Annotated in this window: 98 protein-coding genes, 2 tRNA genes, 1 pseudogene and 1 riboswitch (2 of these 102 running past the window's edge); of the genes and pseudogenes, 36 read left to right on the top strand and 65 right to left on the bottom strand. The window is 59.3% G+C overall.

Features of this window, described 5'->3' with window-relative positions:
- From ACYZT7_RS03890 to ureC, 4 genes are all read left to right on the top strand, one after another.
- Positions 1-435, top strand: the 3' portion of a protein-coding gene (locus ACYZT7_RS03890) for a GNAT family N-acetyltransferase (protein ID WP_462040018.1). Its footprint begins 99 nt before the window's first position; the window shows 435 of its 534 coding nt (coding positions 100-534); its start codon lies beyond the left edge, outside the window; it ends in the stop codon at positions 433-435.
- A 6-nt stretch (positions 436-441) separates the two neighbouring features.
- The gene (locus tag ACYZT7_RS03885; protein WP_462040017.1) at positions 442-975 is read left to right on the top strand and encodes a GNAT family N-acetyltransferase; all 534 of its coding nucleotides are present in this window, start codon (positions 442-444) and stop codon (positions 973-975) included.
- Positions 975-1,280: an urease subunit beta gene (locus ACYZT7_RS03880; protein WP_462040016.1), complete on the top strand. Its 306-nt coding sequence runs from the start codon at positions 975-977 to the stop codon at positions 1,278-1,280. The genes ACYZT7_RS03885 and ACYZT7_RS03880 overlap by 1 nt, the downstream gene beginning before the upstream one ends.
- A gap of 156 nt (positions 1,281-1,436) precedes the next feature.
- A complete protein-coding gene (gene ureC / locus ACYZT7_RS03875; protein WP_462040015.1) occupies positions 1,437-3,137 on the top strand; it encodes an urease subunit alpha in 1,701 nt (566 codons plus the stop codon).
- Between the two features lie 62 nt (positions 3,138-3,199).
- On the opposite strand, the gene ACYZT7_RS03870 is transcribed toward ureC, so the two are convergent.
- The gene (locus tag ACYZT7_RS03870; protein ID WP_462040014.1) at positions 3,200-8,302 is read right to left on the bottom strand and encodes a dermonecrotic toxin domain-containing protein; all 5,103 of its coding nucleotides are present in this window, start codon (positions 8,300-8,302) and stop codon (positions 3,200-3,202) included.
- 250 nt (positions 8,303-8,552) lie between these two features.
- Here ACYZT7_RS03870 and ACYZT7_RS03865 point away from each other — a divergent pair, with 250 nt between their 5' ends.
- On the top strand, positions 8,553-9,680 hold the full coding sequence (locus ACYZT7_RS03865; RefSeq protein WP_462040013.1) for a sensor histidine kinase: 1,128 nt from the start codon (positions 8,553-8,555) through the stop codon (positions 9,678-9,680).
- A gap of 11 nt (positions 9,681-9,691) precedes the next feature.
- Here ACYZT7_RS03865 and ACYZT7_RS03860 read toward each other — a convergent pair whose 3' ends face one another.
- Both ACYZT7_RS03860 and ACYZT7_RS03855 read right to left on the bottom strand, forming a co-directional pair.
- Positions 9,692-10,000, bottom strand: a complete 309-nt coding sequence (locus tag ACYZT7_RS03860; RefSeq protein ID WP_449644997.1) for a chaperone modulator CbpM — start codon at positions 9,998-10,000, stop codon at positions 9,692-9,694.
- 23 nt (positions 10,001-10,023) lie between these two features.
- Positions 10,024-10,971: a DnaJ C-terminal domain-containing protein gene (locus tag ACYZT7_RS03855; protein ID WP_462040012.1), complete on the bottom strand. Its 948-nt coding sequence runs from the start codon at positions 10,969-10,971 to the stop codon at positions 10,024-10,026.
- Between the two features lie 297 nt (positions 10,972-11,268).
- Between ACYZT7_RS03855 and ACYZT7_RS03850 the strand changes: the two genes are divergently transcribed.
- Positions 11,269-12,543 carry an Hsp70 family protein gene (locus ACYZT7_RS03850; protein ID WP_462040011.1) on the top strand — a complete coding sequence of 425 codons (1,275 nt, stop codon included), beginning with the start codon at positions 11,269-11,271 and terminating at the stop codon, positions 12,541-12,543.
- A gap of 115 nt (positions 12,544-12,658) precedes the next feature.
- On the opposite strand, the gene ACYZT7_RS03845 is transcribed toward ACYZT7_RS03850, so the two are convergent.
- The 3 genes and pseudogenes from ACYZT7_RS03845 to ACYZT7_RS03835 form a co-directional block, all read right to left on the bottom strand.
- Positions 12,659-13,672: an AI-2E family transporter gene (locus tag ACYZT7_RS03845; RefSeq protein ID WP_282376737.1), complete on the bottom strand. Its 1,014-nt coding sequence runs from the start codon at positions 13,670-13,672 to the stop codon at positions 12,659-12,661.
- A 236-nt stretch (positions 13,673-13,908) separates the two neighbouring features.
- A complete protein-coding gene (locus ACYZT7_RS03840) occupies positions 13,909-14,214 on the bottom strand; it encodes a PsiF family protein (protein ID WP_462040010.1) in 306 nt (101 codons plus the stop codon).
- A gap of 64 nt (positions 14,215-14,278) precedes the next feature.
- Positions 14,279-14,430, bottom strand: a pseudogene (locus tag ACYZT7_RS03835) (helix-turn-helix domain-containing protein); the annotation flags it as partial.
- Between the two features lie 32 nt (positions 14,431-14,462).
- Here ACYZT7_RS03835 and ACYZT7_RS03830 point away from each other — a divergent pair.
- Positions 14,463-15,350, top strand: a complete 888-nt coding sequence (locus ACYZT7_RS03830; protein WP_462040009.1) for a DMT family transporter — start codon at positions 14,463-14,465, stop codon at positions 15,348-15,350.
- 91 nt (positions 15,351-15,441) lie between these two features.
- On the opposite strand, the gene ACYZT7_RS03825 is transcribed toward ACYZT7_RS03830, so the two are convergent.
- Both ACYZT7_RS03825 and ACYZT7_RS03820 read right to left on the bottom strand, forming a co-directional pair.
- Positions 15,442-16,332 carry an esterase/lipase family protein gene (locus ACYZT7_RS03825; RefSeq protein WP_462040008.1) on the bottom strand — a complete coding sequence of 297 codons (891 nt, stop codon included), beginning with the start codon at positions 16,330-16,332 and terminating at the stop codon, positions 15,442-15,444.
- 136 nt (positions 16,333-16,468) lie between these two features.
- Positions 16,469-17,107: an FMN-dependent NADH-azoreductase gene (locus ACYZT7_RS03820; protein ID WP_462040007.1), complete on the bottom strand. Its 639-nt coding sequence runs from the start codon at positions 17,105-17,107 to the stop codon at positions 16,469-16,471.
- A gap of 110 nt (positions 17,108-17,217) precedes the next feature.
- Here ACYZT7_RS03820 and ACYZT7_RS03815 point away from each other — a divergent pair, with 110 nt between their 5' ends.
- Positions 17,218-18,153 (top strand): LysR substrate-binding domain-containing protein, encoded by a 936-nt coding sequence (locus ACYZT7_RS03815; RefSeq protein WP_462040006.1) that lies wholly within the window; start codon positions 17,218-17,220, stop codon positions 18,151-18,153.
- A gap of 114 nt (positions 18,154-18,267) precedes the next feature.
- Here ACYZT7_RS03815 and ACYZT7_RS03810 read toward each other — a convergent pair whose 3' ends face one another.
- Positions 18,268-20,343 (bottom strand): AsmA family protein, encoded by a 2,076-nt coding sequence (locus tag ACYZT7_RS03810; protein ID WP_462040005.1) that lies wholly within the window; start codon positions 20,341-20,343, stop codon positions 18,268-18,270.
- A gap of 386 nt (positions 20,344-20,729) precedes the next feature.
- On the opposite strand from ACYZT7_RS03810, the gene ACYZT7_RS03805 reads away from it, so the two are divergent.
- From ACYZT7_RS03805 to ACYZT7_RS03775, 7 genes are all read left to right on the top strand, one after another.
- Complete coding sequence (locus ACYZT7_RS03805; RefSeq protein WP_462040004.1) at positions 20,730-21,242, top strand: hypothetical protein; 513 nt, start codon at positions 20,730-20,732, stop codon at positions 21,240-21,242.
- A 154-nt stretch (positions 21,243-21,396) separates the two neighbouring features.
- Positions 21,397-22,029 carry a TetR family transcriptional regulator gene (locus tag ACYZT7_RS03800; RefSeq protein ID WP_008157374.1) on the top strand — a complete coding sequence of 211 codons (633 nt, stop codon included), beginning with the start codon at positions 21,397-21,399 and terminating at the stop codon, positions 22,027-22,029.
- Positions 22,030-22,231: 202 nt separating this feature from the next.
- Complete coding sequence (gene ureE / locus ACYZT7_RS03795) at positions 22,232-22,732, top strand: urease accessory protein UreE (RefSeq protein WP_462040003.1); 501 nt, start codon at positions 22,232-22,234, stop codon at positions 22,730-22,732.
- Positions 22,729-23,403, top strand: a complete 675-nt coding sequence (locus ACYZT7_RS03790; RefSeq protein WP_462040002.1) for an urease accessory protein UreF — start codon at positions 22,729-22,731, stop codon at positions 23,401-23,403. Before ureE ends, ACYZT7_RS03790 begins: the two co-directional genes overlap by 4 nt.
- 23 nt (positions 23,404-23,426) lie before the next feature.
- The gene (gene ureG, locus ACYZT7_RS03785; RefSeq protein ID WP_462040001.1) at positions 23,427-24,041 is read left to right on the top strand and encodes an urease accessory protein UreG; all 615 of its coding nucleotides are present in this window, start codon (positions 23,427-23,429) and stop codon (positions 24,039-24,041) included.
- 35 nt (positions 24,042-24,076) lie between these two features.
- Positions 24,077-24,649 (top strand): HupE/UreJ family protein, encoded by a 573-nt coding sequence (locus tag ACYZT7_RS03780; RefSeq protein WP_462040000.1) that lies wholly within the window; start codon positions 24,077-24,079, stop codon positions 24,647-24,649.
- Between the two features lie 113 nt (positions 24,650-24,762).
- Positions 24,763-25,890 (top strand): AGE family epimerase/isomerase, encoded by a 1,128-nt coding sequence (locus ACYZT7_RS03775; protein WP_462039999.1) that lies wholly within the window; start codon positions 24,763-24,765, stop codon positions 25,888-25,890.
- A gap of 122 nt (positions 25,891-26,012) precedes the next feature.
- Here ACYZT7_RS03775 and ACYZT7_RS03770 read toward each other — a convergent pair whose 3' ends face one another.
- The 8 genes from ACYZT7_RS03770 to amaB form a co-directional block, all read right to left on the bottom strand.
- The gene (locus tag ACYZT7_RS03770; protein ID WP_462039998.1) at positions 26,013-26,780 is read right to left on the bottom strand and encodes an SDR family oxidoreductase; all 768 of its coding nucleotides are present in this window, start codon (positions 26,778-26,780) and stop codon (positions 26,013-26,015) included.
- Positions 26,781-27,621: 841 nt separating this feature from the next.
- Complete coding sequence (locus tag ACYZT7_RS03765; RefSeq protein WP_462039997.1) at positions 27,622-28,338, bottom strand: ABC transporter ATP-binding protein; 717 nt, start codon at positions 28,336-28,338, stop codon at positions 27,622-27,624.
- Complete coding sequence (locus ACYZT7_RS03760) at positions 28,335-29,210, bottom strand: ABC transporter ATP-binding protein (protein WP_283189756.1); 876 nt, start codon at positions 29,208-29,210, stop codon at positions 28,335-28,337. The genes ACYZT7_RS03765 and ACYZT7_RS03760 overlap by 4 nt, the downstream gene beginning before the upstream one ends.
- The gene (gene livM / locus ACYZT7_RS03755; RefSeq protein ID WP_462039996.1) at positions 29,207-30,490 is read right to left on the bottom strand and encodes a high-affinity branched-chain amino acid ABC transporter permease LivM; all 1,284 of its coding nucleotides are present in this window, start codon (positions 30,488-30,490) and stop codon (positions 29,207-29,209) included. The genes ACYZT7_RS03760 and livM overlap by 4 nt, the downstream gene beginning before the upstream one ends.
- 3 nt (positions 30,491-30,493) lie before the next feature.
- Entirely contained in the window at positions 30,494-31,408 is a 915-nt protein-coding gene (locus tag ACYZT7_RS03750; protein WP_283182734.1) for an ABC transporter permease subunit, read from the bottom strand.
- Between the two features lie 170 nt (positions 31,409-31,578).
- Positions 31,579-32,712 carry an ABC transporter substrate-binding protein gene (locus ACYZT7_RS03745; protein WP_347804596.1) on the bottom strand — a complete coding sequence of 378 codons (1,134 nt, stop codon included), beginning with the start codon at positions 32,710-32,712 and terminating at the stop codon, positions 31,579-31,581.
- Positions 32,713-33,075: 363 nt separating this feature from the next.
- Complete coding sequence (gene amaA / locus ACYZT7_RS03740; protein ID WP_462039995.1) at positions 33,076-34,359, bottom strand: L-pipecolate oxidase; 1,284 nt, start codon at positions 34,357-34,359, stop codon at positions 33,076-33,078.
- A 143-nt stretch (positions 34,360-34,502) separates the two neighbouring features.
- Positions 34,503-35,993: an L-piperidine-6-carboxylate dehydrogenase gene (amaB, locus tag ACYZT7_RS03735; protein WP_462039994.1), complete on the bottom strand. Its 1,491-nt coding sequence runs from the start codon at positions 35,991-35,993 to the stop codon at positions 34,503-34,505.
- A 174-nt stretch (positions 35,994-36,167) separates the two neighbouring features.
- Here amaB and ACYZT7_RS03730 point away from each other — a divergent pair, with 174 nt between their 5' ends.
- The 6 genes from ACYZT7_RS03730 (at position 36,168) to ACYZT7_RS03705 (ending at position 41,716) form a co-directional block, all read left to right on the top strand.
- Positions 36,168-37,079: a LysR family transcriptional regulator gene (locus ACYZT7_RS03730; protein ID WP_462039993.1), complete on the top strand. Its 912-nt coding sequence runs from the start codon at positions 36,168-36,170 to the stop codon at positions 37,077-37,079.
- A 167-nt stretch (positions 37,080-37,246) separates the two neighbouring features.
- A complete protein-coding gene (gene pncB, locus ACYZT7_RS03725) occupies positions 37,247-38,482 on the top strand; it encodes a nicotinate phosphoribosyltransferase (RefSeq protein WP_282376713.1) in 1,236 nt (411 codons plus the stop codon).
- 4 nt (positions 38,483-38,486) lie between these two features.
- Entirely contained in the window at positions 38,487-39,314 is an 828-nt protein-coding gene (gene nadE, locus ACYZT7_RS03720) for an ammonia-dependent NAD(+) synthetase (protein WP_462039992.1), read from the top strand.
- Between the two features lie 303 nt (positions 39,315-39,617).
- Positions 39,618-40,217: an IS4 family transposase gene (locus ACYZT7_RS03715; RefSeq protein WP_462039991.1), complete on the top strand. Its 600-nt coding sequence runs from the start codon at positions 39,618-39,620 to the stop codon at positions 40,215-40,217.
- Positions 40,127-40,396, top strand: a complete 270-nt coding sequence (locus ACYZT7_RS03710) for a transposase (RefSeq protein WP_462039990.1) — start codon at positions 40,127-40,129, stop codon at positions 40,394-40,396. The genes ACYZT7_RS03715 and ACYZT7_RS03710 overlap by 91 nt, the downstream gene beginning before the upstream one ends.
- 426 nt (positions 40,397-40,822) lie before the next feature.
- Positions 40,823-41,716 carry a hypothetical protein gene (locus ACYZT7_RS03705; protein ID WP_462039989.1) on the top strand — a complete coding sequence of 298 codons (894 nt, stop codon included), beginning with the start codon at positions 40,823-40,825 and terminating at the stop codon, positions 41,714-41,716.
- A gap of 190 nt (positions 41,717-41,906) precedes the next feature.
- Here the strand turns inward: ACYZT7_RS03705 and azu are convergent, their stop codons facing one another.
- Positions 41,907-42,353 carry an azurin gene (gene azu / locus ACYZT7_RS03700; protein WP_462039988.1) on the bottom strand — a complete coding sequence of 149 codons (447 nt, stop codon included), beginning with the start codon at positions 42,351-42,353 and terminating at the stop codon, positions 41,907-41,909.
- A 343-nt stretch (positions 42,354-42,696) separates the two neighbouring features.
- Between azu and ACYZT7_RS03695 the strand changes: the two genes are divergently transcribed.
- Both ACYZT7_RS03695 and ACYZT7_RS03690 read left to right on the top strand, forming a co-directional pair.
- The gene (locus ACYZT7_RS03695; protein WP_462039987.1) at positions 42,697-43,284 is read left to right on the top strand and encodes an LOG family protein; all 588 of its coding nucleotides are present in this window, start codon (positions 42,697-42,699) and stop codon (positions 43,282-43,284) included.
- Between the two features lie 68 nt (positions 43,285-43,352).
- Complete coding sequence (locus tag ACYZT7_RS03690) at positions 43,353-43,541, top strand: hypothetical protein (RefSeq protein WP_462039986.1); 189 nt, start codon at positions 43,353-43,355, stop codon at positions 43,539-43,541.
- Positions 43,542-43,768: 227 nt separating this feature from the next.
- Here ACYZT7_RS03690 and ACYZT7_RS03685 read toward each other — a convergent pair whose 3' ends face one another.
- The 11 genes from ACYZT7_RS03685 to rnr form a co-directional block, all read right to left on the bottom strand.
- Entirely contained in the window at positions 43,769-44,659 is an 891-nt protein-coding gene (locus tag ACYZT7_RS03685) for a transglutaminase family protein (protein WP_462039985.1), read from the bottom strand.
- Positions 44,659-47,145, bottom strand: coding sequence for a circularly permuted type 2 ATP-grasp protein (locus tag ACYZT7_RS03680; RefSeq protein WP_462039984.1), 2,487 nt, complete (start codon positions 47,143-47,145; stop codon positions 44,659-44,661). Before ACYZT7_RS03680 ends, ACYZT7_RS03685 begins: the two co-directional genes overlap by 1 nt.
- Before the next feature lie 88 nt (positions 47,146-47,233).
- Positions 47,234-50,509, bottom strand: a complete 3,276-nt coding sequence (locus tag ACYZT7_RS03675; protein ID WP_462039983.1) for a transglutaminase family protein — start codon at positions 50,507-50,509, stop codon at positions 47,234-47,236.
- 397 nt (positions 50,510-50,906) lie between these two features.
- Positions 50,907-53,210, bottom strand: a complete 2,304-nt coding sequence (locus tag ACYZT7_RS03670; RefSeq protein WP_462039982.1) for a YgiQ family radical SAM protein — start codon at positions 53,208-53,210, stop codon at positions 50,907-50,909.
- Positions 53,211-53,311: 101 nt separating this feature from the next.
- On the bottom strand, positions 53,312-54,706 hold the full coding sequence (gene dnaB, locus ACYZT7_RS03665) for a replicative DNA helicase (RefSeq protein WP_282376703.1): 1,395 nt from the start codon (positions 54,704-54,706) through the stop codon (positions 53,312-53,314).
- A gap of 120 nt (positions 54,707-54,826) precedes the next feature.
- On the bottom strand, positions 54,827-55,273 hold the full coding sequence (gene rplI / locus ACYZT7_RS03660; protein ID WP_003197251.1) for a 50S ribosomal protein L9: 447 nt from the start codon (positions 55,271-55,273) through the stop codon (positions 54,827-54,829).
- A gap of 19 nt (positions 55,274-55,292) precedes the next feature.
- Positions 55,293-56,186, bottom strand: a complete 894-nt coding sequence (locus tag ACYZT7_RS03655; protein WP_461976519.1) for a hypothetical protein — start codon at positions 56,184-56,186, stop codon at positions 55,293-55,295.
- 36 nt (positions 56,187-56,222) lie between these two features.
- The gene (rpsR, locus tag ACYZT7_RS03650) at positions 56,223-56,453 is read right to left on the bottom strand and encodes a 30S ribosomal protein S18 (protein WP_002551829.1); all 231 of its coding nucleotides are present in this window, start codon (positions 56,451-56,453) and stop codon (positions 56,223-56,225) included.
- Between the two features lie 28 nt (positions 56,454-56,481).
- Positions 56,482-56,904 carry a 30S ribosomal protein S6 gene (gene rpsF, locus ACYZT7_RS03645; protein WP_003217491.1) on the bottom strand — a complete coding sequence of 141 codons (423 nt, stop codon included), beginning with the start codon at positions 56,902-56,904 and terminating at the stop codon, positions 56,482-56,484.
- A gap of 314 nt (positions 56,905-57,218) precedes the next feature.
- Positions 57,219-57,986 carry a 23S rRNA (guanosine(2251)-2'-O)-methyltransferase RlmB gene (rlmB, locus tag ACYZT7_RS03640; protein ID WP_283189749.1) on the bottom strand — a complete coding sequence of 256 codons (768 nt, stop codon included), beginning with the start codon at positions 57,984-57,986 and terminating at the stop codon, positions 57,219-57,221.
- Positions 57,983-60,622, bottom strand: coding sequence for a ribonuclease R (rnr, locus tag ACYZT7_RS03635; protein ID WP_462039981.1), 2,640 nt, complete (start codon positions 60,620-60,622; stop codon positions 57,983-57,985). Before rnr ends, rlmB begins: the two co-directional genes overlap by 4 nt.
- A gap of 226 nt (positions 60,623-60,848) precedes the next feature.
- Between rnr and ACYZT7_RS03630 the strand changes: the two genes are divergently transcribed.
- The 4 genes from ACYZT7_RS03630 (at position 60,849) to ACYZT7_RS03615 (ending at position 63,955) form a co-directional block, all read left to right on the top strand.
- Positions 60,849-60,935, top strand: a tRNA-Leu gene (locus ACYZT7_RS03630).
- A 166-nt stretch (positions 60,936-61,101) separates the two neighbouring features.
- A tRNA-Leu gene (locus tag ACYZT7_RS03625) sits at positions 61,102-61,188 on the top strand.
- A gap of 191 nt (positions 61,189-61,379) precedes the next feature.
- Positions 61,380-62,390 carry an iron ABC transporter substrate-binding protein gene (locus tag ACYZT7_RS03620; protein WP_462039980.1) on the top strand — a complete coding sequence of 337 codons (1,011 nt, stop codon included), beginning with the start codon at positions 61,380-61,382 and terminating at the stop codon, positions 62,388-62,390.
- A complete protein-coding gene (locus tag ACYZT7_RS03615; protein ID WP_462039979.1) occupies positions 62,390-63,955 on the top strand; it encodes an ABC transporter permease in 1,566 nt (521 codons plus the stop codon). Before ACYZT7_RS03620 ends, ACYZT7_RS03615 begins: the two co-directional genes overlap by 1 nt.
- 121 nt (positions 63,956-64,076) lie before the next feature.
- Here ACYZT7_RS03615 and ACYZT7_RS03610 read toward each other — a convergent pair whose 3' ends face one another.
- The 12 genes from ACYZT7_RS03610 to ACYZT7_RS03555 all read right to left on the bottom strand — a co-directional run bounded on the left by ACYZT7_RS03610 (position 64,077) and on the right by ACYZT7_RS03555 (position 79,074).
- Positions 64,077-66,011 carry a methyl-accepting chemotaxis protein gene (locus ACYZT7_RS03610; protein ID WP_462039978.1) on the bottom strand — a complete coding sequence of 645 codons (1,935 nt, stop codon included), beginning with the start codon at positions 66,009-66,011 and terminating at the stop codon, positions 64,077-64,079.
- Between the two features lie 139 nt (positions 66,012-66,150).
- Positions 66,151-67,443, bottom strand: a complete 1,293-nt coding sequence (locus tag ACYZT7_RS03605; protein WP_149630033.1) for an adenylosuccinate synthase — start codon at positions 67,441-67,443, stop codon at positions 66,151-66,153.
- A 54-nt stretch (positions 67,444-67,497) separates the two neighbouring features.
- On the bottom strand, positions 67,498-68,685 hold the full coding sequence (locus ACYZT7_RS03600; protein WP_282376695.1) for an ATP phosphoribosyltransferase regulatory subunit: 1,188 nt from the start codon (positions 68,683-68,685) through the stop codon (positions 67,498-67,500).
- 318 nt (positions 68,686-69,003) lie between these two features.
- Positions 69,004-69,873: a protease modulator HflC gene (gene hflC / locus ACYZT7_RS03595; RefSeq protein WP_309675164.1), complete on the bottom strand. Its 870-nt coding sequence runs from the start codon at positions 69,871-69,873 to the stop codon at positions 69,004-69,006.
- Positions 69,873-71,045 carry an FtsH protease activity modulator HflK gene (hflK, locus tag ACYZT7_RS03590; protein ID WP_462039977.1) on the bottom strand — a complete coding sequence of 391 codons (1,173 nt, stop codon included), beginning with the start codon at positions 71,043-71,045 and terminating at the stop codon, positions 69,873-69,875. The genes hflC and hflK overlap by 1 nt, the downstream gene beginning before the upstream one ends.
- Before the next feature lie 96 nt (positions 71,046-71,141).
- On the bottom strand, positions 71,142-72,443 hold the full coding sequence (hflX, locus tag ACYZT7_RS03585) for a ribosome rescue GTPase HflX (RefSeq protein WP_282376694.1): 1,302 nt from the start codon (positions 72,441-72,443) through the stop codon (positions 71,142-71,144).
- A 12-nt stretch (positions 72,444-72,455) separates the two neighbouring features.
- Complete coding sequence (gene hfq / locus ACYZT7_RS03580) at positions 72,456-72,716, bottom strand: RNA chaperone Hfq (protein WP_007902656.1); 261 nt, start codon at positions 72,714-72,716, stop codon at positions 72,456-72,458.
- Positions 72,717-72,810: 94 nt separating this feature from the next.
- Positions 72,811-73,782, bottom strand: coding sequence for a tRNA (adenosine(37)-N6)-dimethylallyltransferase MiaA (miaA, locus tag ACYZT7_RS03575; protein WP_462039976.1), 972 nt, complete (start codon positions 73,780-73,782; stop codon positions 72,811-72,813).
- Positions 73,782-75,692, bottom strand: coding sequence for a DNA mismatch repair endonuclease MutL (gene mutL / locus ACYZT7_RS03570; RefSeq protein WP_462039975.1), 1,911 nt, complete (start codon positions 75,690-75,692; stop codon positions 73,782-73,784). The genes miaA and mutL overlap by 1 nt, the downstream gene beginning before the upstream one ends.
- Positions 75,689-77,116: an N-acetylmuramoyl-L-alanine amidase gene (locus ACYZT7_RS03565; RefSeq protein WP_462039974.1), complete on the bottom strand. Its 1,428-nt coding sequence runs from the start codon at positions 77,114-77,116 to the stop codon at positions 75,689-75,691. Before ACYZT7_RS03565 ends, mutL begins: the two co-directional genes overlap by 4 nt.
- Positions 77,117-77,587, bottom strand: coding sequence for a tRNA (adenosine(37)-N6)-threonylcarbamoyltransferase complex ATPase subunit type 1 TsaE (tsaE, locus tag ACYZT7_RS03560; RefSeq protein WP_084319345.1), 471 nt, complete (start codon positions 77,585-77,587; stop codon positions 77,117-77,119).
- Positions 77,575-79,074 carry an NAD(P)H-hydrate dehydratase gene (locus ACYZT7_RS03555; protein ID WP_462039973.1) on the bottom strand — a complete coding sequence of 500 codons (1,500 nt, stop codon included), beginning with the start codon at positions 79,072-79,074 and terminating at the stop codon, positions 77,575-77,577. Before ACYZT7_RS03555 ends, tsaE begins: the two co-directional genes overlap by 13 nt.
- A 63-nt stretch (positions 79,075-79,137) precedes the next feature.
- Between ACYZT7_RS03555 and queG the strand changes: the two genes are divergently transcribed.
- Complete coding sequence (gene queG / locus ACYZT7_RS03550) at positions 79,138-80,217, top strand: tRNA epoxyqueuosine(34) reductase QueG (protein WP_462039972.1); 1,080 nt, start codon at positions 79,138-79,140, stop codon at positions 80,215-80,217.
- Here queG and ACYZT7_RS03545 read toward each other — a convergent pair.
- Together ACYZT7_RS03545 and orn are read right to left on the bottom strand one after the other, a co-directional pair.
- A complete protein-coding gene (locus ACYZT7_RS03545; RefSeq protein WP_449646172.1) occupies positions 80,199-80,810 on the bottom strand; it encodes a trimeric intracellular cation channel family protein in 612 nt (203 codons plus the stop codon). The genes queG and ACYZT7_RS03545 overlap by 19 nt on opposite strands.
- Positions 80,811-80,902: 92 nt before the next feature.
- Positions 80,903-81,445, bottom strand: a complete 543-nt coding sequence (gene orn, locus ACYZT7_RS03540) for an oligoribonuclease (protein ID WP_008035288.1) — start codon at positions 81,443-81,445, stop codon at positions 80,903-80,905.
- A 107-nt stretch (positions 81,446-81,552) separates the two neighbouring features.
- Between orn and rsgA the strand changes: the two genes are divergently transcribed.
- Positions 81,553-82,584 (top strand): small ribosomal subunit biogenesis GTPase RsgA, encoded by a 1,032-nt coding sequence (rsgA, locus tag ACYZT7_RS03535; RefSeq protein WP_008153263.1) that lies wholly within the window; start codon positions 81,553-81,555, stop codon positions 82,582-82,584.
- A 136-nt stretch (positions 82,585-82,720) separates the two neighbouring features.
- Here rsgA and ACYZT7_RS03530 read toward each other — a convergent pair whose 3' ends face one another.
- The 4 genes from ACYZT7_RS03530 to motA form a co-directional block, all read right to left on the bottom strand.
- On the bottom strand, positions 82,721-83,362 hold the full coding sequence (locus ACYZT7_RS03530; protein WP_462039971.1) for a hypothetical protein: 642 nt from the start codon (positions 83,360-83,362) through the stop codon (positions 82,721-82,723).
- Positions 83,363-84,343, bottom strand: a complete 981-nt coding sequence (locus ACYZT7_RS03525; RefSeq protein WP_462039970.1) for an ImmA/IrrE family metallo-endopeptidase — start codon at positions 84,341-84,343, stop codon at positions 83,363-83,365.
- Between the two features lie 551 nt (positions 84,344-84,894).
- Positions 84,895-85,923, bottom strand: a complete 1,029-nt coding sequence (motB, locus tag ACYZT7_RS03520; RefSeq protein WP_462039969.1) for a flagellar motor protein MotB — start codon at positions 85,921-85,923, stop codon at positions 84,895-84,897.
- 2 nt (positions 85,924-85,925) lie between these two features.
- Positions 85,926-86,777, bottom strand: a complete 852-nt coding sequence (motA, locus tag ACYZT7_RS03515) for a flagellar motor stator protein MotA (protein WP_449646181.1) — start codon at positions 86,775-86,777, stop codon at positions 85,926-85,928.
- Positions 86,778-86,943: 166 nt separating this feature from the next.
- Between motA and ACYZT7_RS03510 the strand changes: the two genes are divergently transcribed.
- Genes ACYZT7_RS03510 through asd form a run of 3 tightly spaced genes read left to right on the top strand, consistent with a single transcriptional unit; the run spans position 86,944 to position 90,216 of the window.
- Complete coding sequence (locus ACYZT7_RS03510) at positions 86,944-88,482, top strand: HDOD domain-containing protein (protein ID WP_462039968.1); 1,539 nt, start codon at positions 86,944-86,946, stop codon at positions 88,480-88,482.
- Positions 88,483-88,521: 39 nt separating this feature from the next.
- A complete protein-coding gene (locus ACYZT7_RS03505; protein WP_462039967.1) occupies positions 88,522-89,337 on the top strand; it encodes a rhodanese-like domain-containing protein in 816 nt (271 codons plus the stop codon).
- An 18-nt stretch (positions 89,338-89,355) separates the two neighbouring features.
- Positions 89,356-90,216 carry an archaetidylserine decarboxylase gene (gene asd / locus ACYZT7_RS03500; RefSeq protein ID WP_462039966.1) on the top strand — a complete coding sequence of 287 codons (861 nt, stop codon included), beginning with the start codon at positions 89,356-89,358 and terminating at the stop codon, positions 90,214-90,216.
- A gap of 55 nt (positions 90,217-90,271) precedes the next feature.
- On the opposite strand, the gene ACYZT7_RS03495 is transcribed toward asd, so the two are convergent.
- Positions 90,272-90,673 (bottom strand): lectin OAA family protein, encoded by a 402-nt coding sequence (locus tag ACYZT7_RS03495; protein ID WP_042932429.1) that lies wholly within the window; start codon positions 90,671-90,673, stop codon positions 90,272-90,274.
- A gap of 199 nt (positions 90,674-90,872) precedes the next feature.
- Here ACYZT7_RS03495 and ACYZT7_RS03490 point away from each other — a divergent pair, with 199 nt between their 5' ends.
- Entirely contained in the window at positions 90,873-92,651 is a 1,779-nt protein-coding gene (locus ACYZT7_RS03490; RefSeq protein WP_462039965.1) for a molecular chaperone, read from the top strand.
- A gap of 161 nt (positions 92,652-92,812) precedes the next feature.
- Here ACYZT7_RS03490 and serB read toward each other — a convergent pair whose 3' ends face one another.
- Entirely contained in the window at positions 92,813-94,027 is a 1,215-nt protein-coding gene (gene serB, locus ACYZT7_RS03485; protein WP_462039964.1) for a phosphoserine phosphatase SerB, read from the bottom strand.
- Between the two features lie 135 nt (positions 94,028-94,162).
- Between serB and ACYZT7_RS03480 the strand changes: the two genes are divergently transcribed.
- Entirely contained in the window at positions 94,163-95,695 is a 1,533-nt protein-coding gene (locus ACYZT7_RS03480) for an AhpA/YtjB family protein (RefSeq protein ID WP_462039963.1), read from the top strand.
- A gap of 248 nt (positions 95,696-95,943) precedes the next feature.
- Here the strand turns inward: ACYZT7_RS03480 and ACYZT7_RS03475 are convergent, their stop codons facing one another.
- The 9 genes from ACYZT7_RS03475 to ACYZT7_RS03435 form a co-directional block, all read right to left on the bottom strand.
- Positions 95,944-96,657 (bottom strand): PqiC family protein, encoded by a 714-nt coding sequence (locus ACYZT7_RS03475; RefSeq protein WP_449646189.1) that lies wholly within the window; start codon positions 96,655-96,657, stop codon positions 95,944-95,946.
- 176 nt (positions 96,658-96,833) lie between these two features.
- Entirely contained in the window at positions 96,834-99,101 is a 2,268-nt protein-coding gene (gene parC, locus ACYZT7_RS03470) for a DNA topoisomerase IV subunit A (RefSeq protein WP_462039962.1), read from the bottom strand.
- Positions 99,102-99,108: 7 nt separating this feature from the next.
- Positions 99,109-99,633, bottom strand: coding sequence for a retropepsin-like aspartic protease family protein (locus tag ACYZT7_RS03465; protein ID WP_462039960.1), 525 nt, complete (start codon positions 99,631-99,633; stop codon positions 99,109-99,111).
- Positions 99,630-100,619, bottom strand: a complete 990-nt coding sequence (locus ACYZT7_RS03460) for an esterase-like activity of phytase family protein (RefSeq protein ID WP_462039959.1) — start codon at positions 100,617-100,619, stop codon at positions 99,630-99,632. Before ACYZT7_RS03460 ends, ACYZT7_RS03465 begins: the two co-directional genes overlap by 4 nt.
- Positions 100,619-102,523: a DNA topoisomerase IV subunit B gene (parE, locus tag ACYZT7_RS03455; protein ID WP_462039958.1), complete on the bottom strand. Its 1,905-nt coding sequence runs from the start codon at positions 102,521-102,523 to the stop codon at positions 100,619-100,621. The genes ACYZT7_RS03460 and parE overlap by 1 nt, the downstream gene beginning before the upstream one ends.
- 54 nt (positions 102,524-102,577) lie before the next feature.
- The gene (locus tag ACYZT7_RS03450) at positions 102,578-103,186 is read right to left on the bottom strand and encodes a YqiA/YcfP family alpha/beta fold hydrolase (protein ID WP_462039957.1); all 609 of its coding nucleotides are present in this window, start codon (positions 103,184-103,186) and stop codon (positions 102,578-102,580) included.
- A gap of 195 nt (positions 103,187-103,381) precedes the next feature.
- Complete coding sequence (cpdA, locus tag ACYZT7_RS03445; RefSeq protein WP_461968125.1) at positions 103,382-104,197, bottom strand: 3',5'-cyclic-AMP phosphodiesterase; 816 nt, start codon at positions 104,195-104,197, stop codon at positions 103,382-103,384.
- 108 nt (positions 104,198-104,305) lie between these two features.
- Complete coding sequence (locus ACYZT7_RS03440; protein WP_282376656.1) at positions 104,306-104,758, bottom strand: DUF1249 domain-containing protein; 453 nt, start codon at positions 104,756-104,758, stop codon at positions 104,306-104,308.
- On the bottom strand, positions 104,749-105,366 hold the full coding sequence (locus ACYZT7_RS03435; protein ID WP_462039956.1) for an NUDIX domain-containing protein: 618 nt from the start codon (positions 105,364-105,366) through the stop codon (positions 104,749-104,751). Before ACYZT7_RS03435 ends, ACYZT7_RS03440 begins: the two co-directional genes overlap by 10 nt.
- Positions 105,367-105,594: 228 nt before the next feature.
- Between ACYZT7_RS03435 and ACYZT7_RS03430 the strand changes: the two genes are divergently transcribed.
- Complete coding sequence (locus ACYZT7_RS03430) at positions 105,595-106,341, top strand: RsiV family protein (protein ID WP_462039955.1); 747 nt, start codon at positions 105,595-105,597, stop codon at positions 106,339-106,341.
- Here the strand turns inward: ACYZT7_RS03430 and cytX are convergent.
- Together cytX and thiC are read right to left on the bottom strand one after the other, a co-directional pair.
- Positions 106,310-107,602 (bottom strand): putative hydroxymethylpyrimidine transporter CytX, encoded by a 1,293-nt coding sequence (gene cytX / locus ACYZT7_RS03425; RefSeq protein WP_462039954.1) that lies wholly within the window; start codon positions 107,600-107,602, stop codon positions 106,310-106,312. The genes ACYZT7_RS03430 and cytX overlap by 32 nt on opposite strands.
- 145 nt (positions 107,603-107,747) lie before the next feature.
- Positions 107,748-109,637 carry a phosphomethylpyrimidine synthase ThiC gene (gene thiC / locus ACYZT7_RS03420; protein ID WP_046056450.1) on the bottom strand — a complete coding sequence of 630 codons (1,890 nt, stop codon included), beginning with the start codon at positions 109,635-109,637 and terminating at the stop codon, positions 107,748-107,750.
- A 163-nt stretch (positions 109,638-109,800) separates the two neighbouring features.
- A riboswitch (TPP riboswitch) is annotated at positions 109,801-109,906 on the bottom strand.
- 191 nt (positions 109,907-110,097) lie between these two features.
- On the opposite strand from thiC, the gene ACYZT7_RS03415 reads away from it, so the two are divergent.
- The gene (locus ACYZT7_RS03415) at positions 110,098-111,531 is read left to right on the top strand and encodes a TolC family outer membrane protein (protein ID WP_462039953.1); all 1,434 of its coding nucleotides are present in this window, start codon (positions 110,098-110,100) and stop codon (positions 111,529-111,531) included.
- 75 nt (positions 111,532-111,606) lie between these two features.
- Here the strand turns inward: ACYZT7_RS03415 and ACYZT7_RS03410 are convergent, their stop codons facing one another.
- From ACYZT7_RS03410 to ACYZT7_RS03390, 5 genes are all read right to left on the bottom strand, one after another.
- Positions 111,607-111,900, bottom strand: a complete 294-nt coding sequence (locus ACYZT7_RS03410) for a fructose-bisphosphate aldolase (protein WP_462039952.1) — start codon at positions 111,898-111,900, stop codon at positions 111,607-111,609.
- A gap of 502 nt (positions 111,901-112,402) precedes the next feature.
- Positions 112,403-113,059, bottom strand: a complete 657-nt coding sequence (locus tag ACYZT7_RS03405) for a transposase (RefSeq protein WP_462039951.1) — start codon at positions 113,057-113,059, stop codon at positions 112,403-112,405.
- A gap of 308 nt (positions 113,060-113,367) precedes the next feature.
- Positions 113,368-114,330, bottom strand: a complete 963-nt coding sequence (locus tag ACYZT7_RS03400; RefSeq protein ID WP_462039950.1) for a hypothetical protein — start codon at positions 114,328-114,330, stop codon at positions 113,368-113,370.
- Entirely contained in the window at positions 114,327-114,752 is a 426-nt protein-coding gene (locus ACYZT7_RS03395) for a hypothetical protein (protein WP_462039949.1), read from the bottom strand. Before ACYZT7_RS03395 ends, ACYZT7_RS03400 begins: the two co-directional genes overlap by 4 nt.
- A protein-coding gene (locus ACYZT7_RS03390) for a hypothetical protein (RefSeq protein ID WP_462039948.1) crosses the window boundary here: on the bottom strand, positions 114,749-115,343 show its 3' portion. 335 nt of this gene lie beyond the right edge of the window; only the last 595 of its 930 coding nucleotides appear in the window; the start codon falls outside the window, past its right edge; it ends in the stop codon at positions 114,749-114,751. Before ACYZT7_RS03390 ends, ACYZT7_RS03395 begins: the two co-directional genes overlap by 4 nt.

Raw genomic sequence — 115,343 nt, 5'->3', positions numbered from 1 at the left:
CAAGCCGTAGACCTGGGTAACCGCCAGGCCTGGTTCAGCGCCCGGCAATCCCAGGGCTACCCGATTCTGGTGATCGTCGACAGCGACAACACTGTCCTGGGCTACGCTTCATTTGGTGACTGGCGCCCGTTCGACGGGTTCCGCCACACCGTTGAGCACTCGGTTTACGTGCGCAGCGACCAGCGTGGCAACGGTCTCGGCCCGCAATTGATGACCGCGTTGATCGAGCGCGCCAAAGGTTGCGACAAGCACGTGATGGTCGCCGCCATCGAAAGCGGCAATGCCGCTTCTATTCGCCTGCATGAACGAGCCGGCTTCGTGACGACCGGGCAGATGCCTCAGGTGGGCACCAAGTTCGGTCGCTGGCTGGACCTGACCTTTATGCAACTGACCCTCAATCCTGGCGCGGAACCGCCGACCGCCAACAAGGAGTAATTTCCCATGAACGCCGCCCAACTGCGCCGCGTCAATGTTGAAAGCTTTGCGCACTATCGTCAGGGTTTGATTGATCTTCTGCTCGACGCCGTCGGCTATGGCGCCAGCGTCGGGTTCATGGCCAATCTGGATGCCACCCAGGCCCGAGCCTATTTCGATGATGTCCAGGAAGACCTGAACAAGGGCAACGTGCTGCTGTGGGTGGTGGTCAAGGACGAGCAAGTGCAGGCCAGTGTGCAACTGACCCTGTGCCAGAAGGCTAATGGCCTGAACCGCGCCGAAGTGCAAAAACTGCTGGTGCGTGAACATGCGCGTCGCCGGGGTCTGGGCCAGCAGTTGATGAGCGCACTGGAAACGGCCGCGCTCCAGCACAAGCGCGGCATGCTCTACCTCGACACCGAGGCCGGCTCTCCCGCCGAAGACTTCTACAAAGCCCTGGGTTACACCCGCGCGGGTGAAATTCCCGACTATGCCTGCGACCCGAGCGGCCGCTACAAACCGACCGCGCTCTACTACAAGATTCTCCAGGGAGCCCATTGATGATTCCCGGTGAATACCAGATCCAGCCCGGCGACATCGAACTCAACGTAGGCCGCCGCACCCTCAGCCTGAAGGTGGCCAACAGCGGCGACCGCCCGATCCAGGTCGGCTCGCATTACCACTTCTTCGAAACCAACGATGCGCTGACGTTCGACCGCACCGCCAGTCGAGGCATGCGCCTGAACATCCCCGCTGGCACCGCCGTGCGCTTCGAACCAGGGCAAAGCCGCGAAGTCGAGTTGGTAGACCTGGCCGGGCATCGCCGGGTGTTCGGGTTTGCCGGCAGGATCATGGGTGACCTTTAAATTCTATGGCGTCTGAACTTGCCTCTTCGCGGGCAAGTCGGATCGCCGCATCGCTCGCTCCTACAGTTGATCGCATTCCCCTGTAGGAGCGAGGCTTGCCCGCGATAGCGAGCTATGCGAGCGGTCTCAAATCCAATTGAATCTCAAGGCAAGCGCATGAAAATCTCAAGACAAGCCTACGCCGACATGTTCGGCCCCACCGTCGGTGACAAGGTCCGTCTGGCCGACACCGAGCTGTGGATCGAAGTCGAGAAAGACTTCACCACCTACGGCGAAGAAGTGAAATTCGGCGGTGGCAAAGTCATCCGCGACGGCCAGGGCCAAAGCCAATTACTCGCCGCAGAGGTCGTCGACACCCTGATCACCAACGCACTGATCATCGACCACTGGGGCATCGTCAAGGCCGATGTCGGCCTCAAGGACGGCCGCATCGCCGCGATCGGCAAGGCAGGTAACCCGGACATCCAGCCGAACGTGACCATTGCGGTCGGTGCCAGCACCGAAGTCATCGCCGGCGAAGGCATGATCCTCACTGCGGGCGGCATCGACACGCACATCCACTTCATCTGCCCGCAGCAGATCGAAGAGGCGCTAATGAGCGGCGTCACCACCATGATCGGCGGCGGCACCGGCCCGGCCACGGGCACCAATGCAACCACCTGCACGTCCGGACCGTGGCACCTGGCGCGCATGCTCCAGGCCGCCGATGCGTTCCCAATGAACATCGGCTTCACCGGCAAGGGCAACGCCAGCCTGCCGGAGCCGTTGATCGAGCAGGTCAAGGCCGGCGCCATCGGCCTCAAGTTGCACGAGGATTGGGGCACCACCCCGGCGAGCATCGATAACTGCCTGAACGTCGCCGACCAATACGACGTGCAGGTGGCGATCCACACCGACACGCTCAACGAATCAGGCTTCGTCGAAACCACCCTCGCCGCCTTCAAGGGTCGCACCATCCACACCTATCACACCGAAGGCGCCGGCGGCGGGCATGCCCCGGACATCATCAAGGCCTGCGGCTTTGCCAACGTGCTGCCGAGCTCGACCAACCCGACCCGGCCGTTCACCCGCAACACCATCGACGAACACCTCGACATGCTGATGGTCTGCCACCACCTGGACCCCAGCATTGCCGAAGACGTGGCCTTCGCCGAAAGCCGCATCCGTCGTGAAACCATCGCCGCCGAAGACATCCTCCACGACCTCGGCGCGTTCTCGATGATCAGCTCCGACAGCCAGGCCATGGGCCGCGTCGGTGAAGTCATCACCCGCACCTGGCAGACCGCCGACAAAATGAAAAAACAGCGCGGCCCGTTGCCCGGTGATGGCGAAGGCAACGATAACTTCCGCGCCAAACGCTACATCGCCAAGTACACGATCAACCCGGCGATCACCCATGGCATCAGCCATGAAGTCGGCTCGGTGGAAGTGGGTAAATGGGCGGATCTGGTGCTGTGGCGCCCGGCGTTTTTCGGAGTCAAACCGACGCTGATCCTCAAGGGCGGTGCCATTGCGGCCAGCCTGATGGGCGATGCCAACGCTTCGATCCCGACGCCGCAGCCGGTGCACTACCGTCCGATGTTCGCCAGTTACGGCGGTTCGTTGCACGCCACCAGCCTGACCTTTATCAGTCAGGTGGCGCAGGAGGCGGGTTTGCCCGAGGCCTTGGGTCTGAAAAAGACCATCGCGGTGGTCAAAGGGTGTCGCGACGTGCAGAAAACCGACCTGATTCACAACGATTATCTGCCGAATATCGACGTCGACTCGCAGACCTATCAAGTGAAAGCCGACGGGGTGTTGTTATGGTGTGAGCCGGCCGAAACCTTGCCCATGGCGCAGCGTTATTTTCTGTTCTGACGGTCTTCTCAATAAAAAACCCCCGAATGCGGCAGCGCATTCGGGGCTCGTCAAAACATCAATCAACGATCGGACTGCACCGAGAACGGTAACTCCGTCCTTTGCAGTCTTGCACGCTCCACAGCCTGCTTCGTCAAGGTTTTTTCCTGCGCCTTGATCGCGTTGAAGTGGGCCATTTCATCTCCGCCCTGCAGCTCAAGCGCCAGACTGTCGAACTCCTGGCGATAGATGTTTTCGAGGTAAATCTTCCAGAAAGGCTGCTCCAGAATTCTCTCCACCAGCAGGTCCCCTTCCTCCAGCGCCAGCACCCTCACACCAGCGGCTTCGATCATCTCTGGAGTAACCCCGGCCATGTTTCTGAAGAGCATGCCACGCGATTGCCAAGGCAGATTCAGACGCTCCGCCAGATCAGTCATGTAGGCCAGGTGGACCTCCACTTCATCGATCGTCCCGGTGACGTGACCATTGGCATCGACACGCCTGAAGGTTTCTCCGTCTGCCAAGCGATCGGCCACACGGCTGCGCGCGATAGCGCCCAATTCATCCAGGCGAGACTTGCCTCGGGCCAGTTCCAGCAATTGGGCCTCGACCAGTGCCGGGTTCTGCAAAGCGTAAGCCTCATGAATCAAAACCCTGAGCCCTAGCGCGTTGAATAGCTGGGTACCGCCATCGGAACAGGCCGTCGTTGCCGCGGTTTCGGTGAAAATCTCTTCGCGCAGCGCCGTGTTCTCGTTCATGGCCTCGAGCATTCGCCAGACCTTGGCGGTCAATTCGGTGCGGTAGGATGACTCCCCTGCGGTGAAGTCTGCCGACTGGGTCAGTTTTGTAATCTCGCTGAAGAACGGTTCGGAACCGAATTCATCTTCAACCTCATCCCACAGAACCAGCCTGCTCTGGAACAACGAATCAGGCATGCCTTGACCCCAGTGGATGCTGTCCATCAATCCCAAAGGAGGATAGGGCCGGTCCGGGTCCAGGCCCACCGATTCCGTATAGCGTTTCAGCTTTTCCAAGACACTCGCTGGCATCCACTCAGGTTCGCGACTGACGATGGTCCGCGCCAGTAACTCGGCACGGAAGGAACCGGGGGCAACGTCTGGAATGTCGGTCAAACGGTTGAGTTGAAGATTCAAGTAGAGGTGGCGCGGGCGAGGTTTGGCAAATAATCCAATGGGCCATTGGTCCAGGTCTGTTCGCTCAAGATTGAGTATTTCCAGATTGGGCATCTGGCTGATGTCAGGCGCGAGCCTTAACGGATTTCCTCGTAATCCCAGTGCCCTGAGTCGGGTCAATCCTCTCAAGTGCGCCACCGCCTGCTGAGTCAGCACGATTTGATTGTTACCCAGCAACAGATTATCGAGGTAGCGCATGTCGCCTATGACCGGCGGCAAGCGGTTCAACAGGTTATCGCCCAAGTCCAGAAAGCGAAGCCCGCGCAAAGGCTCGAGAAACTGCTCCTGGCTGCTGAGCAAACCGGTTTCACGCATGCTCAGGCTCGTAACGTGATCAAAATTGGCAGTCAACCTGGGGAAACTCCCAAGGTACCGGCCCATTGGCAAACCCGTCAGATCAAGGTGCTGCGGGCGGAGGATGCCTGGGGCGTCGACACCCGAGGGCCCGGTCCTTTGCCAGCATTGCCTGATCGCCTTGTAGAGTTTGTTGCGCAGATCCCACTCTGCAATCCCTGCAGGACTGAAGCGAAAAGAGGTCGTCAAAGCGTTCAGCCAGCGTCGCATCGTGGTGTTCAAATGGTCGAATTCGTCTTCCAGGGCATTGACACGCAAATGGGCCGCGTCGGCGAACTCTTCGAGCAAGGAGGTGATTTGTTCGTCGGAAAATCCCGGATAGAGCGCTTGAACCCGTCGTTTCAACAAGGAGTCATTGGCGATCTGGCGATACCCTTGCATGCCGCCACGCAGACGCATCGTTTCAGGGTCATAAGCAGGTTTACGCACCGGGTACTCATTCAAGGTCGACTCGAATCGCTCGCGATCAAGCGGCGAACTCTGCAGGTCAAGCCTGAGCCGCTCACCCTCGAAAATGTCATACCCCAGCGCTGTACGCTCGGTGTCCGGCAACGCATGCAGCAGAGAAGCAAAAAAATCATCGATACCGTGCAAATGTTGACTCTTCTCATCGCGTGCCTGATAGCCGCCGTCATCCTCAAGAATCAACACTTTGCGGATGGGTGCATTCTCGGGACCGACGCTGGCGTTAAGCTTGCCGCTGAAGGAGAACTCACGAATTTCGATGCGTACATCGTTGGACCAGCCCGGTAGGGTGGCCAACGACGCCAGTTGCAACCGTCGCGTGTCGTTGTTCTGCAGATCTTCCAGATACAGCCCCTCATAGGCGCGACTCACGCGCACACGTTGTCGAGCCTGGCGTGCCCGTTCGCGCAAGCGCAAGGGAACGGCCTGCTTTTCTGACAGATGTTTCAGGTCGGCCGGGGTAGCCTCCAGCATCAGTTTTGCAGCGGCAGCGTTTGGTAGCTCTGGATAGGCGTCAGTCAACACATGCACCAGCGCCCCGTCGGAGACGTCGTGCTGCTTGTACAAGGATTCGAACAGCCGCTTGCGTTTTTTCGTAGCCTCGCTTGCCAGCCTTTCCTTCAATGCCTGGACGCGCACCTCTTTAGAACTGGGTATTGATTGGCCAAGCAGATCATGGATTTCCTGTTCACCCAGGGTTTCGAGGGTGCGTTGGGGCAACTGACCGGAGCGGAACTCGGCACGGGTCAGCTTGATGTGGTCCGCGCTCGTTGCCTCAATGTTGCCAACGACGGTCGATGCTCCTTTCAACTCAGGGCCATCGAAGATCTCCACGGCCCTCTGCTCTGGCCAGCGAGGCAAATCGGTCATCAGGCTCGTTATTTCTCTTATCAACGCCTCGGGTACCTGATTGGCCAGTATTTGCTGACCCACCTCACCTGCTTCGGCATACAGCCTGAAACGCTTGAGCGTATCGGACAGCATGACCGGCGGCGCGTCGAGCTCGACATGCAACCGTCGCAAGGCGTCCTCCGAAACGCCAGCCACGGTCAGGATTTGCTCCAGCGTCTCATCCGGCCAATCCCGTGCTGAAGCGCCCAGTCGGTGCAGCAAGCGTGTTTTGTCCCAGGCGAGCGGTTGGTCGAGTTCGGTTTTCCAGGCACCCATGCCATTCTGTTCAACTACTGGCTGATAAGCCCCGGGCCGGGTTGGATGTCGCAAGCGATATTGCCCGGTGTCAGCGTCTTGGGTCATTGCATAATTTTTGCCATCCAGCGGCAGCAAATCCTGACCTTGATGACGATAAATACCCAAATCGTTCGCCTGAGCTGTTTGCGGCAATATCGCGGGATGTTCGTATGCCGTCAGGTCTGGATGCCAGAGCCGTTCCTTACCGTTGATTTGCACGGGCTTAAGCTGATCGACGAAAGACGATGTTTTGATCGGCATGACTTTCGCCGGTAACACATGCCCAGTACCCATCAACGCCAGCTGGGCGAAGTTGATCAATACGCCATTGATGTAGGCCGATGCTTGCTCCTTGTCGCCATTGCTCCAGTCCTCGATGCCTTCAGCCAGGTCCGCAAGCATTTGCCCGACCATGATGCCCAGCATCGCTTCGCCGAAACCGGGCACCAGCATCGCGGCAAAGTTGAAGATGTTCCAAGCTATATCCAGAACGCTGGTCAAGCGCTTCCAGCGCGCTGCTGCGTCTTCGTCGCCGGTCGGCACTGCAATCAGCCGGGCGTCGGCTATTGCCTTGTCCCGCCGCTGCCGGAACAACGTGCCCCATAGATCGTTGGCAATGAGGTTGGTGATAGGCTCTGCGTTGGGGTTTTCAATCGCGGTTTCCCGCCACCATGGCCCCATGTCCAAAGGTTCACGTTGCTGCCAGGTGAAGGTCTTGAGACGCTCGTTGACCCGAGCGAAAAATCGCCCCTTGTCCTTCTGCTCCACGAACCGGCTAAAAAAGGCCTGGTAGTCCGAAGTGCGCAGCTGGCTGATCAGCATCGTCATGAAGTCCGCCAACGAAGCGTACTCTTTCAGCGGATGGTTTGGATCGTCGGGTAGGTAGGCAATCAACGGACCGTTCAAACGGCTCTGTTGATAAATATCTTCGTTACGCAAAGTTTCATCAATGACGCCTTGAGGTCCGTTGGCAAAAAAGTTCTGAAGTAATTTGTATTGCTCATACACTTGTCCCGGCAAAACAGGCAGTCGACGAGACCAGTCAGTCCAGAACTTCAAACTCTGCGGCGTCAACGCCTCTATCGCCTTTTTTATTTCAGAGGGTTCGCTCACGGCGCTGAACAATACAATCCCCGTCAACTTGAAACCCATCAGGGACACACGATGATTCAGCAGGGGACGACCGTATAATTTGACAGTTCGGTCACCCTCCACAACTTCGCGAAGGCAACCATAGGCGCTAGCATTTAGATCACCTTTTAAATGGGAAACGAGGGCAGATAACTTGAACGCCGCTTTTTCACTGGCGATCGAGCGCTCCTGAAGTACGCGCCTGGCGTTGGGGTCCTGCGGCCGCAGTCGCGCTTTAATATGGGTTTGATAGTGCGCGCCGATGTCCAGCGTGCGACACAGCGAAGCGAACTTTTGCGGCGTCATGGCGTTGTCCTGTACAAGTACGCCGCGCGAATCTTCGCGGTAAACACCCGAATCGCTTCGAAAAGCCCCTTCCTTGGTCTCTGCCTCCTCGAAATTGTGCAGCGCTGCCGCGAGCAACGACAAACGCCTGATAACACTGGCACCGGTATCGATATCAAAAATAATTTTGCTCGGTACACTCAGATGCAGCGAAAGGATATTCGGGTCTTCGTCAATGTCGAAGCTTGCTTTCAATGCGGACCTGAGCAGAGGCTCGGCGAAGGCATTGATATCGTGCTGTAGATCATCCAGAACCTGATCCAGCTCACCCTGCAATCGCCAACGGTCTGTTAGCAGTTCCTTTAGATAATCACGGTCAATACCCCGTGCACTCATGTACCACTCGGGTATAGCTGCCTTGAGATTCATGAGGGATTTGAGTCGTGTCGGCGATGCGTTACGTATTGCCTGGGGAATGACCTGCATCACTCGATGATAATGAACACCTTTATCCTCCGTACTTGAAACAGGTGGAGATTCAGGCCTCTGGCTTCCTTGCAAATCAGACATGGCTCAATAACCTTAAAATTAATTTTGAGAACCACTAGACTATGCACACGTTCAAAAAACAAAAGACCAAATAACGGCTGGTTAAACATCCTGAACAGGCGCCATTCATTCGAAAATCAAAGTACTGAAAATACATATATACAGCCCCTGAAAATCTTGGGTATGCCACTGCGTCAGCGGTAGTTTTTTTCCGCCCCAAAGACGCTACTATGCGACATATCCAGCCCCCAAAATGCCCAGGAACCCGGTCATGCGCCTACCCGAATTCATCCGGCAACATGTAGACCGTATCGTCGATGAATGGGAGCAGTTCGCCAGAACGATCACCCCGGCGGCCGAGAATATGGATCAAGCCGCCTTGCGCGATCATGCCAAGGTGATTCTTCTGGCCGCCGCGCGGGACATGAGCACCACGCAAACCGCCAGCGAACAACTCGCCAAGGCCAAGGGTGAAGGCCCGGTAAAAACCCCGAGTCTGGATGAGGCTGGCGCCAGCCATGGCGAGCTGCGGCATACCGTGGGCTTCGACCTGGTGCAGATGACCAGCGAATTCCGCCACCTGCGCGCTTGTGTAATTCGTCTGTGGGTCAACAGCCTGGACTCGCCGGACCTGGCGTACTTCCAGGACATGATCCGTTTCAACGAAGCGATCGACGAAGCCCTCGCCGAATCGACGGCGGCCTATGCCGAGCAGGTCAATCGTTCACGGGATATCTTCCTGGCAATCCTCGGACACGATCTGCGCGCGCCGCTGCAAGCGATCAGCATGTCCACAGAGTTGCTGCTGCGCAAAGCGCCGCTCGAAGGCGATGCGCTGACCTGCGCGATCAATATCAAGCGCGGCGCGCGGCACATGGCGGTGATGGTCAGCGATTTACTGGAGCTTGTGCGCAGTCGCCTGGGCAAGAGCCTGCCAATCGAACCGGCGCCCATGGACCTGGCCGATGCGGCGCATGCCGCGATAGCTGAAGCCTGCGCGGGCAACCCCGAGTGCGATCCGACAGTGAACGTGCAGGGAGATACCCGAGGCGTCTGGGATGCCGGGCGGCTTGATCAACTGTTGCAGAATCTGATCGGCAATGCGCTACAGCATGGTTTGAACAAGCGCGATGTGACGGTCACCCTCAGCGGCGAACCCGACACGGTTCGTCTGACGGTGCATAACTACGGAACGCCAATTTCCGAGGACGCTATCGGTACGATCTTCGATCCACTGGTGCGTAGCGCCGACGAAGAACTTGGCCAGCCATCCACCAGCCTCGGTTTGGGCCTGTTTATCGTCAAGGAAGTGGTCAATGCCCATTCCGGGACGATCGAGGTCAGTTCCAGTGAGGCGGATGGCACGTTGTTTACCGTGGTGTTGCCACGCAAGATCTGAAATCAAAGCCCCTACAGGTCCACCACCAACCGCCCCAGCCGCTGCTTGAGCATGCGGTTCTCGGCCCGCAGTTGCTGGACTTCCTCAAGCAGGTCCAGCGCCAGGGCGACGCCTTCCCACTCCAGTTCCAGTTCGCGACGCAGCTTGGCGGCGCGCTTGGCCAGCGCCAGCTCATAATCGTTGAAACGCCAATCCTTGGGCTGGGTGCCCTGAGGTTCGAGGATGCCGTGTTCGACGATTTCGATCACGTAGACGTCCGACAGGTCGGTCGCCTCACAGAATTCTGCCATGTCCAGTTGAACGATCAGGGGGTTGCTCATGATGGGCTACTCCGTCTCTGGGATCAGAAGTGTTCTCTCGGGTTGAAAGCCGCTTTTTGGGCCAGCTCCTGCCACAACGCCTTGACCTCGTCGTCCGGGGCTTTAGGCATGACGGCCTTGAGCTGCACAAACAAATAACCGCGATGACCGGCCTTGTTCAGCAATCCATGGCCCTTGGCACGCATGCGCTGGCCGTTCTGACTGCCGGCCGGAACCTTGAGGTTGATCTTGCCCGTAAGTGTCGGCACCGCAACTTCGGCGCCCAACGCCAATTCCCACGGAGCCATCGGCAAGGTAATGATCAGGTTTTCGCCTTCGACGTCGAACTTGGGGTGCGGCGCAAAGCGAATGATCAAGAACAAGTCGCCATTGGCCCCGCCACCAACGCCCGGTGCACCCTGGCCCTTGAGGCGGATACGCTCGCCGTCGGACACGCCGGCCGGGATCTTCACATTCAGGCTTTTGCTGGTGTTGCTCACATGCTGGCCGGCAGCGTTGTACTGCGGCACCTGGAAGGTGACCTTCTTCGATTCGTTCGAGAGGGTTTCTTCCAGAAATATCCCAAGTTCCATTTCCACGTCTTGCCCTCGACGCCCGGCGCTACGGCCCGACTGTCCACCACCAAAACCAGGGCCACGGTTGCCGAAGATCGAACTGAAGAAGTCCGAAAAATCGCCCGTGTCCTGACCACCACCGAAACCGCCTGCACCACGCCCCTGCCAACCCGGTGGACCCTGGAACGGTTGGCCGTGCTGGCCGTATTTGCGCAAGTCGTCGTATTCGGCGCGCTTGTCGGCGCTTTTCAGCGCTTCATAGGCTTCCGAAGCGTCCTTGAATTTGGACTCGGCGTCCTTTTCCTTGCTGACGTCGGGGTGGTATTTGCGCGCCAGCTTGCGATAGGCGGCCTTGATCGCCTTATCGTCCGCGGTCGGCTCCACACCGAGAATCTTGTAATAGTCTTTGAAGTCCATCGCGGGAATCACCATCCGTTATCAAAATCACGCCACCACTGGCAGCATGCGCTCATTGCCCGCCGCCAGGTTGACCGATCTCAAGCTTGAGACCGGGCAGCGCATCAGAAGTTTATCGGCAGCGGTGGGCGGTTCTTGCGACCGTCCTGTGGCTGCCAGGCCCAATGCAGACAAGTTTGGGGCGAAGGATAGTCTTTCAAGGCGCTAATAGCTGAGATTTAGCGGATAGTCGGCCTTCGAATCTGCGCCGCACTGACATACACTGCGCGGCCGTTTTTTAACCGGAACTCGAAAGACATGAAAAACGCATCTCCAGCCCGTGCCTGTGGTATCGACTTCGGCACGTCCAACTCCACCGTCGGCTGGCTGCGCCCCGGCATGGAAACGCTGATCGCGCTGGAGGACGACAAGATCACCCTGCCTTCGGTGGTCTTCTTCAATATGGAAGAACGCCGCCCGGTGTACGGCCGCCTGGCGCTGCACGAGTACCTGGAAGGCTATGAAGGCCGGTTGATGCGCTCGCTCAAGAGCCTGCTGGGCTCCAAGCTGATCAAACACGACACCAGCGTTCTGGGCACGGCGATGCCGTTCAAGGACCTGCTCGGATTGTTCATCGGCCAGCTGAAGAAGCGCGCGGAGACCGCCGCCGGTCGGGAGTTCGATGAAGTGGTGCTGGGTCGTCCGGTGTTCTTCGTCGATGACGATGAATTGGCCGACCAGGAAGCCGAGAACACACTGGTAGACGTGGCCCGTGCGATCGGTTTCAAGGATGTTTCGTTCCAGTACGAACCGATTGCGGCCGCATTCGACTATGAGTCGACCATCGAAAAAGAAGAGTTGGTCCTGATCGTCGACATCGGCGGTGGTACGTCCGACTTCTCGCTGGTGCGCCTGTCGCCGGAGCGTCGCAATCACGACAACCGTCACGATGACATCCTCGCCACCGGCGGCGTGCACATCGGCGGGACTGACTTTGACAAACAGTTGAGCCTGCAAGGCCTGATGCCGCTGTTCGGCTACGGCAGCCGAATGAAGAGCGGCGCTTACATGCCGACCAGCCACCACATGAACCTGGCGACCTGGCACACCATCAACTCGGTGTACTCGCAAAAGTCGACCCTGTCGCTGGGCAGCATGCGCTACGACATCGAAGACACCGGCGGCATCGATCGCCTGTTCAAGCTGATCGACCAGCGCGCCGGCCACTGGCTGGCCATGGAAGTGGAAGAAACCAAGATCCAGCTCACCCACGCCGACAGCCGCCATGTGCCGCTGGACCGCATCGAACCGGGTTTGAGCGTGGAGTTGAGCCGGGCACTGTTCGAATCGGCCATCGACAACCTGCTGGAGCGCGTACGCAACAGCGTCACGCAAATGCTGAACGACGCTAACGTACGCGTTGACCAGGTGGACACGGTGTTCTTCACCGGTGGTTCGAGCGCAATTCCGGCACTGCGCAACAGCGTCTCGGCGATGTTGCCGAATGCGCAGCATGTGGAAGGAAACATCTTCGGCAGTATCGGCAGCGGCTTGGCGATTGAAGCGATGAAGCGCTACGGCAATATGGACTGATCCGAAACCTGGGCGCCCCCATCGCGAGCAAGCTCGCTCCCACATTGGAATGCGTTCCCCTGTGGGAGCGAGCTTGCTCGCGATAGGGCCCTATCAGGCAATACACATCACCTGATCAAACCATCCCCACCTGCTTCAACTCGCTCTTCAGGTACGCGTAATAAATCGGCCCTGCCACCACCCCCGGCAGGCCGAACGCGGCCTCGAATACCAGCATCGCCAGCAGCAACTCCCACGACTTGGCACTGATCTGCCCGCCGACAATGCGCGCGTTGAGGAAGTATTCGAGCTTGTGGATAACAATCAGGTAACCCAGCGCCGCCACCGCCACCCAGATCGACAGCGACAAACCGACGATGGTGATCAAGGTGTTCGATATCAGGTTGCCGATCACCGGCAGCAGGCCAAGCAGGAAGGTCAGCACGATCAGGGTTTTGGTCAGCGGCAGCTTGATCCCGAACATCGGCAGGACCACCGCGAGGAATATCCCGGTGAAGAAGGTGTTGAGCAGGGAAATCTTGATCTGCGCGAACACGATGTTGCGAAACGCCTGGACCAGCAGGTGCAAGCGGTCGAACAGCGCGGCGGCCAATGGCTTGCGCTTGGTCAAGTCCGGCACGCGCTGCAAGGCAATGATCGCCCCCAGCACCATGCCGATCAGCAGCGTCACAAACATGTGCGCCGCATCCTTGCCCACCAGTTGCAAGTCGCTGAGGTGCTTGCTCATCCACTCGCCAATCGCCACGCGGAATTCGGCGGCGCTGGCGGGCAGATAGACGTCGATGAACGGCGGCAATTGCCCGCGCGCACGGTCGACCACAACCATGAATTTGTCGAGAGATGCGCCAGGGTTTTCCGCTTCGTGCAGCAAAAAGCTGATGGCGCCGGCAAAGATCAGCGTCAACACACTGACCACTAGCGTCCCCAACAATGCCACCGCCAGCCAGCGCGCCCGCCGACCTTCGATCAGCCGCTGCAATTGCGGGGTGAGCATGTTGACCAGTTCGAACACCAACAGCCCGGCCAGCAGACTGGGCAGCAACCGCAGCGGTATCACCAGCAACAAACCGCCGAAAATGATGACCCAACTGATTAACAGCAAGACTTGGCGTTGAGAAAACGTTGGCATACAGCCTCAAAACGAACGGCGTAAAAGGATTGGCAGTCTGCCAGCGTTCCGATGCCAGCACTAGAGATTGTGTAGGCCGACCTTGGTCGGGGCGTTGGCGACTTTTTTCAGTGTCCTTGCCGGCCTCATCGCGAGCAAGCTCGCTCCCACATTTGTCCTGCGTATACAGATCCATTGTGGGAGCGAGCTTGCTCGCGAAGAGGCCCTCACAGCCCCCACATATCCTGGTCCAATGATTATTTTTTCTTCAGGCAGTCGCTCATGAAGGCTTTGCGCGCGTCGCCTTTGAGGGCTTGAGTGGCGGCATCGGCGTTACAGGTTTTCATCTTTTCTTGCTGAGGGGTCATGGGGTTTGCAGCCTCTGCGGCGGGCGCCGCTTTCAGGCACGTGCTCATGAAGGCTTTACGTTCATCGCCCTTGAGGCTTTTTGCGGTGGCGTCGGCATTGCAGGTGGTCATTTTGTTCTGTTGGGCAGTGGCGGCGAAGCCCTGGGAGCAAAGCAGCAATCCAATCATCAACAAAGGGACACGCAACATCTTCATGGAGTTTTCTCCTTGTTGCCGCACCGAGGAGCACGGCCTCGCTCTGGAGTGTAGACAACGCCTGTTACACCTTCCTGCGCTCAAGGTGGCTGCGTCGATACTGTTCCGGCGTGCACCCTGCCTGGCGTTGAAACATCGAAATAAACGCTGAACCGGTGCTGTAACCCGTGTCAAAGCGATGCCCTGAATGCTGCGGTGGCTGTCCAGACAGGCGATAATCACCCCTCATTAACGCGCTGGTTTTTCCCATGCAATACGCTTATCCCCTGCTGGCCATTTTCATCTGGGCCGGCAACACCGTGGTCACCAAAATGTCCGCCGGGGCGATCTTCCCCGCCGAGATCGGTTTCTACCGCTGGCTTCTGGCCGGATTGTTGTTCACGCCGTTCATGCTCAAACCGGTCATCGCTTATTGGCCGGCGATCCGCCCGAACCTGGGCAAGATCTTCATCCTTGGCCTGTTGGGCATGGCGGTCTATCAAAGCCTGGCGTATTTCGCCGCGACCCTGACCTCGGCCACCAACATGGGGATCATTTTGTCGCTGATGCCGTTGATGTCACTGACCATGGCCATTGTCAGCCTCGGCCAGCGCCTGACCGCCGGAGCACTGGCCGGCGCGGTGCTGTCGCTCGCGGGGGTTTTGGTGGTCATCTCGTCCGGCAGCCTCGGTGCGCTGCTGGAACACGGGGTGAACCTGGGTGACGCCATGATGCTGTTCGCCACCCTGGCCTACGCGATCTACAGCACGCTGCTGAAAAAATGGCAGCTGCGGTTACCGCCGCTGGTGTTGCTGTACTTGCAGGTATGGGTGGCCGTGGTGGTGCTGTTGCCGCTATTCCTCGCTTCACCGAAGATCGGCCCGACGCTGCAGAACATTCCGTTGGTGCTTTACGCCTGCCTGCTGGCCTCGATGCTTGCGCCATTGGCGTGGATGCAGGCCGTGATCCGCCTGGGGCCGAGCCGGACTACGTTGTTTTTCAATCTGCTGCCATTGATTACTGCGCTGATTGCGGCGGTGGTGCTGCATGAGCAGTTGGCGATGTATCACTTGGTGGGTGGGATGTTGACGTTGGGTGGGGTGATTCTTTCGGAGCGCTGGACCACCGTGCTCGGTCGTAAGGTTAGTGTTGCCTGAGACAACGCCTTCGCGGGCAGGCCTCGCTCCTACAACGGATCGATGTAAATTTGTAGGAGCGAGGCTTGCCCGCGAAGAACGATAACGCGGTCTAAACCCCTGCCGCTTTCAACCGCGCCGCATGCTCGACAAACAACCGAACCGGCTCCGCGCCCTTCCCCACCAAACCCAGTGACTGATTGACGATGTCGAAGTGATCCATCGGATACTCATCACCAATCACCGTCCCCAGATGCGAGCTGTAACGCCCGACCATCCCGTCGCAATGCCCGACCTCGCGAACGAAGGTTTTGGCAAACAACCGGCAGCTGCGATTAGTCCCATCGAACAGGTTACGCCCCCGATCGGTTTTCCCCGGCTGCAAGGTCCCGGACCAGGAGTAATACCGCACCCCGTTGACCTCTTCCGGCCCATGCCCGCCCCAGGTGTCAGGCAAGCCCTGTGGATAACGCTGGTTGAACAGCGCCACGCCTTCAGTCGTCAGTGAATGATGGGAGGCATGGATATCCACCGGCAATTTCGGCCCGCGATAACCGGTCTCCAGCAGGCTCATCAGCGCGCCGACCCAGCGCAACAAAACGGTGAGTAAACGTCCCTTGGCGCTGTCTCCCTGGTAGTGTTTGTGCAGGTAATCCGCCAGCTCTGAACCGTGATTGGGTCCTGCCACCGACGTCACCGAAGCCACCCGATCCGGGCGCTTGGCGGCGGCGTAACGGGCGGTGAGCGAACCCTGGCTATGGCCGATCAGGTTGACCTTCTCGGCCCCGGTTTCGCGCAGAATCTCCTCGATCCGCGCCAGCAATTGTTCGCCACGTACCTCGTTTGAATTGAGCGGCGAGACCTGCACCGCAATCACCGTCGCACCGCCCCGGCGCAACGCCGAGATGATCCCGTACCAGTAGGGATAGAGCAGCAGACGGATAAACCCGAGCATTCCCGGGACCAGCACCAACGGGTAACGCGTGGCGGAACCTTGCGACATGGGCGAACTTCCTTGTGATCGGTGAGGTGACGCAAGGCTGAATGCAAGACATCAGCCAAGCATCGGCATCGAAGATGACAACTCGACGACCAGTCTATGACATCCCGCCCTACTTCAGTCCCACCACCCCCGCCATCTAGAACTCCCTGGCCAGCGCCAGCAAACGCTGCTCGGCCTCGGCGGCGGAGATCTGGAAGGTGCGCGCCTCGGATTCTTCGCCTTCGGCGGCCACAACTGTGATGTCGGTGATGCCGATGAACCCCAGCGACGTTCGCAACAATGGATCGGCATGGTTCATCGCCTCCAGTTCTCCACCGGGCCCGAAACCGAAACCGCCGCGACTGGTGACGATCAACGCCTTTTTGCCCTGCACCAACGGCTCGTATTGGGCCACGCCGTTGTCCAGGGTGTGATTGAAGGTCAGCCCCAACCGCACAATCTGATCGATCCAGGCTTTGAGGCCGCTGGGCACGCTGAAGTTGTGCATCGGCGTGGAGATCACCAATAAATCGTGACCGAGTAACTCGCCCACCAGTTCATCGCTGAACGCCAGGTCGGCCTGCATCGACAGCGGCCGCGCATCGGGCTCGGGGTAAAACGCGGCAACCACAAAAGCCTCGTTGACCGGCGGAATCAACGCCCGACCGACCTCGCGACGGGTCAGGTGTGACTGAGGATTGGCCGCCTGCCAGGCTGAAAGAAACCCCTCGGCCAAACGCCGGGAGTGAGAGCGGTCGCCCCGGGGGCTCGCATGTATGGCAAGAATTTTACTCATCTGAATCTCCTGAAGGATTAAACTCAAACTGTTTGTGGCTTGCAGCTTGAAGCGCGTAGCCGACCCTCTTCAAATGAGCAAAAATCAGTCTGGATGAATTTACTTCATCCATGGAGCTTTCAATGTTTGCCTCGCTGCCGCTGACCGCCCTGCGCGCCTTTGAATCCGCCTCGCGCCTGCTGAGCTTCAAGGCAGCCGCCGAAGAACTCTCGGTGACGCCGACGGCGGTTTCCCATCAGATTCGTTCGCTGGAGACCTGGCTCGGTGTGCCGCTATTCGAGCGGTTGCCACGGCAAGTTCGCCTGACTGACTGTGGCGAACGGCTGTTCCACAGCTTGCACGGTGCTTTGCTTGAAGTGGCGCAAAGTGTCGATACCTTGCGCCCGCAACGCAGCGGCGCAAGCTTGACGATTTCCACCACCGCCGCCTTCGCCGCCCTTTGGCTGGTGCCGCGATTGGGACGGTTCTACGCCCGGCACCCGAACATCAGCCTGCGGCTCGATACCCATTGCGAAGTCATCGATTTGCATCAGGACGTCAGCGTCGATCTGGTGCTGCGCTACAGCCTCGATGATTACCCGAACCTTTATGGCCTGTGTCTGTTCGACGAATCCTTCGGTGTGTATGGCTCGCCCGAGCAAGTCGCCCAGGCCGCCAGTCGGGCGCCGACGCTGATCAGCGTGCGCTGGCACAACTCAAAACTGTATGCCCACGGCTGGGAAGCCTGGTGCGCGCAGTCCGGCGAGACCTGGCTGGCGGGGCAGCCAGCGGTCCGTGAATACGACGAAGAGCATTACGCCCTGCAAGCGGCGATTGCCGGGCAAGGGCTGGTGCTGGCGAGCAATATTCTGGTGTCCGAGAGCGTGACCAGTGGTTTGCTGGTGGCTTACAAGGGTGAGGTTCAGGTCGATGGTGCCGGTTACGCTGCACTGTGTGTGCCGGGGCGCGAACGGCATCCGCCGGTCCGGGCGTTTTTTGCGTGGTTGCAGGAAGAAGCAGCGTTATCAGGGCTATTGCCAAGATCGCGGCCTTCGGCAGCTGACTGATCGTTCCCACGCTCTGCGTGGGAATGCAGCCCGGGACGCTCCGCGTCCCATCAAAAGCCGAACGCAGAGCGTCCGTTGAGGCATTCCCACGCAGAGCGTGGGAACGATCTTTGATCACTTGGTGGGTTTGACGGTAACGGGAGCCTTGCCAGCCTTCATCCGCTCCAGCAACGGCGCACACTGATTCGGTTCGCCACCGCTCGGCGCCACCAGCGCCAGCAACCCCGCCGCCGGTGCGGCAATCACGCCCAACGCCACCATTCCCGCCCCACGCAAAATCAGCGGCACCGCCTTCACACCCGCATCAGGCTTGATGAACTTGCCCCGCACATACAGCGGCGAACGCAGTGAAATCAATCGCCAGCCCTTGGATTCCGGGGTGATGGTCAGGTCCAGTTGCTCAGTCGCCATGTTGGCGGTGCCATCAATGTAGATGATCGCGTTTTCGGTATCGAAGACGAACAGACGTGTGGTCGCCAGCCCAGTCTTGATGTCGAAGTCGGCGGCTGCGCAGTTGATCTTCACTTCCTTGTCGCCAAAGATCTTGCCCACCACATAGTTGCCGACGTTCAGCCCGGCCAGCTCCATCAACTCGCGGCTGATGGCGCCATCGTTGATCAGCATTTTCAAATTGCCATTGGCGCTGCCCAGCAGTTTGGCCACCGAGTTGCCACGACCGGTGATGTCGGCATCGCCATTGAGCTCGCCGAAACTGGTTTTCATCGGTTCAAAGGTCGGGAACAGCTGCTTGAGTTTGAACTTGCGTGCGGTGAGTTTGGCCTTGCCTTCCAACGGTTCGGTTCGGCCATTGAGGCGAATCTGAGCATCCAGGTTGCCGCCGGCCACGCCGAAACGCAGGGGCTCAAGGCTCAGCACACCGTCAGTGAGTATCAGGTGGGTGTAGAGATCGTTGAACGGCAGTTTTTCGCTGTGGACGATGCGCTTGCCAGTGAACTCGACGTCAGCGTCCATATCGCGCCAGCGCTCGGTTTTGAACGCTTCGACCGGCAACACCTTGTCTACTGGCTGCTTGCTTTCGCCGCCGCGGACCTTTTGCTTGGCGTTGGAATCGGCTCCGATCAGCGGGGCCAGGTCGGCAAACAGCAGTTGATTGGATAGCAATGAGCCGCTGAGTTTCGGTCGCGGCTGGCTGGCGAAATAGGCCAGGCTGCCATGGATGTCGCTCTGACCGATCTTGCCGTTGAATTCCTCGTAACGGAACACCGCGCCGTCCGCTTCATGCAGCTTGGCGATCAAGTGCCCGTCAGTCTCGTACGGCGGTGTGTCCGGCAGGGTCACGCCGGTCAGCGGGTAGAGATTGCCCAGGCTGGTGCCGGCCAGTTTCAGGCGCAAATCCAGAGCGCCGAGGTTCAGTGGATCGGTGAGGGTGCCGGCCAGTTCGACACTGGTGTCGGCGATCTTCACTTGAGCCTGAAGCGGAAACGGCCTGGCCGCGTCCTGCAAGGCCAGCAGGCCGCCGATCTTGCCTTCGCCCGCGAGTTTCTGGTCGTGGTACTGGCCTTTGACCTTCAGCGCAAACGCGTAATCCTGAGGCGCAGCGCCCTTCTCCTGTGCGGTTTTCGCCGCTTTGTCGCCGACGATTTCACTGAACGTAATCGGCTTGCCCAGCGGGTCGATGATCAAGTCGAGCTGAGTTTTCAGGCTCTGGTCGTCTAGGGTGACGTGGCCCTTGTCGAAGCCGATCGCACCGATATCCACCACCCAGTTTGAAGGCTCGGCGTTCGGGTCCTTCGGGTCGAACTTGAACGTCCAGTTGGCACGGCCGTCGGCCAGGCGCTGGAGATCGGCATTCGGTTCGGTCAGGTCGATGCGCGGGATCACCACACGCTGCGCCAGCAAGGCCAGGGGCGAGAGGCGCAACTCGACGCGTTTGAGGGTGACCATCTGCGGTGTCTTCGACCAGTCCGGATTACCCAGGCTCAAGTCCTCTGCCACCACATGCGGCCACGGCACCCAGGCACGCCAGCCACCCTCGTCGGGCTCACGTTGCCAGACCACCGCGAGGTTGCCGTTGATGGCGAACGGGCGGTGCAGCTCTTCGGAAACTTTGGCGTTAAGCGGTGGTTTGATCCGGTTCCAATCGAAGAACGCGATGATCAGAACCAGTACGGCCAGCAGGACAACGAGGCTGGCGAGGGTCCAGGTCAATATTTTACGAGTGCGCGTCATTGCACAGGGCTCCTGAAACGACTGAGCGCCCTGACTGCGACGCACGTTTGAAACGTTAGGCCAGAACCGGCCTGCCATGACATCTAGGACTGGAAAATGGCGCGCAGGTTTAACCGAATAGCCGTTTAACCCTCAAATAATCGGTCGGGGACACACTGCTCCCTCATCCGGCGTTACCGACCCCGCACTTTTGCGAGGCGAGGGTGGGTCGAAAATACCCACATCAGTGCAAAAAAAATCGCCGGAAACGCCCGTTCTAGAGCGCCTCGGCTGAACAATCAATTCCGTTGATTATTACCATTGCGTTTATGAACTTTTATATCGACTTATCGAGAGTAGCATTGCCCTCGTACCCACTTTATCGCACTCCTACGGAGCACCTAATCATGAAACGCCAATTACTGTTTAGCCTTACCCTCTCGATGCTGGCCAGCACTGCTTTTGCCCTGCCGGCTGCTGACCAGGCTACCCCACAAGTCAAATCTACCCACTCGGTGTTTAGCCAAACCGTTGCCGAAGGTGGCAATGATCGCCTGAAAGAAAAAGGCCTGATCACCCAAGATGGTTCGGACCGGACTCCACAAGGCCAAGCCTTGGCTGCTGACGGTTCCGATCGCACTCCACAAGGTCAAACCCTGGCTGCTGACGGTTCCGATCGCACTCCACAAGGTCAAACCCTGGCTGCTGATGGTTCCGACCGCACTCCACAAGGCCAAACCCTGGCTGCTGACGGTTCCGATCGCACTCCACAAGGTCAAACCCTGGCTGCTGATGGTTCCGACCGCACTCCACAAGGCCAAACCCTGGCTGCTGACGGTTCCGACCGCACTCCACAAGGCCAAACTCTGGCCGAAGGTGGTGGTGACCGTGTCATCGAACGCAACAGCGGTTTGAGCTAAGCATGGCAGCTCGGAAAAAAAGCCCAATCCCCGGATTGGGCTTTTGACGTTATAGATGCCTCACTTCCCCGCTTAATCCCACGATAGTCGTTCGACGCCGGCAAAGCCGATTTGCTAGAGTGCGCCGCTGTCCTATCCAGAAAACACCCTTGCGATGCTGCCCCGCGCCGAACAGAAACAACAAACCCGCAACGCCTTGATGGACGCTGCTCGCCACTTGATGGAATGTGGCCGAGGTTTCGGCAGCCTGAGCCTGCGCGAAGTCGCCAGAACCGCCGGGATCGTGCCCACCGGTTTCTACCGGCATTTCGCCGACATGGATGAACTGGGCCTGGTACTGGTGAGTGAAGTCGGTCAGACCTTCCGTGAAACCATTCGCCTGGTGCGCCATAACGAATTCGTCATGGGTGGCATCATCGACGCCTCGGTGCGGATCTTTCTCGACGTGGTCACGGCCAATCGCTCGCAGTTCCTGTTCCTCGCCCGCGAGCAGTACGGTGGTTCGCTGCCGGTGCGGCTGGCCATCGGCCGTTTGCGCGAAGACATCAGCTCGGACCTGGCGGCCGATTTGTCCTTGATGCCGAAACTGCAACACCTGGACATCGCCGGCCTCAGCGTCATGGCCGATCTGATTGTTAAAAGCGTGTTTGCGACCTTGCCCGACATCATCGACCCACCTGCCGAGGCGCTGCCTGAACATCTGACGCCCCAAGCAAAGATCACTCAGCAGTTGCGCTTTATCTTTATCGGGTTAAAGCATTGGCAGGGCCTCGGCAGCACCGAGTAAGCCAATCAAAAGATCGCCCCTGAACGATCTTTTTTTGTGCGCCGCAATTTGGTGCGCGCAACTGCGCACCGCACCAAACTCATCCAAATAGCCGCCATGCCTTGGAGCATTTACCGAGCTCCGACAGCTATTTCCTACGCATCACCCGGTTGGCAAGACCCTTGCTCTAGCCTAAGCATTGTCCATTGCTGGAAGCTTTCCGATGCTGGTGATTCATCGCAGAATCGACCCTCAACCCGTCTGGGCCGCCGAGTTGCACCTGACCTTCGAAGCCCGGAGCAAAAGCCGTTTGCGCTGTTACAGTGCCGAGGGTGAAGACGTCGGGTTGTTTTTGGAGCGCGGTCAGCCACCGCTGTACGACGGCGAGTGCCTGCAAGCCGAAGACGGGCGCATCGTTCGCGTCTGCGCCCGAGCCGAACAACTGCTGCACGTCACCTGCGCCAATGCTTTGGAACTGACTCGCGCGGCCTATCACCTTGGCAACCGCCACGTCGCTCTGCAAGTCGGTGATGGCTGGTTGCGCCTGCTCGACGACTACGTGCTCAAGGCCATGCTCGAACAGCTTGATGCCAAGGTCGAAAACATCGAAGCGCCGTTCCAGCCGGAACACGGCGCCTATGGCGGCGGCCATCACCATTCACGCCACGGCGATGAAGACTTCAACTACCCGCCGAAACTGCACCAGTTCGGCGTACGTTTATGAACCCAGCCTGGGCGCTGTTGCGTCTGGCCAGCCCACAGCTGCCGATTGGCGGCTACAGCTATTCCCAAGGTCTGGAAATGGCTGTGGATAACGGCCGCGTCAGCGATTGCGACAGTGCGCGGCGCTGGATCAGCGATCAGTTGCTGTTGAACCTGGCGCGCTTCGAAGCGCCACTGCTGCTCGCTCATTGCGTGGCCGCCGCCGAGGAAAACTGGGGTGAACTGCTGCAACGCTGCGAAGAACATCGCGCCAGCCGGGAAACCCGCGAGCTGCATCAGGAGAGTCGGCAGATGGGCTATTCCTTGAAACAACTGCTCAACGGTTTGCCGGAGCTTGATGCGCCGGCCCGCGCCTTTCTTGAACAACGCCCCGAGCCGCACCTGGCGCTCTGCTGGGCATTGGCCGCTCGCGCCTGGACGATCAGCCCGCAGGACGCGCTGGCGGCGTGGCTCTGGAGTTGGCTTGAAAACCAACTGGCGGTGCTGATGAAAACCCTGCCGCTGGGCCAACAAGCCGCTCAACGCCTGACCAGCGAACTGCTGCCGCTGCTGCAAGAGGCTCAGCAGAACGCCACCCGAATCAATCCCGAACACTATGGCAGCGCCGCTTTCGGCCTGTCCCTGGCGTGCATGGCCCATGAGCGCCAGTACAGCCGTCTGTTCCGTTCCTAGCGCCTTTTATTTTGGAGAATCACATGAACGCACAACCTCTGCGCGTCGGCATCGGCGGCCCGGTCGGTTCCGGCAAAACCGCTCTGACGTTGGCCCTGTGCCTGGCGCTGCGCGACCGCTACAACCTGGCGGTGGTCACCAACGACATCTACACCCGCGAAGACGCCGACTTTCTAGTGCGCAACGAAGCCCTGGCGCCGGAGCGAATCATCGGCGTGGAAACCGGCGGCTGCCCGCACACGGCGATTCGCGAAGACGCCTCGATCAACCTCGAAGCCGTGGATCAACTGAACCGCCGCTTTCCGGGACTGGACCTGATCCTCGTGGAGTCCGGTGGAGACAACCTGTCGGCGACCTTCAGCCCGGAACTGTCCGACCTGACCATTTACGTGATCGACGTCTCGGCCGGCGACAAGCTGCCGCGCAAAGGTGGGCCGGGCATCTGCAAGTCGGATCTGCTGGTGATCAACAAAGTCGACCTCGCGCCACTGGTGGGTGCGTCGCTGGCGTTGATGGACAGCGACACCCAACGCATGCGCAACGGCAAGCCATTCGTCTTCAGCAACCAGAAAACCGGTCTGGGCCTGGAAGAGATCATTGCCTTCATCGAACGTCAGGGCCTGCTGATAGCGGCGTGAACTCGATCAACTTTTATCAACAAGGACGCTTATCCATGACACTTAAACGCATTCTGGGCGCCATGGCCCTGCTGCTGACCCCAGCCATCGCCTTCGCCCACCCGGGGCATGGCGACAACGGTTTGATCGCCGGCATCAGCCACCCGATCGGTGGCCTTGATCACTTGCTGGCGATGGTTGCGGTCGGTTTGTGGGCCGCGCAGCAGAAAGGCGCTGCACGCTGGGCGCTGCCATGTACATTCGTCGGCTTCATGCTGATCGGCGGATTGCTGGGGTTTGAAGGGTTGAACCTGCCGGCGCTGGAGAGCGGGATTGCGGCGTCAGTGCTGGCGCTGGGTCTGGCGGTGGCGTTGGCAGTGCGTCCGCCGTTGAGCCTGGCGGTGCTGGCGACGGCGTTGTTTGCGCTGTTCCACGGCGTGGCCCATGGCTTGGAATTGCCGGACATGTCTAGCCCCTGGGCGTATGCCGCAGGTTTTGTGGCGGCGACGGCTGCGTTGCATGGGTTGGGTTACGCCGTAGTGCGGGTGTTGCCTCGAGCAGCGGCGCCGTTGGTTCGACTGGCGGGTGCAGCTTCGGCAGCGACTGGCGTGTGGTTGCTGGCGGGCTAAGCCGACCATGATCGTTCCCACGCGGACGGTTCGACGCCTCGACGTGGGAACGATCGACGCGTTCTCTCTGCTAACATGTCGCGCAACTAACCCTGCCGTGACGACGCCAGCCAATGCCGCCTGTTTCCCGCTCCGCCTCCCAGCCTGAATTGATCGCTCTGTTCGCCTCGGTGCAACAGCACTTTCTGGACGTGATCGTGCCGCTCTGGCAAGGCCCCGGCTGGAATGCCGACATGGCGCTGCCGTATGAGGCGCTGGACGCCGAGCTTCAACCGCTGCCTCCCCAACGCTACCGGGCCATGGCCTGCGCGCGGCAGCTCTACCTGTTTTCCAGCCTGATCGGTCAGGTACCCGCCGCCGGAGAGCGCGCCGCAGCGCTGTTCCGTTCCTTGCAGGAGCATTTCCACGATGCCGAGCATGGCGGCTGGTTCTACAGCATCGACCCGCAGGGTGCGCCGCTGGATCAGCGCAAAGACCTCTACACCCACGCCTTCATCCTGTTCGCCTGCGCCCATTACTGGGACAAGGTCCGCGAGCCGCTGGTGGAATCGGTGCTCAACGCCGTACTGAAAGTGGTCGCGCAGCGCTTTGCCACGGGCGACGGCCTGTACGAAGCCAGCCTCGAGCGTGACGGGTCCTCGCTCAAGTCCGGGCCGCTGCAAAATCCCCTGATGCACTTGGCCGAAGCCTTCCTCGCCACGCTGTCGGTGCGCAAAGACGTCGCCGTGCAAGACGCGCTTGTCGAGTTATGCACAGCGATGCAGAAGCGTTTTATCGACCCGCAACACGGTGTGTTGATGGAGAAACCGCTGGGTGCCGTGGATAACTGGTTTGAACCGGGGCATCAGTTCGAGTGGTATTTCCTGCTGGAGTCGTCTTCGTTGCTGCGCGGTTCGACTCTGCATGCGTCGCTGGAGCGTGCATTTGCGTTCACTGAACAATTGGGCGTCGATCAGCAGACTGGCGCCGTCCGGGCAATGCTCGACCTGGATGGCCACTCCAAAGATGGCACCCAACGCATCTGGGCCCAGGCTGAATACCTGCGCGCCCTGACCTTACGACCAGACAGCGAGGTCGCGGTGCTACGCCAATTGCAGGCATTGCAGCAGCACTCTCTGCATGCAGGGGGCTGGTATGAATGTCGGGATGAGAACGGTGACGTGACCCGTCAGGACATGCCGTCTACCACGCCTTATCACTTGGCAACCTGCTATCGCGGGTTGGCCGACTATCTTCGCTGATTAATAGATCGCTATCGCGAGCAAGCTCGCTCCCACATTTGGTCCCTTGGTTGCTCACAATTAGTGTGCCAAAGGAGATCTACTGTGGGAGCGAGCTTGCTCGCGATGGCCGTTACGCGGTCTTAAGCCTTGGCATTACGCTCAATCGCAAACCCGCTCCACGTCTGGCTCACCGGCATCAGTTCCAGGCTGTTGATGTTGATGTGCGCCGGGGCATTGAGCACCCAGAAAATGGTGTCGGCGATGTCTTGCGGCTGAATCGGCTCGGCACCGGCGTAGGTGGCGTTGTAACGCTCCTGATCACCGGCGAAACGCACCAGTGAGAACTCGCTTTCGCACAGGCCCGGCTCGATGTTGCTGACCCGCACGCCCGTACCTTGCAGGTCGCAGCGCAGGTTCAGGGAGAACTGTTTGACGAACGCCTTGCTCGCGCCATACACGTGGCTGCCCGGGTACGGGTAGTTGCCGGCGATGGAACCAAGGTTGACGATGCCGGCGCCGCGACCGTGAGCGATCAGGCGTGGCAACAGCAGACGAGTGCTGTACATCAGGCCTTTGATGTTGGTGTCGACCATGGTGTCCCAATCGTCGAGGTCGCACTTCGGCGCCGGGTCAACGCCCAAGGCCAGGCCGGCGTTGTTGATCAGACCGCGCAGCGTGGCGAAGGACGGCGGCAGGTTGGCAATCGCCTCCTCCATGGCCTTGCGATCACGCACGTCGAGCACCAGGCCATGGACCTCGGTCTGCTTCGACAACTCGGCGCACAGCGCATTCAGGCGCTCTTCACGACGGCCGGTCAGCACCAGTTTCCAGCCAGCCTCGGCAAAACGACGGGCGCAGGCTTCACCAAAACCGGAGGTCGCGCCGGTAATAAACAGGGTGTTGGACATCGTGTTCTCCTTGCTTCGGCTGATTGGCAGCCTCTGGAATAGAAAATCAGCAGGCAGCATGCCCGGCCTTGCCCACAGCGGCAACTACCGTACCAGCTGTACAAAAAACGACCAAACCTTGCGACCCCTTACACGCCGTGGCTTTCAGCCATGTACGCGCACCTTATCCACAGGCCGGTCCACAGTTTCCGGGGGCAAGTGGAAAAGCTGTAAGCCGCTGTGCACAAGGCTTTGCGGGGAAAATGGAAATTTTTTTGCTTGACCCTGGAACGCCGGCTGTGTAGCCCATGGCATTTTGCACGATTGACCGGCCCTACCGACGATGGCGCCAAGCCAGTAACTACGGCCTTCAGCCGAGTCTTTCCAGAGTTTAACCACAGACTTATCCACAGGCAGCTCCAGTTCATTTCAACCTGTTTTCGTCACCTACAAAAAGGTTGACAAAGCCCGCTCACGGCCTCGCAAAAAAGCCTGATCAAAAAACAACCATAACTCTACAAGCCACGGTTTCAAAGGCTTTCAGCCAGCTACTCCCACGTTATTCACAGCCAGCTCCACAGCAAACGGGGACAAGTCAAAACCGTGACAAAACAACTATTTGCAGCGGCTTTATGTCGCGCTTTGAGAGGTTGGCAAATTTGTTTTCCACAATTTGCCGAAAGCATACCACTGCCCCCTGTGGGAGCGAGCTTGCTCGCGATTGCGGTGGCTCAGCCACCTCAAAGTTGACTGAAATGACGCTATCGCGAGCAAGCTCGCTCCCACAGGGATCAGGGGTGTATTGGAGGTGTAAAAAAGCCCCGGCGATTGCGCGCCAGGGCTTGGTGTTACAACAGCGAACTCAATGGCCGCCGAGATAGGCGTTACGCACTTCCTCGTTAACCAGCAGTTCCTTGCCGGTGCCAGTGAGGCGGATCTCGCCGTTGACCATCACATACGCCCGGTCCGACAGTTTGAGGGCGTGGTTGGCATTCTGCTCCACCAGGAAGATGGTCATGCCGGTACTCGCCAGTTCCCGCAGGGTCGCGAAGATCTGTTTCACCACGATTGGCGCTAATCCCAGGCTCGGCTCATCAAGTAACAACAATTTTGGACGGCTCATCAGCGCACGGGCGATGGCGAGCATTTGCTGCTCGCCGCCGGACATGGTCATCGCCCGCTGGTTGCGCCGCTCTTCGAGTCGCGGGAACAACTCGAACATGCGTTGCATGTCTTCCTTGGCGTACTTGTCACCGATAGGAATGGTGCCCATCAGCAGGTTTTCCTCGACCGTCATGTCAGGGAACACCCGCCGGCCTTCCGGCGATTGTGCGATGCCGTTGGACGCGATGTAGTGGGATGACTTGTGAGTGATATCCACACCCTGATAAATGATCTGCCCGTCAGCCGCCCGCGGCTGACCGAAAATCGACATCAGCAGGGTAGATTTGCCGGCACCATTGGAGCCGATCAGGCTGACGGTTTCACCTTCATTGATGTGCAGCGATACTTTCTTCAGGGCCTGGATCGGCCCGTAAAACACGTCCAGCTCCTTGAGTTCGAGGATGGGTTGGCTCATAACACCACTTCCTCTTCATCGGCGCCCAGATAGGCCGCAATCACTTTCGGATCGCGGCGTATATCGTCCGGGCCGCCCTCGGCGATGACGATGCCGTGGTCCAGCACCACGATGTGGTCAGAAATGCTCATTACCATGCCCATGTCGTGTTCGATCAGCACCACGGTCAGATCGTGCTCGTCGCGCAGCAGCCGGATCATCGCGCTCAGCGCTTCGGTTTCCTGAGGGTTGAGGCCAGCGGCCGGTTCGTCGAGGCAGATGATCTGCGGACGGGTACACATGGCCCGGGCGATTTCCAGACGGCGTTGCTGCCCGTAGGACAGTTCACCGGCCAGACGGTTGGCGCAGTCCACCAGGTCGACGACTTCCAGCCAGTAGAAGGCGTGGTCCAACGCATCGCTTTCGGCCTTGCGGTAGCCCTTGGTGTTGAGGATACCGGCCAGCAGGTTGCGGTTGACCCACATGTGTTGGGCCACCAGCAGGTTTTCCAGCACCGACATTTCCTTGAACAGGCGAATGTTCTGGAACGTCCGCGCCAGGCCGGCCCGGTTCACCAGATGGGTGCCGCCGAACATTTTGTAGTACATCCGGCTGGCGAAAGATTTCGGCGAGACGAAATCGGTCGGTTTGAACGATTCACCCAGCAGCTTGATGACATTGGTCTCCTCGCCGCGAATGTTGAGTTCGATTTTGCCGCCGGAGGCTTTGTAGAACCCGGTCAGACAGTTGAACACCGTGGTCTTGCCGGCGCCGTTGGGGCCGATCAGGGCGAAAATCGAATTGCGGTGCACCTTCAGGCTGACATCGCTCAGCGCCTTGATGCCGCCGAAGTGCATCATCAGCTTCTCGACCGAGAGTACGACTTCGCTCATGGCGCTACTCCTTTACGCGGGGTCACACCGGTACGGCTGATCCGAATCAGGCCGCGCGGTCGCCAGATCATCATCAACACCATCAGGATGCCGAACAACAGCACGCGATACTCAGCGAAGCCGCGCAGCAGTTCCGGAGCGACGGTCAGCACGAATGCCGCAATCACCACGCCGATGGTCGAGCCCATGCCGCCGAGTACAACGATGGCGAGAATCAGGGCCGATTCGAAAAAAGTGAACGAGGTCGGGTTGACGAAGCCTTGATAGGTGGCGAAGAACACACCGGCCAGACCGGCAGTCGATGCTCCGATGGTAAATGCCGAGAGCTTGACCAGAACGTGGTTGAGGCCCATGGAGCGGCAAGCGATTTCGTCTTCACGCAAGGCTTCCCAGGCGCGACCGACCGGCATGCGGGTCAAACGGTGCTTGATGTACAGCACAGCCAGCACCACCAGGAACAACACCGCGTAGATGAAGAAGTACTTCACGTCCGGGTTATAGGCGATGCCGAAAAACTCATGAAACGGCACCCCGCCCTCCTTAGCCCTTTTGCCGAACTCGATGCCGAAGAAGGTCGGCAATGGAGCCGCCATACCATTCGGGCCACCGGTCAGGGACAGCCAGTTATTGAGGATCAACCGGATGATTTCACCGAAGCCCAGGGTCACGATTGCCAGGTAGTCACCGTGCAGGCGCAACACCGGAAAACCGAGAATGCAGCCGGCAAGGCCAGCGATGATCGCCGCCAGCGGCAGCACCGTCCAGAAGCCCAAGCCAAGGTATTGGTAACCGAGCGCCAACCCATAAGCACCGATGGCGTAGAACGCCACGTAACCCAGGTCGAGCAGGCCGGCCAGACCGACCACGATGTTCAGCCCCAGGCCCAGCAGCACGTAGATCAGCCCGAGGATGACCACGCCCAGCAGGTAGGAGTTGGAGAAAAACGGGAACACCACGGCTACGACGATCAACACCGGAATGATCCAGCGCAACCGGGATTTGTAGTCAGGCGGCAATACATGCACCCCGGAACCGGTGCTTTCAAAGCCTTCGAGAATTCTCAGGCCCTTGGGGGTTTGCAGGAACAGGCTCAGGGCGAAGCGGCCCGCCATGACGATGGCGACAATCAACGCCACGCGGGTCGTTTCCAGGTTGAAGCCATAGCCATCGAGGACCACGCCGACAATCGGGCCGAACACAATCAGGGCGACAAGGCCGGCAAGAATCGCGTCAACCAGGCTTCTTTTGAGATCAATGGTTTTTTTAGTGGTTGAAGACATCGCTTACACCTTCGACACAAGAGGACGGCCAAGCAGGCCTTGGGGCCGAAAGACCAGAACGAGAACCAGCAGCGAGAAGCTGAAAACGTCTTTGTAGTCCGAGTTCACCAGACCTGAGAACAACGACTCGGAAATCCCGAGAATGATCCCGCCGAGCATCGCACCGGGTAGCGAGCCGATCCCGCCGAGTACCGCGGCGGTGAACGCTTTGATCCCGATGATGAAGCCGGCGTAGAAGTCGAACGTGCCGTAGTTCATGGTGATCAGCACGCCGGCCAGGGCCGCCATGGCTGCACCGATGATGAACACGTAGGAAATCACCCGATCGGTGTTGATCCCCAGAATCGAGGCCATCTTGCGATCTTGCTGGGTAGCGCGGCACATGCGGCCGAGCTTGGTGTACTTGATGACGTAGGTCAGCAGGGCCATCCCGGCAAACGCTGCGACCAGAATGAAGATCTTGGTGTAGGTCAACTGCACAAAACCTGTACCGATTTCGACGCGCCAGGCACCCGTGAGCAAGGTCGGAACCCCTTGTTGCTTCGCGCCTTGAGCGATCTGTGCATAGTTTTGCAGGATCAGCGAAATGCCGATGGCGCTGATCAGCGGTGCCAGTCGGGTGGAGTTACGTAGGGGTTTATAGGCAACCCGTTCGATGACCCAGCCATACACCGCCGTGACGATGATGGTGAAGATCAGTGTGCCAAGCATCAGCAGAGGGAAGGATTCAATACCGAAGTATGCCAGCAGAGCCAGACTGATCGCCGCCAGGTAAGCAGAAATCATGTAAACCTCGCCATGGGCGAAGTTGATCATGCCGATGATGCCATAGACCATTGTGTAGCCGATGGCGATCAGGCCATAGACCGACCCGAGGGTCAGGCCGTTGACCAGTTGCTGCAGGAAAATACCATCCATAACGCAATCTCACGCATTTGAGAGACTGCACAGAAGCCGGGTACGACGGACCGGGGTTCAGCCGCCGGCGCAACACGGTTGTGTGCAGCTCTACGAGAAAAGACAGGTACTGCACGGACATGTTGATTGATTGCCCGGCGCACAAGGCGCCGGGCAATCAGCTGTTCATATCACTTCTGTTTTTCCAGTTGGTGGTATTTGCCGTCCTTGTCCCACTGGTAAACCACGTAGTCGGAGACTTTCAGGTCACCCTTGGAATCCCAGGCCTTGTCGCCCATCACGGTTTTGACCGTGTTGGCTTTCAGCCATTTGGCAGCTTCTTCGCCTTTGTTGGACTTGGCGCCATTGAAGGCAGCTGCCAGGGTCTGAACCGAAGCGTAGGCGTACAGGGTGTAGCCTTCAGGCTCGGTACCGGCTTTACGGAACGCGTCAACCACGGTCTTGCTGTCTGGCAGCATGCGCGGGTCAGCGCCGAAGGTCATCAGTACGCCGTCGACGAATTGCGGGCCACCCGCGGTGGTCACCAGTTCGTCGGTCACGATGCCGTCATCGGACATGAACTTGACGTCTTTGAGGCCTTGCTCACGCAGTTGGCGAACCAGAGGACCGGCTTCCGGATGCAGACCGCCGAAGTAGACGACGTCGGCACCAGCGCCGCGAATTTTGGTCACGATGGTGCTGAAGTCTTTCTCGCCACGGGTCAGGCCTTCGTACAGCACCGGCTTCACGCCGCGTTTTTCCAGCTGGGCCTTGGTCGCGTCCGCGAGGCCTTGGCCGTAGGTGTCCTTGTCATGCAGGACGACGACTTTCTTGCCCTTGAGCACGTCGACGATGTAGTCACCGGCCACGATGCCTTGCTGGTCGTCACGCCCGCACATACGGAACATGGCACTCAGGCCGCGCTCGGTAACTGCAGGGTTGGTGGAACCCGGAGTGATCGCGATAATGCCCGCTTCGTCGTAGATCTCCGAAGCCGGGATCGTCGAGGAGGAGCAGAAGTGACCGACTACGCCAGCGACTTTCTGGTTGGTCAGGTCCTTGGCGACCGTCACAGCCTGTTTCGGTTCGCAGGCGTCATCGCCCTTGACCAGTACGATTTTTTCCCCGTTTACGCCGCCCGCTGCGTTGACCGCATCGGCCGCAGCCTGTGCACCCTTCATGTACTGCTCGCCAAATGCCGCGTTGGCGCCTGTCATCGGCCCCGCCACACCAATTTTCACATCAGCCTGTGCAAACGCAGACACACCCAACGCAGTTGCCACTGCGAGGGCCAAAAAGCCTTTCTTGTAAAACGTCTGGGACATGAGGTGGTGCTCCAAGGTTTTTTTTAGTTGGCACTGCGACTTCCTGAATGCTCAGAGCAAGGGCCGTGCCATCGGTTTTTTATTCTGAAAAAAGTCGCTGCGTTATTGTTATTTCGACTGTTTTGATCCCATTTTCATTGGGCGTGCAACCGTCTAAACCGCGGAAGGTGAAACCATTTATTTATAAAGGCGCAACCCGAGCGCGCCATCATTGCAACCGCGGCGCCAAACGACGTGCAACCAGCCTGTAACAACGTGCGTCACCGAAGTGCACACTCCTGGTGCGGGACTGCTACAACCCGCACCTTTTACAGGCTAGTCGCTGCGCGAAAAAGCGCCGCTTTCAGCAACAAATTTCAACAATCAAATAACGATCCGCAAGCACTGGCCTGCGTGATACAGCGAGAATCCGGCCTCGTACAAACAGCTGCGCAATCCCGCGCCCGCCAATGGTTGCATGGGTGCAAAGGGAATCGGCAGTGCTTGAGGATTACCGTCACACAAATAATCAGCGAAGGCTTTGCCAACCACTGTGCCCGTCGTGACGCCCCGGCCGTTGTAGCCGGTGACTGCCACTAAACCGGGCGCCGGCTCGAACAAACGCATCAAATGATCGGGGGTGAAGGCAATGCAACCGGTCCAGGTGCACTCCCATTCCACCGGTTTGAGGTAAGGAAAATAGTGCTGCTGAACCCGGTCGGCCCAGGCCTTGAGGAACCAGGTCGGCTTCTGATTGCCATTACCGAGGCTCCCGAGCAGCAGACGACCGTCTCTATCTCGACGAATACTGCTGAGTACCTGACGGGTGTCCCAGGAGCCTTGGCCACCGGGGAGAATTTGCTGCGCAGCCTCTTCGGTCAGCGGGACCGAGGCCACTTGATAGTAGTAACCAGGGAAGAAGTTACGCCGCAACTCTGTCCAGTCACCTTCGGTGTAAGCATTCGAGGCAATCACGACTTGCTCGGCAAGCACCGAACCCTGAGCGGTTTGTACCGACCAGCGTTGGCCCTGACGTTCGAGCCGGGTCACCGGGGAATGATCGAACAACTGACCGCCGAGACCGATGGCCGCTTTGGCCAGCCCCGTCGTGTAAGCCATTGGGTTGAGGGTGCCAGCACGTCGATCGAGCAGTGCAGCGGCAATCTTTTGGGTGCCCGTTGCCTGTTCGCATGCCTGACCGGTCAGCAGTTCGACCGGCGCGCCGCGACGCTTCCATTGTTCCTCACGACTGCGCAAGTCCGCTTCGCCACGGGCATTGTGCGCCATGTGCAGCGTGCCTTCGCGGCGTAGCTGGCAATCGATGTTGTATTTGTCGATCAGGCTGAACACCAAGGACGGTGCCGCACCCAGCATGCGATTGAGCTGACTGCCGATCACCTCACCGAAACCGGCTTCGATCTCGTCCGGTGGAATCCACATTCCGGCATTGACCAGCCCGACGTTGCGCCCCGAACCGCCATGACCAGCGCGATGGGCTTCCAGTACGCAGACACTTTTGCCCTGTTCCAACAGATGCACCGCCGCCGACAGACCGGTGAAACCGGCGCCGATGACGCAGACATCAGCCTTAAACTCGCCGTTGAGCAGCCCGTTGTCAGGCCTTTGCGGCGTCAGTTTTTCCCACAGACACTCTTCGCGTAACGGCATTGCCAGACTCCAACAGAAACCTAACAAACAACAAAGCAAAAGCTTCGCGGGCAAGCCTCGCTCCTACGGTTTTTTGTGTTGTGTCGCAATTGTGGCCACAAACACGGTCCTGTAGGAGCGAGGCTTGCCCGCGAAGAGGCCTATCAGTCGAAGGTAATACCCTGAGCCAACGGCAACTCCAGCGAATAGTTCACGGTATTCGTCTGACGGCGCATGTAGCCGCGCCATGCATCGGAGCCGGATTCACGACCGCCGCCCGTTTCTTTCTCACCGCCAAACGCCCCGCCGATTTCCGCGCCGCTCGGGCCGATATTGACGTTGGCGATGCCGCAGTCGCTGCCCACCGCCGACATGAACTGCTCGGCTTCACGCACGTCAGTGGTGAAAATGCACGACGACAAGCCTTGTGGCACGGCGTTGTTCAGGCGCAAGGCCTCGTCGAAATCCTTGTAACCGACCACGTATAGAATGGGTGCGAAGGTTTCGCTGCAGACCACATCGCTCTGCTCCGGCATTTCAACGATGGCCGGCGAGACGTAATAAGCGTTAGGGAATTGGTCTTCCAGTTGGCGCTTGCCGCCGAACACCCGGCCGCCTTCGCTCAAGGCCTGCTCCAGCGCATCCTGCATGTTTTCGAAGCTGTGCTTGTCGATCAGCGGACCAATCAGGTTGCCTTCCAGTGGGTTGCCGATGCGCACTTTGGAGTAAGCGGCTTTCAGGCGGGTGACGATTTCTTCTTTCACCGATTCATGGGCAATCAGACGGCGCAGCGTGGTGCAACGCTGACCGGCGGTGCCGACGGCGCTGAAGAGGATTGCCCGTACGGCCATGTCCAGGTCGGCGCTTGGGCCGAGGATCATTGCGTTGTTACCGCCCAGTTCCAGAATGCTGCGAGCGAAACGTGCGGCGATTTTCGGCGCCACTTCGCGGCCCATGCGGGTGCTGCCGGTGGCGCTGATCAGCGCGACACGCGGGTCATCGACCAGGGCTTCGCCAGCATCGCGACCGCCGATGATGACTTGGCTCAGGTGCGGTGGCGCGTCGCTGAAGTTCTTCAGTACACGGTCGAACAGCGCCTGGCAGGCCAGTGCGGTCAGTGGGGTTTTCTCCGACGGTTTCCAGATCACCGGATTGCCGCAGACCAGTGCCAGCGCGGTGTTCCAGGCCCAGACCGCCACCGGGAAGTTGAACGCGCTGATGACGCCGACGACGCCCAGCGGGTGCCAGGTTTCGCGCATGTGGTGGCCAGGACGCTCGGAAGCGATGGTCAAACCGTACAGCTGACGGGACAGGCCGACGGCGAAATCGCAGATGTCGATCATTTCCTGAACTTCACCCAGACCTTCCTGAGTGATCTTGCCGGCTTCCCAGGACACCAGCTCGCCGAGGTCGGCCTTGTATTCACGCAGGATATCGCCAAGTTGTCGCACCAGTTCACCACGGCGCGGCGCCGGGACCTTGCGCCACAGTTCGAACGCATGATCTGCACGACTGATGTGCTGCTCGACTTCAGCGGCACCTTCCCAGTTCACGGCGGCAATCTGGCTGCCATCGATCGGCGAATGCACCGGCACTTTGCCGTTCTGGTACAGGGCCGGGTTCACACCAAGACGATCAAGCAATGCGGCAACCATGGGTCACTCCTCAAGCGAAAAACAGAATGTGTGCAGCCGGAAAATCACGACTGATCAGACCTGTATTTTTAGCGCTCCGGAGGTTACCCAACAAACGACCTTTAAGAGAGATATCATTCCGTTTATTCATGCTGCGAATTGCTGATAAGAAAGAAACAAGAAAAAGGACAACCCATGCTGAACAAACGCTACCTGCCGTCGATCACCGCACTGCAGTGTTTCGAGGCAGTAACCCGGCATTTGAGCTTCACTCGGGCCGCCGAAGAGCTGAACCTGACCCAGAGCGCTGTCAGCAAACAGGTCGCGCAACTCGAAGAATTGTTGCAGCACTTGCTGTTTCGCCGGGTGCGTCGACGCTTGCAAATGACTCCGGCGGGTGACTTGTACCTGGTGGAGGTACGAAAAATCCTCACACAGGTCGAGATGTCGACTCACTACCTGCGCTCCTACGGCGGTGAAACCGAAGTCCTGCGCGTCTCCACGCCTCCGACCTTCGGCGCTCGCTGGCTAGTGCCACGCTTGAAGGGTTGGCGTCTGCGCCATCCCTCGATCCATCTGGACTTGTGCAGCGAGCAGGAAGCCGACGATCTGCTGCAAGGTCGCAGCGACCTGGCGTTCTATTTCGGCCAGGGCTCTCGACCCGGCACTGAGTGCCTGAAGCTGTTCGGCGAAGAGCTGGTGCCGGTCTGCGCACCGGGCAGCCTGCCGGACACGCCGTTCACCGATCCTACGCAACTCACCGACCTGGTCTTGCTGCAAAACGCCTCCCGGCCCCAGGCCTGGCACGACTGGTTCGACAGTCAGGGCTACCACACCGAACACAGCTACCACGGCCCGCGTTTCGAAACCTTTTATATGTGCATCCGCGCAGCCCAGGTCGGCTGCGGAGTGGCGCTGTTGCCGCGGTTTCTGGTGGAAGAGGAATTGGCCGACGGCAAACTGGTCATACCCTGGAAGCACGCGATGCCCAGCACTGATGCCTACTACCTGGCGTATCCGGAGCATTCGGCGGAAGTGCCGAAAGTGCGGGATTTTGTGAAATGGATGCTGGAGCAAATCGATAACCCGGACATCCCTCAAATTTAGGGTTGCACCCAATACCTGTGGGAGCGAGCAAGCTCGCTCCCACAGGTATCTGCACTGTCCAAAAAAACACTGGCAATCCCCACCTCTGATATGCGCCACTAGCCCCATTCATTGAAACAGCTGCAACGTCGCTACCACAGGCCGCGGCCAGCCTGGAGAACCCCGTTATGAGCGAGAGCGTGTTTGGCGATCGCATCGTGCAGAACCTGCTCGACACCGACTTCTACAAACTGACGATGATGCAGGCGGTGCTGCACAACTACCCGAACGTGGAAGTCGAATGGGAATTTCGTTGCCGTAACAGCGAAGATTTGCGCCCGTACCTGGCGGAGATTCGTTTCCAGATCGAACGCCTCGCCGAGTTGAGCCTGAGCGCCGACCAGTTGAGTTTCATGGAGCGCATCAGCTTCATGAAGCCGGACTTCCTGCGCTTTCTAGGATTGTTCCGTTTCAATCTGCGCTACGTCCACACCGGCATCGAAAACGGCGAGCTGTTCATCCGCCTGCGCGGACCATGGCTGCACGTGATCCTGTTCGAAGTGCCGCTGTTGTCCATCGTCAGCGAGGTGCGCAACCGCTATCGCTACCGTGAGGTCGTGCTGGAACAGGCGCGCGAGCAGCTCTATCGCAAGTTCGACTGGTTGACTGCCAATGCCAGCGCAGACGAACTTTCCGAATTGCAGGTCGCCGATTTCGGCACTCGCCGTCGCTTCTCGTACCGCGTGCAGGAAGAAGTGGTGAACGTGCTCAAGCACGATTTCCCCGGACGCTTCGTCGGCACCAGCAATGTGCACCTTTCACGGGAGCTGGACATGAAGCCGTTGGGCACCATGGCCCACGAATGGATCATGGCCCACCAGCAACTCGGCCCACGGCTGATCGACAGTCAGATTGCCGCCCTCGATTGCTGGGTCCGCGAGTACCGCGGCCTATTGGGGATCGCCCTCACCGATTGCATTACCACGGATGCGTTTCTCAGCGATTTCGACCTGTACTTCGCCAAGCTCTTTGACGGTTTGCGTCATGATTCCGGTGATCCAGTGCTCTGGGCGGAAAAGGCCATCGCTCATTATCACAAGCTGGGCATCGACCCAATGAGCAAGACGCTGGTGTTCTCCGACAGCCTGACGCTGCCCAAGTCCCTGGAGATTTTTCGGGCATTGCGCGGTCGGATCAATGTCAGCTTTGGCATAGGCACCAACCTGACGTGTGATATTCCGGGTGTCGAACCGATGAGCATCGTGCTTAAAATGGCCGCCTGCAACGGCCAGCCCGTGGCAAAAATTTCCGATGAGCCAGGCAAGACTCACTGCAAAGACCCGAATTTCGTCGCCTATTTGCGACACGTTTTCAAAGTACCTGCCGCCCTTTCCAGTACATCCAGCATTTCTAGCAAGGAGTGAATTCATGCAAGCCGAACAGCGTGAGATTGCTGAACAGCTCAAGGTCCAGCCGCCGTTCGCCGACCAGGCCGCCCTCGAGGCTGAAGTCGCCCGGCGGATTACCTTCATCCAGGATTGCCTGGTCAATTCCGGGCTCAAGACCCTGGTACTCGGCATCAGCGGCGGCGTCGATTCCCTGACCGCCGGTCTGCTGGCCCAGCGTGCCATGCGCGAACTGCGTACGCGCACCGGCGACAACAGCTACACGTTCATCGCCGTGCGCCTGCCGTACGAAACCCAGTTCGACGAACACGACGCCCAGGCCTCGGTAGACTTCATCGCCCCGGACGAGCGCCACACGGTGAACATCGGCCCGGCAGTCAAATCCCTCGCCAGTGAAGTAGCGGCGTTTGAAGGCAAGCATGCGGTCTCGGTGGATTTCGTGCTTGGCAACACCAAGGCGCGGATGCGCATGGTCGCCCAATACACCATTGCCGGCGCGGCCCAGGGCCTGGTGATCGGCACCGACCACGCGGCGGAAGCAGTGATGGGTTTCTTCACCAAGTTCGGTGACGGCGCTTGCGACCTGGCGCCACTGAGCGGTCTGGTGAAAAACCAGGTCCGGGACATCGCCCGCAGCTTCGGCGCGTCGGAGTCGCTGGTGGAAAAAATCCCGACCGCCGACCTTGAAGACCTGTCGCCTGGCAAACCGGACGAAGCGTCCCACGGCGTGACCTACGCCGAGATCGACGCGTTCCTGCACGGCGAGCCGGTGCGCGAGGAAGCATTCAAGATCATCTGCGACACGTACAAAAAGACTCATCACAAGCGGGTGATGCCGTTTGCGCCATAAGGACGTCGGCGCCTGTACCGACGCCTTCGCGGGCAAGCCACGCTCCCACAGGTATTGTGTCGGACGCCGGTAATTGGCACGACGCAAATCCTGTGGGAGCGTGGCTTGCCCGCGAAGAACGATGACGCGGTCAAACGTCAGGCACAAAAAAAGCGTCCCAAGTGGATAATGCCGATCAGTTAAGCCTTCTTGCTTGACGTTTGGCCGCAAGAAATCAAAATCCGATGCCTGTATTGGCATCAGATTTTTTTATGCGTCTGGCTCGAGCACTGGAACTGACCCACCTGACTCAGAAAAGTTGGCATGAAGCGGCTGGTCATCCGACTTGGGCAGGACTGCGTTTTGCTGGGGGTCGATGGCGTCGTATGGCGAACGCCTGATACGCCGGAAAACCGAGCGCGCGATGACTCGGCCAGTAATCAGCATGGCGACACCGGTTTCCCCCAGGTTCGCATGGTCTGCCAAATGGAATTGACCAGTCATTTGCTGATTGGCAGTGCGTTTGATGGCTATCGCAGCAACGAAATGAAACTGGCGGAACAACTGATCGAAAACACACCCGATCACTCGTTGACGCTGTTTGATCGCGGCTTTTACTCCCTGGGTTTGTTGCATCAATGGCAGCAAGCAGGCACCGAACGGCATTGGCTGATGCTGCTGAAAAAAGGCACGCAGTACGAAGTGCTTCAGCGTTTTGGTCGCCAGGATGCTGTGGTCTCGTTGAGCACTTCGCCGCAGGCCCCCAAGCAATGGCCGGGACTGCCGGAACGCCTCATCGCGCGACTCCTGAGCAAAATCGTCAAAGGCGAGGTGTGCCAAATCCTGACATCGATGGCCCACCCGCTGCGTTCCCGTCCGACGAAATCGTCGACCTGTACAGCCAGCGATGGGAGATCGAATTAGGGTTTCGGGAGATGAAACAGACTCTGCTCAACAGCAGCTACACGCTGCGCAGCAAAACACCCGAGATGATCGAACAAGAGTTGTGGGGGGGTGTTGCTGGGCTACAACTTGTTGCGCTATCAAATGGTGGGAATGAGTCGCCACTGCCTGGGTATTTACCCGTGCGAAATGAGCTTTAGCGCGTGCACCTAGGCCTTGAAGTTTATCAACAGCGTCTCTGCCGACGGAGGAGCGGGTTTATCCCCGGGCCATCCGACTCAAATCGCCGAAATATCCGATCAGAAAGAAAAATGCCAGTCAGCTTAACTGACTGGCATTAGCCACGAGGCTCGCCTTTTTGATCGCTTGTTACTCAGTGGCGGCCGAGCAACAAACCAACCACCAGACCGAAGCCGGCCCAGATCGCAATCGCCGAGGTTGGATTGCGTCGTGAAAAATCTGATTCGGAGTTCAAGGCCACGCCTCAAAAAAGTGCCGCCCGTCGCTTATACGGCCGAGCTGTCATTGTTGACAGGTTCTCCCGCGCAGGTTTTGCCCTAGGTTGAGGGTGCGTCAGAACAGCGCAGAGTCCTGCTCTGGTCGCTAACGAATGGAGATCGTCAGTCATGAACCGAACCTCTGAAGTCCCAAGTCCGCGGATCGCTATCAACATGGCGAAGATGGCCACGAGCATCGCGGTCCAGCCACCGTACTTCGCGTTCACGCAGCTTTATACCTTGGACGACGAATGGGGGATCTACGGTGATTTCACGCCTGAGCAACCGCAAGGGCAGGAGCGTGGGCCACTCGCAACTGCAGAGGCCGGTCGCCATATGGCAATTCTCGGGTCGTGCGCTGCGGCGCGCGCGCAGGCTGAAGGGGGTCGTGTGTATTACCTGGCTTCCAATGCTCAATGGGAGCTGCGCTACTACTCGACCCGGACTTGGCAAACACTGAACATGACAGCGCGGGCAAAAATAGTCGAACAGTCCCGCAAGTCCGTAACCGCGAGGACTCAACTCTTGGTAGACGGACAGTTGTACGGTGAACTGTTGGTGCGTTATCAAGTACTGGCAGAAAAGACATTTGAAAAACTCTTCGCCTGCCACCGGACGGCGGATCTTGCGCCCTGCGGCAAGTCTCCCTATGCCGAAGCTATCCCATTGTCGGTGGTTGCTATCAGCGATAAGGAGATCATCGCTCGCAGTGTTGGTGTCTCCGCCGCACGGTGCGCAGGACATTTCCCCGGATACGCCGAGTGGCCTGTGGCTGTCGTCATGGGCGGGTTTGCCCAAACCATGTCTCGGTTACTGGATCTCAAGATGGGAAGAGCCGTTTCCTACAGGCTTGAGCATGTGACCTTGGACGCCCTTGAGTTGGTTCCGGGCGACAAGCAATTGGAATTCAGCGCCTATGTCTCTGCCATGTCCACCGATGGCAAGTCCTGTAACGTGGTCTGCAGCGCTACCTATGCGGGGAGGGTGATCGCCCACGCTTGTGCCGAACTGGCTATTGTATGAAAGGTTTACCACTCGACGACGGCATATTCATCGTTGTGGTCAGTTCCAAGGCCCGAGCAAGACGCATAAAAAAATCCGATGCCAGTACAGGCATCGGATTTTGATTTCTTGCGGCCAAAGGTCAAGCGTGAGGGCTAAACTGATCGGCATTAGTCCCTAGAGGGACGCTTTTTTTAAGAGTTCAATTTGATTACTTCAGGGTAACCGTGCCTTTCATCATCGAGATGTGGCCTGGGAACGAGCAGAAGAAACCGTACTTCTCGCCAGCATCGAGCTTCGACACGTCGAAGGTCACCGAGTCAGTTTCCTTGGCGCCGATGATTTTGGTGTGGGCGATGATGCGTGCGTCGCCTTCAGGCAGGTAACTCTTCTCGATGCCTGCGGCCAGGCCCGCGGTGGCGATCGGCTGCATATCGGCTTCTTTGCTCAGGACCCAGTTATGACCCATGACGTTTTTGGGCAGGTTTCCGGAGTGTTTCAGCTCCACGGTGAACGTCTTGCAGCTCTTGTCGATACTGATTTCCTTGGTGTCGAAGGACATCTGGTCAGTGGAGTCAACGGTGACTTTGCACTCGGCAGCCATCAATTGGCTGCTGGCCAGTGTCAGCAGGGATACCGCAACAAGTTTGGCAAACATGGTGAATCTCCAAGGCAGGGTTAACAAAAACGCGCATGGACAGAAGACTGCCTGAAATCTCCGCAAGTTCCTATGACCTGAATCATAAATTGTATACAACTTTCGGGCTATGACACCTATCGAAACAATCTACCAGCCAGACGTCTGGGGCGGCCCTATCATCAGGTCGTCATCACTCATCTGGAGCCTCTGTCATGTCCCTTAATAGCCTGTTGTGCAGTTTGCTCGCCGCCTACGCCTGTGGCGCCAGTGGTACTTATGAAACACCTGAACGCGAAGTTTAGACCTTGGAACGCCGCGTGCCTGCCTTTACTCTGTGGCCATACTGACCATGGAGTAAGGCATGTCTTTAGCGTCCGTTTGTGTATTTTGCGGTGCCAGCACCGGCACCAACCCGGCTTATCGTGAAGCGGCTGTCGCCCTGGGGCGAGCATTGGCCGAGCGCAAGCTGACCCTGGTCTATGGCGGCGGTGCCGTCGGGCTGATGGGCATCGTCGCCGATGCTGCGCTGGCGGCCGGCGGTGAAGTGATCGGGATCATCCCGCAAAGCCTCAAAGACAAGGAAATTGGTCACAGCGGCCTGACTCGTCTGGAAGTGGTCGACGGCATGCATGCGCGCAAGGCGCGGATGGCCGAGCTCAGTGACGCCTTTATCGCCCTGCCCGGCGGCCTGGGCACGCTGGAAGAACTGTTCGAAGTCTGGACCTGGGGCCAGCTCGGTTACCACGGCAAACCGCTGGGGCTGCTGGAAGTGAACGGTTTCTATAGCAAATTGACCGATTTTCTCGATCATATCGTCGGCGAAGGCTTCGTTCGCGAACCGCACCGTGACATGCTGCAAACGAGCGAATCGCCGCAAACCCTGCTTGATGCACTGGACGCCTGGCAACCCTCGGTACCGCCAAAATGGGCCGAGCAAAAACCCAGCTAACGGCTCGGCATCGATACAGGGCAGAATATGCGCCGCTCAACCTCACCTTCGACCCCAGAGGATCGCCCATGGCTAAACCCAATTATTCCTTCGCCAAACGTCAGAGAGACTTGGCCAAGGAGCAGAAGAAAGAGGAAAAGCTTCAGCGCAAGAAAGCTACAGCTGAAGAAGAAGCCGCCGCACTGAACCCGGATGCCGAAGGCGAAGTGGCTGCAGACGAAACTGAAACACCGAAAGATCAGGCGCCCGACGCCTGAGACCCTCAGGGCCCGATGATCTGATCAGGCCCACCGGATCTGTGTCCAGGGTCAGCAGTCACGCTGCTGACCCTCACAGGCCAATCTGAAATACCTTCCATCTCACAAAACTATTGGCACATTCCCCTGTGGGAGCGAGCTTGCTCGCGATAACGGCTGGACATCCAATATAAATGTGACAGTCAGACCGCCATCGCGAGCAAGCTCGCTCCCACATGGGTTCTGTATTACTCCAATGGCATCACGGTGACGCGGACTTCCGGGTCATGGTTGCCGCCGCCCAAAATCACCCCACGCAACGGCGAGACATCAGAAAAATCCCGGCCCCAGGCCAAAGTGATGTGTTCCAGCGCCGGCTGCACGTTGTTGGTCGGGTCGAAATCCACCCAACCGAGCACCGGGCAGAACACTGAAACCCAGGCATGAGACGCATCGGCGCCGATCAGTCGCGGCTGGCCCGGTGGTGGCTGGGTCAGCAGGTAGCCACTGATGTACCGCGCCGCCAACCCACGGGAGCGTACGCAGGCGAGCATCAGGTGAGCGAAGTCCTGACAAACACCGCGCCGGCGCTCCAGTACCTCCACCAGCGGCGTCGCCACTTGGGTCGCTTCAGCGTCGAAGGTGAATTCGCTGAAGATCTTCTCCATCAGCGCCTGAACACCCAACAGCAGCGGCCGACCCGATGGGAAACAGCTTTCGGAAAACTCGACGAAGTTGCGCTTCAAATGCACGTAGGGCGATTCGAACCGGTAACGACACGCTTCCAGCAATTGCGGGGAAAGCGGCTGACTGCTGTAGGTCAGCGCGTTGCGGGTTTCTTCCCACGCGGGGGATTGATTGAAATCCAGCGCCGGCCGGGCCAGCACTTCGACGGTGAGCCGGGCATTGACCAGCAATTCATCGTGCGGCCGCTCGAACGCCAACCGGGTCAGCGGATTGCCGAACACATCCAGTTCATCGCGGCGTGATGTCGGGTCGGGACTGATCTGCAGTTGCTGCTCGGTGCAGCGCTGCCAGGCACACGCTCGCGGCCACAGGTGCGCGAGCTGCTGAGCCAGAGAGACCGGGCTGTCGTAGTGATAATGGGTGTCGTGGAGAATCTGGTAGTGGGCGCTCATCAGACGGACACCGTGCGCTGGCTGACGTCATCGACGTGGGCGAAATGGCGCAAGGCCAGTCGGTCCGACACTTGCCCGCTGGCGTCGGCGATTTCTTGCAACAGCTCGGCCAACCCCTCAATGGCCGCCCGAACGCTGGCTGCGCCGAACAGCGGGTTTTCCAGGCATCCCAGATCGAACTGTGCCAAGCGTTCCACCAACTGCGGCAACCCCGCTTCACGAGGCACACCGAAGTCATCATTCAAGCGTTTCAAGGTTCGAGTCACCAGTTTCAACTGGAACAACACGGCGTGGGGGTTCTGCTCGTCGAGCAGCAACAGGTCGAGCACCGGAATCAGTTGCGCCACTGCCAGATACCGCGATCGGTAAGTGATGCTGCTGTTGCCCAGCTCCAGCAGCCATTCCAGTCCGGCCTGATCGAAAGCACCGGCACCGCGCAGAAATGCCGCCAGGCTGGCGCTGAGAAATTGCAGACGTTCGATCCGGCGGCCGATCATCAGGAAGCGCCAGCCTTCGTCCCGGGTCATGTCGTCGAGGGCGAAACCGGATAACGCCGCCAGGGACATCACCAGACGGTTGAGGAAATCCAGCAATTCGCCGAAATCCGGCTCTTCGGTTTCCAGCTCCATTGCCTCGCGTTGCAATTCCACCAGCGCCTGCCAGTTTTCCCGCGAGAGCTTGCCGCGCACTTGCGAGGCCGCCCACTGCAGACGTTGCAGGTTGGAGCGCAGGCTGAAAGGCCAGTCATCGCCGAGCAATGCCGCCAGTAAACGCTCCGGCAACTCGCCTTCATCGGGCAACAACATCAACCGTTCGCCCAGGTCGACCGCCGCCTCCAGAGCTTGCGGGTCATCGCCATCGACGTAACGCGCCAGCATGATCCGCAATAACCGGGCACTGTCATCACAGCGCTCGCAGTAGCGCCCGAACCAGAACAGATTTTCCACCACCCGCGACGGCAGATACGGATCGCGTCTCACCAGGTCGTGCACACCGATCGTGCGCTGGGTTTTCCATTGCTCACCGCTCGGCGGGCGATCACCCAACACCCAGGTGTCTTTGCTCGCGCCACCGCGCTGCATTGACACCACTTCGGCGTCAGCTTCGGCGGCAACGCGGGTGAGGCCGCCGGGCAGCACCCGATAGCCATCACGGCTGGCCACTGCGTACACGCGCATGCCGATGGCCCGGGATTGCAGATGACCCTCTTCAGCCTGCCAGATCGGGGCTTGAGAGAGCTGGGCCAATTCTTGCGCGACATAGGCATAAGGCCGAGCCCGCATGCGCTCGGCCAGTTCCTCACGCTGTTTTTCACTCAAATCACGGCCAAATACCGGAGCGAAGCTCTGTGACGGAAAAGCCGGTTTGATCAACAACTCCGGCAATTTTTCCAGGGCCTGAGCCAGCACTGGCGCTTCACCGCACCACCAGGTTGCGATGGAGGGCAGGATCAATTCTTCGCCGAACAGGAATTGATTGATCCTCGGCAGGAAACCCAACAATCCCGGCGACTCCAGCACACCGCTGCCGAGGGCATTGGCCACCAGCACTCGCCCTTGGCGTACCGCCTCCAGTAACCCCGGCACGCCAAGGGCCGAATCGGTGCGCAGCTCAAGCGGGTCGCAGAAGTCATCGTCGAGCCGACGCATGATCGCGTGGACCCGGCGCAATCCACTCAGGGTTTTTAGGTAGACCGTAGCGTCGCGCACCGTCAGGTCGCCGCCCTCTACCAGCGGATAACCAAGCTGGCGCGCCAGATAGAGGTGTTCGAAATAGCTTTCGTTGAAACGCCCCGGTGTCAGCAGCACGATCAGCGGCGCTTCGTCATCACTCGGTGCCTGGCGAGCCAGGGTTTCCTGAAGCGTGCGGAAGAACCCGGCCAGGTGCTGCACTTTCAAGTCGCGGTACAGCTCGGGAAAGGCCCGGGACACAATGGTACGGTTTTCCAAGGCGTAACCGGCACCGGACGGCGCTTGAGTCCGGTCCGCCGTGACCCACCAGCGACCGTCAGGCGTACGCGCCAGATCCACGGCATACAGATGCAGAAAAGCCCCGTCGGGCGGCGTGATGCCCTGACAGGGCCAGAGGAAATTGTTGTGACCGAAAACCAGTTCAGCCGGTAGCAGCCCCTCGGCGATCAACCGCTGCGGCCCGTATAAATCTGCCAACACAGCATTGAGCAAGCGTGACCGTTGGGCGATCCCGGCCGATAACTGCTGCCATTCATCAGCAGCAATCACGTGCGGTAGCAGATCGAGCTCCCACGGCCGATCGGCCCCCTTGGGATCGGCGTAGACGTTATAGGTCACGCCGTTTTCCTGGATCTGCCGGGTCAGCAGCGCCTGACGCTGCACCAATTGTGTTGGCGTGCTGCGCTGCAATTGGTCGAACAACCGACGCCAATGCGGACGCACTGCGCCGCTGTCGTCGAGCAGTTCGTGATAGGTGCCCGCCGTCAGCGGGTAGCGGTCAAGCAGGTCAGGCATGGAAAGCTCGGCAGACAGCAAAGAACGGTCAGACTAACGCAGGCTCATGACGCCCGGATATACGAAAAATCCGAGCGTCGCGTACGGTTTAGAAACGTCGTAAATCGAGAGTCATCGGTAGCTCGTCGTTAATTTCCATATTGGGTATAGGAAGTTTCCCCGGCGTATGTCCGATGCGGAAGAAACGCGCCATTCGGCGGCTCTCCGCCTCATTGGCGTTCACCGGCAAGCTGTCGTAGTTGCGTCCGCCCGGATGGGCAACGTGGTACTGACACCCACCCAGCGAGCGCTGCATCCAGGTGTCGAGCAGGTCGAACACCAGCGGCGCATGGACCGGGATGGTCGGTTGCAGGCAGTTGGCCGGTTGCCAGGCACGAAATCGTACACCAGCCACAAACTCGCCAACCCGTCCGGTGGGTTGCAATGGCACCGCAATGCCGTTGCAGGTCAGCACGTAACGCTGTGGTGGCAGGCCAGTGAGTTTGACCTGCAAGCGTTCAAGCGACGAATCCACGTAACGCACCGTGCCGCCGACCGCGCCCTCCTCTCCCAGCACATGCCAAGGCTCCAGCGCCTGGCGCAATTGCAGTTCTATGCCGCTGACCGCGTAATCGCCGACCTTGGGGAAGCGAAACTCCAGATGCGCCGCAAACCACTCGGCCCGCACCGGATAACCGGCGGCATTAAGGTCGACGATAACGTCGGCGAAATCCTGTTCGATGAAGTGCGGCAACAGGAAACGATCGTGCAGCTCAGTGCCCCAGCGCGCCAGTTTTGGTGGCGCATAAGGCTCGCGCCAGAACCGAGCTACCAGCGCCCGCAGCAACAATTGCTGAGCCAGGCTCATGCGCGCATGGGGCGGCATTTCAAACGCGCGCAATTCGAGCAATCCAAGGCGACCGGTAGCACCGTCCGGTGAATACAGTTTGTCGATGCAAAATTCGGCACGATGGGTGTTGCCGGTCACGTCGATCAGTAGGTTGCGCAGCAGCCGATCCACCAACCACGGCGCACACTCCTCACCCGGCTCAGGCATCTGGGCGAAGGCGATTTCCAGTTCATACAACGCATCGTTGCGTGCTTCGTCGACCCGTGGTGCCTGAGACGTCGGGCCGATGAATAATCCCGAAAACAGGTAGGACAAGGACGGATGGTTATGCCAGTAGCTGATCAGGCTGCGCAGCAGATCGGGGCGGCGTAGAAACGGTGAGTCAGCCGGTGTCGCGCCTCCCAGTACGAAATGGTTACCGCCGCCGGTGCCGGTATGCCGGCCATCGATCATGAATTTCTCGGTGGTGAGTCGGGTCTGGCGCGCTTCTTCGTAAAGAAATTCGGTGCGCTCGACCAGTTCATCCCACGTGGCAGACGGCTGCACGTTGACCTCGATCACACCCGGGTCGGGCGTGATGCGGAAGTTGCTCAGGCGCGGATCGCTCGGCGGCTCATAGCCTTCCAGCAACACCGGGCAATGCAATTCCTCGGCAGTGGCTTCGATGGCGCTGACCAGTCCCAGGTAGTCCTCGACCCGCTCCAGCGGCGGCATAAACAAGTACAACCGCCCTTCTCGTGCTTCCGCGCAGAACGCCGTGCGCGTCAGCCAGTCGGCGGATTCGTCGATCTTTGGCGTGCGTTCATCAGCAACCGCAGACTCGCCTTGGCTCTGAAGTTGCGCAGTGTCGGGCAGTGCGGGGAAATCCTGATTCGGGTCCACAGGATGAATGAACGGGTACTCCGCCGCTTTCACCCAAGGCTGCGAGCCGAGCGGCAAGCGATAGCCCAGCGGCGAATCCCCTGGCACCAACCGACAATGCTCATCGCGCAGATACCAGCGGCCGCTTTGCCACTGATCACCCTTGGCGGTGCGCGCCAGCGGCAGGACCTGACCGATGACCTTGTCCAGGCCCTGGCTGAAGACTTTGCGCAGGCGCGCACGCTCCAAAGGCTCTTCAAGACGTGAGTCTTCGGCGCTGACGTTCTGCGGCAAAGCGCCTTCGCGCCAGAGGTAATAGAAATTGTCTTCGTAGGCCGGGAACACAAAACGCGTCGGAATTTTAAGGCGTTCGGCGACGCTGGCCAGAAAACGCCCGGCCAACTCGCCATTGGCCCCGTAGTCTTGCTGCTCATCGGCAATCAGCGCGCTGTTGTGCCAGATCGGCACATCGTCGCGGCGCCAATAACAGTTCAGTGACCAGCGCGGCAATTGCTCGCCGGGGTACCACTTGCCCTGACCGAAGTGCACCAGTCCCTTTGGCGCGTAGTGCTTACGCATGCGCTGGAACAATTCGGCGGACAGACGCCGCTTGTCCGGCCCGAGCGCAGCGGTGTTCCATTCGGCGCCGTCCGGATCGTCGATGGACACAAACGTCGGTTCGCCGCCCATGGTCAGGCGTACGTCACCCTCGAGCAGGTCGGCATCAATCTGCCGACCCAAGGCCTGGATCGCCAGCCACTGGTCTTCGGTGTAGGGCTTTGTCACCCGCGGCGCTTCCCAAATCCGCTCCACAGACATTTCGTGGGTGAATTCGCACTCGCACGGTTCAACCAAGCCACTGATCGGTGCAGCAGAGCCCGGATCGGGGCTACAGGCCAACGGAATGTGTCCTTCACCGGCAAACAGCCCTGACGTCGCGTCCAGGCCGATCCAGCCAGCACCGGGCAAATAGACCTCGCACCAGGCGTGCAGGTCGGTGAAGTCCACGTCAGTGCCCGACGGGCCGTCGAGGCTTTTGACATCGGCGGTGAGCTGGATCAGGTAACCGGAGACGAAACGCGCCGCCAGACCGAGGTTGCGCAGCAGTTGCACCAGCAACCACGCGGAGTCGCGGCAAGAACCGGAGGCATGTTCCAAGGTGTGTTCGGGGGTTTGTACACCTGGCTCCATGCGGATCAGGTAGCCGATGTCTTCGCTCAGGCGCTGATTGAGCGCGACGAGGAAATCGACGCTGGGCAGAGGCGTGCGGTCGATACCGTCCAGGTAAGCCTTGAACTTTGGCGTCAGGGGCAAGGTTTCCAGGTACGGCGCCAGCTCTTTGCGCTCATCCACGGCGTAATCGAAAGGGATCTTTTCGGCGTAGGGCTCAAGGAAGAAGTCGAACGGATTGAAGACCGCCATCTCCGCCAGCAGGTCGACTTCGATTCGCAGCTCATCGGTTTTCTCCGGGAACACCAACCGCGCCAGGTAATTGCCCTGCGGATCCTGCTGCCAGTTGATGAAGTGCTGCTCGGGAGAGACTTTCAGCGCGTAAGAAAGTATCCGCGTGCGACTGTGGGCCGCCGGGCGCAGACGAACGATCTGCGGACCGAGCTCGACGGCGCGGTCGTAGCGGTAATGCGTGACGTGGTGCAATGCGACATGTATCGACACGGCGTGCCTCCTGCGAGCCTTAAGCGTATTGGAAAGCGCGCAAGACTTATGCCATCGCGCAGCGCTGGCGCTTTCTCCGGTTGCTTGAGGCAGTACAGCACCAAAATCGGGCGATGCGGGAATTTGGTTAGGGGGAGTTGCACGGAAATGTTGCGACCGGGGGCTGTCAGGCGGGATTTTCAGCGGCCGCGCTGGCCTCATCGCGAGCAAGCTCGCTCCCACATTTGTCCGGGGCGCCCCGACAATTTACAACCAACAACGATCACTGTGGGAGCGAGCTTGCTCGCGATGAGGCCAGTTGCCACAACCACCTGCTCACTTTGATACAGGCTTTTACTCTGCCAGAAACGCAAAACGCCAACCCGAAGGTTGGCGTTCTGTTCAACTCAAACGTGGCTTAGCGCGGCACTACCGGCTTACGCGCAGGCTTGGGCCCTTTGCCTTTGGCCGCGTCCTTGCGGTCCTTGGCGGCTTGCTGGTTGCGGGCGAACGCCGCAGCCTTGGCCTGTTCACGTTTGTCCCACGGGTTAGCGCCATCGCTGGCGCGCGGTGGCAAGCCAGTGTGCTGGGTCAGGATCTTGGTGGTCTTCTCGCCTGCCACTTTATGGCTGCCAGCCGGCGTCGAGTTCTTGCGACGGGCGCTCTGGTAGCTGTCGGTCGCCGGCTGGTGCAGCGGGATCAACTGATTCTTGCCCGGCCCGATCAGGTCGGCGCGGCCCATGCGGGTCAGCGCTTCACGCAGCATCGGCCAGCCTTTCGGGTCGTGATAACGCAAGAACGCCTTGTGCAGACGACGCTGCTCTTCGCTCTTGACGATGGTCACGGCGTCGCTCTTGTAAGTGACCTTACGCAGCGGGTTCTTGCCCGAGTGGTACATCGCGGTGGCGGTGGCCATTGGCGACGGGTAGAACGCCTGTACCTGGTCTGCACGGAAGCCGTTGCCCTTGAGCCACAAGGCCAGGTTCATCATATCTTCGTCGGTGGTGCCCGGGTGCGCGGCGATGAAGTACGGAATCAGGTACTGCTCTTTCCCGGCTTCCTTGGAGTACTTCTCGAACATGCGCTTGAACTTGTCATAGCTGCCAATGCCCGGCTTCATCATCTGGTTGAGCGGACCTTCCTCGGTATGTTCCGGGGCGATCTTCAGGTAACCACCAACGTGGTGGGTCACCAGCTCTTTGACGTATTCCGGCGACTCGACTGCGAGGTCGTAACGCAGGCCGGAGGCAATCAGGATCTTCTTCACACCCGGCAAGGCACGGGCGCTGCGATACAGCTGAATCAGCGACGAGTGGTCAGTGTTCAGGTTCGGGCATATGCCAGGGAACACGCACGAAGGCTTGCGACACGCGGATTCGATTTCCGGGGTTTTGCAGGCGATGCGGTACATGTTCGCGGTCGGGCCGCCGAGGTCGGAAATGACGCCGGTAAAGCCTGGGACCTTGTCGCGGATCTCTTCGATTTCGCGAATGATCGACTCTTCGGAACGGTTCTGGATGATCCGGCCTTCGTGCTCGGTGATCGAGCAGAAGGTGCAGCCACCGAAGCAGCCACGCATGATGTTCACCGAGAAACGGATCATGTCGTAGGCAGGGATCTTTTCCTTGCCGTACGCCGGGTGCGGAATGCGCGCATAGGGCATGCCGAACACGTAGTCCATTTCTTCGGTGGTCATCGGAATCGGCGGCGGGTTGAACCAGACGTCGACTTCGCCGTGCTTCTGAACCAGTGCACGGGCGTTGCCCGGGTTGGTTTCCAGGTGAAGCACGCGGTTGGCGTGGGCATAAAGCACCGCGTCGCCACGGACTTTCTCAACCGACGGCAGACGAATCACGGTCTTGTCGCGGGTCATCCGTGGGCTGGCCAGGATCTGCACGACTTTGGCTTCGCTCGGGTCTTCAACCGGACCTTTTTCCTGCTCGATGGTGCAAGCCGCAGTGTCCTGGGTGTTCACGTACGGGTTGATGATCTTGTCGATCTTGCCCGGACGGTCGATGCGCGTGGAATCCACTTCGTACCAGTCTTTCGGCGTATCGCGACGGATGAATGCGGTACCACGAACGTCGGTGATGTCTTCGATCTTGTGACCGTAGGACAGGCGTTGGGCGACTTCGACGATCGCACGCTCGGCGTTGCCGTAGAGCAGGATGTCGGCGCAGGCGTCGATCAGGATCGAGTTGCGCACCCGGTCCTGCCAGTAATCGTAGTGGGCGATGCGGCGCAGGGAAGCTTCGATGCCGCCAAGAACGATCGGCACGTTCTTGTAGGCTTCCTTGCAGCGCTGGCTGTAAACCAGGCTCGCGCGGTCCGGACGTTTGCCCGCCAGGCCACCGGGGGTGTAGGCGTCATCGGAACGGATTTTTTTGTCGGCGGTGTAACGGTTGATCATCGAGTCCATGTTGCCGGCCGCGACGCCGAAGAACAGGTTCGGCTCACCGAGCTTCATGAAGTCGTCTTTGGACTGCCAGTTTGGCTGAGCGATGATCCCGACGCGAAAGCCTTGCGACTCCAGCAGCCGGCCGATAATCGCCATGCCGAACGACGGATGGTCAACGTACGCATCACCGGTGACGATGATGATGTCGCAGGAATCCCAGCCAAGCTGATCCATCTCCTCCCTGCTCATCGGCAGGAATGGCGCTGGGCCGAAACATTCGGCCCAGTACTTGGGATAGTCAAATAACGGCTTGGCTGTTTGCATGACGATGACCGGTGTTGAGATGAAAAATCGCGGGCGCGGAATATAGCACAAAAAATAACCAATTCCGACGGCTATGGTCGGAAATTGCGACTCTCGGCAACTTACTCGTCGTCGAAGTTGTAGCTGCCCGGCGCCAGGTTTTCGAAGCGGGTGTACTTACCGATGAACGCCAGTCGTGACGTACCGATCGGACCGTTCCGCTGCTTGCCGATGATGATCTCGGCGATGCCTTTGTGCTCGGTTTCCGGGTGGTAAACCTCGTCCCGGTACACGAACATGATCACGTCAGCATCCTGCTCGATCGCTCCGGATTCCCGCAAGTCGGAGTTGATCGGGCGTTTATTCGGACGTTGCTCCAGGGAGCGGTTGAGCTGGGACAGCGCCACCACCGGGCAGTTGAATTCCTTGGCCAGGGCCTTCAAGGAACGGGAGATTTCAGAAATCTCGTTGGTCCGGTTGTCGCCGCTCGAACCCGGGATCTGCATCAATTGCAGGTAGTCGATCATGATCAGGCCGACATCGCCGTGCTCACGCACCAGACGCCGAGTCCGCGCTCGCATTTCCGAGGGGCTGATACCAGCCGTATCGTCGATGAACAGCTTGCGATCGTTGAGCAAGTTGACCGCCGAGGTCAGGCGCGGCCAATCGTCGTCGTCGAGGCGACCGGCACGAACTTTGGTCTGATCGATCCGGCCAAGGGACGACAGCATACGCATGATCAGCGATTCGCCTGGCATTTCGAGCGAGTAGACCAGTACGCACTTGTCGCTGCGTAATACAGCGTTTTCCACCAGGTTCATCGCAAAGGTGGTTTTACCCATGGATGGACGGCCGGCGACGATGATCAGGTCGGACGGCTGCAAGCCGCTGGTCATGCCGTCGAGATCGGTATAACCGGTGGAGAGGCCCGTAATCGCGTTGTCAGTGTTGAACAGTGTATCGATCCGGTCGATGGCCTTGGTCAACAGGTCATTCACGCTCACCGGGCCGCCGGTTTTTGGCCGGGCCTCGGCGATCTGGAATATCTGGCGTTCGGCTTCGTCGAGAATTTCTTCAGCCGAGCGGCCTTCCGGGTTGAAGGCGCTGTCGGCGATTTCGGTGGCGATGCCGATCAACTGCCGCAACGTTGCTCGTGCGCGAACGATCTGCGCATAGGCCTTGATGTTGGCGACGGACGGCGTGTTTTTCGCCAGCTCACCCAGGTAACCAAGGCCGCCGACCTGCGAGGTCTGACCTTCCTTGTCCAATTGCTCGGCAAGGGTCACGACGTCGATCGGCGAGTTCTGGTCGGCGAGCTTGGCGATCGCGCGGAAGATCAGACGGTGGTCATGCCGATAGAAATCGCCGTCGGAGACTTGATCGAGCACGCGTTCCCAGGCGTTGTTGTCCAGCATCAGACCACCGAGCACGGCCTGTTCGGCCTCGATGGAATGCGGAGGCACCTTCAGGGAAGCGGTTTGCAGATCGTATTGCTCGGGAGCGGAGATATCGTTCATGGCCACTTGGTTTATTTAAGAAAAGCAGGGATTTCAGAAAGACAAAGGGCACGACCTGTAAACAGGATCGTGCCCGATGTTACCGGCAAGCACCCGAGGGTGCCAGCCGACAAGTGCTGCTTAAGCTGCTACCACGACAACGCGTACGGTGGCTTCAACTTCGGCGTGCAGGTGCACGGCTACGTCGAATTCGCCTACGTTGCGGATGGTGCCGTTCGGCAGACGAACTTCGCTTTTTGCGACTTCAACGCCAGAGGCGGTCAGTGCATCAGCGATGTCGTGAGTACCGATCGAACCGAACAGCTTGCCTTCGTCACCAGCAGTGGCAGTGATAGTCACTTCCAGCTCAGCCAGTTGGGCGGCACGGCTTTCAGCCGAAGTTTTACGGTCTGCTGCGGCTTTTTCCAGCTCAGCGCGACGCTCTTCGAACGCAGCCAGGTTGGCAGCGGTCGCAGCGGTAGCTTTGCCGTAAGGCAGCAGGTAGTTACGGCCGTAACCAGCCTTAACGTTCACTTTGTCACCCAGGTTGCCCAGGTTGGTGACTTTTTCCAGAAGGATCAGTTGCATGTGAAAATCCTCTTAACTTTTAACCTTCACCGTTCGCGCTATCGGCGTCTTTCGGCGCCGAACGACCGCGAAAATCAATCAGGCTGTCGACGATGGCCAAGACCACCAGCAACGGATAGATCAGCTGCATGAACAGCAACAGCGTGACGTACAACCCCACCAGCCAGAACCTGGCCAGTCGCTTCTGCGCCACCAGCCCGTGAATCAGGGCCAGCCCGGCGAACACCAGCGGTACGCTGCACAACGGCGTCAACATGGCCATCTGTGGACCGATGTTCGGTCCCAGAAGCATGCACGCCAGCAGCAACATCGCTGGTAGAAGCGGGAATCGGATGGCGCGAAACTCGCGACCAAAACCACCCGGGTTGTACAACAACGCCTGCCAGTAGCGCCCGACAATCAGGCTCAGCACACTGACGATTTGCAACAAGGCCGCAATCAGGCCGGTCAGGACCGGTGCAATCAGGGACGCAAAATGCGCTTGCTCGTCTACCGACAACTTCTGGTAGACATCACCGAGTAGCGACGGCATGACTTTTATCAAAGCCTGCGCCAGCATCTCGATTTGGGGAGCAAAAACTGTCCCCAGCACCACTGCAAACACCACTCCCATCGCTATGCTGACCAGCAGCACGCGGTTCCAGGACTCACTTGCGCGCAAAACCAACGCAAGGCTCCAAGACCCCAGCAACACCAGAAGTGAGCGTGGGTCATCGGCGTAAAGCCACCAGATCAATGCCGGCAGCAGTCCCAGAGCAAGAACGCTCGAGGCGTCCTTCAATCCGCGCCGCAGGAGCACAAAGCATCCAGCGGCAGCACCCAACCAATACAACAACGGCAATGCCGCGCATCCAGCCACTACCAGAGTGGCCTGCATACGGCCGCGCATGATGAACTCAGCTATGGCTCGCATGCATTCAATCCTTTGCTACGTGTCGACTGCCCGATCTCAGCGGCCGTGGCTGTCGGTGTAGGCCAGCAGGGCCAGGAAGCGGGCGCGCTTGATAGCGGTGGCCAGCTGACGCTGATAACGTGCTTTGGTACCGGTGATGCGGCTTGGAACGATTTTGCCGGTCTCGGATACATAAGCTTTCAGAGTGTTGAGATCTTTGTAATCGATCTCTTTCACGTCTTCAGCGGTGAAGCGGCAGAATTTACGACGACGGAAGAAACGTGCCATTTGATAGGCTCCTTAAAAGGTCCGTGGATTACTCGTCAGCGTTATCGCTGTTGTCGCTGTCATCACTATCAGCGCTTTCAGCGCCTTCGTGCTCAGGACGGTCGCGACGCTCACGGCGCTCACTGCGGTTTTCTTCAGCCTTGAGCATCTCGGATTGGCCAGTAACGGCTTCTTCGCGACGGATGACCAGGTTACGGATCACTGCATCGTTGTAGCGGAAGTTGTCTTCCAGCTCGGCCAGGGCCTTGCCGGTGCACTCAACGTTCAGCATCACGTAGTGAGCCTTGTGAACATTGTTGATTGCGTAGGCCAGTTGACGACGGCCCCAATCTTCCAGACGGTGGATTTTGCCGCCGTCTTCTTCGATCAGCTTGGTGTAACGCTCTACCATGCCGCCGACTTGCTCGCTTTGATCCGGGTGGACCAAAAAGATGATTTCGTAATGACGCATGAATGCTCCTTACGGGTTGTAGCCTGCCGCTAAAAAGCGGTCAGACAAGGAGTGAATGACACTTATGGACTTGCTTGCGATAGACACATGCGTGCCTGCCGTCACAGCAAGGGGCGCAATTGTAGAGAAGGGACAGAAGAGGCGCAAGGCAATTGGTGATTATTTGAACAGTTCGTTCGCCCACCCATTTTTGCCTCACCACAAACCACTGTGGGAGCGAGCTTGCTCGCGATGAGGGCATGACATTCAATATTTATGCTGAATGTTACACCGCTATCGCGAGCAAGCTCGCTCCCACAGGGATTACATCTGACTTAAGACTTTTTGGCGGGGCCGGCAGCTTTAACGCTGCGTTGGCGCTGAGCCTCGAACAAGCAGACGCCGGTCGCCACGGAGACGTTGAGACTGCTGACGCTGCCGGTCATCGGCAGGTGCACCAGGTAGTCGCACAGATCGCGAGTCAGGCGACGCATGCCGCTGCCTTCAGCACCCATGATCAGGATGGTCGGGCCGGTCATGTCTTGCTGATACAGACTCTGCTCAGCCTCGCCCGCCGTACCGACGACCCACAAGCCACGCTGCTTGAGTTTTTCCAGGGTGCGCGCCAGGTTGGTCACGGCGACCAACGGAATCACTTCCGCCGCGCCACAAGCAACTTTCCGTACCGTCGGGGTCAGCGTGGCTGACTTGTCCTTCGGAACGATCACCGCCAGTGCGCCCGCCGCATCGGCAGAACGCAGGCAGGCACCAAGGTTGTGCGGGTCGGTCACGCCGTCGAGCACCAGCAGCAGCGGCGCGCCTTCGGTGCGATCGAGCAGCTCGTCGAGCATTGCTTCGCCCCAGACCTGGCTCGGACTCACCTCCGCGACCACGCCCTGGTGCACGCCTTCGACCCAGGCATCCAGCTCGCGACGCTCGGCGTTGCCGACGGCTACGCGATTTTCGTTCGCCAGCTGGATCAGCGTCTGGACCCGCGGATCGCTGCGGCCTTCAGCCAGCCAGATCTGCTTGACGCGTTTCGGGTGGTGACGCAGCAACGCTTCTACTGCGTGCACGCCGTAGATCTTTTCCAACTGACTCATGACTTGGCCTTAGGTTTACGCGCCCCGCCACTTTTGGCAGCAGGAGCGGAACCCGCTTTTGGCGGGCCTTTACGGTGTTTGCTCGGTTTGGCTGGCTTGCCGCCGGGTGCCTTGTCAGGCGCCGACCGTCCGGTCTTTCCCCCAGACGCCGCTTTACCGCCGCTTTTCGCTTCAGACAGCAACGCCTGCTTCATTTCGCGGCTTTTGCGCAGCTCGGCATTTTTCGCCGCGGCATCGCTCGGGCGATAGGCTTCGGCAGCCTTTTCCTTGGCAGGACGACGACCGGTTTTAGCCGGGGCCGGTTCTGCAGCTGTTTTTGTAGAAGGGGTAGCCGGTGCAGTCGCTTCAGTCCCGCGCTTCTTGCGACCGATCGGCGCGCTGATGGTTTTTTCAGCCATCTCGAAGTCGATCTTGCGTTCGTCGAGATCGACGCGCATCACGCGCACCTCAACGGTATCGCCAAGGCGGAAGCTGCGACCGGTACGCTCACCGGCCAGGCGATGATGTACAGGATCGAAGTGGTAGTAATCGCCCGGCAGCGCGGTGACATGCACCAGGCCTTCGACATAAATGTCTGTAAGCTCGACGAACAGACCAAAACCGGTCACGGCGGTGATCACACCCGGGAACGACTCGCCCACGCGATCCTTCATAAACTCGCACTTGAGCCAGTTCACAACGTCGCGGGTTGCTTCGTCGGCACGGCGCTCGCTCATCGAGCACTGCTCGCCGAGCTGCTCCAGAATCGCTTCGTCGTACGGATAGATGCGCGCCTTCGGAATGGTCATCGCGCCGGCACGGCGAACGTGCGGGGTGTCCATTTTCGAATGGATGACGCTGCGAATCGCCCGGTGCGTGAGCAAGTCCGGGTAGCGGCGGATCGGCGAGGTGAAGTGGGTATAGGCTTCGTAATTCAGGCCGAAGTGGCCCTGGTTATCGGCGCTGTACACCGCTTGGCTCAACGAACGCAGCATAACGGTCTGGATCAGGTGGAAATCCGGACGGTCCTTGATGCTGGCCAGCAGTGCCTGGTAATCCTTCGGCGACGGACCGTCCTTGCCTTTGTGCAGGGACAGGCCGAGCTCACCGAGGAAGGCGCGCAGTTTTTCCAGACGCTCCGGTGGCGGGCCATCGTGGACGCGATACAGCGCAGGGATTTCGTGCTTTTTCAGGAATTCAGCGGTGGCCACGTTGGCCGCCAGCATGCATTCCTCGATCAGCTTGTGAGCGTCGTTACGAACGGTCGGACGGATTTCGGCAATCTTGCGCTCGGTCCCGAAGATGATCCGGGTTTCCTGCGTTTCGAAATCGATCGCACCACGCACGTGACGGGCCGCCAGCAGAACCTTGTACAACGCGTACAGCTGTTTGAGGTGCGGCAGAACGTCGTTGTATTCGCCACGAAGCTGACGCGCTTCGGTGACTTTCGGCGTCTCCAGCATGGCGCTGACCTTGTTGTAGGTCAGGCGAGCGTGGGAGTGAATCACCGCTTCGTAGAAGCAGTAGTCGGTCATCTCGCCGGATTTGGAGATGGTCATCTCGCAAACCATGGCCAGGCGATCAACGTGAGGGTTCAGCGAGCACAGGCCGTTGGACAGCTGCTCAGGCAGCATCGGCACCACGCGCTCGGGGAAGTACACCGAGTTGCCGCGAACCTGAGATTCATTGTCCAGCGCCGAACCGATTTTCACGTAGCTGGAGACGTCGGCAATCGCCACGTACAACTTCCAGCCGCCGGAGAACAGGCGCAGCTTGCCCGGTTTGGCTTCGCAGTAGACCGCGTCATCGAAATCGCGAGCATCTTCGCCGTCGATGGTCACGAACGGCAGATGGCGCAGGTCGATGCGCTTCTCTTTGTCTTTCTCTTCGACTTCAGGCTTGAGCTTGGCGGCTTCTTTCAGCACAGCCTCAGGCCAGACGTGAGGAATATCGTAGGTGCGCAGGGCGACATCGATTTCCATGCCCGGCGCCATGTAGTTGCCCACGACTTCGACCACGTCGCCTTGCGGCTGGAAGCGTGGCGTCGGCCAGTGAGTGATCTTCACTTCGACGAACTGTCCGATCTGGGCATTGGCGTTACGACCCGGGGTGACCAGCACTTCTTGCTGGATCTTCGGATTGTCCGCAACGACGAAACCAATACCGCCCTCTTCGAAGTAACGGCCGACGATGGTCTCGTGGGCACGGGATACCACTTCGACGATCATGCCTTCGCGGCGCCCGCGACGGTCGAGACCGGAAACACGAGCCAGCGCACGATCGCCATCGAACACCAGCCGCATTTGCGCCGGGCTCATGAACAGGTCGTCACTGCCGTCGTCCGGGACCAGGAAGCCAAAGCCGTCACGGTGACCGCTGATGCGGCCCAGGATCAGGTCGAGCTTGTCCACCGGCGCATAGGTGCCGCGACGGGTATAGATGAGTTGAGCATCGCGCTCCATGGCGCGCAGACGGCGACGCAGGGCTTCGAGCTGGTCTTCTGTGGTCAGACCAAACTCTTCGACCAGCTGCTCGCGGTTAGCAGGCGAACCCCGATCAGCAAGGTGCTGAAGGATCAGTTCGCGGCTAGGAATAGGGTTTTCATATTTTTCCGCTTCACGAGCGGCCTCGGGATCGAGGGACTGCCAATCGGCCATTAGAGAGTTTTCACCTTGTCTATATGCGGGTTAGTTTGGCATAGGCGTAATGAAACGGGAAATTTCAGGCTATGACAGCCCATCTAAAGCCCTTTATCGACACTGCAAAGCTGATTTGAATGCCACTGGTAAAATTTTCCAAGTTTTTTTGATGCCAGGGGTTTACAGTTAAAAAGACGCTCCGTATAGTGCGCGCCATCGACGACGCAGACGCATTGCCGATACTGCCCAGATGGTGAAATTGGTAGACACGCCAGCTTCAGGTGCTGGTGACCGCAAGGTCGTGGAAGTTCGAGTCTTCTTCTGGGCACCAATTTCGAGCTTGAGATTAGATCAATTTCAAGGCTCGCACAAAAACCCGCGAAAGCGGGTTTTTTGCATTCTAAGCTTCTGATTTATTAATACTAAATCAGGGGTTTACAGATCAAAAAGCTCTCCGTATAGTGCGCCACATCAACAGCGGCAACGCTTGCGATGATGCCCAGATGGTGAAATTGGTAGACACGCCAGCTTCAGGTGCTGGTGACCGCAAGGTCGTGGAAGTTCGAGTCTTCTTCTGGGCACCAATTCAAATTCAAGATCCCGGTCTTGAATTTCACAAAAACCCGCGAAAGCGGGTTTTTGCGTTTCCGGGGTTTGAAAAGTTTATCCAAAACGCTCTAGCAAAACCTTCTCCGGCCCGCTACGCGCACTTGAGAAACAATATCGTTTATCATTGTTTCAAGTTTTTGCAATGCGACAGTGAGGAACCCTGCGAATGATGTTTCGAAATACCCTGCGCCGCGGCCTGACCTTCACCCTGCTCGGTCTGGCACTCGCTACTCCCCTCACCCAGGCCGCCGATGCCGTTTCCCTGACACTCTATAACGGTCAACACAAGGAAGTCGGCGACGCCATTGCCAAAGCCTTCGAAGCCAAGACCGGCATTCACGTCAATGTCCGTAAAGGCAGCAGCAACCAGCTCGCCAGCCAGGTCGTCGAAGAAGGTGATCGCTCCCCCGCCGACGTGATTTATACCGAAGAGTCGCCCCCACTGAACAAACTCGGCGAACAAGGCCTTCTGGCCGAGACCGATGCCGCCACCCTCGCCGTTCTGCCAAAAGACTATGTCGCTGGCAATGGCACCTGGATCGGCATCACCGCGCGAGTCCGCGTCGTCGCCTACAACCCCAAACTGATTGACGAGAAGGATCTACCGAAGTCGGTGATGGAGTTCTCCGACCCTAAATGGCAAGGCAAGGTCGGCTTCGTGCCTACCAGCGGCGCGTTCCAGGAACAGGCCGTGGCAATCATCAAAGTGCATGGCATGGACGCTGCTGAAGAATGGCTGACCGGCCTACGCGCATTCGGCAAGACTTACAGCAACAACATGGTTGCGCTGAAGGCGGTGGAAAACGGCGAAGTCGCCACCGTGCTGGTGAACAACTATTACTGGTTCGCTTTGCAGCGTGAGAAAGGCCAGCTCGATTCTAAACTGCATTACTTCACCGGCGGCGACGTCGGCGGGCTGATCACCGTTTCCAGTGCGGCGGTGCTGAAATCCAGCAAGCACCCAAAAGAAGCCCAACAATTCCTCGCCTACATGGCCAGCGAAGAAGGTCAGCGCGTGATCACCCAGACCACCGCCGAGTACCCGCTGCACAAAGGCATGGAATCGGATCGCGGACTCAAGCCGTTCAGCGAGCTTGAGGCACCGAAGGTCACGCCAGCCGATCTTGGCAATGCCGAACAAGCCCTGGACCTGGAACGTGACGTTGGCTTGAACTGATGAGCGCATCGTTATCCGCCCCCGTCTCGCGCGGGGGTTACGTGCCGCGGCGCAAACGACCGTCGATCTGGTTGTTGCTCCCGGTTTTACTGCTGGTAGTGCTCAGCCTCTTGCCGCTGATGTATGTCGGGCTCAAAACCTGGCAGGCCGGTTGGGCCCAGGCACTGCACCTGCTTTGGCGGCCTTATGTGTTCGGGCTGCTGCGCAATACCTTGGCATTGATGGTCGGTGTGACGCTGGCCTGCGGCGTGATCGGTCTGTCGCTGGCGTGGCTACTGGAACGTAGCAATCTGCCGGGGCGACGCTTGTGGGGCGTAATTCTGTGCCTGCCGTTCGCGGTGCCGGCATTTGTCAGCAGTTTTACCTGGGTCTCGTTGAGCGCTCACTTCGAAGGGCTCGGCGGGGCAATCCTGGTGATGACCCTCTCCAAGTACCCGCTGATATTTCTGCCGGTCGCGGCAACCCTGCGCAATCTTGATCCCTCTCTCGAGGAGTCCGCACGAACCCTTGGGCAGAATCGCTGGGGCGTGTTCTTCAGGATCACCCTGCCGTTGCTCTGGCCTTCGTTGCTGGCCGGTTCGCTGCTGATCGCCCTGCACATGCTGGTGGAGTTCGGAGCACTGTCGATCATCGGCCTGCAGACCTTCACGACCGCGATCTATCAACAGTTCGAGCTCGAATTCAGTAACGCCAACGCAGCAATGCTTTCGGCCGTATTGCTGGCGCTGTGCCTGGTGCTGCTTTGGCTTGAGCTGCGGGTGCGCGGCAAGGGCCGGCACGTGCGCACCGGTCAAGGCGCGGCGCGGCGTGCGGAGCAGGTTCGCCTGGGACCGTGGTCGGCGGTTGGGCAGGTTTATTGTCTGGCACTGGCGATCATCGGCAGCGGCATTCCGCTGGGCATGCTGGTGTACTGGCTAGCCGTAGGTTCCTCGGCCGCATTCCCCGTAGCGGCGATCAGCGAAGCGCTGCTGTCATCACTGGCACTCTCCCTCGGTGGTGCAGCACTGTGCCTGGTGCTGGCTGTGCCGGTTGGGCTGTTGGTGGTGCGCCATAAGGGTCAACTGGCAATCTGGGCCGAGCGCCTGCCGTATCTGCTGCATGCACTGCCTGGACTGGTGATCGCACTGACACTTGTGTATTTCGCCCTGCACTATGTGCCGGTGCTGTATCAGACCTCGGCGTTGTTGCTGATCGCTTATGCGCTGCTGTTTCTGCCGTTGGCTCAGGCGCCGATTCGCACGGCACTGAACAAGGCTGCGCCGCAACTGGAAGAGGCGGCACGCACGCTGGGGGCGTCGTCCTTCAGTGCGTTTTGCCGGGTGACGTTGCCGATCATCTTTCCAGCACTCGGTGCAGCGTTTGCGCTGGTGTTTCTGGATGCGATGAAGGAACTGACGGCGACGTTGCTGCTGAGTCCTACCGGACTCAATACGCTGGCGACGGAAGTCTGGGCGCATACCGCGAATGTGGAGTTTGCGGCGGCGGCGCCTTATGCGGCGCTGTTGATATTGGTGTCGGGGTTGCCGGTCTATTTGCTTACGACTCGGATGTATCTGAGCCGCTGAGATCGCCATCGCGAGCAAGCTCGCTCCCACAGTGATTGTGGGTGGACACAAAATTTTGTGAACACCTCAAATCCAATGTGGGAGCGAGCTTGCTCGCGATGGGGCCAGACCAGACAACCCATCAGGCCCGGAACTGCCCCAGGCTGGCCTTCAACTGCGCCGCCAACCCATCCAGCACCTTGCCGCTGGCCGTGGTTGCCACCACCGCTTGAGCCGCTTGCTCAGCCTGCGCATGAATGGTCTCAACCCGACCACGCACCGCCTGCGCGCCTTGTGCCTGATGCGCCGCGGCCTGCGTTGCCAAACCAATCGCCGCATGCACCTGCTCGACCGACGCCTGCACCGACTGCTGCAACCGCGCACTGTCACGCAACACCAGCAACCCTTCGTTGGCCTGACGCCCGGCCTGACCGATCGCCGCCACCGCCTCACGCGCACCTTGCTGCAAGGCAACGATGTGCGCCTGAATGTCGCCGGTGGAGCTCTGTGTCTTGCTCGCCAGTGCTCGCACCTCGTCCGCTACCACGGCAAACCCGCGGCCGGTCTCGCCAGCGCGTGCCGCTTCGATGGCCGCGTTCAGCGCCAGCAGGTTGGTTTGCTCGGCGATCCCGTGAATCACCGTCAGCACCACTTCAATCTGCTCACTCTGCTGCGCCAGCCGCTCGATGACTTTCGCCCCGGTATCGACCTGCCCGGCCAACGCCTCGATCAGACTGCCGACTTTCGCCGAGGTCCGAGTGTTTTCATCCGTTGCCGAACGAATATCCACCACTTGCTGCAAGGCTGCCTGCATGGCATGACTTTCAGACTGGGCTTCGTCAGCCATCTGCGACAAAGCACGCAGGCTCTCGGCCACTTCATCGCGCTGCATGCCCGCCGCTTTATCGGCCCCGGCATTGCGTAAAGTCATGGCGCCGATTTCCACGCCAGTGCGTTGAGCCACATCGCCCGCTTCGCGCACGATCGGCTGCAACTTATCCACAAAGCGATTGACCGCCGAGGCCATGTCGCCGATTTCGTCCTTGCTGTTGATCTGCACGCGCTTGGTCAGGTCGCCCTCGCCCGCCGCCAGGTCGTCCATGGCAGCGATGAGCATTTTCAAGCGGTTGACCACACGACGACCCAGCACCACGGCCAGCAACAGCAACACGCCAAAACCCACGACCGCCAGGCCCATGCCGATGCGCCAGCGCAAGGTCGCCGCGGCTTCCTGCACAGTGCTGGTGGTGTTGTCTTTCATTTCAGATGCCGTGGACTGAGCAGACGTCAGACGCGCACGCATCGCCGTGGCGCTGTCAGCCGCCGCGCCCTTGAGGCTGTCGCCGACCAGTTGATCACTGCTGGCGATCAGCGCCGAGAAGCGCTTGTCCAGGTCCGCCAGATCGGTTTCCACCGAGGCGGTGGAGACGCCCATCAAGACCTTGCCGATTTCCACCCCGTTGGGGTTGATCGAGGCTTCGAGGTAATAGACCGATGGATCGCTCTTCGCCGCATCCAGCACCTTGTCCAGGGCACGCTCGCCTTGGCCTTTCTCCAGAAGCGCCTTGTTGATCGGGTTCTCCCGGTTCAGGTAGCGCGTCAGGTGCTGCCCCGTGGCGTCGTCGTAGACCACGAACAACACGTTGGGATTACGCTGGGCCCGGCGGGCGAATTCGGACAGGGTTGGAACGTCGCTGTCCCACATGGCGCGGGGTGCGACCGAGGCCAGAAGCTGCGCCATATCATTGGCGGAGTCCTTCAGATCCTTTTCCAGCGTCGCACGCAGTTGTGCCTGCTCGTCCTTCAATCGCGAGGACAAACCGGCCGTAAGGCGTTGACGAGTACTGGTGGAGAGGCTGTCGAGGCTCGACGTGACTTCACGCCCCGCTTGCTCCAACTCACCAGAGAGCTTTTGACTGTCGGCACCCAGGCGCACACCCAAATCGGCTTCGAGTGCGGTCACTGTGCTCCGAGTCAGGGCAACAGCCACCAGCACCTGCACCAAAAGCGCGATACCAAGGGTAACGAACACAGGCCGCAATAGACGGCTTTGTAACAGTGAGAGAACGGCCGACACAGGAAATCCCTCTGCTTTGACGCCATTAAATTGATGGCTCATCAAGAAGCGATAATCACAGCAAGGGTCGTGCCGTCCGAAAGACTTAAACGACAAAGGCCCCAATCAAGGGGCCTTTGTGTTTTACATCAACGACTTATTAAGCGAACGGGTGACGCAGAACGATGGTTTCGTTGCGGTCCGGGCCCGTCGAAATAATGTCAATCGGTGCACCGACCAACTCTTCGACGCGTTTGATGTAGTTGCGAGCAGCTTGCGGCAACTCTTCCAGGGTCTTGGCACCGACGGTGGATTCGGTCCAGCCTGGCATCTCTTCGTACACCGGCTCCAGGCCGATGTAGCTGTCGGCGTCAGTCGGTGCGTCGATCACTGCACCATCCTGGTTCTTGTAGCCAACACAGATGTTGATGGTTTCCAGACCGTCCAGCACGTCCAGCTTGGTCAGGCACAGGCCCGAGATGCTGTTGACGTCGATAGCGCGACGCAGGATGACGGCATCGAACCAGCCGCAACGACGGGCACGACCAGTGGTAGCGCCGAACTCGTGGCCACGCTTGGCCAGGAAAGCACCCACGTCATCAAACAGCTCAGTCGGGAATGGACCCGAACCCACGCGAGTGGTGTAGGCCTTGGTGATACCGAGGATGTAATCCAGGTACATCGGACCAAAACCCGAACCGGTGGCGATGCCGCCCGCAGTGGTGTTGGAGCTCGTGACGTATGGGTAGGTACCGTGGTCGATGTCCAGCAGGGAGCCTTGGGCGCCTTCGAACATGATGTCTTTGCCAGCACGACGCAGCTCGTGCAGCTCAGCGGTGACGTCGAGCATCATCGGCTTGAGCAGCTCGGCGTATTCCATGCACTCGTCGAGCGTCTTCTGGAAGTCGATTGCGGGTTCTTTGTAGTAATTGACCAGTACGAAGTTGTGGTAATCCAGCAACTCGCCCAGCTTGGCGGCGAAGCGCTCACGGTGGAACAGGTCACCGATGCGCAGACCGCGACGTGCAACCTTGTCTTCGTACGCCGGGCCGATACCGCGACCGGTCGTACCGATCTTCAGCTCGCCACGGGCCTTTTCACGAGCCTGGTCCAGCGCTACGTGATAGGACAGGATCAGCGGGCAGGAAGGGCTGATACGCAGGCGCTCGCGCACCGGTACGCCTTTCTCTTCCAGCTTGATGATTTCCCGCAGCAGAGCGTCGGGTGCAACCACCACGCCGTTGCCGATCAGGCACTGCACGCCTGCGCGCAGCACGCCCGACGGGATCAGGTGCAAGACGGTTTTTTCGCCGTCGATCACCAGGGTGTGACCAGCGTTGTGACCACCTTGGTAGCGCACTACGGCGGCAGCATGTTCGGTCAGCAGATCAACGATCTTGCCTTTGCCCTCATCACCCCATTGGGTGCCCAGGACTACGACATTCTTACCCATAACACTTGTCCTCATTCGCGCAAACTTGGTGCCGGCCGCGGCCGGCAGGAAAACTCAAGAAGCCAGTGGCGATACTTGCCAAAGCCCGTTCTGCTGAATCAATTGCCGGTCGCAGTCCGCTTCACGGGCGGCGGCCAAAGGTTGCCCAGGCAATGCCTGAACGACACGCTGACCCTCACTGCGCAACTGGCAAACCTGCTGCCAGAGTGCCGCATCCGTACTGTCCGGCATCCAGATACCGCCAGACGGTAACTCGATCTCAGCACGCCCCAGGGTCACCAGGGTTTTCAAATCGGTAGAGAAGCCGGTTGCCGGACGAGCGCGACCGAAGTCGGCGCCGATGTCGTCGTAACGACCGCCCTGAGCAATGGACTGGCCAACACCGGGCACGAACACCGCGAACACCACACCCGTGTGGTAGTGGTAGCCGCGCAACTCGCCCAGGTCAAAGTACAGCGGTAATTCCGGGAAACGCGTGGACAGACGCTCGGCAATCGCCAGCAGGTCGTCCAGAGCTGCCAGAACTGGCGCCGGCGCATTCGCCAGACGCTCGCGGGCAGCGTTCAATACTTCACGGCCGCCACACAGGTCGACCAACGCCCGCAACATGCCCGACAGATCGGCAGGCAAGCCTTCGGTCAAGGTAATGACCTCGTCGATGGCTTTACGTTGCAACGCGTCGAACAACTGTTGTTCAACTTCACCGGACAAACCGGCGGCGCGAGCCAGGCCGCGGTAGATGCCGACATGACCGAGGTCCATGTGCACATCCGGCACATCGGCCAGTTGCAGCATAGCCAGCATCAGGCTGATCACCTCCACGTCGCTGCTCGGACTGGCATCGCCGTACAACTCGGCGCCCAGCTGGATCGGGCTGCGCGAGGACGACAAGGCGCGCGGCTGAGCGTGCAGCACGCTACCGGCATAGCACAGGCGACTCGGACCTTCGCGACGCAAGGTATGCGCATCGATGCGCGCCACTTGCGGCGTGATGTCGGCACGGAAACCCATCTGCCGGCCCGATTGCGGGTCGATGACCTTGAAGGTACGCAGATCGAGGTCCTGGCCCGCGCCGGTCAGCAGGGATTCCAGGTACTCGATATGGGGAGTCACGACAAACTCGTAACCCCAACTCTGGAACAGATCCAACACCTGACGGCGCGCTACTTCGATACGCGCCGCCTCTGGTGGCAGTACTTCTTCGATGCCATCTGGCAGCAGCCAGCGGTCTACCGTTGCCATTACGCCATTCCCCTATGATCCGGGCGGCAAGCCTTTGGGCGAGCCTTGAGTGAAGCAGAAAATGATCGGCTCATGCGCACAAACCACGCGCATGAACAACGGGGCGAAAAGCCTGAAATCAGCTTCGCCAACCACTTTCCTCGAAAAACCTGTCGAGTCATTCAACTCGATGTCTTGCAATAAAAACCGCAATCAAACGTGCAGACGCAAAAAAGCCGGGAATTTCCCGGCTGCCGCATCATACACACGTTTTCCCAAAGGATCACCCCGCCCGAGGTTTTAGCCGCCAGGCGGGGGATGATTCAGGTCAACGTCGTATCAAGGCTTGGCTTTTTCCAGGTAACGGAAGAAGTCGCTGCTTGGGTCCAGGACCATGACGTCGGATTTGTTCGCGAAGCTTTCACGGTAGGCACGCAGGCTACGATAGAAACCGTAGAACTCCTGATCCTGGCCGTAGGCCTTGGAGTAGATCGCAGCAGCCTGGGCATCACCGTCACCGCGAACCTCTTCGGATTCACGATAAGCTTCAGCCAGCAGCACACGGCGTTGACGATCGGCATCGGCACGAATGCCTTCTGACAGCTCGTTACCCTTGGCGCGATGCTCGCGAGCTTCACGCTCACGCTCGGAACTCATGCGCTCGAACACGCTGCGGTTCACTTCTTTCGGCAGATCGATGGCCTTGACCCGAACATCGACAACTTCAATGCCCAGCTCTTTTTCCGCCATCTTGTTCAGCGAAGCGGTGATATCGGTCATCAACGCATCGCGCTCACCGGAAACCACTTCGTGCAGCGTGCGCTTACCGAACTGGTCACGCAGGCCCGATTCCAGACGACGGGAAAGACGCTCGTCAGCAATCTGCTTGAGGCCGGACGTCGCGGTGTAGAAGCGCTCGGCATCTTTCACGCGCCACTTGGCGTAGGCATCAACCATCACGGCTTTCTTTTCCAGCGTCAGGAAGCGTTGCGTCGGTGCATCCAGCGTCATCAGGCGTGCGTCGAATTTGCGCACCTGGTTAACGTAAGGCACTTTCACATGCAGGCCCGGCTGAACATCGGCCTGAACCACACGACCAAATTGCAGCAGCACCGCACGCTCGGTCTGAGCCACGATGTAGAAGCAGTTCCAGGCTGCGATCGCCACGACGACGACGACAATAAGGGTGATCAGCGATTTATTGCTCATCAGCGACTCTCCCTGGTACGTGCTGGCTGTTGCTGCAGATCGGCTGCCGCACGCGCGCTCGCTTCATTGCTGGTGGCTGCCGCGCCGGTCACAGAAGTGCCGGTGCTACGGCCACTCTCGACCATTTTGTCCAGCGGCAAGTACAGTAGATTGCTCTGGCCATTCTTGTTGCCGGTCACGAGAACCTTGCTGGTATTGCTGAAGACTTCCTGCATGGTGTCCAGGTACAGACGCTCGCGGGTGACTTCGGGTGCCTTGCGGTACTCGGCGACCAGCTTGGTGAAGCGATCGGCCTCACCCTTGGCGCGCGAGACGGTTTCGTCACGGTAACCATTGGCATCTTCGATGATGCGCTGGGCCTGACCACGGGCTTCCGGCACGACGCCGTTGGCATAGGTTTCAGCCTGGTTGCGCGAACGCTGCTCGTCTTCACGGGCGCGGATCACGTCATCGAAGGCTTCCTGCACTTCACGCGGTGCCGCTGCGCTCTGTACGTTGACCTGAGTGACGGTGATACCGGTGCGATAGGTATCCATGAAGCGTTGCAGACGCTCCTTGATTTCGCTGGCCATCAATTCACGACCTTCGGTCAGCACCTGATCCATCGCGGTGGAACCCACCACATGGCGCAAGGCACTTTCGGTCGCGTGCTGCAGGCTGATTTCCGGCTGGTCGACGCTCAGCACGAAGTCCTGCAGATTGCTGATCTTGTACTGCACGGTCAGCGGCACTTCGACGATGTTCTCGTCTTCAGTCAGCATTTGACCCTGCTTGGTATAGGCACGCTCACGCGTGACGTTTTCCAGGTACTTGCGATCAAGCGGCGGGAAATAGATGTTCAGGCCCGGGCCGACGGTTTCGTAGTACTTGCCGAAGCGCAGCACCACGGCTTGCTCCTGCTCGTCGACGACATAGACCGCGCTGTACAGCCAAACGGCCGCCAACACGACCAGGCCGATGCCGAGCAGACCGCCAAAGCCGCCACTCTTGCCCGAACCACCGCCGTCATCACCGCGTTTTCTACCACCACCGAACAACCCATTCAGGCTTTCCTGCAGCTTTCGGAAGGCCTCGTCGAGATCCGGTGGTCCCTTGCGGTCGCCGTTATTGCGGCGCTTGCCACCCCAAGGATCCTGATTATTCGAGTTGCCACCCGGCTCATTCCAAGCCATAGCGCTCTCCATCTGATAAAGCAAAGACGCACCCACGGCGCGCCGACCAATGCTACAGAATGCCTGTCACCGCGGCACAACCGCTTTCTCAGGCTTTTATTGCAAAGTGTGTTGTTCGATGAAATCCATCGGCTGCAATCCTTCGCGGCTCACCAGTCGATTCAACTCGATCCGTGGCAAACGAACGGCCAGCAGGCAGATGCCTTCTTCGTCGTGTTCTTCTTTCTGTACCGCACCGAGTTCGAAAAACTGCGCACGCAGTCGAGCAAAACGTTGCGGCAAGCGCAAGGTGCCAACAAACAAATCATCCCCGAGCAGCTCGGCCACCGCCTGTTTGAGCAGATCCAGACCTGTACCGTCCTTGGCCGACAACCAGACCCGCAGTGGCTTGCCATCGGCATCGCGCTGGATCTGCGGCTCTACACCCTCGAGCAAATCGAGTTTGTTGTATACCTCAAGGATCGGCAAGTCTTGAGCCCCGATCTCCCCGAGCACCACCATGACCTGTTCAATCTGGGCCATACGCTCCGGTTCATGGGCGTCGATCACGTGCAACAGCAGGTCGGAGTTGCTCGATTCTTCGAGCGTAGCCCGAAATGCCTCGACCAGTTTGTGCGGCAGGTGGCGAATGAAACCCACGGTGTCGGCCAGCACGATCGGCCCGAGGTCATCGAGTTCGAGTCGGCGCAGGGTCGGGTCGAGGGTGGCGAAGAGTTGGTCAGCCGCGAAGACGTCGGAGTCGGTCACCGAGTTGAACAGCGTCGATTTGCCGGCGTTGGTATAACCCACCAGTGAAACCGTCGGAATGTCAGCCCGTTTGCGCCCGCGACGAGACTGCTCGCGCTGGCTGCGAACCTTTTCCAGGCGCCCTTTGATCTGCCGCAGGCGAACCCGCAACAGGCGCCGGTCGGTTTCCAGCTGGGTTTCACCCGGACCGCGCAGACCGATACCGCCCTTCTGCCGCTCAAGGTGAGTCCAGCCACGAACCAGCCGCGTACTCATGTGCTCAAGCTGGGCCAGTTCGACCTGGAGCTTGCCTTCATGGGTGCGGGCGCGTTGGGCGAAGATATCGAGAATCAGACCCGTGCGGTCAATCACGCGACACTCGAAAACACGTTCGAGGTTACGCTCCTGACTGGGCGTGAGGATGTGATTGAAAATCACTAGATCTACCTGCTCGGCTTTGACCAGGTCACGTAACTCTTCGACCTTGCCGCTGCCAATCAGGTATTTGGCGGTTGGCCGATGACGCGGCACGTTGAGAAACGCGACGGTCTCGGCACCAGCCGAAATTGCCAACTCCTGAAACTCCTGCGGATCTTCGCGCGCCTCAGGGTCCTGACCATCCAAATGAACGAGAATTGCCCGCTCACCACCACCGTGGCGCTCAAAGAACAAAGGAGACTCCTATCAGGCGTTACCTGGCTCAGCGTCACCTGCTTCGGATTCGGTTGCGCTAGGCAGACGAATTGGACGAACCGGCACCACTGTAGAGATAGCGTGTTTGTAAACCATCTGGCTGACGGTGTTTTTCAGCAGGATAACGAACTGGTCGAAAGACTCGATCGTGCCTTGCAGTTTGATCCCGTTGACCAGGTAGATGGAAACCCCCACTTTCTCTTTACGTAAAGTATTCAAGTAAGGGTCTTGTAGCGAATGCCCTTTTGACATGTGCCGCACTCCTTTAAGGATTCAATATAAAAAATAGGTAAACAGATGGCTTGTGGCCGTCAGACCCCCAAGGATAGACGGCAATTGCAAGGACTCAGCTCAATATGGAGATGGTCCCCAGGTATTTCAAGGCGCGCGGCAGATTGTCGCAATCCAGGCTGTCCAACCAGTGTAAATCAGCCCAACTGCGCAGCCAGGTGAACTGGCGCTTTGCCAATTGGCGCGTGGCAATGATTCCACGCTCCTGCATCTCGGCTTGCGTCAGCTTGCCATCCAGGTAGTCCCAGACTTGTCGGTAGCCTACTGCACGTATAGACGGCAACCCGGCATGCAGGTCACTTCGCTTACGCAGGGCTACGACCTCGTCAATGAATCCCTGTTCCAACATTAAAGTGAATCTTTGTTTAATTCGCTCATGCAGTACCTGGCGATTTGCCGGAGCAATGGCCAAGTTCGCGACAGTATAGGGCAATTGTTGCAGTCCCGAAGCGGCTGCTTCAGTACTTTGCGCAGATTGTTGCAAGCGTAGCGCAGTCATGCTCTGACCGCTGACGCGATAAACTTCCAGTGCTCGACTGAGGCGCTGAGGATCGTTCGGATGTATACGCGCTGCAGATTCCGGATCGATCGCCGCCAATTGATCGTGCAGGGCTTGCCAGCCAAGGCGTGCAGCTTCTTCTTCAATCTGCGCGCGAACGTCCGGATCGGCCGCCGGCATGTCTGCCAGACCTTCCACCAAAGCCTTGTAATAGAGCATTGTGCCGCCCACCAGCAGCGGAATTTTTCCCCGCGCGGTGATCTCGGCCATGGCTTCAAGGGCGTCACGGCGGAAATCTGCGGCCGAATAACTCTCTGCCGGGTCAAGAATATCGATCAAACGGTGTGGAAATTCAGCCAAAAGCGCTTTGGAAGGCTTGGCGGTGCCGATGTCCATACCGCGGTAGACCAGCGCCGAATCGACACTGATCAGCTCGCAAGGCAAGACTTTAGTGAGTTCGATCGCCAGGTCGGTCTTGCCGGCGGCGGTCGGCCCCATCAGGAAAATTGCAGGAGGGAGCTGGTTCATCAACGACCGCGCAAGAACAGTTTGTCCAGATCGTCCAGGCCCAGTTGGGTCCAGGTCGGTCGGCCATGGTTGCATTGACCGCTGCGTTCGGTGTTTTCCATGTCGCGCAGCAGGCCGTTCATTTCCGGCAGGGCCAGACGCCGATTCGCACGAATCGCGCCGTGGCAGGCCATGGTGCCGAGCAGTTCGTTCAGGTGTGCCTGAATCCGGTCGCTGGTGCCATATTCCATCAGATCCGCCAAGACGTCGCTGACCAATCGATTGGCTTCAGCCTGCTTGAGCAGTGCAGGGATCTGCCGGATCGCCAGGGATTCCGGGCCCAGACGTTGCAACTCAAAGCCCAGGCGCTGGAACCACGCGACGTGTTCTTCGGCGCAATCGGCCTCACGCTGACTGACCGCCAGGGATTCCGGCACCAGCAGCGGCTGGCCGCTCAGGCCTTCGCTGGCCATGGCGATTTTCAGGCGCTCATACATGATCCGCTCGTGGGCGGCGTGCATGTCCACCAGCACCAGGCCTTGGGCGTTTTCCGAAAGAATGTAGATGCCTTTGAGCTGCGCCAGTGCATAACCCAGCGGCGGAATATCGTCCTGCCCGGCCGGAAGTGCGACAGCATTCGCTTCTGGCAACGGCGCAAAGAACTCACGGTAGGCCGCCTGAGCTTCAGCCGCAGGCACACCCGACTGAGGCCGCGGCGAGTACTGATATTGATAACCGGCGCCCGCGCCCGAGCCTGCCGGCGTATTGGACGACGGCAGGGCCTGAGGCTGTTCCAGCAACGCATTGGCCGCCAGACGCATTTCGCCCTGCGGACCGAACTCGCCAGCATCAATGCCGGTCGGTCGAACGATGGCCGTCGCCACCGGCGCGGCCAAATGATCTTCCGGCCGCACATCGCCCAAGGCGCGGTGCAGGGTGCCATAGAGGAAATCATGAACCATGCGCCCGTCACGGAAACGCACTTCGTGTTTGGTCGGGTGCACGTTGACGTCGACGCCCGCCGGATCGACCTCGAAAAACAGCACGAACGTCGGGTGCCGACCATTGAACAGCACGTCGCGATAGGCCTGGCGCACCGCGTGGGCCACCAGTTTGTCGCGCACCGCACGGCCATTCACAAAGAAATACTGCAAGTCCGCCTGACTGCGATTGAACGTCGGCAAGCCAACCCAACCCCACAAATGCAGACCATTACGCTCGATCTCGATCGGCAGCGCCTGCTCGAGGAAACCCGAACCGCAAATCGCCGCCACACGCCGGGCACGGGCTGCGTCGTCATGGGCTTCGTGCAGGCTGAGGATGGTTTTGCCGTTGTGACGCAAATGGAACGCCACGTCGAAACGTGCCAGGGCCAGACGCTTGATCACTTCTTGCAGGTGATCGAATTCGGTTTTTTCGGTCTTGAGGAATTTGCGCCGCGCCGGGGTATTGAAGAACAGGTCGCGCACTTCCACCGAAGTGCCCACCGGATGGGCTGCCGGCTGCACGCGAGGCGCCATGTCCCGGCCTTCGGTTTCTACCTGCCAGGCCTGATCGGCCTCTTTCGTGCGAGAGGTGAGGGTCAGACGGGCCACGGAACTGATCGAGGCGAGTGCCTCACCGCGAAACCCCAGGCTCATGACCTGCTCGAGGTCTTCCAGGTTGCGGATCTTGCTGGTGGCGTGCCGCGCCAAAGCCAGCGGCAAGTCATCGGCGGAAATGCCGCTGCCATCGTCGCGAACCCGCAGCAACTTGACGCCGCCCTGCTCCACATCGACATCGATGCGCTTGGCGCCGGAGTCGAGGCTGTTTTCCAGCAGCTCCTTGATCACCGAGGCCGGGCGTTCAACCACCTCACCGGCGGCAATCTGGTTCGCCAGTCGCGGGCTGAGCAGCTCGATGCGAGCCGTATTGATCAGCACCTGGTTCATTCTTTGGACGCCAGTTCTGTGCCGGGAATGGTCAGGGTCTGACCGATCTTCAGCTCGTCACTTTTCAGGTTGTTGGCGCTGCGCAGCGTGGCTGGCGACACCTGGTAACGCACGGCAATCATCGCCAGTGTTTCACCCGGGTTTACCCGATGGTCACGTGGACCTTGAACGATTTTTCCGGAATCACGCAGCCAGGCGATATAGGTGCCCGGTGGCGGGTTCTGCTGGAAGAACTGGCGCACGCCGCTGCTGATCGAACGCGCCAGCGCTTGCTGGTGGTTCGCTGCGGCAAGCTTGGAAGCCTCGTTGGCGTTGGAGATAAATCCGGTTTCCACCAGGATCGATGGAATATCCGGCGACTTCAGCACCATGAACCCGGCCTGTTCTACGCGCTGTTTGTGCAGCGGCGTGACGCGACCGATGTTGCTAAGAACCTTTTGGCCAACGTTAAGGCTGGACGTGAGGGATGCCGTCATCGACAGATCGAGCAGCACGCCCGCCAGCATGCGGTCCTTGTCGTCGAGGCTGACGTTGCCGGCACCGCCGATCAAGTCAGAACGGTTTTCACTGTCGGCCAGCCAACGGGCCGTTTCCGAGGTAGCACCGCGATCAGACAGGGCGAACACCGAGGCTCCGAAAGCAGCGGCCGAAGGCGCGGCGTCGGCGTGAATCGAAACGAACAGGTCAGCGCCCTTCTTGCGGGCGATTTCAGTCCGGCCGCGCAATGGGATGAAGTAGTCGCCGGTGCGGGTGAGTTCAGCGCGGAAGCCTTTCATGCCGTTGACCTGACGCTGCAGTTCGCGGGCAATGGCCAGCACCACGTCTTTTTCACGCTGACCGCGAGAGCCCGAGGCGCCCGGGTCTTCGCCGCCGTGACCGGCATCGATGACCACAATGATGTCGCGCTTGCCGGCCGGTGCTGGCGGCAGCTTCACCGCGGGCTCCACCGGCGTGACCGGCACCGGGGCGACCGTCGCGACGTTGGTCGGCGCTGGAATTGGCGCGGCGTCGGCGGCGTTATCGAACAAGTCGACCACCAGGCGATTGCCGTACTGGGCGTTTGGCGCCAAGGTAAAACTTTTCGGCGTGACGGCTTTTTTAAGGTCGATGACCACCCGCAGGTCGGTCGGCGTACGTTGAGCCGAGCGCATGGCGGTGATCGGAGTGTTTGAGGTGTTGACGTTCAGCGGCGCCCCAAGAGACGCGCCATTGATGTCGATGACCAGCCGATCGGGGGCGGTCAGGGTGAAGACGCTGTGCTGGACAGGCCCTGTCAGGTCGAACACCAATCGTGTGTTGTCCGGAGCCCGCCACAGGCGAACGCTGTTGACCTTTGTCTCGGCCACAGCGTCGACGGTCACCGCCAAAAACAACAATCCTACGGCAGCTACCATCGCGCGAAAGCGCATACCTGACCCCATCATTTAATTGGATTCCAATGCCAAAGCGGCACACCACGACTCGCCACGCGAGCCCTGGGACAAAATTTTCAGCGAACGCCCGCTGTCTTGCGGGCTAATGGTAATGGTCAGGTCGGGCTTTGGCAAAAAGCCTGCACCCTTTCGGGGCCATTCGATCAGGCACAAGGCGTCGTCTTCGAAGTAGTCGCGGATACCGAGGTATTCCAGCTCTTCAGGGTCGACCAAGCGATAGAGGTCGAAATGGAAGGCCCGGATGTCGCCAATCTCGTAGGGTTCGACCAAGGTGAACGTCGGACTTTTTACTGCCCCAACATGCCCCAGACCCCGGATGATGCCCCGCGACAGCGTGGTTTTCCCCGCCCCCAGATCCCCTTCCAGAAAAATCAGACCGTGCCCTTGAGTGGTTTTTGCGATGCGTTCGCCAAATGCGGTCATCGCCTCTTCATCAGCCAGGTACAGGGTTACTTCAGACACGGTGCTTGCTCCTCCAACAACTGACGAATGGCTGGAATCAGATCACTGGCCGCCAGCCCACGGCCCGTTTTACCTTCTTGCTCGCCGGCATTGGCGTGCAGCCAGACGGCCAGGCAGGCGGCGTCGAACGCCGCCATGCCTTGAGCCAGCAATGCGCCAACCAGACCGGCCAGCACATCACCCAAACCGGCGGTGGCCATGGCCGGATGCCCCTGATGACACAGCGCCAGGCGCCCATCGGGGCTGGCGACCAGGCTGCCGGCGCCTTTCAAAATCACTACAGCTGTGTATTTTTTGCTCAATGCGTGAGCGGCTGCAGGACGGTCAGCCTGCACCTCGGCAGTCGATATTCCCAGCAGCCGCGCCGCCTCGCCAGGATGCGGTGTGATCACGCAGTCCTTGGGCAAGCTCACACGTTCTTCAGCCAGCATATTTAACGCATCGGCGTCCCAGACTTGCGACAGCGGCGCATTGGCAGCCGCCGACAAAAGGCTGCGCCCCCAGCAAGCCTGACCTAAGCCTGGGCCGACAACCAGCACGGAAACTTTTTGAAGCAGTCCCATCAGCTGATTGGCCGACGAAGTGCCCAGCACCATGGCTTCGGGAATTCTCGCCAGAGCGGCCGAAACATGTTCGCTGCGAGTTGCGACGGACACCATCCCGGCACCGCTACGCAGCGCACTTTGCGCGCTCAGCAGGATGGCGCCGCCAAACCCGCGATCACCGCCGATTAGCAGGACGTGGCCGAATGTTCCTTTATGGGAGGTGGGAGGGCGAGCCGCCAGACGCGGCACGTTACCGGTCGTCAGGCGACGGGCAGTGGCGGCGACCCCGTTGAAAGACTCGGGGGAGGCTTGCAGATCATTGAAGACCCGTTCGCCAACCAGATCCGCAGCGTCTCCCGTGAAAAGACCCAACTTCAAACCAATGAAGGTTACGGTCAGATCAGCTCGAACGGCAGCACCGAGCATTCGGCCGGTGTCCGCGCACAACCCCGAAGGGATATCCACTGCCGCAACCGGCAACCCACTGGCATTGATCGCCGCGATCACGCTGGCGTAAGGCTCTCGCACCTCTCCCGTCAGACCGGTGCCGAGCAAGGCATCCAGCACGATACCGCGCAACTCCGAATGTGCGTTCCAGGCTTGAACCGCGACACCCTCGGACACGGCCTCGGCATGGGCCAATGCTGCGTCGCCTTGTAAACGCTGGGGATCACCCGCCGCCAACACCCGCACATGCCAGCCAGCACGCCGGGCCAGTACCGCCACCCGATAACCGTCGCCGGCGTTATTGCCGTGGCCGGCCACAACACTCAACTCATTTGCCGTCGGCCAATGACGGACCAGCGCGCGCCAGGTCGCCCGCGCCGCGCGCTGCATCAATTCGAAGCCCGTTGTACCGGCCGCGATCAGGCTCGCATCGAGGGCTCGGACTTGCGCAGCGCTGTACAGCGCGTCGGGTAAATCATCTTTAGTCTGCGGCATGCGTCTTCGGGCTCCGATGTCTGGCAGAATTATACGCACCTCAGCTCCGGTTTCTCTCGCCTCATGCCCGCTATTACCACAGACCTGCCCGCCCTCGCCCAATCCATCAAGGACTGGGGCCGCGAGCTGGGCTTTCAGCAAGTCGGCATCAGCGGCCTCGACCTGGCCGAGCATGAGCAGCACCTGGAACGCTGGCTCGCAGCCGGCTACCACGGCGAAATGGAGTACATGGGTGCCCACGGCAGCAAACGCTCACACCCGCAAGAGCTAGTGCCCGGCACGCTACGGGTGGTTTCCCTACGCATGGACTACCTGCCGGGCGACACCGAAATGGCCAAGCGCCTGGCACAACCTGCAAAAGCCTACGTCTCGCGTTATGCCTTGGGCCGCGATTACCACAAACTGATCCGTAAACGCGTGCAACAACTGGCGGAAAAAATTCAGGCAGTCATCGGCCCGTTTGGCTATCGCGCCTTTGTCGACAGCGCGCCGGTGCTGGAAAAAGCCATCGCTGAAAAGGCCGGCCTTGGCTGGATCGGCAAAAATACCCTGGTCCTGAATCGCAAGGCCGGCAGTTACTTCTTCCTCAGCGAACTCTTTGTTGATCTGCCGCTGCCCATCGACCCGCCTCACGCCACCGAACATTGCGGCCGCTGCACCGCGTGTCTCGACATTTGCCCGACCAATGCCTTCGTCGGCCCGTACGTGCTGGATGCCCGACGCTGCATCTCCTACCTGACCATCGAACTGAAAAGCGCGATCCCGGAAGATTTGCGGCCACTGATCGGCAATCGGGTGTTCGGTTGCGATGACTGCCAGATCGTTTGCCCCTGGAACCGCTTCGCCCGCCCGACCGGCGAAAGCGACTTCAAGCCACGGCACAACCTGGACAACGCTGAACTGGCCGAGCTGTTCATGTGGGACGAGGACAAGTTCCTCAGCAGCACCGAAGGTTCGCCGTTACGCCGAGCAGGTTACGAGCGTTGGCTGCGAAACCTGGCGGTAGGCCTGGGGAACGCGCCGTCAAGCATTCCGGTGCTGGAAGCGTTGAAGGCGCGGCGGGACTATCCGTCGGAGTTGGTGCGTGAGCATGTCGAGTGGGCGTTGAAGCAACACGCCGAACGTCAGGCCTCGTCGTTATAAACGAACTTCGGCATTTCCCAATGGAAACGGATTGCCAGCAACCGCAGCAGGAAGCCGCCAAACAGGGTGATCAAAATCGCCTGTTCACCGGGTAATTGCAGGTAAATGCAGAGCATGTAGCACCACGCCGCCGCGAACGAGACGCTGGCGTAGAGTTCGCGGCGGAAGACCAGCGGGATGTCATTGCAGAAGATATCGCGCAGGATGCCGCCGAAAACCCCGGTGATCACACCGCTGACCGACGCCACCAGCATGCCGTGGCCCATTTCGAGGGCGGTCATGCAGCCGATCAGGGTGAATGCCACCAGACCTACGGCGTCGAGCACCAGAAACAGCGAGCGCAGATGCCGCATCCAGCGCGCAGCGAAAACCGTGAACATCGCCGCCACCGAGGTCAGCACCAGGTATTCCGGGTGTTTGACCCACGTCAGCGGGTAGTGACCGAGCAACACGTCGCGCACCGATCCGCCGCCCAACGCTGTGATGCATGCGATCAGCACCACGCCAAACCAATCCATCCCGCGACGTCCGGCAGACAAGGCACCGGTCATGGCTTCGGCGGTGATGGCGATCAGGTAAAGCATCAGCAACATGGGGGCGGTCCTTGCAGGAAGGCGCGCAGTCTAGCCATTTAGGGGCGGCACCAAAAGAGGGCATTGCACAATCCGTGCAGCCCTCAGTTCCATCAGAACTTGATGAAATGCTTGCGGTAGTGCTGCAGCTCGGCGATCGATTCGCGGATGTCGTCCAGGGCCAGGTGCGTGCTGCCCTTTTTGAAGCTGTCGCGCACGTCCGGCGCCCAGCGTGCGGCCAACTCTTTCAGTGTCGAGACGTCGAGATTGCGGTAGTGGAAGAAGCTTTCCAGGGATTTCATGTGGGTATAAAGGAAGCGACGGTCCTGGCAGATGCTGTTGCCACAGATCGGCGACTTGCCCTTCGGCACCCATTTTTCCAGGAAAGCGATGGTCTCGGCTTCGGCTTCGGCCATGCTGATACGGCTGTCGCGCACCCGTTGGGTCAGCCCGGAGCCGCCGTGTTGACGGGTGTTCCACTCGTCCATGCCGGCGAGGATCTCGTCGCTGTGATGGATGGCGATCACCGGCCCTTCGGCCAGGGTGTTCAGGTCACTGTCGGTGACGATGGTGGCCATCTCGATGATGACGTCGGTATCAGGGTTCAGACCGGTCATTTCCAGGTCGATCCAGATCAGATTCTGCGGGTTTTGCATGTGTCGGCTCCTAGGCAATGCTGCGCAGTTTAGCCTAGGGCGGCGCCCGGGCGTGCTAAACTCGCGGCCGTTTTACCTAATCGCTGCATTCTTGATACGGAACACCCATGGCCAAACGCCAACTCAATCGTCGTCAAAACTGGCGCATCGAAAAGATTCAGGGCGAACGCGCTGCCCGCGCCGCCAAACGCGAGTCCTCGGCTGTCGAGGCACTTGAGGGTGGCGATCTGGGTCCGGAACAGACGGGCCTGGTGATCGCGCACTTCGGTGTGCAGGTCGAAGTCGAAGCCCTCGATGGCGATTTGGCCGGCCAGGTGTTCCGCTGCCACTTGCGCGCCAACCTGCCTGCGCTGGTGACCGGCGATCAGGTGGTCTGGCGTGCCGGCAACCAGGGCATCGGCGTGATCGTGGCGCAACTGCCGCGCAAAACCGAACTCTGCCGTCCGGACAGCCGTGGTCAGCTCAAGCCTGTAGCCGCCAACGTCGACATGATCGTGATTGTCTTCGCGCCACTGCCCGAGCCCCATGCCAATCTGATCGACCGTTATCTGGTTGCGGCAGAGCACGCCGGCATCCGGCCGCTGCTGTTGCTCAACAAGTTCGACCTGATCGACGAGCAGAACGCCCCGGCGTTGAATGCCTTGCTGGCGGTTTACCGCACGCTGGGTTACCCGGTGCTGGAAGTGTCGGCGCACCACGGCAACGGCATGGAGCAACTGCAAGAACAGCTGGACGGGCGCATCAGCGTGTTCGTCGGCCAGTCCGGCGTCGGCAAATCTTCGTTGGTCAACAGCCTGTTGCCTGAAGTCGAAGCCCGTGTCGGCCCGCTGTCCGAGTTGTCCGGCCAGGGCACTCACACCACCACCACCGCGCGGTTGTTCCACTTCCCCGGTGGCGGTGAGTTGATCGACTCCCCGGGTATCCGCGAATTCGGCCTGGGCCACGTCAGCCGTGCCGACGTCGAAGCCGGCTTTATCGAGTTCAACGACCTGATCGGCACCTGCCGCTTCCGCGACTGCAAGCACGACCGCGAGCCGGGTTGCGCCCTGCTCAAGGCCCTGGAAGAAGGTCGCGTGCAGCAGCAACGGATGAACAGCTACCGCTCGATCATCGCGAGTTTGCCGGAAACCAGCTATTAAGTAGCGTCCCGCAGAGACAAAAAAGCCGCGATCATCTCGCGGCTTTTTTGTAGGCCATGTTGATTGAATGCATACATCAAATAGACCTCTCTGAGTATTAACGGTGCTCTGAAGGGCCGCCGAGTTCGGGCATGAATCAGGGTTTGATGAACTGACCGACGGGCGCCAGGTATTGAGAAAGGCAGGTATTAGAGTGATGTTCATCACGTCCGGCACCGAAAGCCATTCTCAGAACCTTGTCATATTTTTCTGCAGCAACAAGAGCCTGAGTTTGTATTAGTTTGGTACTGATATGTGTAAAACCGTATATTCGAATTGCTTTCAGAATGATTGACTCGACACATTCCACCCGCTGAAAAAGTATCTGCTTTGCTCTATCTGACTGCGACATCAAAATACCGACGAGTGCGCGCTTGTCACCCGTGGTAAATGAGTAGGGCTGTTGATTTTGAAAGAGAGAGAAAGCATGCATCAACAGCAAAAGCTCGCCATCGTCGATACTGTCGATTTGAAGCAGTTCGTCCATGAAGTCAAAATCTTCATCGGCCGCTCCAAGCACGCGGCATGATTGGACGAGATTGCAAAGTCGATCATAGGATTGGTAGCTGCCGACGCGCCTGGATACGCACTTCTCCACATCATTTAAGTAGAGAGAGTGCTTGGCACTGTCTAGAACGTAGCAGTCAGCAAGTCCGCATTGAAAAACTGATAAAGCTTCGTCAATCAAGTCACATTGAGCTAGCTTTACCAATATGTCGTTGTCAGTGAGGAGAATCATTTATGCGATCAGTTTCCGCAGTAAATGCTCGCTGTCGTCTTTGAGATTATCTCGAAGCTGCCGGAAAACAAAATCTGCAACCATCGCCTGGTCAGTGCTTTCTCCAGCGATGAAATTTGCGGCAGAAACACACAGTGCGAAAATGCTTTTGTTGTTATGGGCGCAATTCAAAACGATATGCGTAGGATCGATTTGATGGTCTTTCCCATACTGCATTGCCATTCGCGCCAGCACAGGCGCTTTCACCAGCTGCTGAAGCTTTAAATTGCCATGAGCATTACCGGTCAATAACTGAATCGCAAACTGATCCGCGGCAAGCTCATCGGCATCTTTGTCTAGCGCGTCACCTTCCTTGATTTCATCATCGACAATCGTTCCATTTGCACCGACATGACCCAAGGCAATATGTCCAAGCTCATGTGCCAAATGGAAAAGCAAGAAGCCGCTTTTTCGATTGTTAGAAAGGACGATCGATGGCCGGCCATTGATCGCCATGGCGATGCCATCCATTTTCCGGCCAAGCAGAGGTGTAGCCAAGTGGATGACTGGGATGCCAATGCTCCAACAATAGTCGAGCAACGCAGACAAACCTACCCAAGGAGCCCCCGACGAAAGCAAGTGCTCGCGAATCCCCAGTGCGTCCGGTGGAGGCGGAACGAATTGAGTGTCTAGCGCAGAAAGCGCAAGGCGCGAGGCGCTGCGAGCCAAGGCAACCGCAAGATTGACATCTGCTTCAGAGGTTTTGGCAGATTTTTTGAATCGCTTATCTGCCGGCAAGTCGAATTCAATCCGAGGAGGCGTCTCACTAAAAGGACGCATTCGCAGACTTAATGCTTTGGCCAAATAAACCTTGGCTTGTTGCACGCCTGACGGTGACGCCTCTACCTCATCTGTCCACCAGTCAGGCAGCAGAAGAGCGAGCTTTCTTTTCGAAATGCCCTGCTTGTCTAAGGCGGAGTAAAGGTTCTGAACTGTGGTCATAGATCCCTCCTCCCTAGAATGGCATCACATGAAATGGGTAGCTCAAGCAGTAGACATCATGTCTTGCCGCAAAACTCACGGGACAGTATAGATTCTTTGTAGCAGTTGCAAGTTATGCACAGATGCGGACCATGCTGCTCGTCGAGTCAGCCAGCGCCCCTGCCGGAACACAGGTTCTTCGAGTTGAAGTGGCGTCTCCCCCTTTTTAGCCGGTATCCACAGCCCGAGAAAAAGCCGCGAACATAGCGGCTTTCCCATTTTCAACGTGCAGCTTTTTCCAGCGTCCAGCCCAGTACATCCAAGGCATCACAGCCGTCACGGGCGCTTGTGCATCATCTGTAACGACCGGCTAAAGTCGATCACCGATTCTTCGGCGACGGACAAACTATAGGCGAGCCTCTAGCGAAGTGAAACCCGGTTTATGCGTCTCGGAGACGTCCTACACCTTTCTCGGACATGCCTCATACCTTGATTTTTACCGCCATCAGACGGATATAAATACATTCTTACAGGCACAAAAAAGCCGACATCGCTGTCGGCTTTTTTGTGGGTCACTGCTTGGCTGGCTCACCCGGCTTCGGTGGAGGGTTGTCGAACAGGTTCAAACGCTCGCGAAGCTCGTGCGCCGGCAACGGTTCTTTATCCGCCGGCAACGCATTCGGGTCGGCTGGCGTGGCGGGCACTTCGCCCGGGCCACCCTGCCCTTGCGTCGGCTCTGGAGCCGGTTCCGCACCTTGCGAACCTTCGATGGCGCGCTGGGCTTTCTTGGTCAGCACCACGATGTCGATACGGCGATTGACTGGGTTGAACGGGTTCTCGCGATCGAACAACGCCGACGAGGCATAACCGACGACGCGTGCCACCTGCGCATCCGGATAGCTGCCGGCGATCAACGCACGACGTGCAGCGTTGGCACGGTTGGCCGAGAGCTCCCAGTTACCAAAGTCACCGGTGCCCGTGTACGGCTTGGCATCGGTGTGGCCGCTGATGCTGATCTTGTTCGGCACCGCTTTGATGGTGTCGGCCATGGCCAGCAGGATGTCTTCGAAGTATGGCTTCAGACGGGCACTGCCAGAGTCGAACATCGGCCGGTTTTCGGCGTCCACGATCTGGATGCGCAAACCGTCCGGCGTGATCTCGAACAGGATCTGGTCTTTGAATTTCTTGAGTTGCGGGTTCTCTTCGACTTTGTTCTGCAGTTCTTGCAGCAACAGCTCGAGACGCTCCTTCTCGACCTGCTCGGCCATGCCTTCAACCTGCTCGGTGTCGATAGTCACCTTGTCTGGCTGCGGCTGAGATTTCACCTCGGGGTTGAGGGTGTTCTCCGGCGCCAGGGTCGGCGAACCGCCCAGGTCGATGATGTACGGCGTGCCGCTTTCGGAAAAGCCGACCGGGTCCTTGAAGTAACCGGCGATGGCGATCTTCTGTTCGGGTGTTGCGGTGGACAGCAGCCACAGCACCAGGAAGAACGCCATCATCGCCGTCGCGAAGTCCGCGAAGGCGATTTTCCAGGCGCCCCCGTGATGCCCGCCGGCGATGCGCTTGACGCGCTTGATGATTATCGGCTGGTTATTTTCCATGCTTAGCGACCGCGAACCGCTTGTTCCAGCTCAGCAAAGCTGGGACGGTGCGCCGGGTACAGCACCTTGCGGCCGAACTCTACCGCCAGCGACGGCGGCATGCCGGAAGCGGAAGCGACCAGCGAGGCCTTGATGGCTTCGTAGACGTTCAGTTCTTCCTTGGCATCGTGGGCCAGGGAATGGGCCAGCGGACCGAAGAAACCGTACGCCGCGAGAATACCGAAGAAGGTACCGACCAGTGCCGCGCCGACGTGAAGACCGATGGAGGCCTGGTCGCCTTCGCCCAGGGAGGCCATGGTCACCACGATACCCAGAACGGCTGCGACGATACCGAAACCGGGCATGCCGTCGGCGATGCCGTTGACGGCGTGTGACGGATGCTCAAGATCTTCTTTGAGGCTGTATAGCTCCATGTCGAACAGGCCTTCCAGCTCGTGGGGAGCCATGTTGCCGGAGGACATGATGCGCAGGTAATCGCAGATGAACGCGGTCATGCGTTCGTCTTTGAGCACCGTCGGGTACTTGGCGAAGATGGGGCTCGCTGCGGCATCTTCGATGTCGCCTTCGATGGCCATCATGCCTTCGCGGCGGCTCTTGTTGAGGATCTCGTATATCAACCCCAACACTTCAAGATAAAAGGTATGAGTAAAGCGCGAACCGAACATGCTCAGTGACTTCTTGAGCACGTGCATGGTCATGTAGCCGGGGTTGGCCTGCAAGAATGCGCCAAGGGCAGCACCACCGATGATCAACACCTCGAAAGGCTGGATCAGGGCGGCAATCTTGCCATGGGAGAGCACGTATCCGCCGAGCACGCTCGCGAATACGACGATGATGCCGATAATTTTAGCCATAGGTAGGAGAGCACTTACTGAGTCGGGTTCAAGGTCATATTCGGAAGTTAAAAAATCTCTTCTTCTACTTATCGGCAAAACTGCGCCAGACTATAGCCAGTTCAGGCGAAAAGCCAATTTGGCCCGCTCCGGGCATAGGTAATGCAGACGATGATCGCGTCCAACCATGGCTAACGAAACGAACGTTCCAACTCCAAAACCGACCACTCTCGAAGGCTGGGTCAAGCTTCTCGATGGCGTGCGCCTGCCGGTTCCGCAAGCCAGTCACGACCGTGTCTGCAAGGCCATCGCCAACAGTCGCAGCTCCCTGCGCGATATCGCCGAACTGATGCAGGACAGCCCGGCGCTGGCGCTGAGTGTGATTCGCGAAGCCAATCGCCACACCCATGGCAGCATGACCGAGCCCGCGGAAAACCTTGAGGTGGCGATCAATCGCCTCGGTTTGAAGCGCACCGAAGAACTGCTCGCCCGCCTGCCTGCCGAACCTCAGTCGGACATCCCGGTTGCCCTGCGTCAGTTGCAACTGATCAGCCAGCACGCGACTCAACAGGCCAACGGCTTTTTCGCCAGTCGCCTGGCCCGGCTTTGGCAGGACATTCACTGGGGCAGCCTGCTGTTTCTCTCGCCGCTCTGGCCGATGGCGTTGACCCATCCGCATCTGCTCGAAGAATGGGAGCTGCGGGTCATCCATAAAGGTGAATCCGCGAGCAAAGTCGAGAAGCAATTGTTCGGCGCACGCCTGCTGGAAATCTGCCTGGCGCTCGTGGACATCTGGCGCCTGCCGATCTGGGTGCAGCAGGGTTATCGGCTGTTGCTCAACGAGCAGCGTGAGCTGGTGAAAGTGCTGCGCATCGCTCGCGACAGCGATCACCCATTGCGCCAGCAGAACCGCCTCGATGACGATCCGACCCTGCGCCGCTGGCTCAATCAACCGGCCAATACAGTGCTGCTGGCCAACGGTCTGGCACTGTCGGCACAACACGCCTGGGACAGCCCTCACAGTGAACGCTGGCAGTACCTGACCAGCCTGTACCTGCAAATGCCGATGGACGAAGTGCAGCAGCAGTTGCACCAACAGGCCGCCAACAGCGCCCGCCATCACGCCATGCCAGACCTTTGGCACCCGGCCGTGTCGCTGATCTGGCCATGGGGCGTAACCCGCATCCACGCCGGTTTGCTGCCGGCCCCGGCGCCGACCGCCGAAGACCTGGCGAAGTGGCGCAGACAATGTGCCGAGTTGCTGGTGGAGCCGAGTCGCTTCACCAATGCCATGCACTTGACCACCTCTGCCCGGGACGCTTTGGTTGCGTGCGGCATGCGTCGGGTGATGATCCTGATGGCCGACCGTACTCACGCTAATCTGCGGGTGCACCAAACGGCCGGACTGCCGAAAGAAGTGGCCGGCCTGAATTTCGTGGTCAGCCAGAGCACTGTGCTGCAACGCCTGCTCTCGCAACAGGCCCAAGTGCGCCTGACACCGGACAACAATGCGCAATTTTCGACGCTATTGCCGGCCAGCCTGCGCTCACAGTTCGGCGGCGAACACCTGCTGCTACGCTCACTGGTCAATAACGGCCGGGTCATCATGATTGTGGTGGCGGATCAGGGCGGCGGGCCGTTCTCGGAAATCACCGTGCAAGCCTTCGGCAAAACCGCGCAATGTATTGAGAAAGCCCTGCATAGCTTTAGCCACCACGGCCAATGACCCGCTACAATCCTCCCTTTTGTGCTCTGGAGACCTCACATGTCTGACTTCTCTGGCTTGGCGCTGGTCATCGAGCCGAGCGACTTGCTCGCCCGTCTCGACGCCCGCGAACTGATTCTGGTGGACCTGACCAGCAGCGCCCGCTATGCCGCAGGGCATATCCCCGGTGCGCGTTTTGTCGATCCGAAACGCACGCAACTCGGTCAGGCGCCTGCGCCGGGACTGATGCCGCCGCAAGCGGCACTCGAAGCGTTGTTCGGCGAACTGGGCCACAACAAGGACGCGGTCTACGTCGTCTATGACGACGAGGGCGGCGGTTGGGCCGGGCGCTTTATCTGGCTGCTGGATGTCATCGGCCACAGCAAGTACCACTATGTCGATGGTGGCCTGACAGCTTGGCTGGCAGAAGGCTCGCCCATGTCGATCCAGATCCCGGCTCCGGTCGGCGGCCCGGTTGCGTTGACCCTGCACGACGAACCCACCGCCACCCGCGAGTACCTGCAAAGCCGTCTCGGTGCCGCCGACCTGGCGATCTGGGACGCACGCGGGCCGCTGGAGTACTCCGGCGAGAAAGTCCTGGCGGCCAAGGCCGGGCACATTCCCGGCGCGGTCAATTTCGAATGGACCGCGGGCATGGATCAGGCGCGCAACCTGCGCATCCGCACCGACATGCCGCAGATCCTGGAAAAACTCGGGATCAGCAAAGACAAAGAAGTGATTACCCACTGCCAGACTCACCATCGTTCTGGCTTCACCTATCTGGTGGCCAAATCCCTCGGTTATCCGCGGGTCAAAGGCTACGCCGGTTCCTGGGGCGAATGGGGCAACCATCCCGATACGCCCGTAGAGATTTAAGGTTTTTAAGGACAGTTAATGAATAAGCGTTTGTTTATCCTCAGCCAATACCTGCTGCCCCATCACCTGCTGTCGCGACTGGCCGGCTGTATCGCCGAATGCCGCGTGCGCTGGTTCAAGAATGCCTTCACCGCCTGGTTCGCCAAGCGTTATCAGGTGGACATGTCGCAGGCGCTGGTCGAAGACCTGACCGCCTACGAGCACTTCAATGCGTTCTTCACTCGCGCCCTGAAGGACGGCGCCCGCCCGCTGGACGAGACGCCAGGCGCGATTCTCAGCCCGGCCGACGGCGCGGTCAGCCAACTCGGCCCGATCGAACACGGTCGCGTGTTCCAGGCCAAAGGCCACAGCTTCAGTGTGCTGGAATTGCTGGGCGGCGACGCTGCCAACGCAGCGCCGTTCATGGGCGGTGATTTCGCCACCATTTACCTGTCGCCGAAGGACTACCACCGCGTGCACATGCCGCTGGCCGGCACCCTGCGCGAGATGGTCTACATCCCGGGCCGGATCTTCTCGGTCAACCAGACCACCGCCGAAAACGTTCCGGAACTGTTCGCCCGCAACGAGCGTGTGGCATGCATTTTCGACACCGAACGCGGGCCGATGGCCGTGGTGCTGGTGGGCGCAATGATCGTGGCGTCGATCGAAACCGTTTGGGCCGGGCTGGTCACGCCGCCAAAACGCGAGCTGAAAACCTTCCGCTACGACGAAGCTGCCCGTGCGCCAATCCATTTGGAGAAAGGTGCAGAACTGGGTCGGTTCAAACTGGGTTCGACCGCTGTCGTGCTGTTCGGGCCTGATCAAGTGAAGTGGGCTGAAGAGCTGGCGGCCGGTTCGCCGGTACAGATGGGCCAGGGCATGGGCCTGGCAAACGCCTGACCCCTGATCCGGCCCCGCGAACGTCTTCGCGGGGCCGGACATTTCGGTGGTGCCGTTACTCTATCTGTCCACGGAAGCCGATCGGCCCTTCGTTGGCGTAGGTATTGGTGCCACTGAGGTTTTTCCCTCCATCACTGGAGGTCACGCTCAACGCCACAACGTTCTGATTATCCCGACCTCCGATGACCCATTTGCCACCCGGATGCCAGGGGGCATCGTTGCCGCCCCACTGATTTTCAACGTTGTACTGGTTCTGGCCCGTGCGCTGAGCCTTGAAGCCAATGGGACCTTCACCCGCATACGTCATGGTGCCGGTGAAACTCTTCCCGCCATCGCCCGATTTGATCTCGATCGCGACAACGTTCTGGTTGTCCCGCGCGCCTAGCGTCCAGTCTCCGCCCGGATGCCAGGGTGCCGAACTACCGCCCCATTGATTTGCCACTACATATCTAGACATAAACTTCATCTCCTTGAAGTTACAAAGAGACCCGCCCTGCGTAGGCAGCAGGCCGTACGACTGTGCGTATCCAGTCGCACGACTGTCAGATTAGTAGGACACCCGGATGGCACTCGACTGACAGACAAACGGTAGAAATCCATAGCTGCTACAGTCAGACCATTCACTGCCCCTTTCCCGGTTGGAGTTTTTCCACCGCATGAATGAGACCAGTCTCCACCTGTTGCTACGCGCCCCGATCCCGACGCAGTTGCGCCTGTCGTTCTGTGAAGCCAACCCACGTGATCTCAAGCGCTGGATCGCCAATCTGCCCAAAGCCAATATCGGCGAGACCGCTCGCCAGCTGTATCAAGGCTTGAGCGAACTCAACCAGCTGCTCACGCCAAGCGAAAATCGCCTGCAATTGCTCGAACTGTTGCGCCCCGAGGTGTATTACGTCTGCAAACACCTTGAGCGGCATTTCCTGCATCAGTCGATTGTCCTCGACGAGCGTTCGCGCAAGATCGCCAACCTCTGCCAGGCGCTGCAACGTCACTTGGCCATTGGATACAAACAGATTGTCGTGCGCTTCACACCGACGTTCAGCAAGGACCGTGCGCCGCTGCTGACCCAGGCGCTACAACGGGCAATTCACTGCCTGAACGGGCCCCTTATTCGCTCGACCAAACTCTATTGCCCGGTGCCGGAAGGCCTGTGGCTGGAGCTGCATCAGCTCTACCGGATCGCCTGTGCACACCGACTCCAGCATCTGAGCCTGCGCGATGAACTGGCCAGCCAGACGCAAAACCTGAGCATCGAACAGACTTACGTAGTGGCTTTGCTGCTGGGCGCCTCACGCTGCAACCAACTGCGCCAGAACCAGATTGCCCGAGTGGCCGAGGTGCTGGAGCCTTGGAGCCAATGGATCAAGCTGCAACCCGGCAAACCGGCCACCGGACTGTTTGCCGTCGCGCCAGACCTCGACACCGGGCCGCGTTACCGCACCAAGTTCCGGGCCGAGCAGCAGGAGAATCTGCTGGGAATCGATCCGCAGCCTCTGGTCGCGGCCATCGAAGGCTATTTGCAAAAAACCGACAGCTCATCGCCGCTACCCGTACCGTCGGAGCTGAGCCTCGACACGTTGCAGCACCTCAGCGCTGCGTGGGGCCAGGCTGCCGAGCGCAGCTTCCAGCGTACCGTCGGCCAAGGTACTTTGACCTTGTGCGTGGGCATGAGCGCGCTGCATTTTTATCTGGGTGGGCAACGCTCATTCAGCGACATCTTGAAAAACCCTGGTGCCCGGCTTGCACAATTTTCGGCGACGCCTGTGACAAGCAGGGAAAAGGACCAATGGCACCAGGCCTTCGACGCCGCCCCCCAAGGCACTGCGGACGCTCTGCTGCCTTACGAAGAGATCGAATACCCGCAGCTGCTGAACGACGACAGCCACGAGGCATCCGACCGTAATCAGCACTTCCCGACCCACGTCTTGTCGGTGGTCAATCACAGCCCAGGCGGTTATTGCCTGGCCTGGCCCGGCGCGGTGCCTGCCGAGTTACAGGCAGGGGAGATGGTCGGCATCGAGGACGCTGCCGGTCAGGGCTGGAGCATCGCGGTGGTGCGCTGGATCCGCCAGGTGCGCGGCGGTGGCACGCAGATGGGCATCGAGCAGGTTGCGCCCTTCGCCGAGCCCTGCGGCCTGCAACTGGTGCGCACCCGTGATGACCACAGCCAATACCTGCGCGGTCTGTTGCTGCCGCAAATCAGCGCCATCGACCTGCCGGCCACTTTGCTCGCGCCGCGCCTGCCCTTTCAGGAGGGCAACAAGGTCATGATCAATACCAACGGCGAAGAACGCAGGGTCGGGCTGGATCGGCGGGTGGCGAGCACCAACAGCTTCAATCAGTTCGCCTACCGTCCCCTGGAGACAGCCAAAAACGACAACGCCGCGGTGAGCGGCGCTGAGGAGAATTTTGATTCGTTGTGGAAGTCGCTTTGAGGGTGAATCTCTAAAACTGTAGCGTCGCCATCGTCGGAACGCCGCCCGGACCAAGCTCGCTCCCACACTTGATCTGCTGTGAGCACACCATTTGTGAACGCCAGAGATCCACTGTGGGAGCGAGCTTGCTCGTGATGAGGCCAGATCAGGCAGCAAATACCTTAAAGTTGCCCGTCACGATCCCGGAAACCCAGCAGATACAGGACGCCATCCAGCCCAAGGGTGGAAATCGCCTGCTTCGCCGACTGCTTCACCAGCGGTTTGGCACGGAACGCCACGCCCAACCCGGCAATCGCCAGCATCGGCAAATCGTTGGCGCCGTCGCCAACGGCGATGGTCTGCTCCAGACGCAAACCTTCCTTGTGCGCCAGTTCTTTCAGCAGATCGGCCTTGCGCTGCGCATCAACAATCGGTTCGACCGCCACCCCGGTGACCTTGCCGTCGACCACTTCCAGTTCGTTGGCGAACACATAGTCGATACCCAGCCTGGCCTGCAATTGCTTGGCGAAGTAGGTAAAGCCGCCCGACAGGATGGCGGTCTTGTAGCCCAGACGCTTGAGTTCGGCGAACAGGGTTTCGGCGCCTTCGGTCAGGCGCAGCGAGGCGCCAATCGAATCCAGCACGCTGACGTCCAGCCCTTTGAGCAAGGCCAGGCGCTCCTTGAAGCTGGCGCGGAAGTCCAATTCGCCGGCCATCGCCCGTTCGGTGATCGCAGACACCTGATCGCCCACACCGGCAGCCTTGGCCAGTTCGTCGATGACCTCGGCTTCGATCAGCGTCGAGTCCATGTCGAATACCGCCAGACGACGGTTGCGGCGGAACAGTGAATCTTCCTGGAAGGCGATGTCGACGTTCAGTTCCTGAGCGACGCTGAGGAATTCGGCCCGCAATGCTTGCGGATCAGCCGCTTCGCCACGCACGGAAAACTCGATGCAGCCCTTGCCCTGATCGGCCGGGGTATCCAGCGGCATACGCCCGGACAGACGATCGATGTGGTCGATGTTCAGGCCATACTTGGCGGTGATCGAACTCACGGCCTGCAATTGCCCGGCGGTCACTTTGCGGGTCAACAGGGTCACGATGTGGCGTTTCTTGCCCTGATTGCCGACCCACTGCTGGTAATCCTCTTCGGACACCGGCGTGAAACGCACCTGCTGATCGAGCTTGTAAGCCGTGAACAGGATGTCCTTGAGCACCGATTTGCCTTGCTCGGTGTCAGGAATTTCAACCAGGATGCCGAACGACAGGGTGTCGTGGATCACCGCCTGACCAATGTCGAGAATGTTCACACCACCCTGGGCCAGAACGCCGGTAATGGCCGCAGTCAGACCCGGACGGTCGACTCCCGTGATGTTTATCAGGACGATTTCGCGCAAGGCGCACCCCCGCAGGTGGAAAAAAACCGCATTCTACCCACATTCAGTGACCATCGGGCACCGTGAGCGCTTTGACGGTCTAGGGCCTGTCGCTATACTGCGCGTCAACTTCACGGACAAAAGAGCCGAGCTCAAGTGAACCGGCCCACGCCAGTAAAAACCGATAACTTCTTTCTGCTGATCTTCCGTGCACTGCGCCACCGCCGTGTACCGATTGCATTGCGCATCGCCAGCCATAACGTGATCCTGGTCGCTCTGGCTCTGGTGATCTATGCCTGTGTGATGGGTTTGCAGTTCAAGCAGGCCATGCACGAGCAGGCGGATGCCCTGGGCGAAAGCCTGACCACCCAGACTGCCACGTCCGCCACGGAGCTGTTGGTGTCCAACGACATCCTCAGCCTCAACGTGCTGCTCAACAACCTGACCAAAAACAAGCTGGTGGCTCATGCTGCCATCTACAGCGTGGATAACCGCATCCTCGCCGAAGCCGGTCAGCGCCCCAAGCATAGCCTGCTGGGCGAAGCCGAAGGCATGTACCAGAGCAAGATCACTTTCCAGGACGTGACCGCCGGGCAACTGCGCATCAGCCTGGACATGGATCAGTTCCAGCAGCCGATGACCATCAGCCTGCAAAGCATGGGCATTTTGAGCGCGATTCTGCTGGCGCTGTCCCTGGCCTTGAGCCTGCGCCTGGGTCGGCACATCTCCACGCCGTTGCTGCAATTGCGGGTGTGGCTGCGCCATATCGACGAATACACCCCGGCCACCGAGCGTCAGGATGAAATCGGCGACCTGGCTCGCCAGTTGCACGCCAACTTTGCGCCAGAGCCGGCCGAGCCGGAACCTGCTCCCGAGCCTGAGTACGACGAAAGCGACTACGAAGACGCAGACGATAACGAGCCAACCTTCGAGGTGCGCAATCTGCGTGACCCGAGTTTTGACGAAGCCAAGCCTGTGGCCGGCCTCAAACCTGCGCCACGGCAGATTGTCAGCACCGTTGAAGACGATGACGACGATGATGCATTTGCCGATTTGCGTGATGAATCGGCCGACGTCGCGCCGAAACCGGCAGTAAAACCGGTGATCTCGAACGTGCCACAGCACAGCGCCGTCCTGGCCGTGCAACTGGGCGCTCAGGATCAGCTGCGTCGTCTGCCCCGGACTCGGCTGGAAGAATTGCTCAAACGCTATCGCGACTGTCTCGATCAGGCCGCCTCGCTCTACCAGAGCGAACTGCACACCCTGAACGATGGCAGCACGCTGATGCTGTTCCACACCGAAGACAGCGGCGACGACTACCTGACCAACGCCATCTGCTGCGGTGAGTTGTTGCGAGCTCTGGGCCATCAGCTGCAGATCGAAGTCGCCGACAGCGGCATCACCTTGCAATTGCAGTTGGGCCTGACCCTGGGTGACGAGCTGTTCGGCCTCAGCCAGATTGATCTGCTGCTGACCGAAGCCGCTCAGGATGCGCTGGCCCTGTCGCAACACAGCCGCAACCTGCTGCTGGTGGAGCGCAAGATCGGTGACGACGCGCTGATCCGCCAGCGTGCGCGTATCCGCCCGATCGCAAGCCCGGAAGGGGCTTGCTGCGTAGAGCGGCTGATGGAGCCTTATCCGTCGATGCTCGAGCGACAACTGGCGCGGATGCATGAGCGTCGGGCGTAAATAGCCCCGTTATAAAAAAGCCCGCAGACGAGTAATCGTCTGCGGGCTTTTTGTTGCCTGCTCTGGCCTCATCGCGAGCAAGCTCGCTCCCACAGGGATCCTCAGTGGACATATTCTTTGTGAACACCAGAGGGGCCCTGTGGGAGCGAGCTTGCTCGCGATGAGGCCAGGACAGGCAGCAGAGATCTCTAAACTGCAGAAACAACAAAGCCCGCACTAGGCGGGCTTTGCTTTGGATCAGTCCAGGCTTAGAACCTGAACACTTCCATATCGGTCCGGATCGGCGAAGCCATCGGGATCTTCGGTTGCTTTTCCGCTTCCGCCGCTGGTGCCGCCGGCTTGGCTGCCGGCTTTTTCGGCGCTTCGGCGATCGGTGGCTGATTGGCCAGTGGCTTGAGCGCCGTCGACAGTTGCTCAGCCAAACGCTGCAGCAACACACCCTGAGCCTGAACCTGAGCCGCTGTGCCACCGGCATGCTGCTCTTGCAGGTGAATGATGCGGTTATCGCGAACCTGGCCCCGACGGTCGATCAGACGCCATTGCGCATCAAGGATCGCCGGTTGCGCCTCACCCGAGTCCAGACGAGTAATCGTCAGAAGAACCTGAACATCCGGCGTGAAGCCCACTGTCGCAGGCGCCAGCACCACGCGCTGGCTGTCCAGATGACCCGCTACCTGACGCAGCAACAGCTGATCGATATCGGACGACAGGCTACCCGCCCAACGACCATCAGTCGAAGCTTGCAGGCTGCCATCCGGCTGTCGCTGCAACAACGTTTCGCGTTGCAGGTAATCAGCCACCGTTACCGGACCCAGCAATACAGCCATGCCCGCGCTTTGCGCAGGCTCAGCCGGACTTCCGCTGTCCAGTTGATACAGCGACACCGGTTGGTGTGTGCTGCAACCCGCCAGGCCAAGAACGCCAGCGAGCATCAAAATAAAAGGAAGGCGCAGAGCAGTCATCGTCCCATCCAGGTGGTTGCCACAAGGCTAACCACAGTGAAAATACTCAAAAAATACAAAGAACGCTCAGCCACGCCGGCGCTTGAAAGGCCATATCATCCGTGAATATGCGTTCCGACTCCAGCGCCAAAGCGTCGATCTACGCGTTAAATCGTAGATCGAGCGCTCTAGGACGCTTAATTGAGGTTTTCGACGAGCAGCGCATCTACCCTTTGAAAGCCACGTGGCAGTTTGTTACCACGACGTCCGCGCTCACCTTTGTAGTGTTCAAGGTCGTCTGCTTTCAGCGACAAGGTACGTTTTCCGGCCTGCAGCACCAACGTCGCGCCATCCGGCAACACGGCGATGTCCGTGACATATTCTTCGCGACTGGCGACACGCTCACCGGAGATCCCGATGATCTTGTTGCCTTTGCCCTTACCTAATTGTGGCAGATCGCTGATCTTGAAGATCAGCAGGCGACCTTCGGTGGTCACCGAGGCCAACCAGTTCTGCTCACGATCGGCCACCGGACGCGGCAGAATCACCTTGGCGTTGTTCGGCAGGCTCAACAGCGCCTTGCCCGCCTTGTTCTTGGCTTGCAGGTCTTCACCCTTGACCACGAACCCGTAACCGGCGTCGGACGCGATCACATACAGCGAATCGTCTTCCGGCATCAGCACGCATTCGAAGCTCGCCCCTGGTGGCGGCGTCAGACGACCGGTCAGTGGTTCGCCCTGGCCACGGGCCGATGGCAGCGTGTGTGCGGCCACCGAATAGCTGCGACCGGTGGAGTCGATAAACACGGCGAACTGGTTGGAGCGACCGGGCGCCAAGGCCTTGAAACCATCCCCGGCTTTGTAGGAAAGCCCGGTGGCGTCGATTTCGTGCCCTTTGGCAGAACGAACCCAGCCTTTTTCCGACAGGACGACGGTCACTTTCTCGTTCGGCAGCAGATCGTGCTCGGTCAGGGCCTTGGCTTCGGTGCGCTCGACGATGGGTGAACGACGGTCGTCGCCGTAGGTTTCGGCGTCCTTGATCAGTTCGGTGCGTACCAGTTTTTTCAGCTTGGCTTCACTACCCAGCAAGGCTTGCAGCTTGGCCTGTTCCTTGAGCAGTTCATCCTGCTCGGCACGCAGCTTCATTTCTTCCAGGCGCGCCAACTGACGCAAACGGGTGTCAAGGATGTAATCGGCCTGGATTTCGCTCAGGGCGAAACGCGCGATCAGCGCCGCCTTCGGGTGTTCTTCGGTACGGATGATGTGAATCACTTCATCCAGGTTGAGGTAGGCGATCAACAAACCGTCCAACAGGTGCAGGCGGCGCTCGACCTTGTCGAGGCGGAATTGCAGGCGTCGACGCACGGTGTTGACGCGGAACTCCAGCCATTCCACCAGCAACGCACGCAGGTTTTTCAACTGCGGCTTGCCGTCCAGACCGATGATGTTGATGTTGACCCGGTAGCTCGACTCCAGCTCGGTGCTGGCGAACAGGTGCTGCATCAGCGCATCGTGGTCAAAGTTTTTGCGTGCGCCCGGAATAATCACGATCCGGCACGGGTTTTCGTGGTCGGATTCGTCTCGCAGGTCAGCGATCTGTGGAGCCTTGGACGGCTTGGCCTGCATCATCGCCGCGATCTGCTCCAGCACCTTGGCACCGGAGACCTGATGCGGCAGCGCGGTAACGATGATGTCGCCGTCTTCAATGTGGTACACGGCGCGCATGCGCACCGACCCCTTGCCGGTTTCGTACATTTTCAGCAGATCGGCGCGCGGCGTGATGATTTCCGCTTCGGTCGGGTAATCCGGGCCCTGAATGTGTTCGCAGAGCTGTTCGACCGTGGCTTTGGGCTCATCGAGCAAACGCACGCACGCTGTCGCGACTTCGCGCAGGTTGTGTGGCGGTACGTCGGTGGCCATGCCCACGGCGATGCCAGTGGTGCCGTTGAGCAGGATGTTCGGCAAACGCGCCGGCAACACCAGCGGCTCGTCGAGGGTGCCGTCAAAGTTCGGGCCCCAGTCCGCGGTGCCCTGGCCCAGTTCGCTGAGCAGCACTTCGGAATAACGCGACAGCCGCGCCTCGGTGTAACGCATGGCGGCGAAGGACTTGGGATCATCCGGCGCACCCCAGTTACCCTGGCCGTCGACCAGCGTGTAGCGGTAACTGAACGGCTGGGCCATCAGGACCATGGCTTCGTAGCAGGCCGAATCGCCGTGCGGGTGGAACTTACCGAGCACGTCACCGACGGTACGCGCCGACTTCTTGTGCTTGGAATCGGCGTCCAGCCCCAACTCGCTCATCGCATAGATGATGCGTCGCTGTACCGGTTTCAGGCCATCGCCGATATGCGGCAAGGCACGGTCCATGATCACGTACATGGAGTAGTTGAGGTAGGCATTTTCGGTGAAGTCAGCCAGTGACCGGCGTTCTACACCGTCCAGGCTGAGATCAAGGGAGTCGCTCATGCGGGCCTCATCGGTTCGTTGTCTGGCGCAGCAGCATGGTGCCACCGCGCTGGGTAAATTCAAGTTTGTTCAGCGCGCTCATACCGAGCAGCACTTGATTGCCATCCAGGCCCGGCACAACGAGGGCTCGAACATCACGCAGCACAATGTCGCCCAGTTGCAGCCGGTCAATGCGGGTTCGATAGCCCTCGGTACGACCGCTGGCCGTGCTCAGGGTCACCCCGAAGCCTTTTTCCAGTTTCAGCCGTTCGGCCATACCACCCGGGATTGCCACATCAGTCGCCCCGGTATCGAGCATGAAATCCACCGGCTGGCCGTTGATCTGGCCGCTGGCGACAAAATGTCCCTGGCTGTTACTGGCCAGTTTCACTTCGATAAAACCTTCGCCCTGTTGCGAACTGACAACCGCGTTCGGATTCTGCTGGCGCTGTTCCCACTGACCGAAAAACCGTGTGGCCAGAAACAGCGCCGCGCACCAGGCCAGCACCAACAATACTCGACCGGCGCGTTTGCCCGGTGGCTGCTGACTCATGGCTTGGCACTCCAGCCACCTTCAGGCGCGGCAAAACGCCAGACGATCGGGCGTTTCTCGCCATCGGCGCGGGCATCGTTGTTGTTGTCGGTGCCGATCCACGCCCCCTCTGCGTCGATAACCAACGCTTCGGTCAGGCCGTAGGGATCTGAATAACGGCGATGCGCCTGCAAGGCTTCATTGGCAAACGACCAGCAGCGCTCGACCTTGGCCGTCACCGAATCACGGCGGCAGATCTGGTAGGCGTTGCGTTCAAGGGTGAACAGCTTGCCGTCGAACAGCGATAGATCGGCAAAGTCCCGAGATACCGCTTTGGCTCGGGGAAACTGCGCCGGCTGCATTTCTTTCCCCGCTTCGCTCACCAACACGCAACCCCCATCGCAATCCCAGACCGTCTGTTTGCGCTTGATCAGCAGCAATCCACGACTTTGACGCTCGGCAGCGAGCCACAATTGATCACCCGCCGGATTGATCGCCAGGCCCTCGAACAACGCATTGAAGTGCAGCAGCATGCCGCTGGCCCGGGCTTCGCGAATCAGAATCGGCGAGATCTTCAGCCAGGACGATGGCCCAACGGGCGGCACTTGCAGAACCGCCGCATGGGATTCACTGACGATGTAGCGATTACCCGCGCCGTCGCAGGTGATGCCTTCAAAATCCAGATCCCCGCCCCGGACAAACGACGCCACCCAGGTCCGAGAACGCAGCCCCCAAGGCAAATCGCTGTCAGGCACCGCAGGTACGTCGATGCCCACGGTTTCAGCCTGCCAGACGGTATCGCGGGTATCGAGGCGGTAAATCTGATCATCATCGCGATCGGACACCGTCCACATATCCTTGCCACACTGGGCCAGCCCCGACAGGTTGCCGCCGCGCATACCGTCAACGGGATGCTCGGACAACAGGCGCAGTTCCGGCACCGGTTCGGCAAACGCCGTCACCGAGGTCAGCAGTAACGCACACGCCAGGGCAAAGCCAACCCGCATCAGCCAAGAACCTCGGCCAGGTTGCCTTTGGATTCCAGCCAGGATTTGCGATCACCCGCGCGTTTCTTCGCCAGCAGCATGTCCATCATTTCTGCTGTAGCGTCGTAATCTTCAAGCGTCAGCTGCACCAGACGCCGAGTGTTCGGGTCCATGGTGGTTTCGCGCAGCTGCGGCGGGTTCATTTCACCCAGACCTTTGAATCGTGTGACCTGCGGCTTGCCACGTTTCTTCTCGGCCACCAGACGATCGAGGATGCCATCGCGTTCGGCTTCGTCCAGGGCGTAGTAAATCTCTTTGCCCAGGTCGATGCGGTACAGCGGCGGCATGGCGACGTAGACGTGACCGGCATCCACCAACGGGCGGAAATGCTGGACGAACAACGCACACAGCAAGGTGGCGATGTGCAGACCGTCGGAGTCGGCGTCGGCGAGGATGCAGATTTTGCCGTACCGCAGCTGGGCGATGTCCGCCGAGCCTGGATCAACACCGATGGCCACGGCAATGTTGTGCACTTCCTGACTGGCCAGCACTTCGCTTCCGTCGACTTCCCAGGTGTTCAGAATCTTGCCACGCAAAGGCAGGATCGCCTGAAACTCTTTATCCCGCGCCTGCTTGGCCGAACCGCCAGCGGAATCACCTTCCACCAGGAACAGCTCGGAACGCATCGGATCCTGCCCGGCGCAGTCGGCGAGTTTGCCCGGCAGCGCTGGCCCTGCAGTGATGCGCTTGCGCTCAACCTTTTTGCTGGCCTTCAGACGGCGGCCGGCATTGTTGATCGCCAGTTCCGCCAGCAGCATGCCGGTTTCAGGGTGGGCGTTGAGCCACAGGCTAAACGCGTCCTTGACTACCCCGGACACGAACGCGGCCGCTTCACGGGACGACAGACGCTCTTTGGTCTGGCCGGAGAATTGCGGCTCTTGCATCTTCATCGACAGAACGAAAGCGATGCGTTCCCAGACGTCTTCCGGCGCCAGTTTCACGCCACGAGGCAGCAGGCTGCGGAATTCGCAGAATTCGCGCATCGCATCGAGCAAGCCCTGTCGCAGACCGTTGACGTGGGTGCCGCCCTGAGCCGTCGGGATCAGGTTGACGTAGCTTTCCTGCACGCTGTCGCCACCTTCCGGCAACCACAGCAGCGCCCAATCGACCGCTTCTTTGTTACCGGCCAGGCTGCCGCAGAACGGTTCGTCCGGCAGGCGTTCAAATTCGCTGACCGCGTCGACCAGGTAGGAGCGCAGGCCGTCTTCGTAATGCCATTCGACTTTCTCGCCGGTGGCCTTGTCTTCAAAACTGACCAGCAGCCCGGGGCACAGAACGGCCTTGGCCTTGAGCACGTGCTTGAGGCGGCTGATGGAGAATTTCGGCGAATCGAAGTACTTCGGGTCCGGCGCGAAGAACACGCTGGTACCGGTGTTGCGCTTGCCGACGGTGCCAATGACCTCCAGCTCGGTTTGCTTGTAACCATTGGCGAAGGTCATCTGGTATTCGTTGCCGTCACGCTTGACGCGCACCCGGACTTCGTTCGACAAGGCGTTGACCACGGAAATACCTACCCCGTGCAGACCGCCGGAGAACTGGTAATTCTTGTTGGAAAACTTGCCGCCCGCGTGGAGCTTGGTGAGGATCAGCTCGACGCCCGAAACGCCTTCTTCGGCGTGGATATCCACCGGCATGCCACGGCCGTCATCGCTGACTTCCAGGGAGTGATCGGCGTGCAGGATGACCTGCACCGACGTCGCATGCCCGGCCAAGGCTTCGTCGACGCTGTTGTCGATGACTTCCTGGGCGAGGTGGTTCGGCCGACTGGTGTCGGTGTACATGCCGGGGCGTTTGCGCACCGGGTCGAGGCCCGAGAGGACTTCGATGGCGTCTGCGTTATAAGAGCTAGCGCTGGGAGTGGCCATGGGGTCTCGTCGTCCGCCTGTAAAAAGAGTGTTCTGTGAAAAAGAGGCGATGACTCACAGTGCTGTGAAATCGATCGCCTGATACAAATCTGCGCCGATGCCGGCGAAACTCAGCATTGCCGGAAGTTGCTCGGCAAAACCCTGGAAACTATGGTCGCCGCCGGCCTGGATGCGCAAGGCACAGGCCCGGTAGTACTGCTGGGCGAGGCGGTAGTCCAGCGTTTCATCGCCGGTCTGCAACCACACCTGATACCGCTGCGGGTCCTGGGGCGCCGGCACTTCCAGCTCGGCCAGGGCCGTCACGTGGTCGTGGGTCAATTCCCAGGCCTCATCGGTATACAGGTTTTTCTGCGTCCCCAGATACCCGTCGAACATCCGGTGCGGACTGACGGCAGGGTTGATCAACAGGGCCTTGAGGTCATGGCGCTCGGCCAAGTGAGTCGCATAGTAGCCGCCGAGTGAGCTGCCGACCAGCAGTGGCCGCCCCAGCTCTTCAATCGCCCGATCTAGCTGACCGATGGCCTCGCGCGGATGGTGATGCAAGGCCGGAACGCGCAACTGATCGCTCAAGCCCAGACGCTCCATCACATCGATCAACTGACAGGCCTTTTTGGAGGCAGGCGCGCTGTTGAAACCGTGGATATATAGGATCGAACCGGACATTTGAGCTCCCTGTGCGTCGGGTAAAGAGGCGCAGTTTACAGGGAGTCGGGGGGATCCGCAGGATTCAGGTTGCCTGAGCCGCCGCCATCGCGAGCAAGCTCGCTCACACACTGGATCTGCGTCGTTCACAAATCCCCTGTGGGAGCGAGCTTGCTCGCGATGGCCGCGACTCGGTCTTTGGTAGTAACAAAAAAATCAATAGCCGTTCGAACCGTAATCGACCTCAAAGTCGAACCCGGTGACGCGTTCCACGCCGGTTTCGAGACGGCCATCCGGCAAAAGCCGCAACCAGCGGTACCCTGGGGCTTCGTCACTCACCTTGAAATCATCACTGCCCGGTTCGAACTGAATACACGTCGAAGGCGAAGCAATCAAACGTACGCCATTGCGAACCTGGTCGATCTCTTGATGCACATGCCCCCACAAAACAGCGCGAACCTGCGGAAACCGATCGAGCACCGCAAACAACGCCTCAGGATTACGCAACCCGATCGGTTCCATCCACGCACACCCGATTGACACCGGATGATGATGGAAGCACACCAGATGATGCCGCTGCGGTGCCTCGCTCAACGAACGGGCCAGCAATTGCAACTGCTCATCCTGCAGATACCCCGGCACCGAACCCGGCACGGCCGAATCGAGCAACGTGACCCGCCAGTTACCGACATCCACCACCGGCTCCAGCAACGCACTCTGCACGGCCGCTTCGGCCATGATCTGTGGCTCATCGTGATTGCCGGGTATCCAGCGCGCCGGCGCATCGAGCTGCCGGGTCAGGTCGCGAAACAGCTGATAGGACTCCAGCGTCCCGTCCTGAGACAAATCACCGCTGGCGATGATCAGATCAATCTGCGGCTGCTGAACCCGCACCAGCTCGATGACCTTTTGCAGACTGTCACGGGTATTCATGCCCAACAACGTCCCGTCCGTCTCGGCAAACAGATGACTGTCGGAGAGTTGCACCAGCAACGCCGAATCGGCGGTGGTTAATGTGGATACGCTCGGCAAGGCGTTCTCCCAGGGCTGAATCACGGGATTGGATGAGTGCCGCAATTATGCTGGGGGACGATCAAAAGGGGAAACCTGTGAACCTGACCCAGTTCACAACTAGTGCACTCAGCGTACAACCGCGTACTCATGCCCACACGCCAGACAATGGCTCAGCCATTCGCCCAAGAACATATTCAGCTGGGCCTTTTCGTCCGGCTGATGCATTGAGGCATTCGGGTAAGGATAGATGCCGCGAAAGCGTCGCGCATGTTCGGCGCTGACCACTTCGGCCATGCACGCGTCGTGATAGACCTGCACTTCCAGTTGCGGCACCGGCAGCCACGGCAGGCTGTGTTCCTGGCGCACTTGCAAAGTCGTCGTGTACGGACAGACCTGCAGCACTTCGAGGGCCAGCACGCCGAGCATCTGGTCGCCGTGGGTCACGGCAATGCGCCGCGCCTGCGGCTCGTTGCGCATGTCCGGTAGCAGTCGCATCAGGCGCGCGTAGTTGGCCTCGCAGGAGGCTTGCAACCCCACAAGGTCGACCCGATAGCGATCGCGAAGTTTATTTACGACCATAACCCCCTCACTTCAGCGCGGTTCAAAGCAAGCCATTGCAAAGCAATGATGCTGGCCGCGTTGGCAATTCGTCCGTCGCGTACGGCCTGCAGGGCATCTTCAAAGGCCCAGACCGTGACGCGGATATCTTCTGCTTCTTCCTCCAGCCCATGCAAGCCGCCAACCCCGGTACTGTCGCAGCGCCCCAGGTACAAATGCACGAATTCATTGCTGCCGCCCGGCGATGGAAAATATTGGGTCATCGGCCAGAGCGCCCCGAACACAAGCCCAGCTTCCTCCTGCGCTTCGCGGTGAGCAACTGCTTCCGGTTCTTCATCCTTGTCGATCAGACCAGCGACCAGTTCGATCAGCCATGGATTGTCGATTTTGCCCATGGCACCGACGCGAAACTGCTCGATCAACACCACTTCATCGCGTTGCGGATCGTACGGCAGCACGCACACCGCATCGTGGCGAACGAACACTTCACGATTGATCTCGCGACTCATGCCACCGGCGAACAGTTCGTGGCGCAAGTGCACGCGATCGAGCTTGTAGAAGCCCTCGTAGCACTTTTCGCGCCGAACGATCTCAACGGTGGCCGGAATGGCGTTGGCAAAATCAGTCATGACAATCCTCTTTACTGAAAATCCGTTACGAGGCTCCTTTTTGTTACTTGCAACCTCGACTTCGCGCCATCCTAACGCGCCCGCGGCGTTTGATGCAGCCCCTTTCCAGACAGCGGGATAGACGGCAGGGCTGTAAACAACTCTAATTAGCTTAGTGGCGAACTGATTACTCCGCTGACAGTCGAAGCGGGTAACTTTTCGCCTTTCCCTGTTTTATGAAGGACGCCCATGTCGCTTTTTAAAATCGCCTCCGTGGCCGCAATCGCCCTGACTCTGGGCGCGTGCCAGAGTTTGTTCCAACCCAACTACCGGGCGCCGCTGGAAACCACCCGCGATGCATCGGAACAGTTGAAACCTGGCTGCACCACGCCTGATTGCCCGTTGGTAAACATTGATACGCTGCGCTTCCCAGACGAACCGCAGTTGGACGGCATCCTCGAAAAACGCCTGCTGCAAATGACCCGCACCTCGCCCGACGCCCCAGTGGCGCCGACGTTGGCAGCGTATCGCGAGCAATTTTTGAGCAGTGCCGGCCCGCGCTACAGCAGTTACCTGCAAGCCAAGGTACGTGAGCAGCATGACGGCTTGGTGATCGTTGAATTCTCCAGCTACCTGGACACCGGCGGTGCCCATGGCACGCCGGGCCGCAGCTTCATCAACTACTCACGCCAGCAACACAAGGTGCTGACACTGTCGGACATGTTGGTGCCTGGGCAGGAAGAGGCATTCTGGAAAGCCGCGCAGGTAGCGCACAACAGCTGGCTGATCAGCACCAAGCTCGATCAGGAGCCGGAGTTCCTGAAGAACTGGCAATTCCAGAAAACCCAAAACGTGGCGCTGACCTACGGCGGCGTGATCCTCAAGTACGAAACCAGCACCATCGCGCCTTACGCGCTGGGCCACATCGAACTGAAGATCCCTTACCCTCGTCTGAACGGCATTCTCAAGCCCGAGCTGTTTCCTGGCCGTAACTGAAGGCTCGACCCAGAATGAGCTGCAGCAGCCCTGCCAGAATCAACGCCGGCAGGGTTGCGCCGATGTCCGGATACAGATTAGCCAGCAAATGATAGGTGCTCACGCCGCCCAACCAGGCGAGCAGCGCCGGCCAGCGCAATGCGGCTGACGCCACGCGAGCACTGCGTTTACGCAGGATGAAGTGATCCACCAGCACCACGCCAAACAGCGGCGCAAACACCGAACCGATCAATAGCAGGAAGTTCTGGTACTGGACCAATGGTGCCAGACAGGCGATCAGGATGCAGATCACACCGATGGCCAGCGCCAGATGCTCGACTTTCAAGCGCAACAGAATCCCGCTGGAAACGGCCGCCGAGTGAATGTCAGCGAACGCTTTTTCCGACTCGTCCAGCAGGATCAGCAGCAGCGGAATCCCCAAACCGGCACCGGCCAATGCCAACAGCAAGGCATTCACTTCGCCGCTCGGCGCAAACGCCAGGGTGTAAGCCACGCCGAGACTCATCAGCCAGAAGTTACCGATAAAGAAGCCCAGCGCCGTGCCGCCGAACACGTTTTTCGCACGCTTGCCGAAACGTGAGTAATCGGCAATCAGCGGCAACCACGACAGCGGCATAGCGATGGCAATGTCGAAGCCCACGGCGAACGACATCGAACCGTCACCGGCCTGCGCCCACAACGCGGCCAGATCGGCTTTGGCAAACAGGTTCCAGGTCAGCCAGATGCACGCGGCCAGCAGCAGCCAGATGCCCCACTTGCGCAGGATCTGCCGCACGAACGTCAGCGGGCCGCTGATAGCCAGCAAGGTTGCCAAACCACCAAAGAACACGGTCCAGAGCAGCGGATTCGACAGCAGACTGCCTTCACTGAACGCCCGCGCGCCGAGCAGACTGGCGGCGTCGCGCATGACGATGATTTCGAACGAGCCCCAACCGATCAGTTGCAGCAGGTTCAGCACGGCCGGCAGGCTCGCGCCTTTTGCACCGAGGCTGAGTTTCAGCGCGGCCATCGACGACAGACCGGTGTCGCTGCCGATCACGCCAACGGCGGCCAGCAACAGAACGCCAACCAGGGTGCCGAGAAAGATCGCCAGTAGCGAGCCGGACAGGCCCAGACCTGGCGCGAGCAATGCACCGGTCTGCAGGACCATCAGGCCGATGCCGAGGGAGAACCACAGGGAAAACAGATCGCGACCGCCAAAGACACGTTTGTCGATCGGAACCGCAGAATCCGGGGAGTAAGTGCTGGGTTGAATGCTCAAGGGTGTTATCTCAGAGGGACATTTGTTGTGATCGTTCCCACGCTCCGCGTGGGAATGCAGCCCGGGACGCTCCGCGTCCCAAAGCGTGACGCAGAGCGTCACAAGAGGCATTCCCACGCAGAGCGTGGGAACGATCAATACTGGATCAAACCTTCTTGTACAGCTGACTGCCTTCCTGTTTGAACCGCTCTGCCTGGTCCGCCAATCCCTGGGCGACTTCGGCATCGACGGTTTCGATCCGTTGGTTGGCCGCGTATTCGCGGACTTCCTGGGTGATCTTCATCGAACAGAATTTCGGTCCGCACATGGAGCAGAAATGCGCGACCTTGGCCGAATCCTTCGGCAAGGTCTCGTCGTGATACGAACGCGCGGTGTCCGGATCAAGGCCCAGGTTGAACTGATCTTCCCAACGGAATTCGAAACGCGCCTTGCTCAAGGCATTGTCGCGAATCTGTGCACCCGGATGCCCCTTCGCCAGATCGGCGGCGTGCGCGGCGATCTTGTAGGTGATGATCCCGGTCTTCACGTCATCCTTGTTCGGCAGGCCCAAGTGTTCCTTCGGCGTCACGTAGCACAGCATCGCGCAACCGAACCAGCCGATCATCGCCGCACCAATACCCGAGGTGATGTGGTCATAGCCTGGCGCGATGTCAGTGGTCAGCGGGCCGAGGGTGTAGAACGGCGCCTCGTCGCAGCATTCCAGCTGCTTGTCCATGTTCTCTTTGATCAACTGCATCGGCACGTGGCCCGGGCCTTCGATCATGCACTGCACGTCATGTTTCCACGCAATTTTGGTCAGCTCGCCGAGGGTTTCCAGCTCACCGAATTGTGCAGCGTCGTTGGCGTCGGCAATCGAGCCCGGACGCAGGCCATCGCCCAGCGAGAAGCTGACGTCGTAGGCCTTCATGATTTCGCAGATGTCTTCGAAATGGGTGTAGAGGAAGTTCTCTTTGTGGTGCGCCAGGCACCACTTGGCCATGATCGAACCGCCACGGGAAACAATGCCGGTCACGCGTTTGGCGGTCAGCGGCACGTAGCGCAGCAACACGCCGGCGTGGATGGTGAAGTAATCGACGCCCTGCTCGGCCTGTTCGATCAGCGTGTCGCGGAACAGCTCCCAGGTCAGGTCTTCGGCAGCCCCGCCGACTTTTTCCAGGGCCTGGTAGATCGGCACCGTACCGATCGGCACTGGCGAGTTGCGGATGATCCACTCGCGGGTTTCGTGAATGTGCTTGCCGGTGGACAGGTCCATGACCGTGTCCGAACCCCAGCGAATACCCCAGGTCAGTTTCGCCACTTCTTCTTCAATGGACGAACCCAATGCGCTGTTGCCGATGTTGCCGTTGATCTTCACCAGGAAGTTACGGCCGATGATCATCGGTTCCAGTTCGGTGTGGTTGATGTTGGCCGGAATGATTGCGCGACCGCGGGCGATCTCTTCACGGACGAACTCGGGGGTGATGATTTTCGGCACGCTGGCGCCAAAGCTGTGACCGGCATGTTGCTGGTCCAGCAGGCCAGCGGCGCGAGCCACTTCAAGCTTCATGTTTTCGCGGATGGCGACGTATTCCATCTCGGCGGTGATGATGCCTTTGCGGGCGTAGTGCATCTGGCTGACGTTGGCACCGGCCTTGGCCCGGCGCGGGTTGTTCACGTGAGCGAAACGCAGCTTGGTCAGCTCCGCATCGGCGAGACGTTCCTGGCCGAAGTTGGAACTCAGACCCGGCAGACGCTCAGTGTCGCCACGGGATTCGATCCACGGCGAACGCACATCGGCCAGGCCTTTGCGCACGTCGATGATGACGTTGGGATCGGTGTACGGGCCGGAGGTGTCGTACACAACCACCGGCGCGTTGATCTCACCGCCGAAATCGGTCGGGGTCACATCAAGGCTGATTTCGCGCATTGGCACGAGGATGTCCGGGCGAGAGCCCTGAACATAGATTTTTTGCGAGCGGGTAAACGGCTGAACCGATTGCTGATCGACTTGGGCCGAATCACTCAGGTTCGTAGTGTTTTTTAGTTTTATCGTCATCACGGGCTCTCCAAACACATCCAGGCAGTGGATTTTTGTCGGAGCGAACCTGTAATCGAATGGACGCACGGGCGCTGGGAAAACCAGCAGTGCTGTGCTCAGTGCTCGAGGGGTGTTCGATTGTCGAACAACATCCCGGACGAAGCACAAGAGGACTCGCCGGGTGACGAGAAATCTTGTTCCCTACGCAGGCGCTAACCTGATCAGGTTCAACGGGATCCGAAATTATTCGATCTCAGCCTCATAGCAAGGCACCCCGACAAGAACCCGGCCAGTCTAGACACAACTGCCAAAGAACGCCAACACCGCGGTAAACACCATGATGAATGGCGCAATTACAGGATTGTTGCCATGCGGATGCCCAACTACACTCGCACCCCATGTCCCGCCTTGACGCTGTGCGGGCTGCGCCGTACCTTTGGCGCTCAAATTATCAGCGTAATTTTTTAGGGATCGCCTCATGCTGCGCAAACTCTCACTGGCCCTTGCCGTGTCTTGTGCGTCCAACGGAATGGCCTGGGCAGCAGAAGCGCCCTTATCGACCAAAACCGACCTGGTCAGCGTCTACCAGGAAGCGGTGGACAATAACGCCGACCTGGCTGCCGCTCGCGCTCAGTACGGCGCGCAGAAAGAAGTCGTACCCCAGGCCCGCGCCGGGCTGCTGCCGAACCTCTCCGGCGGTGCCGAAGTGGCCAACGTGCGCACCTCGATCGACCAGCCCTCGGCCGTTGCCAATCGTAGCGCCCATTCCTATCAGGCGACCCTGGCCCAACCACTTTTCCGTGCCGATCGCTGGTTCCAGTATCAGGCCGCCAAAGACGTCAACGAACAGGCCGCACTGCAACTCTCGGCGACCGAGCAAAACCTGATTCTGCAAACGGCCGAAAGCTACTTCAACGTGTTGCGAAGCCAGGACACCCTCGCCTCGACCAAGGCCGAAGAAGCGGCGTTCAAACGCCAGCTCGACCAGTCCAACGAGCGCTTCGACGTCGGCCTGTCGGACAAGACCGACGTGCTGCAATCGCAAGCCAGTTATGACACTGCGCGAGCCAACCGGATCGTCGCGCAGCGTCAGGTCGATGATGCGTTTGAAGCCCTGATCACCCTGACCAACCGTCAGTACAACTCGATTCAGGGCATCGTCCACACGTTGCCGATTCTGCCGCCGGCACCGAACGACGCCAAATCCTGGGTCGACACCGCCGCCAAACAGAACCTGAATTTGCTGGCCAGCAACTACGCCGTCAGCGCCGCCGAAGAAACGCTCAAGCAGCGCAAGGCCGGCCACGCGCCCACCGTCGACGCCGTGGCGAAATACGAGAAGGGCGACAACGACGCCATGGGTTTCAGCAACCCGAACGCCTTCGGCCAGCCTTACAGTGGCAACGTCGAGCAAACGACGGTGGGTCTGCAACTGAATATCCCGATCTACAGCGGCGGCTTGATCAACTCCCAGGTGCGCGAATCGTACTCACGCCTTGATCAAACCGAACAGCAACGCGAATCCCTGCGTCGTCAGGTGGTGGAAAGCACCCGCAACCTGCACCGCGCGGTGAACACCGACGTCGAACAGGTGCAAGCGCGCAAGCAATCGATCATCTCCAACCAAAGCGCCGTGGAAGCGACCGAAATCGGTTATCAGGTCGGCACGCGAAACATCGTCGACGTGCTGGATGCGCAACGTCAGCTGTACACCTCGGTGCGCGACTACAACAACACTCGCTACGACTACATCCTCGACAACCTGCGCTTGAAGCAGGCCGCCGGCACTTTGAACCCGGGGGATTTGCAGGATCTGGCGCGTTATCTCAAGGCTGATTACAACCCGGATAAAGACTTCCTGCCGCCGGACCTGGCGAAGGCTGCGGCGGAGCAGCTCAAAGCGCGGCCCTAAAAGCAAAAAGATCGCAGCGCTGTAACAGCATTAAAAAACCCGCAGAAATGCGGGTTTTTTATGACTGAAAATTGGCTACTGATTTTTGGGCGTTTCAAATCCGCGCTGCTCAATCACCCGAAATACATCGCTTATATCCTGGACCATGATCCGGGCGATGTTGGTGACGGTGTTGATATCGTTCTCGGCGTAGTCCGGCAGGCTGGTGCAGGCCATCAGATGCAAGTATTTGAGGACGGCATTGAGGCGTTCGCTGACGCAGTTGTGGAGTTCGCGTAGCGGGGCGTCGCTGTCGATGAGCAGGACGGGGTAGTCGGTGGCGAATTGGGACATGGGGGTGAAGCGGCATGGCGGATTGTACATTGTCATAAGTAAAACTCCTCGATTCTAAAAGAAGAGCTACTTCCGTTCGCTGCGAAACGAATGGGGTGGTAGCTGTGTGCGGGTTCGCAGACCGAGGATACGAGGAACCCGGCAGACCCGAAGGTCTCCCACACACAGCCACCATAAAACGGACTACGAGCGCTGATGCGACCGTCGTTGCTTTTATGATGCTCGGTTACACGTATCGTAAGGGCTGCGAAACCCTGTCGCTGACTGTTATCGGCGACGTGGCGAACTATAAGCGGCGACTTTGGCGGCTGCAACCGGGGTGTAGGACCAAGCACGTCATGGTGGCGATGGTGTGGCCGCCCCGTTCGGCGGCGCAGCCGGCGTAAATCGGGCGGTGCGGTGCGTCAGCAGGAATGCGGTGGCAGGGTTTGGGGCTGCTTCGCAGCCCAACGGGGGCAAGCCCCCTCGCCGCAATGGGAGCAGTCCTACAAGTTTTGCGGACATGAAAAAAATCAAAAGATCTCAGCCTTCGCAGCGCCTATTTTTTTGAAACAAATCTGCCTTTACGCGTTCCTTGCGGATAAATAGAGCGCGTTGCCTTGTCCAGGTGACCACCCTGACGCACAAAACTGACCGCTTCGTTATTACGACGACTGCGCATCCAGGTGATCCATCCCAAGAGTTCGGGGTGCCCCAACGCTTCGATCAACAATAAAAACTGTTCACGCCAGCGCGTACTGCCGCCCATGCCCAACCCTGAGCGCCGTTTAAGGTCCGGGATACTTTGGCCATCCATCACCCCTTTCACGAAATCGATCCAGAGTTCAGGTCGAATCATCCCGACCAGCGGCGTCCCGGACAGAATGGAAAAGCAGGTCACGCAGGGATCGCACTTGAACTTCGGGCGAATGCCTTTAATTCGATAGGTCCGCGTTCCCCCACACCTTTGGCACGTCGCGTGCTGTGCGTTCAGCATCGTTTCAATCCAAGTGATGACCGCTTGCTGTTGCGCTGCAATGTGTTCGGGCGGTTGCAGGTTTTCCCGGTAATGGCGTGTCGTCCACCACTGATGCAACTCAGGACACTCCTCAGCCATCGCCTCTTGAACCGCCTGCCCCCAGCTGAAGTAGACCTTGTGGTTCACCCCCAAACGAGGCGCGATCTGGACGCTGGACCAACCGGCCAGCAGGTACACGGCAAACGTTGACCACAGGTCCATCCGGCGCAGGTGTGCAAAGGGCGAATCGCTCAAACTGTTGCAGCTCTTGCGACAGGAACCGCAGTAGTAACGTGGGAGCCGTTGTAGGGCCAAATGATTTTGCAGGTTCAAGTTGGTGTGGCCACACCAGGGGCAGTACTTCACTCGCCGATGTGGCAATTCGTGCAGATAGCGAATCAAACGATCGGCGTCGGGGCGCAGGTTCGCCGGGAGGCATACGTCGTAGTCCGGTAGTTCGCCGTGTCCGGGAGTTGGTAGTGAGGGAAGTTGAGACATTACAGTTTCTAAGACTGTTCCATAAGCAACGCTTGTTCCGCCTGCGCGGCCAGTTCAGCCTCGCGTTTGGCTATAGCTTCTTCCAGCTCTGGAGAGCGTTTGGCCCACTGCTCGGGGGGTAATGGTTTTGACCATTCGATAATGCAGGGATAGGGCAAGTCGGGTGGCGGCGATAGCTTCCAGACTTGCAACATCATTGCCAGCGGAGCACCTAGAAGTACGGCCGCAATGACCAGCCATAACGCCTTGCCAACTTCCTGCGCTACCAAGTGTTGCCTAATGCCATCTAGATACTCACAACAAATTCCCCAAAAGACGCTCCTACCCCTCAGCTTTTCTCGTCCGCCCTCAAAGTCATTTGTGATTGGCAGAACCTGCGGCCCAATCTCCATGTAACTGCGCATGCACTCCCACAACGCCATCGCCGTGGTGCCGCCTCCACAGTTGAAGCCTAGGGAGAAATGCTTGTTGTCGTCCTTAGCCAGCGGGTCCGGGTTTTCGAAACCGATGATCAATAAACCCATCGTCGCTTTACCGGCTTGGCTGACCGACGACTGCTGGGTGGCTGCTGCCGTCACGGTTTCCCAGGGCACAATCCAGTACTCGCCGTCGTTGCGGGGGACGCAGACTTCTCGACGTTGGCGGTTGAAGCGCACGGGTAGGGGCACTTCGCGGAATAGACCATAGACCACAAGCAAAATAGGGATGCCCACGATGATTAGCCCTCCGCCCCATATCAGAGGATCGGGAGTGAAGTAGTTCAAGAGCGCAAACAGCAATACCATCGGCCACAGAACCATTACCGCCGAACCGATGCTGTAACTGCCAATATCGATAAACACCTCGTTCTTACGCCAGATGGTGTTGAGTACGTCCTGCGGTTTCTCTCCGGTAGGGATGGGCAACGGCGCCAGGTAGTCATTGCGCGAAAATATCCTTCTTTTCGTGGTACCTGCCGCTTGCGTGCTCATGCTTTGTCCTTGGGTTGCAGGTAAATGGCGCCGGGGTGGTCCTCGCCGAGCGGGTAACTTGGCGCAGAATCCAGTTGAGGCGTCGGGTCGGTCTGCAGCTCTATCACGCCTGATGTGTCATTCAAGGTAAAGGCAAGCCCTCGCTCGCCGCCGATAAAGGTGCGGGCGCCGAGCATGGCGGTCAATGGCGTGCGATAACGCAATCGGAGCGAAACAGTGCTGGGTGGCGTGCCCAATACGTTCGGCAGCGTATTAAAGGGGCCACTCAGGCGTAAGCCCTGACCTTCCTTGAACGGTATCCACTGACAGGCGCTGCTGGATAACCAGTGAGGCGTCACGTCTCGCCAAGGACGAGGTGGCTTGTAGTTGTTGATCGGGCTGTTTTTGATCAGATCGCGGTAGCCCTGGGTGTTCGCCGTCAAGCCAACTCTCGCTCTGCCTGCGTGGCCAGTTCAGCCTCGCGTTTGGCTATGGCTGCTACTAGTTCTGGGGAGCGTTTGGCCCACTGCTCGGGAGGCAAGGGTTTTGACCATTCGATGATGTCGGGATAGGGCAGGTCTGGCGGCGGATTCAGTTTCCACCGCTCAAGGACGTCGATTAGCAACGTATTGAAAATGAAGATCCCGCAGAAACCTTCCCACAAGATGGTTAAAGGCCAACCTCTCAATTTTGCAGCTTTTACAAGATCGTCCAGATAGGTCGCCCATATCCCTTTAGACCTGTCGAAACGTGCTGTTTGATCCTCAACAGCCTCCGGACCAATCTCCATGTAACTGCGCATGCACTCCCACAACGCCATCGCCGTGGTGCCGCCTCCACAGTTGAAACCCAGCGAAAAGTGTTTGTTGTCTTCCTTGGCCTGCGGGTCTGGGTTTTCGAAACCGATGATCAATAAGCCCATCGTGGCTTTACCAGCCTGACTGACCGACGAGTGCTGTGTGGCGGCGGCTGTGACGGTTTCCCAGGGCACGATCCAGTACTCGTCATCGTCGCGGGGTACGCAGACTTCTCGG

This window comes from Pseudomonas sp. RT4P38, assembly GCF_054897765.1.
This window is presented reverse-complemented; position numbering and strand designations above follow the sequence as displayed.

What these genes read in the sequence shown, in the direction of transcription:
- pncB (WP_282376713.1), top strand. Translation starts at nt 37,247, where the DNA reads ATGAGCGAGAGCGTGTTTGGCGATCGCATCGTGCAGAACCTGCTCGAC.
- hfq (WP_007902656.1), bottom strand. Translation starts at nt 72,716, where the DNA reads ATGTCAAAAGGGCATTCGCTACAAGACCCTTACTTGAATACTTTACGT.
- ACYZT7_RS03440 (WP_282376656.1), bottom strand. Translation starts at nt 104,758, where the DNA reads ATGGTCGTAAATAAACTTCGCGATCGCTATCGGGTCGACCTTGTGGGG.
- ACYZT7_RS03685 (WP_462039985.1), bottom strand. Translation starts at nt 44,659, where the DNA reads ATGAGCGCCCACTACCAGATTCTCCACGACACCCATTATCACTACGAC.
- ACYZT7_RS03525 (WP_462039970.1), bottom strand. Translation starts at nt 84,343, where the DNA reads ATGACCACAGTTCAGAACCTTTACTCCGCCTTAGACAAGCAGGGCATT.
- ACYZT7_RS03860 (WP_449644997.1), bottom strand. Translation starts at nt 10,000, where the DNA reads ATGAGCAACCCCCTGATCGTTCAACTGGACATGGCAGAATTCTGTGAG.
- amaA (WP_462039995.1), bottom strand. Translation starts at nt 34,359, where the DNA reads ATGCCGTTACGCGAAGAGTGTCTGTGGGAAAAACTGACGCCGCAAAGG.
- ACYZT7_RS03855 (WP_462040012.1), bottom strand. Translation starts at nt 10,971, where the DNA reads ATGGACTTCAAAGACTATTACAAGATTCTCGGTGTGGAGCCGACCGCG.
- parC (WP_462039962.1), bottom strand. Translation starts at nt 99,101, where the DNA reads ATGAGCGACTCCCTTGATCTCAGCCTGGACGGTGTAGAACGCCGGTCA.
- rplI (WP_003197251.1), bottom strand. Translation starts at nt 55,273, where the DNA reads ATGCAACTGATCCTTCTGGAAAAAGTCACCAACCTGGGCAACCTGGGT.
- miaA (WP_462039976.1), bottom strand. Translation starts at nt 73,782, where the DNA reads ATGAACCAGCTCCCTCCTGCAATTTTCCTGATGGGGCCGACCGCCGCC.
- ureE (WP_462040003.1), top strand. Translation starts at nt 22,232, where the DNA reads ATGCTGGTGATTCATCGCAGAATCGACCCTCAACCCGTCTGGGCCGCC.
- ACYZT7_RS03555 (WP_462039973.1), bottom strand. Translation starts at nt 79,074, where the DNA reads ATGCCGCAGACTAAAGATGATTTACCCGACGCGCTGTACAGCGCTGCG.
- ACYZT7_RS03780 (WP_462040000.1), top strand. Translation starts at nt 24,077, where the DNA reads ATGACACTTAAACGCATTCTGGGCGCCATGGCCCTGCTGCTGACCCCA.
- ACYZT7_RS03530 (WP_462039971.1), bottom strand. Translation starts at nt 83,362, where the DNA reads ATGATTCTCCTCACTGACAACGACATATTGGTAAAGCTAGCTCAATGT.
- ACYZT7_RS03745 (WP_347804596.1), bottom strand. Translation starts at nt 32,712, where the DNA reads ATGTCCCAGACGTTTTACAAGAAAGGCTTTTTGGCCCTCGCAGTGGCA.
- ACYZT7_RS03705 (WP_462039989.1), top strand. Translation starts at nt 40,823, where the DNA reads ATGAACCGAACCTCTGAAGTCCCAAGTCCGCGGATCGCTATCAACATG.
- rpsR (WP_002551829.1), bottom strand. Translation starts at nt 56,453, where the DNA reads ATGGCACGTTTCTTCCGTCGTCGTAAATTCTGCCGCTTCACCGCTGAA.
- ACYZT7_RS03885 (WP_462040017.1), top strand. Translation starts at nt 442, where the DNA reads ATGAACGCCGCCCAACTGCGCCGCGTCAATGTTGAAAGCTTTGCGCAC.
- ACYZT7_RS03490 (WP_462039965.1), top strand. Translation starts at nt 90,873, where the DNA reads ATGAATGAGACCAGTCTCCACCTGTTGCTACGCGCCCCGATCCCGACG.
- ACYZT7_RS03750 (WP_283182734.1), bottom strand. Translation starts at nt 31,408, where the DNA reads ATGGATGGTATTTTCCTGCAGCAACTGGTCAACGGCCTGACCCTCGGG.
- ACYZT7_RS03460 (WP_462039959.1), bottom strand. Translation starts at nt 100,619, where the DNA reads ATGCGGGTTGGCTTTGCCCTGGCGTGTGCGTTACTGCTGACCTCGGTG.
- ACYZT7_RS03435 (WP_462039956.1), bottom strand. Translation starts at nt 105,366, where the DNA reads ATGACTGATTTTGCCAACGCCATTCCGGCCACCGTTGAGATCGTTCGG.
- ACYZT7_RS03465 (WP_462039960.1), bottom strand. Translation starts at nt 99,633, where the DNA reads ATGAGTCAGCAGCCACCGGGCAAACGCGCCGGTCGAGTATTGTTGGTG.
- azu (WP_462039988.1), bottom strand. Translation starts at nt 42,353, where the DNA reads ATGTTTGCCAAACTTGTTGCGGTATCCCTGCTGACACTGGCCAGCAGC.
- ACYZT7_RS03845 (WP_282376737.1), bottom strand. Translation starts at nt 13,672, where the DNA reads ATGCCAACGTTTTCTCAACGCCAAGTCTTGCTGTTAATCAGTTGGGTC.
- ACYZT7_RS03805 (WP_462040004.1), top strand. Translation starts at nt 20,730, where the DNA reads ATGAAACGCCAATTACTGTTTAGCCTTACCCTCTCGATGCTGGCCAGC.
- ACYZT7_RS03825 (WP_462040008.1), bottom strand. Translation starts at nt 16,332, where the DNA reads ATGTCGCAAGGTTCCGCCACGCGTTACCCGTTGGTGCTGGTCCCGGGA.
- ACYZT7_RS03680 (WP_462039984.1), bottom strand. Translation starts at nt 47,145, where the DNA reads ATGCCTGACCTGCTTGACCGCTACCCGCTGACGGCGGGCACCTATCAC.
- ACYZT7_RS03475 (WP_449646189.1), bottom strand. Translation starts at nt 96,657, where the DNA reads ATGACTGCTCTGCGCCTTCCTTTTATTTTGATGCTCGCTGGCGTTCTT.
- hflC (WP_309675164.1), bottom strand. Translation starts at nt 69,873, where the DNA reads ATGAGCAATAAATCGCTGATCACCCTTATTGTCGTCGTCGTCGTGGCG.
- motB (WP_462039969.1), bottom strand. Translation starts at nt 85,923, where the DNA reads ATGGAAAATAACCAGCCGATAATCATCAAGCGCGTCAAGCGCATCGCC.
- amaB (WP_462039994.1), bottom strand. Translation starts at nt 35,993, where the DNA reads ATGGTTGCCGCATTGCTTGATCGTCTTGGTGTGAACCCGGCCCTGTAC.
- ACYZT7_RS03450 (WP_462039957.1), bottom strand. Translation starts at nt 103,186, where the DNA reads ATGTCCGGTTCGATCCTATATATCCACGGTTTCAACAGCGCGCCTGCC.
- ACYZT7_RS03820 (WP_462040007.1), bottom strand. Translation starts at nt 17,107, where the DNA reads ATGAGTAAAATTCTTGCCATACATGCGAGCCCCCGGGGCGACCGCTCT.
- ACYZT7_RS03715 (WP_462039991.1), top strand. Translation starts at nt 39,618, where the DNA reads ATGAAGCGGCTGGTCATCCGACTTGGGCAGGACTGCGTTTTGCTGGGG.
- ACYZT7_RS03605 (WP_149630033.1), bottom strand. Translation starts at nt 67,443, where the DNA reads ATGGGTAAGAATGTCGTAGTCCTGGGCACCCAATGGGGTGATGAGGGC.
- hflK (WP_462039977.1), bottom strand. Translation starts at nt 71,045, where the DNA reads ATGGCTTGGAATGAGCCGGGTGGCAACTCGAATAATCAGGATCCTTGG.
- rnr (WP_462039981.1), bottom strand. Translation starts at nt 60,622, where the DNA reads ATGGCCGATTGGCAGTCCCTCGATCCCGAGGCCGCTCGTGAAGCGGAA.
- livM (WP_462039996.1), bottom strand. Translation starts at nt 30,490, where the DNA reads ATGTCTTCAACCACTAAAAAAACCATTGATCTCAAAAGAAGCCTGGTT.
- ACYZT7_RS03495 (WP_042932429.1), bottom strand. Translation starts at nt 90,673, where the DNA reads ATGTCTAGATATGTAGTGGCAAATCAATGGGGCGGTAGTTCGGCACCC.
- ACYZT7_RS03775 (WP_462039999.1), top strand. Translation starts at nt 24,763, where the DNA reads ATGCCGCCTGTTTCCCGCTCCGCCTCCCAGCCTGAATTGATCGCTCTG.
- ACYZT7_RS03410 (WP_462039952.1), bottom strand. Translation starts at nt 111,900, where the DNA reads ATGACAATGTACAATCCGCCATGCCGCTTCACCCCCATGTCCCAATTC.
- ACYZT7_RS03620 (WP_462039980.1), top strand. Translation starts at nt 61,380, where the DNA reads ATGATGTTTCGAAATACCCTGCGCCGCGGCCTGACCTTCACCCTGCTC.
- ACYZT7_RS03565 (WP_462039974.1), bottom strand. Translation starts at nt 77,116, where the DNA reads ATGATGGGGTCAGGTATGCGCTTTCGCGCGATGGTAGCTGCCGTAGGA.
- ACYZT7_RS03770 (WP_462039998.1), bottom strand. Translation starts at nt 26,780, where the DNA reads ATGTCCAACACCCTGTTTATTACCGGCGCGACCTCCGGTTTTGGTGAA.
- ACYZT7_RS03730 (WP_462039993.1), top strand. Translation starts at nt 36,168, where the DNA reads ATGCTGAACAAACGCTACCTGCCGTCGATCACCGCACTGCAGTGTTTC.
- asd (WP_462039966.1), top strand. Translation starts at nt 89,356, where the DNA reads ATGAATAAGCGTTTGTTTATCCTCAGCCAATACCTGCTGCCCCATCAC.
- ACYZT7_RS03840 (WP_462040010.1), bottom strand. Translation starts at nt 14,214, where the DNA reads ATGAAGATGTTGCGTGTCCCTTTGTTGATGATTGGATTGCTGCTTTGC.
- ACYZT7_RS03430 (WP_462039955.1), top strand. Translation starts at nt 105,595, where the DNA reads ATGTCGCTTTTTAAAATCGCCTCCGTGGCCGCAATCGCCCTGACTCTG.
- thiC (WP_046056450.1), bottom strand. Translation starts at nt 109,637, where the DNA reads ATGACGATAAAACTAAAAAACACTACGAACCTGAGTGATTCGGCCCAA.
- mutL (WP_462039975.1), bottom strand. Translation starts at nt 75,692, where the DNA reads ATGAACCAGGTGCTGATCAATACGGCTCGCATCGAGCTGCTCAGCCCG.
- ACYZT7_RS03800 (WP_008157374.1), top strand. Translation starts at nt 21,397, where the DNA reads ATGCTGCCCCGCGCCGAACAGAAACAACAAACCCGCAACGCCTTGATG.
- ACYZT7_RS03670 (WP_462039982.1), bottom strand. Translation starts at nt 53,210, where the DNA reads ATGCAAACAGCCAAGCCGTTATTTGACTATCCCAAGTACTGGGCCGAA.
- ACYZT7_RS03850 (WP_462040011.1), top strand. Translation starts at nt 11,269, where the DNA reads ATGAAAAACGCATCTCCAGCCCGTGCCTGTGGTATCGACTTCGGCACG.
- ACYZT7_RS03600 (WP_282376695.1), bottom strand. Translation starts at nt 68,685, where the DNA reads ATGGCAACGGTAGACCGCTGGCTGCTGCCAGATGGCATCGAAGAAGTA.
- rpsF (WP_003217491.1), bottom strand. Translation starts at nt 56,904, where the DNA reads ATGCGTCATTACGAAATCATCTTTTTGGTCCACCCGGATCAAAGCGAG.
- ACYZT7_RS03690 (WP_462039986.1), top strand. Translation starts at nt 43,353, where the DNA reads ATGGCTAAACCCAATTATTCCTTCGCCAAACGTCAGAGAGACTTGGCC.
- ACYZT7_RS03865 (WP_462040013.1), top strand. Translation starts at nt 8,553, where the DNA reads ATGCGCCTACCCGAATTCATCCGGCAACATGTAGACCGTATCGTCGAT.
- ACYZT7_RS03415 (WP_462039953.1), top strand. Translation starts at nt 110,098, where the DNA reads ATGCTGCGCAAACTCTCACTGGCCCTTGCCGTGTCTTGTGCGTCCAAC.
- ACYZT7_RS03765 (WP_462039997.1), bottom strand. Translation starts at nt 28,338, where the DNA reads ATGAGCCAACCCATCCTCGAACTCAAGGAGCTGGACGTGTTTTACGGG.
- queG (WP_462039972.1), top strand. Translation starts at nt 79,138, where the DNA reads ATGCCCGCTATTACCACAGACCTGCCCGCCCTCGCCCAATCCATCAAG.
- ureG (WP_462040001.1), top strand. Translation starts at nt 23,427, where the DNA reads ATGAACGCACAACCTCTGCGCGTCGGCATCGGCGGCCCGGTCGGTTCC.
- ACYZT7_RS03830 (WP_462040009.1), top strand. Translation starts at nt 14,463, where the DNA reads ATGCAATACGCTTATCCCCTGCTGGCCATTTTCATCTGGGCCGGCAAC.
- dnaB (WP_282376703.1), bottom strand. Translation starts at nt 54,706, where the DNA reads ATGAACGATATCTCCGCTCCCGAGCAATACGATCTGCAAACCGCTTCC.
- rlmB (WP_283189749.1), bottom strand. Translation starts at nt 57,986, where the DNA reads ATGAGTCAGTTGGAAAAGATCTACGGCGTGCACGCAGTAGAAGCGTTG.
- ACYZT7_RS03510 (WP_462039968.1), top strand. Translation starts at nt 86,944, where the DNA reads ATGGCTAACGAAACGAACGTTCCAACTCCAAAACCGACCACTCTCGAA.
- ACYZT7_RS03815 (WP_462040006.1), top strand. Translation starts at nt 17,218, where the DNA reads ATGGAGCTTTCAATGTTTGCCTCGCTGCCGCTGACCGCCCTGCGCGCC.
- ACYZT7_RS03695 (WP_462039987.1), top strand. Translation starts at nt 42,697, where the DNA reads ATGTCTTTAGCGTCCGTTTGTGTATTTTGCGGTGCCAGCACCGGCACC.
- ACYZT7_RS03505 (WP_462039967.1), top strand. Translation starts at nt 88,522, where the DNA reads ATGTCTGACTTCTCTGGCTTGGCGCTGGTCATCGAGCCGAGCGACTTG.
- ACYZT7_RS03790 (WP_462040002.1), top strand. Translation starts at nt 22,729, where the DNA reads ATGAACCCAGCCTGGGCGCTGTTGCGTCTGGCCAGCCCACAGCTGCCG.
- parE (WP_462039958.1), bottom strand. Translation starts at nt 102,523, where the DNA reads ATGGCCACTCCCAGCGCTAGCTCTTATAACGCAGACGCCATCGAAGTC.
- rsgA (WP_008153263.1), top strand. Translation starts at nt 81,553, where the DNA reads ATGGCCAAACGCCAACTCAATCGTCGTCAAAACTGGCGCATCGAAAAG.
- ACYZT7_RS03810 (WP_462040005.1), bottom strand. Translation starts at nt 20,343, where the DNA reads ATGACGCGCACTCGTAAAATATTGACCTGGACCCTCGCCAGCCTCGTT.
- orn (WP_008035288.1), bottom strand. Translation starts at nt 81,445, where the DNA reads ATGCAAAACCCGCAGAATCTGATCTGGATCGACCTGGAAATGACCGGT.
- motA (WP_449646181.1), bottom strand. Translation starts at nt 86,777, where the DNA reads ATGGCTAAAATTATCGGCATCATCGTCGTATTCGCGAGCGTGCTCGGC.
- ureC (WP_462040015.1), top strand. Translation starts at nt 1,437, where the DNA reads ATGAAAATCTCAAGACAAGCCTACGCCGACATGTTCGGCCCCACCGTC.
- ACYZT7_RS03880 (WP_462040016.1), top strand. Translation starts at nt 975, where the DNA reads ATGATTCCCGGTGAATACCAGATCCAGCCCGGCGACATCGAACTCAAC.
- ACYZT7_RS03400 (WP_462039950.1), bottom strand. Translation starts at nt 114,330, where the DNA reads ATGAGCACGCAAGCGGCAGGTACCACGAAAAGAAGGATATTTTCGCGC.
- ACYZT7_RS03545 (WP_449646172.1), bottom strand. Translation starts at nt 80,810, where the DNA reads ATGTTGCTGATGCTTTACCTGATCGCCATCACCGCCGAAGCCATGACC.
- ACYZT7_RS03655 (WP_461976519.1), bottom strand. Translation starts at nt 56,186, where the DNA reads ATGCGAGCCATAGCTGAGTTCATCATGCGCGGCCGTATGCAGGCCACT.
- ACYZT7_RS03615 (WP_462039979.1), top strand. Translation starts at nt 62,390, where the DNA reads ATGAGCGCATCGTTATCCGCCCCCGTCTCGCGCGGGGGTTACGTGCCG.
- nadE (WP_462039992.1), top strand. Translation starts at nt 38,487, where the DNA reads ATGCAAGCCGAACAGCGTGAGATTGCTGAACAGCTCAAGGTCCAGCCG.
- ACYZT7_RS03760 (WP_283189756.1), bottom strand. Translation starts at nt 29,210, where the DNA reads ATGAGCGAAGTCGTACTCTCGGTCGAGAAGCTGATGATGCACTTCGGC.
- ACYZT7_RS03870 (WP_462040014.1), bottom strand. Translation starts at nt 8,302, where the DNA reads ATGTCTGATTTGCAAGGAAGCCAGAGGCCTGAATCTCCACCTGTTTCA.